The sequence below is a fragment of the Janthinobacterium sp. JC611 genome, from assembly GCF_018682595.1.
GTDB lineage: Bacteria > Pseudomonadota > Gammaproteobacteria > Burkholderiales > Burkholderiaceae_D > Janthinobacterium.
In genome coordinates, this window is record NZ_JAFLJN010000081.1 from 169143 (window position 1) to 284485 (window position 115343).

At 63.6% G+C, this 115343-nt stretch carries 98 protein-coding genes (2 of these 98 cut by a window edge); 69 read left to right on the forward strand and 29 right to left on the reverse strand.

Annotation, left to right across the window (positions count from 1 at the left end; all coding sequences use genetic code 11):
• The 6 genes from htpX to bamC form a co-directional block, all read left to right on the forward strand.
• Window positions 1-431 carry the final stretch of a protease HtpX gene (gene htpX, locus J0O65_RS26210; protein WP_215410046.1) on the forward strand. It extends 457 nt beyond the left edge of the window, so only the last 431 of its 888 coding nucleotides appear in the window; its start codon lies off the left edge, out of view; the stop codon is at window positions 429-431.
• A 35-nt stretch (window positions 432-466) separates the two neighbouring features.
• Window positions 467-1090 (forward strand): L-threonylcarbamoyladenylate synthase, encoded by a 624-nt coding sequence (locus tag J0O65_RS26215; RefSeq protein WP_215410047.1) that lies wholly within the window; start codon window positions 467-469, stop codon window positions 1088-1090.
• Window positions 1091-1161: 71 nt separating this feature from the next.
• Window positions 1162-1839, forward strand: coding sequence for a site-2 protease family protein (locus J0O65_RS26220; protein ID WP_099666948.1), 678 nt, complete (start codon window positions 1162-1164; stop codon window positions 1837-1839).
• Window positions 1840-1881: 42 nt separating this feature from the next.
• Complete coding sequence (locus J0O65_RS26225; RefSeq protein WP_215410048.1) at window positions 1882-2454, forward strand: class I SAM-dependent methyltransferase; 573 nt, start codon at window positions 1882-1884, stop codon at window positions 2452-2454.
• 84 nt (window positions 2455-2538) lie between these two features.
• Window positions 2539-3417 carry a 4-hydroxy-tetrahydrodipicolinate synthase gene (dapA, locus tag J0O65_RS26230; protein ID WP_152250195.1) on the forward strand — a complete coding sequence of 293 codons (879 nt, stop codon included), beginning with the start codon at window positions 2539-2541 and terminating at the stop codon, window positions 3415-3417.
• A gap of 80 nt (window positions 3418-3497) precedes the next feature.
• Entirely contained in the window at window positions 3498-4691 is a 1194-nt protein-coding gene (gene bamC / locus J0O65_RS26235; protein WP_215410049.1) for an NlpB/DapX family lipoprotein, read from the forward strand.
• A gap of 177 nt (window positions 4692-4868) precedes the next feature.
• Here bamC and J0O65_RS26240 read toward each other — a convergent pair whose 3' ends face one another.
• A complete protein-coding gene (locus J0O65_RS26240) occupies window positions 4869-5123 on the reverse strand; it encodes a hypothetical protein (RefSeq protein WP_034783358.1) in 255 nt (84 codons plus the stop codon).
• A gap of 353 nt (window positions 5124-5476) precedes the next feature.
• Window positions 5477-6598, reverse strand: coding sequence for a cupin domain-containing protein (locus J0O65_RS26245; protein ID WP_215410050.1), 1122 nt, complete (start codon window positions 6596-6598; stop codon window positions 5477-5479).
• Window positions 6599-6691: 93 nt separating this feature from the next.
• On the opposite strand from J0O65_RS26245, the gene J0O65_RS26250 reads away from it, so the two are divergent.
• Window positions 6692-7237, forward strand: a complete 546-nt coding sequence (locus J0O65_RS26250; RefSeq protein WP_215410051.1) for an FKBP-type peptidyl-prolyl cis-trans isomerase — start codon at window positions 6692-6694, stop codon at window positions 7235-7237.
• A 186-nt stretch (window positions 7238-7423) separates the two neighbouring features.
• Here J0O65_RS26250 and J0O65_RS26255 read toward each other — a convergent pair whose 3' ends face one another.
• From J0O65_RS26255 to J0O65_RS26280, 7 genes are all read right to left on the reverse strand, one after another.
• Window positions 7424-8467 carry a hypothetical protein gene (locus J0O65_RS26255; protein ID WP_215410052.1) on the reverse strand — a complete coding sequence of 348 codons (1044 nt, stop codon included), beginning with the start codon at window positions 8465-8467 and terminating at the stop codon, window positions 7424-7426.
• Window positions 8464-11166 carry a DNA mismatch repair protein MutS gene (gene mutS, locus J0O65_RS26260; RefSeq protein ID WP_215410053.1) on the reverse strand — a complete coding sequence of 901 codons (2703 nt, stop codon included), beginning with the start codon at window positions 11164-11166 and terminating at the stop codon, window positions 8464-8466. The genes J0O65_RS26255 and mutS overlap by 4 nt, the downstream gene beginning before the upstream one ends.
• Window positions 11167-11405: 239 nt before the next feature.
• On the reverse strand, window positions 11406-11528 hold the full coding sequence (locus tag J0O65_RS28210) for a hypothetical protein (RefSeq protein ID WP_285896825.1): 123 nt from the start codon (window positions 11526-11528) through the stop codon (window positions 11406-11408).
• Between the two features lie 366 nt (window positions 11529-11894).
• On the reverse strand, window positions 11895-14030 hold the full coding sequence (locus tag J0O65_RS26265) for a peptidase domain-containing ABC transporter (RefSeq protein ID WP_215410054.1): 2136 nt from the start codon (window positions 14028-14030) through the stop codon (window positions 11895-11897).
• Window positions 14031-14057: 27 nt separating this feature from the next.
• On the reverse strand, window positions 14058-15362 hold the full coding sequence (locus tag J0O65_RS26270) for an HlyD family secretion protein (RefSeq protein WP_251374002.1): 1305 nt from the start codon (window positions 15360-15362) through the stop codon (window positions 14058-14060).
• 1449 nt (window positions 15363-16811) lie between these two features.
• The gene (locus tag J0O65_RS26275; RefSeq protein WP_215410055.1) at window positions 16812-17378 is read right to left on the reverse strand and encodes a hypothetical protein; all 567 of its coding nucleotides are present in this window, start codon (window positions 17376-17378) and stop codon (window positions 16812-16814) included.
• Entirely contained in the window at window positions 17375-19615 is a 2241-nt protein-coding gene (locus J0O65_RS26280; protein WP_215410056.1) for a serine/threonine-protein kinase, read from the reverse strand. Before J0O65_RS26280 ends, J0O65_RS26275 begins: the two co-directional genes overlap by 4 nt.
• Before the next feature lie 295 nt (window positions 19616-19910).
• On the opposite strand from J0O65_RS26280, the gene tssF reads away from it, so the two are divergent.
• The 6 genes from tssF (at window position 19911) to J0O65_RS26310 (ending at window position 29489) form a co-directional block, all read left to right on the forward strand.
• Complete coding sequence (gene tssF, locus J0O65_RS26285) at window positions 19911-21743, forward strand: type VI secretion system baseplate subunit TssF (RefSeq protein ID WP_215410057.1); 1833 nt, start codon at window positions 19911-19913, stop codon at window positions 21741-21743.
• A complete protein-coding gene (gene tssG, locus J0O65_RS26290) occupies window positions 21704-22732 on the forward strand; it encodes a type VI secretion system baseplate subunit TssG (protein WP_353056250.1) in 1029 nt (342 codons plus the stop codon). The genes tssF and tssG overlap by 40 nt, the downstream gene beginning before the upstream one ends.
• 47 nt (window positions 22733-22779) lie before the next feature.
• Window positions 22780-25506, forward strand: coding sequence for a type VI secretion system Vgr family protein (locus tag J0O65_RS26295; RefSeq protein WP_215410060.1), 2727 nt, complete (start codon window positions 22780-22782; stop codon window positions 25504-25506).
• A 23-nt stretch (window positions 25507-25529) separates the two neighbouring features.
• Window positions 25530-27779, forward strand: coding sequence for a T6SS effector phospholipase Tle3 domain-containing protein (locus J0O65_RS26300; RefSeq protein ID WP_215410061.1), 2250 nt, complete (start codon window positions 25530-25532; stop codon window positions 27777-27779).
• Window positions 27780-28474: 695 nt separating this feature from the next.
• Window positions 28475-29197 carry a hypothetical protein gene (locus J0O65_RS26305; protein ID WP_251374003.1) on the forward strand — a complete coding sequence of 241 codons (723 nt, stop codon included), beginning with the start codon at window positions 28475-28477 and terminating at the stop codon, window positions 29195-29197.
• A 28-nt stretch (window positions 29198-29225) separates the two neighbouring features.
• The gene (locus J0O65_RS26310; protein ID WP_133989897.1) at window positions 29226-29489 is read left to right on the forward strand and encodes a PAAR domain-containing protein; all 264 of its coding nucleotides are present in this window, start codon (window positions 29226-29228) and stop codon (window positions 29487-29489) included.
• Here J0O65_RS26310 and J0O65_RS26315 read toward each other — a convergent pair.
• The 7 genes from J0O65_RS26315 to J0O65_RS26345 form a co-directional block, all read right to left on the reverse strand.
• On the reverse strand, window positions 29486-30808 hold the full coding sequence (locus tag J0O65_RS26315; protein ID WP_215410064.1) for an aspartate aminotransferase family protein: 1323 nt from the start codon (window positions 30806-30808) through the stop codon (window positions 29486-29488). The two genes, J0O65_RS26310 and J0O65_RS26315, sit on opposite strands and share 4 nt — an antisense overlap.
• A gap of 79 nt (window positions 30809-30887) precedes the next feature.
• Complete coding sequence (locus J0O65_RS26320; RefSeq protein ID WP_215410065.1) at window positions 30888-31775, reverse strand: MurR/RpiR family transcriptional regulator; 888 nt, start codon at window positions 31773-31775, stop codon at window positions 30888-30890.
• A gap of 44 nt (window positions 31776-31819) precedes the next feature.
• Window positions 31820-32104, reverse strand: coding sequence for a hypothetical protein (locus J0O65_RS26325; protein ID WP_215410067.1), 285 nt, complete (start codon window positions 32102-32104; stop codon window positions 31820-31822).
• A gap of 169 nt (window positions 32105-32273) precedes the next feature.
• Window positions 32274-34937 (reverse strand): TonB-dependent receptor, encoded by a 2664-nt coding sequence (locus tag J0O65_RS26330; RefSeq protein ID WP_251374004.1) that lies wholly within the window; start codon window positions 34935-34937, stop codon window positions 32274-32276.
• A gap of 181 nt (window positions 34938-35118) precedes the next feature.
• The gene (locus J0O65_RS26335; RefSeq protein WP_215410068.1) at window positions 35119-38274 is read right to left on the reverse strand and encodes an EAL domain-containing protein; all 3156 of its coding nucleotides are present in this window, start codon (window positions 38272-38274) and stop codon (window positions 35119-35121) included.
• 170 nt (window positions 38275-38444) lie between these two features.
• Window positions 38445-41015, reverse strand: coding sequence for a cyanophycin synthetase (gene cphA / locus J0O65_RS26340; RefSeq protein WP_215410069.1), 2571 nt, complete (start codon window positions 41013-41015; stop codon window positions 38445-38447).
• A gap of 70 nt (window positions 41016-41085) precedes the next feature.
• Window positions 41086-43263: a cyanophycin synthetase gene (locus J0O65_RS26345; RefSeq protein WP_215410070.1), complete on the reverse strand. Its 2178-nt coding sequence runs from the start codon at window positions 43261-43263 to the stop codon at window positions 41086-41088.
• Between the two features lie 467 nt (window positions 43264-43730).
• Here J0O65_RS26345 and J0O65_RS26350 point away from each other — a divergent pair, with 467 nt between their 5' ends.
• The 4 genes from J0O65_RS26350 (at window position 43731) to J0O65_RS26365 (ending at window position 47565) form a co-directional block, all read left to right on the forward strand.
• Window positions 43731-46013, forward strand: a complete 2283-nt coding sequence (locus J0O65_RS26350; RefSeq protein WP_251374005.1) for a cyanophycin metabolism-associated ABC transporter — start codon at window positions 43731-43733, stop codon at window positions 46011-46013.
• A 2-nt stretch (window positions 46014-46015) separates the two neighbouring features.
• Complete coding sequence (locus tag J0O65_RS26355; RefSeq protein ID WP_215410071.1) at window positions 46016-46486, forward strand: cyanophycin metabolism-associated DUF1854 family protein; 471 nt, start codon at window positions 46016-46018, stop codon at window positions 46484-46486.
• Window positions 46487-46621: 135 nt separating this feature from the next.
• Window positions 46622-47098 (forward strand): Xre family toxin-antitoxin system antitoxin, encoded by a 477-nt coding sequence (locus J0O65_RS26360; protein ID WP_251374006.1) that lies wholly within the window; start codon window positions 46622-46624, stop codon window positions 47096-47098.
• Complete coding sequence (locus J0O65_RS26365; RefSeq protein ID WP_215410073.1) at window positions 47095-47565, forward strand: RES family NAD+ phosphorylase; 471 nt, start codon at window positions 47095-47097, stop codon at window positions 47563-47565. Before J0O65_RS26360 ends, J0O65_RS26365 begins: the two co-directional genes overlap by 4 nt.
• A gap of 10 nt (window positions 47566-47575) precedes the next feature.
• On the opposite strand, the gene J0O65_RS26370 is transcribed toward J0O65_RS26365, so the two are convergent.
• Window positions 47576-49090 carry an AMP nucleosidase gene (locus J0O65_RS26370; RefSeq protein WP_215410074.1) on the reverse strand — a complete coding sequence of 505 codons (1515 nt, stop codon included), beginning with the start codon at window positions 49088-49090 and terminating at the stop codon, window positions 47576-47578.
• A 112-nt stretch (window positions 49091-49202) separates the two neighbouring features.
• Here J0O65_RS26370 and J0O65_RS26375 point away from each other — a divergent pair, with 112 nt between their 5' ends.
• Genes J0O65_RS26375 through J0O65_RS26390 form a run of 4 tightly spaced genes read left to right on the forward strand, consistent with a single transcriptional unit; the run spans window position 49203 to window position 51860 of the window.
• Window positions 49203-49802, forward strand: coding sequence for a TetR/AcrR family transcriptional regulator (locus J0O65_RS26375; protein ID WP_215410075.1), 600 nt, complete (start codon window positions 49203-49205; stop codon window positions 49800-49802).
• A 17-nt stretch (window positions 49803-49819) separates the two neighbouring features.
• Window positions 49820-50623 carry a type I methionyl aminopeptidase gene (gene map, locus J0O65_RS26380; protein WP_215410077.1) on the forward strand — a complete coding sequence of 268 codons (804 nt, stop codon included), beginning with the start codon at window positions 49820-49822 and terminating at the stop codon, window positions 50621-50623.
• Window positions 50624-50625: 2 nt separating this feature from the next.
• Window positions 50626-51153 carry a hypothetical protein gene (locus tag J0O65_RS26385; protein WP_215410079.1) on the forward strand — a complete coding sequence of 176 codons (528 nt, stop codon included), beginning with the start codon at window positions 50626-50628 and terminating at the stop codon, window positions 51151-51153.
• A gap of 56 nt (window positions 51154-51209) precedes the next feature.
• Complete coding sequence (locus J0O65_RS26390) at window positions 51210-51860, forward strand: FABP family protein (RefSeq protein WP_215410081.1); 651 nt, start codon at window positions 51210-51212, stop codon at window positions 51858-51860.
• Here J0O65_RS26390 and J0O65_RS26395 read toward each other — a convergent pair.
• Together J0O65_RS26395 and J0O65_RS26400 are read right to left on the reverse strand one after the other, a co-directional pair.
• Window positions 51857-54319 carry a tetratricopeptide repeat protein gene (locus tag J0O65_RS26395; protein ID WP_215410083.1) on the reverse strand — a complete coding sequence of 821 codons (2463 nt, stop codon included), beginning with the start codon at window positions 54317-54319 and terminating at the stop codon, window positions 51857-51859. The two genes, J0O65_RS26390 and J0O65_RS26395, sit on opposite strands and share 4 nt — an antisense overlap.
• A gap of 81 nt (window positions 54320-54400) precedes the next feature.
• Window positions 54401-55219 carry an AraC family transcriptional regulator gene (locus tag J0O65_RS26400; protein WP_251374007.1) on the reverse strand — a complete coding sequence of 273 codons (819 nt, stop codon included), beginning with the start codon at window positions 55217-55219 and terminating at the stop codon, window positions 54401-54403.
• A gap of 62 nt (window positions 55220-55281) precedes the next feature.
• On the opposite strand from J0O65_RS26400, the gene J0O65_RS26405 reads away from it, so the two are divergent.
• Both J0O65_RS26405 and J0O65_RS26410 read left to right on the forward strand, forming a co-directional pair.
• A complete protein-coding gene (locus J0O65_RS26405) occupies window positions 55282-56172 on the forward strand; it encodes a DMT family transporter (protein WP_215410085.1) in 891 nt (296 codons plus the stop codon).
• Window positions 56173-56208: 36 nt separating this feature from the next.
• Window positions 56209-56796, forward strand: coding sequence for an O-methyltransferase (locus J0O65_RS26410; RefSeq protein WP_215410087.1), 588 nt, complete (start codon window positions 56209-56211; stop codon window positions 56794-56796).
• On the opposite strand, the gene J0O65_RS26415 is transcribed toward J0O65_RS26410, so the two are convergent.
• Window positions 56780-57682: a LysR family transcriptional regulator gene (locus J0O65_RS26415; RefSeq protein WP_215410088.1), complete on the reverse strand. Its 903-nt coding sequence runs from the start codon at window positions 57680-57682 to the stop codon at window positions 56780-56782. The genes J0O65_RS26410 and J0O65_RS26415 overlap by 17 nt on opposite strands.
• 89 nt (window positions 57683-57771) lie before the next feature.
• On the opposite strand from J0O65_RS26415, the gene J0O65_RS26420 reads away from it, so the two are divergent.
• The 12 genes from J0O65_RS26420 (at window position 57772) to J0O65_RS26475 (ending at window position 72392) form a co-directional block, all read left to right on the forward strand.
• Entirely contained in the window at window positions 57772-58758 is a 987-nt protein-coding gene (locus tag J0O65_RS26420) for an aldo/keto reductase (protein WP_215410089.1), read from the forward strand.
• A 140-nt stretch (window positions 58759-58898) separates the two neighbouring features.
• Window positions 58899-59723, forward strand: coding sequence for a CheR family methyltransferase (locus J0O65_RS26425; RefSeq protein ID WP_215410090.1), 825 nt, complete (start codon window positions 58899-58901; stop codon window positions 59721-59723).
• Window positions 59716-60333 carry a chemotaxis protein CheB gene (locus tag J0O65_RS26430; protein WP_353056251.1) on the forward strand — a complete coding sequence of 206 codons (618 nt, stop codon included), beginning with the start codon at window positions 59716-59718 and terminating at the stop codon, window positions 60331-60333. Before J0O65_RS26425 ends, J0O65_RS26430 begins: the two co-directional genes overlap by 8 nt.
• A gap of 106 nt (window positions 60334-60439) precedes the next feature.
• Window positions 60440-61564, forward strand: coding sequence for a hybrid sensor histidine kinase/response regulator (locus J0O65_RS26435; RefSeq protein ID WP_215410091.1), 1125 nt, complete (start codon window positions 60440-60442; stop codon window positions 61562-61564).
• Window positions 61561-64977 carry a hybrid sensor histidine kinase/response regulator gene (locus J0O65_RS26440; RefSeq protein WP_353056252.1) on the forward strand — a complete coding sequence of 1139 codons (3417 nt, stop codon included), beginning with the start codon at window positions 61561-61563 and terminating at the stop codon, window positions 64975-64977. The genes J0O65_RS26435 and J0O65_RS26440 overlap by 4 nt, the downstream gene beginning before the upstream one ends.
• 66 nt (window positions 64978-65043) lie before the next feature.
• Window positions 65044-65424: an MAPEG family protein gene (locus tag J0O65_RS26445; RefSeq protein ID WP_251374009.1), complete on the forward strand. Its 381-nt coding sequence runs from the start codon at window positions 65044-65046 to the stop codon at window positions 65422-65424.
• A 160-nt stretch (window positions 65425-65584) separates the two neighbouring features.
• Window positions 65585-66625 (forward strand): ligase-associated DNA damage response exonuclease, encoded by a 1041-nt coding sequence (locus tag J0O65_RS26450; protein ID WP_215410093.1) that lies wholly within the window; start codon window positions 65585-65587, stop codon window positions 66623-66625.
• Window positions 66618-68249, forward strand: coding sequence for an ATP-dependent DNA ligase (locus J0O65_RS26455; RefSeq protein WP_215410094.1), 1632 nt, complete (start codon window positions 66618-66620; stop codon window positions 68247-68249). Before J0O65_RS26450 ends, J0O65_RS26455 begins: the two co-directional genes overlap by 8 nt.
• 7 nt (window positions 68250-68256) lie before the next feature.
• Window positions 68257-70716 (forward strand): ligase-associated DNA damage response DEXH box helicase, encoded by a 2460-nt coding sequence (locus J0O65_RS26460; protein ID WP_215410095.1) that lies wholly within the window; start codon window positions 68257-68259, stop codon window positions 70714-70716.
• On the forward strand, window positions 70713-71387 hold the full coding sequence (pdeM, locus tag J0O65_RS26465; RefSeq protein WP_215410096.1) for a ligase-associated DNA damage response endonuclease PdeM: 675 nt from the start codon (window positions 70713-70715) through the stop codon (window positions 71385-71387). Before J0O65_RS26460 ends, pdeM begins: the two co-directional genes overlap by 4 nt.
• A gap of 194 nt (window positions 71388-71581) precedes the next feature.
• Window positions 71582-71953 (forward strand): KGG domain-containing protein, encoded by a 372-nt coding sequence (locus J0O65_RS26470; RefSeq protein WP_215410097.1) that lies wholly within the window; start codon window positions 71582-71584, stop codon window positions 71951-71953.
• A 175-nt stretch (window positions 71954-72128) separates the two neighbouring features.
• A complete protein-coding gene (locus J0O65_RS26475) occupies window positions 72129-72392 on the forward strand; it encodes a hypothetical protein (RefSeq protein ID WP_215410098.1) in 264 nt (87 codons plus the stop codon).
• Window positions 72393-72407: 15 nt separating this feature from the next.
• Here the strand turns inward: J0O65_RS26475 and J0O65_RS26480 are convergent, their stop codons facing one another.
• Entirely contained in the window at window positions 72408-73013 is a 606-nt protein-coding gene (locus J0O65_RS26480) for a DUF2239 family protein (protein WP_215410099.1), read from the reverse strand.
• Here J0O65_RS26480 and J0O65_RS26485 point away from each other — a divergent pair.
• The 6 genes from J0O65_RS26485 to J0O65_RS26510 all read left to right on the forward strand — a co-directional run bounded on the left by J0O65_RS26485 (window position 73012) and on the right by J0O65_RS26510 (window position 77993).
• Entirely contained in the window at window positions 73012-73338 is a 327-nt protein-coding gene (locus J0O65_RS26485) for a hypothetical protein (RefSeq protein ID WP_215410100.1), read from the forward strand. The two genes, J0O65_RS26480 and J0O65_RS26485, sit on opposite strands and share 2 nt — an antisense overlap.
• A 177-nt stretch (window positions 73339-73515) precedes the next feature.
• Window positions 73516-74169 carry a PepSY-associated TM helix domain-containing protein gene (locus J0O65_RS26490; RefSeq protein WP_215410101.1) on the forward strand — a complete coding sequence of 218 codons (654 nt, stop codon included), beginning with the start codon at window positions 73516-73518 and terminating at the stop codon, window positions 74167-74169.
• 33 nt (window positions 74170-74202) lie between these two features.
• On the forward strand, window positions 74203-74718 hold the full coding sequence (locus J0O65_RS26495; RefSeq protein WP_215410102.1) for a DUF2271 domain-containing protein: 516 nt from the start codon (window positions 74203-74205) through the stop codon (window positions 74716-74718).
• Window positions 74719-74729: 11 nt separating this feature from the next.
• Complete coding sequence (locus J0O65_RS26500) at window positions 74730-75554, forward strand: DUF4198 domain-containing protein (protein ID WP_215410103.1); 825 nt, start codon at window positions 74730-74732, stop codon at window positions 75552-75554.
• 30 nt (window positions 75555-75584) lie between these two features.
• On the forward strand, window positions 75585-76616 hold the full coding sequence (locus tag J0O65_RS26505) for an FAD:protein FMN transferase (RefSeq protein ID WP_215410104.1): 1032 nt from the start codon (window positions 75585-75587) through the stop codon (window positions 76614-76616).
• 12 nt (window positions 76617-76628) lie between these two features.
• Window positions 76629-77993 (forward strand): sulfite reductase subunit alpha, encoded by a 1365-nt coding sequence (locus J0O65_RS26510; protein ID WP_215410105.1) that lies wholly within the window; start codon window positions 76629-76631, stop codon window positions 77991-77993.
• A 15-nt stretch (window positions 77994-78008) separates the two neighbouring features.
• Here the strand turns inward: J0O65_RS26510 and J0O65_RS26515 are convergent, their stop codons facing one another.
• The 6 genes from J0O65_RS26515 to J0O65_RS26540 form a co-directional block, all read right to left on the reverse strand.
• A complete protein-coding gene (locus J0O65_RS26515; protein WP_215410106.1) occupies window positions 78009-79238 on the reverse strand; it encodes a DUF2325 domain-containing protein in 1230 nt (409 codons plus the stop codon).
• Between the two features lie 38 nt (window positions 79239-79276).
• Window positions 79277-79603: a hypothetical protein gene (locus J0O65_RS26520; RefSeq protein WP_215410107.1), complete on the reverse strand. Its 327-nt coding sequence runs from the start codon at window positions 79601-79603 to the stop codon at window positions 79277-79279.
• 85 nt (window positions 79604-79688) lie between these two features.
• Window positions 79689-79886, reverse strand: coding sequence for a hemin uptake protein HemP (gene hemP, locus J0O65_RS26525; protein ID WP_133989939.1), 198 nt, complete (start codon window positions 79884-79886; stop codon window positions 79689-79691).
• A gap of 247 nt (window positions 79887-80133) precedes the next feature.
• Entirely contained in the window at window positions 80134-80940 is an 807-nt protein-coding gene (locus J0O65_RS26530) for a Crp/Fnr family transcriptional regulator (protein ID WP_077409233.1), read from the reverse strand.
• A 337-nt stretch (window positions 80941-81277) separates the two neighbouring features.
• Window positions 81278-81922, reverse strand: coding sequence for a response regulator (locus J0O65_RS26535; protein WP_034783426.1), 645 nt, complete (start codon window positions 81920-81922; stop codon window positions 81278-81280).
• 137 nt (window positions 81923-82059) lie between these two features.
• Entirely contained in the window at window positions 82060-82527 is a 468-nt protein-coding gene (locus J0O65_RS26540; RefSeq protein ID WP_070260284.1) for a universal stress protein, read from the reverse strand.
• Between the two features lie 467 nt (window positions 82528-82994).
• On the opposite strand from J0O65_RS26540, the gene J0O65_RS26545 reads away from it, so the two are divergent.
• The 18 genes from J0O65_RS26545 to J0O65_RS26630 all read left to right on the forward strand — a co-directional run bounded on the left by J0O65_RS26545 (window position 82995) and on the right by J0O65_RS26630 (window position 103835).
• The gene (locus J0O65_RS26545) at window positions 82995-83855 is read left to right on the forward strand and encodes a protein phosphatase CheZ (RefSeq protein ID WP_215410108.1); all 861 of its coding nucleotides are present in this window, start codon (window positions 82995-82997) and stop codon (window positions 83853-83855) included.
• Window positions 83855-85747, forward strand: coding sequence for a chemotaxis protein CheA (locus tag J0O65_RS26550; protein WP_215410109.1), 1893 nt, complete (start codon window positions 83855-83857; stop codon window positions 85745-85747). Before J0O65_RS26545 ends, J0O65_RS26550 begins: the two co-directional genes overlap by 1 nt.
• Window positions 85748-86025: 278 nt before the next feature.
• Window positions 86026-87429 (forward strand): 3-isopropylmalate dehydratase large subunit, encoded by a 1404-nt coding sequence (gene leuC, locus J0O65_RS26555; protein ID WP_215410110.1) that lies wholly within the window; start codon window positions 86026-86028, stop codon window positions 87427-87429.
• A 68-nt stretch (window positions 87430-87497) separates the two neighbouring features.
• Window positions 87498-87620, forward strand: a complete 123-nt coding sequence (locus tag J0O65_RS26560; protein ID WP_010400408.1) for an entericidin A/B family lipoprotein — start codon at window positions 87498-87500, stop codon at window positions 87618-87620.
• A 51-nt stretch (window positions 87621-87671) separates the two neighbouring features.
• A complete protein-coding gene (leuD, locus tag J0O65_RS26565; protein ID WP_215410111.1) occupies window positions 87672-88319 on the forward strand; it encodes a 3-isopropylmalate dehydratase small subunit in 648 nt (215 codons plus the stop codon).
• Window positions 88320-88330: 11 nt separating this feature from the next.
• Window positions 88331-89401, forward strand: coding sequence for a 3-isopropylmalate dehydrogenase (leuB, locus tag J0O65_RS26570; protein WP_215410112.1), 1071 nt, complete (start codon window positions 88331-88333; stop codon window positions 89399-89401).
• Between the two features lie 45 nt (window positions 89402-89446).
• Window positions 89447-90574 (forward strand): aspartate-semialdehyde dehydrogenase, encoded by a 1128-nt coding sequence (gene asd, locus J0O65_RS26575; protein WP_215410113.1) that lies wholly within the window; start codon window positions 89447-89449, stop codon window positions 90572-90574.
• A gap of 244 nt (window positions 90575-90818) precedes the next feature.
• Complete coding sequence (locus J0O65_RS26580) at window positions 90819-93290, forward strand: motility hub landmark protein FimV (protein ID WP_353056253.1); 2472 nt, start codon at window positions 90819-90821, stop codon at window positions 93288-93290.
• Window positions 93291-93364: 74 nt separating this feature from the next.
• A complete protein-coding gene (truA, locus tag J0O65_RS26585) occupies window positions 93365-94168 on the forward strand; it encodes a tRNA pseudouridine(38-40) synthase TruA (protein WP_070260513.1) in 804 nt (267 codons plus the stop codon).
• A 22-nt stretch (window positions 94169-94190) separates the two neighbouring features.
• Entirely contained in the window at window positions 94191-94874 is a 684-nt protein-coding gene (locus J0O65_RS26590; protein WP_215410115.1) for a phosphoribosylanthranilate isomerase, read from the forward strand.
• A complete protein-coding gene (trpB, locus tag J0O65_RS26595; protein ID WP_215410116.1) occupies window positions 94867-96117 on the forward strand; it encodes a tryptophan synthase subunit beta in 1251 nt (416 codons plus the stop codon). Before J0O65_RS26590 ends, trpB begins: the two co-directional genes overlap by 8 nt.
• Window positions 96118-96208: 91 nt before the next feature.
• Window positions 96209-97006: a tryptophan synthase subunit alpha gene (trpA, locus tag J0O65_RS26600; RefSeq protein WP_215410117.1), complete on the forward strand. Its 798-nt coding sequence runs from the start codon at window positions 96209-96211 to the stop codon at window positions 97004-97006.
• Window positions 97007-97204: 198 nt separating this feature from the next.
• Window positions 97205-98077 (forward strand): acetyl-CoA carboxylase, carboxyltransferase subunit beta, encoded by an 873-nt coding sequence (gene accD, locus J0O65_RS26605; RefSeq protein WP_010400390.1) that lies wholly within the window; start codon window positions 97205-97207, stop codon window positions 98075-98077.
• A gap of 95 nt (window positions 98078-98172) precedes the next feature.
• A complete protein-coding gene (folC, locus tag J0O65_RS26610; RefSeq protein WP_215410118.1) occupies window positions 98173-99471 on the forward strand; it encodes a bifunctional tetrahydrofolate synthase/dihydrofolate synthase in 1299 nt (432 codons plus the stop codon).
• 24 nt (window positions 99472-99495) lie between these two features.
• The gene (locus J0O65_RS26615) at window positions 99496-100479 is read left to right on the forward strand and encodes an SPOR domain-containing protein (RefSeq protein WP_215410119.1); all 984 of its coding nucleotides are present in this window, start codon (window positions 99496-99498) and stop codon (window positions 100477-100479) included.
• A gap of 20 nt (window positions 100480-100499) precedes the next feature.
• Window positions 100500-100988 (forward strand): CvpA family protein, encoded by a 489-nt coding sequence (locus tag J0O65_RS26620; RefSeq protein ID WP_215410120.1) that lies wholly within the window; start codon window positions 100500-100502, stop codon window positions 100986-100988.
• Between the two features lie 38 nt (window positions 100989-101026).
• A complete protein-coding gene (gene purF, locus J0O65_RS26625; protein WP_152250138.1) occupies window positions 101027-102550 on the forward strand; it encodes an amidophosphoribosyltransferase in 1524 nt (507 codons plus the stop codon).
• Window positions 102551-102593: 43 nt separating this feature from the next.
• Window positions 102594-103835: a cystathionine gamma-synthase family protein gene (locus tag J0O65_RS26630; protein WP_215410121.1), complete on the forward strand. Its 1242-nt coding sequence runs from the start codon at window positions 102594-102596 to the stop codon at window positions 103833-103835.
• A 69-nt stretch (window positions 103836-103904) separates the two neighbouring features.
• Here J0O65_RS26630 and lexA read toward each other — a convergent pair whose 3' ends face one another.
• Entirely contained in the window at window positions 103905-104540 is a 636-nt protein-coding gene (lexA, locus tag J0O65_RS26635; protein WP_215410149.1) for a transcriptional repressor LexA, read from the reverse strand.
• A gap of 275 nt (window positions 104541-104815) precedes the next feature.
• Between lexA and rpsF the strand changes: the two genes are divergently transcribed.
• The 7 genes from rpsF to J0O65_RS26670 all read left to right on the forward strand — a co-directional run bounded on the left by rpsF (window position 104816) and on the right by J0O65_RS26670 (window position 109616).
• Complete coding sequence (gene rpsF, locus J0O65_RS26640; protein ID WP_010400028.1) at window positions 104816-105202, forward strand: 30S ribosomal protein S6; 387 nt, start codon at window positions 104816-104818, stop codon at window positions 105200-105202.
• A gap of 20 nt (window positions 105203-105222) precedes the next feature.
• Window positions 105223-105522, forward strand: coding sequence for a primosomal replication protein N (gene priB / locus J0O65_RS26645; RefSeq protein ID WP_215410150.1), 300 nt, complete (start codon window positions 105223-105225; stop codon window positions 105520-105522).
• A 25-nt stretch (window positions 105523-105547) separates the two neighbouring features.
• Window positions 105548-105838, forward strand: a complete 291-nt coding sequence (gene rpsR, locus J0O65_RS26650) for a 30S ribosomal protein S18 (RefSeq protein ID WP_010400024.1) — start codon at window positions 105548-105550, stop codon at window positions 105836-105838.
• A 27-nt stretch (window positions 105839-105865) separates the two neighbouring features.
• Window positions 105866-106321 (forward strand): 50S ribosomal protein L9, encoded by a 456-nt coding sequence (gene rplI / locus J0O65_RS26655; RefSeq protein ID WP_034783456.1) that lies wholly within the window; start codon window positions 105866-105868, stop codon window positions 106319-106321.
• A 135-nt stretch (window positions 106322-106456) separates the two neighbouring features.
• Entirely contained in the window at window positions 106457-107842 is a 1386-nt protein-coding gene (locus J0O65_RS26660) for a replicative DNA helicase (protein WP_071322553.1), read from the forward strand.
• Between the two features lie 94 nt (window positions 107843-107936).
• Complete coding sequence (locus J0O65_RS26665; RefSeq protein ID WP_010400015.1) at window positions 107937-108563, forward strand: DUF47 domain-containing protein; 627 nt, start codon at window positions 107937-107939, stop codon at window positions 108561-108563.
• A gap of 42 nt (window positions 108564-108605) precedes the next feature.
• Window positions 108606-109616 (forward strand): inorganic phosphate transporter, encoded by a 1011-nt coding sequence (locus tag J0O65_RS26670; RefSeq protein WP_215410122.1) that lies wholly within the window; start codon window positions 108606-108608, stop codon window positions 109614-109616.
• Between the two features lie 57 nt (window positions 109617-109673).
• On the opposite strand, the gene J0O65_RS26675 is transcribed toward J0O65_RS26670, so the two are convergent.
• Window positions 109674-110570, reverse strand: a complete 897-nt coding sequence (locus tag J0O65_RS26675) for an MBL fold metallo-hydrolase (RefSeq protein WP_215410123.1) — start codon at window positions 110568-110570, stop codon at window positions 109674-109676.
• Window positions 110571-110768: 198 nt separating this feature from the next.
• On the opposite strand from J0O65_RS26675, the gene J0O65_RS26680 reads away from it, so the two are divergent.
• The 3 genes from J0O65_RS26680 to J0O65_RS26690 all read left to right on the forward strand — a co-directional run.
• On the forward strand, window positions 110769-112391 hold the full coding sequence (locus J0O65_RS26680; protein WP_215410124.1) for a GAF and HD-GYP domain-containing protein: 1623 nt from the start codon (window positions 110769-110771) through the stop codon (window positions 112389-112391).
• A complete protein-coding gene (locus tag J0O65_RS26685; protein ID WP_251374010.1) occupies window positions 112388-114643 on the forward strand; it encodes a CHASE2 domain-containing protein in 2256 nt (751 codons plus the stop codon). Before J0O65_RS26680 ends, J0O65_RS26685 begins: the two co-directional genes overlap by 4 nt.
• A gap of 210 nt (window positions 114644-114853) precedes the next feature.
• Window positions 114854-115343, forward strand: the 5' end (the start) of a protein-coding gene (locus J0O65_RS26690) for a ShlB/FhaC/HecB family hemolysin secretion/activation protein (RefSeq protein ID WP_215410125.1). It continues 1133 nt past the right edge of the window; 490 of the gene's 1623 nt are visible here — the first part of the coding sequence; it begins with the start codon at window positions 114854-114856; the stop codon falls past the right edge of the window.

The window sequence follows — 115343 nt, forward strand, 5'->3', positions numbered from 1 at the left end:
ACATGGTGACGCTCACCCTGATCCAGGGCGTGGTGAACACCTTCGTCGTCTTCATGGCCCGCGTGGTGGGTTTCTTTGTCGACAATGTGCTGTTGAAAAACAATAACCGCGAAGGCGGCGGACGCGGCATCGGTTACTTTGTGACCGTGATGGTGTGCGAAGTGATCTTCGGCTTGCTCGCTTCCATCATCGTCGCATGGTTCTCGCGCCAGCGCGAATTCCGCGCCGATGCGGGCTCGGCCAAGCTGCTGGGCAGCCCGACGCCGATGATGCATGCGCTGGCCCGCCTGGGCGGCGTGCCGCCGGGCGAACTGCCGCAATCGATGCAGGCGCTGGGTATCAGCGGCGGCAATGGCGGCTGGGGTGCGCTGTTCGCCACCCATCCGCCGATCGAGCAACGTATTGCCGCGCTGCGCGGCGTACAATCATGATAACTTAACAAGCTGGTTCGCCAGAACGCTGACACATGAGTCAATTTTTCCAGATTCACCCCGAGAATCCGCAATTGCGCCTGATCAAGCAGGCGGCGCAGATCATCCAGTCCGGCGGCGTCGTGGCCTTGCCCACCGACTCCTGCTACGCGCTGGTATGCCAGCTCGACGACAAGGGCGCCGTCGAGCGCCTGCGCCGCATCCGTGGCGTGGATGAAAAGCACCATTTAACCCTGCTGTGCCGCGACTTGAGCGAGCTGGGCGTGTACGCCAGAGTGGACAACCGCCAGTTCCGCCTGCTCAAGGCGGCCACGCCGGGCGCCTACACCTTCATCCTGGAAGCGACCAAGGAAGTGCCGCGCCGTCTCAGCCATCCATCGCGCAAGACCATCGGCCTGCGCGTGCCGCAGCACCGCATCGTGCAATGCCTGCTGGAAGAACTGGGCCAGCCGCTGCTGGGCGCGACCTTGACCTTGCCCGGCGACGAGGACAGCCTGACGGATGCCGACACGATCCGTGAACGCCTGGAAAAACTGGTCGACCTGATCATCGACGGCGGCGTCTGCGCGCATGGCCCCAGCACCGTGATCGACCTGACGGGCGCGGAGCCGGAAGTGGTGCGCGTGGGACGTGGCGACCCGGCCGCGCTGGGCTTGTAGGCGCCGAAATTTACCTGTCTTTAATGGCAACGTAAGAAAGCGCCCAGTACGCCTCTGGTAGAATCGCGTCCATGAGCGATTTCAATACGATAGTCCAGACCGTTGCGGTGTACCTGGTGCCGGTGCTGTTTGCCATTTCCCTGCATGAGGCGGCGCACGGCTACGCCGCCCGTTATTTCGGCGATCCCACGGCCTCGAACGAGGGCAGGCTGAGCCTCAATCCCATGCGGCATATCGATCCTTTCGGCACGATCCTGCTGCCCTTGATGCTGTATTTCACGATCCAGGTGCCGTTTGGCTATGCCAAGCCGGTGCCCGTCGATTTCAGCCGCCTGCGCAACCCAAAGAAGCAGATGGCCTGGGTGGCGTTTGCCGGTCCAGGCGCCAATTTCGTCATGGGCCTGGGCTGGATGATCGCCTTTGTCGTCCTCAGCGTGCTGCCGCCGACGGAAATGGGCATGTTTTTCCGCAAGATGGCGGGCGCCGGCGTCAGCGTGAATGCGGCCATGTTCGTCTTTAACCTGATTCCCGTGCCGCCGCTCGATGGCGGGCGCATCATGACGGGCTTGCTGCCGATGCAGCTGGCGCGCCCTTACGCCAGCATCGAGCGCTACAGCCTGTATGTGTTCGGCGCCCTGGTGCTGCTGATGTACACGGGCATCTTGAACCGCGCCTTGCTGGCGGCGATCGAATTTGTCATCGGCATTTTTGTCACCCTGGTCACGCCCCTGACGGCCCTGTTGACTTGATGCCAGCAACTGGATGTACGCACATAATTGATGGAAGTACCGATGCAAGTAACTGAACCAATACTAGAAACCGAAGCGATTTCCGGCTGGGTACGCCGCTGGGCGCCCCTGATCCCGGGCGGCGAGGTGCTGGACCTGGCCTGCGGCGCAGGCCGCCACGCGCGCCACCTGGTCAGCCTGGGCCACCCCGTGATCGCGCTCGACCATGATCCGGAAATGCTGGAAAAGGCGGCCGGCACGGGCATCACCACCTCGCTGGTGGACCTGGAAGCGCCGGGCGCCGCATGGCCCTTCGCTGCTGGCCGCTTTGCCGGCATCGTCGTCACCAATTATCTGCACCGGCCGCTGCTGGAAGCCATGGTGGCCAGCCTGGCGCCCGATGGCGTGTTGCTGTACGAAACGTTCGCCGAAGGCAATGAACAGTTCGGCAAGCCGTCGAACCCGAAATTCCTGCTGAAGGAAGGCGAAATGCTGACCTGGGCGGTGCAGCAGGGCTTGCGTGTGGTAGCGTATGAGGATGGACGCGTGGAACAGCCAAAAGCTGCTCTGGTGCAACGAATTTGTGCCGTCCGGCCGGATTTTCCACGGTTGGCAGCCCTGCTGCCGACGTTTTGAGCGGCCATACTATGTCAGAATGCACCACAGGCGCGGGCTATCCGCTACAATCGTTGTTTTATTTATCGGCGCTATAAACTTACTATGATCAAGGGCAGCATTGTAGCAATCGTCACCCCGATGCACGCAGACGGCAGTCTGGATTTTCCAGGTCTGCGCAAGCTGATCGACTGGCATATCGCCGAGGGTACGGACGGCATCGTCATCGTTGGCACAACGGGCGAATCGGCAACAGTCAGCGTGGAAGAACACTGCGAACTGATCCAGTTGACCGTCGAACATGCCAAGGGACGCATTCCTATCATCGCCGGCGCCGGAGGCAACTCCACGGCCGAGGCCATCAAACTGACGCGCTACGCGAAAGAAGCGGGCGCCGATGCTGTCTTGCAAGTGGTGCCGTACTACAACCGTCCTACCCAGGAAGGCATGTACCAGCACTTCAAGGCCATCGCCGAAGCCGTCGACATCCCCGTCATCCTGTACAACGTGCCTGGCCGCACGGTTGCCGACATGAGCAACGAGACCATCGTGCGCCTGTCCGCCATCCCGAATATCGTCGGCGTGAAAGATGCGACCGGCAATATCGGCCGTGGCGTCGACCTGCTGCGTTTGGTTCCAGCGGACTTCGCCGTGTACTCGGGCGACGATCCGACGGCCATGGCGCTGATGTTCTGCGGCGGCCACGGCAACATTTCCGTGACGGCCAACGTCGCGCCGCGCGCCATGCACGACATGTGCGTGGCGGCCATGGCGGGCGAGCGCGCCACGGCGATCGCCATCAATAACAAAGTGTTCCCTCTGCACCAGAAATTGTTTGTCGAGCCCAACCCGGTGCCCGTCAAATGGGCGATGGCCGAAATGGGCCTGATGCCGGCCGGCATACGCTTGCCACTGGTGCCGCTGGCTGAAAATTGCCATGCCACCGTGCGCGATGCCTTGCGCGACGCCGGCATCCTGTCTTAAGCCGAACTTCAAGCCCGGGCTCGACCAGCCCGGACCTTCCCTGATTCCAGCTGCTACTTAGCTTCTTATCCAGTTACGACATGACTAATTGCAAGAAAACCCAACCGGCGCCTGCCACCATCGCCGTCCGCGGCATCGTCATCGGCGCCGTCGCAGCCAGCCTCGCGGGCTGCGGCATGATCAGTTCGGTAGTCGGCGGCGACAAGGTCGACTACAAATCGGTCAAGAAAGCCAGCACCCTGGACGTGCCGCCTGACCTGACGCAATTGCAGCAGGACAACCGTTATTCCTTGCCGGATGCGAAAAACGGCGTGGCCACGGCTTCCGGCTACAACGCGCAGCGCAACGCCACGGCCGGCACGCCCGTCATCGTGGGCGCCGACGGCGTGGTGGGTGTCGTGCCCGTCACGGCAGGTGGCGTGAAGGTCGAGCGCGCGGGCAACCAGCGCTGGCTGGTCGTCAAGCAGTCGCCTGAAGTGCTGTGGCCGCAACTGAAGCAATTCTGGGAAGATTCGGGCTTTACCATCGCCATCGACCAGCCGACGGCTGGCATCATGGAAACCGAGTGGAACGAGAACCGCGCCAAGGTGCCGCAGGACTTTATCCGCAGCACCATCGGCAAGGCCTTCGATTCGCTGTACTCGACTGGTGAAAAAGACAAGTTCCGCACCCGCGTGGAGCGCCTGGCCGATGGCTCGACCGAGATCTACATCAGCCACCGTGGCGTGGAAGAGGTTGTCACGGGCCGCGACAAGGAAACCACCACCTGGACGGCGCGCCCCAACGATCCGGGCCTGGAAGCGCAATTCCTGGCCAAGCTGATGACGCGCCTGGGCGCGGCCAGCGACGATGCGCAGGCGAAGACGGCCGTCGATGCCGCCATCGTGCAGCCGCAGCACGCCAAGCTGGTGGGCGATGCCGCCACGCCGGCGCGCGCCATCGAAGTCGATGAAGGTTTCGACCGCGCCTGGCGCCGTGTCGGCCTGGCGCTGGACCGCGTGGGCTTCACCGTGGAAGACCGCGACCGCACGCAAGGCACGTATTTCGTGCGTTACGTCGATCCGGACGCGGTCAAGAAAGATGGTTTCTTCTCGAAACTGTTCAGCTGGGGTTCATCGTCCGACAAGGACAAGGAAGCGCAGCGCTACCGCGTCCTGGTCAAGGCCGGCAATGGCTCGACCAGCCTGGTCAGCATCCTCAGCAACGAAGGCCAGCCAGATGTCTCGCCAGTGGCCGAGAAGATCCTGGGTCTGCTGAACGATCAGTTGAAATAAGCGTTAGTTATATACGCGGCAGGCATCAGAACCTGCTGCGCATTAGAAAAGGCTGGCCCGGGAAACCGGGTCAGCCTTTTTTAATGCGCTTGCGTCCGGCGCTTTATCCTGCGGGTAAAGCGCCGGACGCAAAAAAGCCGGCCCGAAGGCCGGCTTTCTTTAGTGCAGGGTGCTAAATTACTTAGCAGCCGATGCAGCAGCCGAAGCAGCCGAAGCAGCGTCGGTAGCGGCCGAAGCGGCAGCCGAAGCAGCAGCAGCAGCGTCGGTAGCGGCCGAAGCAGCAGCGTCAGCAGCAGCAGCTGGAGCAGCTTCAACTGCTGGTGCTGGTGCTGGGGTTTCAACTACTGGTGCTGGTGCAGGAGCTTCTTCTTTTTTGCTGCAAGCAGCCAGAGCAACAACCATCAGGGAGGCGATCAGCAGGGATTTTTTCATTTGTTTTCCTTAATTATTTCAAAAAATAAATCAATATTGTTGCGATGAATAATTACCGGTAATTATCGCTCGTTAGGTCGTCTTCGAAGGCTTTTCGTACCAGGTGGTGCCTGCCAGACAACGGAAACTTCCTAACCGAATATTATAGCGATTTTTGGTGCGTCGCAATAGGAGCAAGAGGCAAATTCGCAACTATTTTGTGATATCGCAATATTTGCCGAAGCAAATTGCAAGCAAGTGTAAGCGATTTGCGAAAGCGCGACAAAACGATATAAAAATAATATGTTTCATTGCGCCGGCACAGAAGCTGTTCTTTTACCTACTGTAATACCACTTTGCTACGTTTCGATCATTCAAGCCAGTTCGATCCAGCCATCCTGATACCAGGTATACAAGGCATCCATCACGTCATCGGAAGCCTGGGCCACGGCCGCGCCATCGAGGGCGCGCTCGTTGGCCAGGGTTTCCAGAGCCGTTTTATCGGCCTTGCCAATGGCAAACGATTCGCCATTGATGAAGACATTCTTGCCACGATACAGCATCAGGGTCTTGCGCGACAACACGACCCCCTTTTTCTGTGCGGCGTCCGCGAAGCGGCCCACCGTCAGCGGCTTGGACAGCGGCGTGAAAAACACATTGTGCTTCGGTTCCGACAGGTGTTCACCCAGGAAAATGGTCACGTCTTCTTCCGTGAAGCGCACCTTGTTCATTTCTTCCGTGATGGTGCTGAGCATTTCACGGGGGATTTCCGCCGGTTTGCCCGACGCTTTCAGGTCGGGATCGCTGTAAATACCCGGCAAGTCGATCGAGTCGGCCATGAATTGCAGGAAGGCTTCACCCAGTTCCTGGAACGATGGCGAACGGAAACCGATCGAATACGTCTGGCAATCGCCGATGGCCACGCCGTCGTGCGCGTAATGAGGCGGCAAGTACAGCATGTCGCCCGGTTCCAGCGTGAATTCCTCGTCGGGCGTGAAGTTGCTGAGGATTTTCAGCGGCAAGCCGTCGATCAGGCTCAGGTCCTTCTGCGCGCCGATGCGCCAGTGGCGCTTGCCCTGGCCTTGCAGCAGGAACACGTCGTAGGAATCGAAATGCGGGCCCACGCCGCCGCCATCGGTGGCGAAGCTGACCATCAGGTCGTCCAGGCGCGCATCCGGCAGGAAGCGGAACTGGCGCAGCAGGGCGTCGGCCTTGGCGCTGTGCAGGTTGGCGCCCTGCACCAGCAGGGTCCATTCCTTCTGTTTCAGCGAGGGCAGGCTGGTCAAAGGACCTTGCTGCATGTTCCAGTGGCCATCCGCGTGGCTGACCAGGCGCGATTCGACGTGGTCCAGGGTGGCCAGCTCGGCCAGGGCCTTGAAATCGAACAGCGCCTTGAAGCCCGGTATGGCTTGACGGATCAGCAAGGGTTTTTTATGCCAGTAGTCGCGCAGGAATTGCGCCGGCGTGATATCGCCGAGGAGAGTTAATTTTTTCATGCGCCCATTATAACAACCGGAAATGCAGGAATGCGCCTGCCGTTGGCGGCGTGAAGGTATAATTTGCCAGCTTATACAATGAAAGGAAGCATAATGAAGATTGCCAAAAATACGGTCGTGACTGTCAACTACAAACTGTCAGACGCGCAAGACAATCTGATCGAAGACGGCCGTCAGCCGATGGTCTACCTGCACGGTGATTATGAAAACACCCTGCCGAAGATCGAAGAAGAGCTCGACGGCAAGGAAGTTGGCTATTCCAACACGATCCAGATCGAACCGGATGATGCATTCGGTGAATACGATCCCGCCCTGGTGAAGGTCGAGCCGCGCAATCGCCTGCCTGAGCCGCTGGAAGTGGGCATGCAGTTCGAAGGCATGCCGGAAAGCGATTCATCGGACGAAGAAGCGATGATCTTCACCGTCACCGATATCGCCGACGACAAGGTCGTGCTGGACGGCAATCATCCACTGGCCGGCATCGCGCTGCGCTTCTCGCTGACCGTCGCTGACGTGCGCGCAGCCACCGACGAAGAAATCGCCCATGGCCACGTGCATGGCGCACACGGCCATGACCATGGCGATGAAGATGATGAAGGCGAAGAGGGCGATCACTTCCGCACCCACCCTATTCACTAACACCTGAGCAAACCTGCTGCGCGCGGCGGGGCGCGGCCGGCGATGCTCACCGTACTTTACGTACGGTTGCGCTTCTCGGCCACGCCGCTCCGCTGCTCGCGACGGTTTTCTCAGGCGTCGTGACGTTTGTTGGTCGTGACGCCTGTTGTTGGATAGATGAAGGCTGGCTGCGTGCCGGCCTTTATTTTATCGGCGCAGCGTCGACGCCTTGGCCCGCGCCTGCGTCGATGGCCGCGTGGCACGTTGACGCACCTCAAAGAATGGCGTCTTGCCGGGCCGTACGGCGATGGCGGACCAGTCGTTGTCGATGCTGACGTGGCCCAGGTTGCCTTTCCAGCGGATTTTCGGCCCGCCAGCCTTGGCCGCGGCCTTTTTACTTTTCCCTTCCTTGCCGTCCGCGTCGCCATCGCGTTGCGTATCGACCAACAAGACCTTGCCGCTGAACTTTTTCGCCAGGGTGCGGATCTGCTTGCGCGGTCCGGCAAAGCCATCCTGTTTCGAACTGAAGCTGGGCAGCAGCGAATTGTCGTCTTCATCGAGCACGCCCACGTCGCCATCGGAAAACAGCACGATGCCGTCGAGCTGCTTGCGCTGCGCCATGGCGAACAGACGCTGCAGCCAGGAACGGTTGGCCACCAGGCGGTCTTCGAATTCGCTGTTGCGTCCCGCTTCCGGCAGGAAATGGTTGTTATTCGCGGGCAGGTTGACGGTGGCAAACAGCACGCCGCCGTATTCCCAGTGGGCATTCTCCGCATAGCTGCGGAATTTCGCCGTCGATGACAATCGCGACAGGGTCAGCTTGCGCTGGCCCAGGCTCTGGTCGTCGGCGAAATACACGTCGCGCAGCCGGTTCAGGCGTTCGATGGCGTTGACCCTGCCGCGCGAATTGCGGCAGTTGGCCCAGTCGCTGGCCGACAGCGAGACGATCAGCGGCGGCCCGCTGGCGTCCAGCACCTCCTTGCGCTGGCTGTACAGTTTGTCGCTGCACGATTCGCTGGCGGCCTTGATGCCGGTCGCCACGACGAACGACGCATTGAAGGCGCTCGTCTCGGCGATGGCCTTTTTTAACGGACCATCGTCCGGCCCCGCGTTGAAGGAATGGCCCAGCACGGCAAACTCGAAGCCGGCCTGGTCGGCGGGGGCCGCCAGCGCCGCTTGCCATGGCAGGCTGGCGACCAGCAGACCGGCAGCCAGCAGGCGCAGGCTGGCGATGCTGCGCCGTATCGTCATGCGGCGGCCAGCCGTTTCAACTGGTACAGCTGTTCCAGCGCGTCGCGCGGCGTGAGCGCGTCGGGATCGAGGTCGGCGATGGCATCGAGCAAGGCTTGCTGCGCTTCGTTCAGCGCGGCCAGCGGCGCCGCCGCTGCCTCTTCTTCCTCTTGCGCATACGGATCGGCGGAAGGCAGCGCGAACAGGTCGCGCTGCGGCGTGGCGTCGAGCGCCTGCGCTTCCAGGCGCGCCAGGTGCTTGCGCGCGGCCTTGATCACGGGCTGCGGCACGCCGGCCAGCTGCGCCACCTGCAAGCCGTAGCTTTGCGAGGCGGGACCGGCTTGCACGGCGTGCAGGAAGACGATGCTGTCCTTGTGCTCGACGGCGGACAGATGCACGTTGGCGGCGCTCGGGTGGCTGTCCGGCAGTTGCGTCAGCTCAAAGTAATGCGTGGCGAACAGGGTGAAGCTGCGGCTGCTGTCGATCAGATGGCGCGCGATGGCCCACGCCAGCGCCAGGCCGTCGAAGGTTGAGGTGCCGCGGCCAACTTCATCCATCAACACCAGCGAGTGCTCGGTGGCGCCGTTCAGGATGGCGGCCGATTCCGTCATTTCGACCATGAAGGTCGAGCGTCCGCCCGCCAGGTCGTCGGTGGCGCCGATGCGCGTGAAGATGCGGTCGATGGGGCCGATGGTGGCGGACGCGGCCGGCACGTAGCTGCCCACATAGGCCAGCAGGGTAATCAATGCCACCTGGCGCATGAAGGTCGATTTACCGCCCATGTTCGGACCGGTAATCAGCAGCAAACGGCGTTCGTTGACGAGGCGGCAATCGTTGGCGATGAAGCGTTCGATCTGCTTTTCCACCACCGGGTGGCGGCCTTCGACGATGTTGATGCACGGCTCGTCAACCAGCTGCGGCGCGGCCCAGTTGTGCTGCTGCGCATGTTCCGTCAGCGCGTTCAAAGTGTCGAGCTGGGCCAGGCCTTGCGAAATGGTCTGCAAAGTCCCGATGTGCGGCGCCAGCTCGGCCAGCAGCAGGTCGTACAGCAGCTTTTCGCGCACCAGGGCCTTGTCTTGCGCCGACAGGGCCTTGTCTTCGAATACCTTGAGTTCAGGCGTGATGTAGCGCTCGGCGTTTTTCAGGGTCTGGCGGCGGCGGTAGTCGTCCGGCACCTTGTCCGTCTGGCCATGCGTGACTTCAATGTAAAAGCCATGCACCTTGTTGTATTCGACGCGCAGGTTGGCGATGCCCGTGCGCGCCCGTTCGCGCGTTTCCAGGTCGAGCAGGAACTGGCCCGCGTTTTCCGACAGCGCGCGCAGTTCATCGAGTTCCGCGTCGAAGCCGGTGGCAAACACGCCGCCGTCGCGCACCATGGCGGCCGGCTCCTGCGCCACTGCGCGCACCAGCAAGTCCAGGCAGGCCGTTGGCGTGGCCAGGGCAGTATGGATGGCGGCCAGCAAACCGCTTTCGCCGCCCTGGCCGCATTGTTCACCCCTATAGCAGCGCACCACGTCGGCGCGCAGGGCCGGCAGTTGCAATAAACCGTCGCGCAGGGCGGCCAGGTCGCGCGGACGGGCCGACAGCAGCGCGATGCGCGTGGTGATGCGTTCGATGTCGGGCACTTGCGCCAGGGTGGTGGCGAGCGGACCGGCCGCTTCGCTTTGCGCCAGCGCGGCGATCGCTTCATGGCGCGCGCGGGCCACGTTCTGGTCGCGCCGCGCATGGTGCAGCCAGTGGCGCAGCATGCGCGAACCCATGGCCGTGCGGCAATGATCCAGCAAGGAGAACAAGGTCGGCGATTCCTGGCCGCGGATGGTTTCCGTCAATTCCAGGTTGCGCCGCGTGGCCGCGTCCAGGCCGATAAATTCGCTTTCCGTTTCCGTCGTCAGGGAGCGTACGTGCTGCAGACCACGTCCCTGCGTCGATTGCGCGTAGCGCAGCAAGGCGCCGGCCGCGCCGAACGCGGCGCCCAGGCCATCGGCGCCAAAGCCCGTCAAGGTCGCCACGCCCAATTGGTCGAGCAAGGCCTTGTGGCCGCCGACGACGTCGAAATGCCAGTCCGGCACGCGGTTGATGTGCGTGCCCGCGTAGTCGTCGAACAGGTTGCCATTGTCGCCGCTGAGAATTTCGGCCGGCACGATGCGTTCCAGTTCCTGCTGCAATCGCGCGGCCACGGTGGCGCTGTCGCCGGAAAACTCCATCAGTTTCAAGGCGCCGCTGGCCAGCGACAGCCAGGCCAGGCCCGTGGTGACCGTCTTGCGCTGCGTGATGCTGCACATGGCCAGCAGCGGGCGCTCGGCCTTCTCGGGCAGCAAGTCCGCATCCGTCAGAGTGCCCGGCGTGACGACGCGCATGACCTTGCGCTCGACAGGACCCTTGCTGGTGGCCGGGTCGCCGATCTGTTCGCAAATGGCCACCGACTCGCCCAGCTTGACCAGCTTGGCCAGATAGCCATCGAGTGAATGAAACGGCACGCCGCACATTTTGATCGGATTGCCACTGGCCACGCCGCGCGCCGTCAGGGTGATGCCCAGCAGGCGCGAGGCTTTTTCCGCGTCCTCGAAAAACAGTTCGTAGAAATCGCCCATGCGATAGAAGACCAACATCGTCGGGTGGTTTTCCTTGATGCCCATATATTGTTGCATCATGGGCGTAAGCTTTTCAGCCGAATTCTTCTTTGCCGCGGCGGCGTTGATTTCTTTTGGGACGGTGGTCATGTGTTCTTTGTCGTTGGTCCGGCGGCAGGGAAAGGCGTGCCTGCCGGGCTGTGGGTGGTGCTGTGTGCGTTCAAGGCCGCGCCAGTGGGCGCAGCTTGGGTTCAAGGCCGTCATTTTACCGCTTTCGGCGGACGGGGCGGCGTATTGCGTGCGGATGTGAAAAAGCCGCGCCGACAGAGGTCGGTGCGGCCTGGAATCTTATGCGACTGCAAGCAGGTGCCTGTCAGTGAGTGTACGGATTACGTATCGGCGTTGCCGCCCACCGATGCTTCCGGCAGCAGTCCGCCCGATACTTCCTCGATTTCGTTGACGTTTAATTCTTGCATGACATTTACCTCAGTTTTCAAGATTAAGATGAACAAGTCGCACCTATAGGATGCATGGCCGGGTCTTTCTGTGCCCGTATGGACTACCGCTCGACTCTGCCGCCCACCGACGCTTCTGGCAGCAAGCCGCCCGATACTTCCTCGATTTCGTTGACGTTTAATTCTTGCATGGTATCTATCTCAGTTTTCAGGATTAAAACTAACAAGCCGCACCGATGGCTATCGGCGTGTCATCTCTTACAAGCTGCCGTTGCCGCCGACCGAGCTTTCCGGCATCAGCCCGCCAGAGACTTCCTCGATTTCACTGCCGTTTAATTCTTGCATCGCTGTCACCTCATAATTAGGACTTGCGAAATTGCAAATCTAATCCATCGTAAGACAATTCTTGCCGCATGCCAAGCCTTAAGCGGCTGCCTGCGTTTCCTGCATCACGTCCTGCACTATTGTGCCTTGCTGCAGTACCACCACCCGTTGCGCCATGGCGATGGTTTCCGGGCGGTGCGCGACGATCACGCGCGTAAGCTGGATTTTCTGGATCGCCGCATTGACGGCTTGCTCGTTGCGCGTATCCAGGTGGCTGGTCGCTTCGTCGAGCACCAGCAGTTTCGGGTTTTTATATAGGGCGCGCGCCAGCAGGATGCGCTGTTTCTGGCCGCCGGACAGGCCGCTGCCGATGTCGCCCACCAGGGTGTTGAAGGCCATCGGCATGGCGGCGATTTCCGCATGTACGGCGGCCAGATGCGCGCAAGCCTGCACTTGCTGATAATTGGGCGAGGGGGCAAAGAAGCTGATATTGTCGGCGATGGAGCCGGCAAACAAGGTGTCTTCCTGCATGACCGTACCCAGCAATTGCCGGTAGTTCGTCAGGCCCAGGCTGCCCAGCTGGATGCCACCGATGAGGATTTCGCCTTCCGTCGGTTCCAGCAAACCCAGCAACAACTTCATGAGCGTCGTCTTGCCGCAGCCGGACGGGCCGGTGACGGCGATGCACTGGCCGGCGGGAATGCTCAGATTGAGGCCGCTCAAGACATTCGGTTCGCTGGCGGCATAGCGGAAGGTGAGGTTGCGGATCTCGATCGATGGCGAGATATCGTCCATGTCCACCTCGACGTCGCTGCCATCGGTTTCCGCATCGGTCAGGACGATGTCGGCCACGCGCTCGCCATGCAGGCGCAGCATGCGCAGCTCGAACAGTTTATCGACCAGGCTGGCCATGCGCTGGCTGAACTGGTCCTTGTAGCTGATGAACGCGAACAGCATGCCCACCGAAAAACGGTTGTCCAGCACGGCCAGCGCCGCCATCCAGATGACGATCACCCGTTCCGTGCTGAACAGCAAAGTATTGGCCGTCTGGTAGGACACGGATAACTTGGCGATGCGCAGGTCGGCATTGAACTGGTCGGCCAGCGCATTCATCCAGCTGGCGCGGCGCTCGGCGGCTCGACCGAACAAACGGATGCTCTGGATGCCGCGCACGGATTCCAGGAAGTGCGTCTGCTGCCGGGCCGCATGGATGATCTGTTCGGCCGTCGCCTCGCGCATGGCCTTGAACAGGGCCCAGCGCAGCAAGACATACAGCAGCACGGCGATGCAGGCCACGCCCGCCAGCAGCGGGCTGTAGACCAGCATCATGCCCAAGGTCGCCAGCACCAGCACACCGTCGATGGCGCCTTCGACAAATTGCGTCGTCAGGCTGCGCTGCATGGTCTGGATGGAATTGAAACGCGAGACGATGTCGCCTGTGTGGCGTTTCTCGAAATACGGCAGCGGCAGCTTTAAAAGGTGAGCGAAGGCATTGCCCAGCCATTGCAAATTCAAATTGGTGGCCAGCACCGTGGTGATCCAGGAACGCACTGCGCCGATGGCCGTCTGCACCAGCACCAGCAGCAAGAAGCCGCAGCCAAGCACGGTGATCAGGTCGCGGTCGGCGGCCAGCAGCGCCTCATCGACCAGCCACTGCATGTAGAACGGCGCCACCAGCGCGCACACCTGCAAGGCCAGGCCCAGCACCAGCAATTGCAGCAGGCCGCGTTTCAGGCCTACCACGCGCCCCATCAGCGACAGCAGGGAAAACTGCTGTTTTTCCTCGGCCTTCTTGAACTCGGCGGTGGGCGTCAGCTCCAGCGCCACGCCCGTAAAGTGTTTTGCCACTTCCGCCAAGGGCAGGCGGCGCTCGCCCACGGCCGGGTCGTGAATCACGGCATGGCTGCCGGAGACGGACTTGAGCACGACAAAATGGTTCAAGTCCCAATGCAGAATGGCGGGCAGCTTCAGCTCGGGCAAATGCTGCATGTCGAGTTTCAAGGGCCGCGTATGCAGGGCCAGGCCCTGTGCCATCGCCATCAGCCCTTTTAAAGTCACGCCTTTCAATGACACGGAAAAGCGCCGCCGCATGCTGGAAATATCGGTCTGATGGCCCCAGTAGCTGGCCACCATCGACAGACAGGCCAGGCCGCATTCGGCCGCTTCCGTTTGCAGCAGGACGGGCAGGCGCTTGTTGCGCCAGAAGGACATGTGGGTGAGATCAGGGAGGTGCATGAGTATTGTGGAAGATCAATATGGGGCTTACAGGCGCCCGGAAATGCTGAACAGGGGTTCGAGCACCCATTCATACAGGCGCCGCTGTTCCAGCAGCACGCTGGCGTCGACCAGCATGCCCGACTTCAGGGGCAGGGTTTCACCATACGCCTGCACGCTCTGGCGCTGCAAGGTCAAACGGATACGGTACAGGGGTTCGCCATTCGTGCCGCTGACGGCGCCCGGCACCGCCAGCTCTTCCGGCCGCAGTGAGGTGCTGGCCACTTCGCGCACCAGCGCCGGATACTGGCCGAATTTCTGGTACGGATACGCCTGGTAGCGCAGCAACACCGTCATGCCCGGCTTGATGAAGCCGACCGAGCGCGACGGCGCGTAGATTTCCGCCTCCAGCTGGGCGCCTTGCGGCAGCACGGAGGCGAGCACGCTGTTGGCCGCCACGGTTTGCCCCAGTTCGGTGGTAATGGCCGTGACCATGCCGTCCTGCGCCGCGCGCACGAGGATTTCGCGGCGCGCTTCGTTTTCGGTGAGTTCCTGCTCGATCTCCGCTGCATTGCGCTGCAAGTCTTGCGTATCGCGCTGTGCCTGCACCTGCAAGTCGCGCACGTCGGCTTGCGTGGTGGCCAGATCGCGCTGGCTGGCCGATTTGATGCGCTGCAGTTCCGCCAGGCGTTGGTGCTGGTCCAGCAGTTCGGCTTGCTTATCCTGCAGCTGTGCCGATGAGATGTAGTGGGTGGAGTGTAGCTCGCTGTAGCGCTTGTACGATTGTTCCGCCAGGGTAATGCGGCGCTGCTGCAGCGCGATCTGGCCATCCATGCGGGCAACCTCCGCCGCCAGGTCGCTGGCGCGGCGCTGGCCCGCCGCCATGCGCTGGCGCGATTGCAGGCGCGACTGCTGCAATTCCGCGTCATAGCTGTCGCGCCGCCTTTTCAGCAGGGTTGAGACGACTTGCTGGGGCGCGCCCGCATTGGCGCTGCTGCGCTCGCCCGACAACACGAATAGTACCTCGCCCGCGCGCACCGCCTGCCCTTCCTTGACGCGCACCCCAGCGATGACGCCCGCCTGGCCCGGCATGACACGGATCACGCCGCTGGTCGGCAGCAGCACGCCCTGTGTCTGTGCCTTGCGGGTGGTGCTGAAGAAGATGAAGAAGGCGACGATGGCCAGCGCGATGGCGAGGAACAGCCAGGTCAGGAAGAGATGGCTGATGGGCCGCGCCAGCAATACCGTACCGTATTGTTTATTGCCCAGATGCTCGATGGCTTGCTGGCGAAACAGGGGCTGGACGGGCGGGGCGGGGCTGGTGGTGGCGGGAACGCTGGGTTGGTCACGCAAGATGATGGACTTTTCAGGGAATGAAGGGAGACGCTAAGGAAGGGGGCGTATTCGCAGGCTGGCTGTTTGTCCGTGAACTGATCAGTGGAGCCGCGTCAACGCATCCTGTGGCGGCTCCGGATTGTCGGCGCGAAACACTGTTGATGTTTTGTGTCTTACCAGTCAGTATTGCCGCCAACAGAGCTTTCAGGCAACAGTCCACCCGCAACTTCGTCAATTTCGTTCACGTTTAATTCTTGCATGGTCTATTCCTTAATAAGATAACAAAATTTACGTTTTTTAAAACAAAAACATCGTAAAGCAATTGTTAAAAAAAGCATAGATTTATTGTGGCAGGTACCGGTGCAAGAGAGGCCTTCCAGTCGCCGGTGCAGTAGGTCGCTATGGTTTCCAGGCGATAAAAACAAGAGCCACGCCGGTGAATGCCGGAGTGGCTCTGGATGGGGGCATAGCTTGAAACAGCAAGGTGCTGTCTTGCTGGTATTAATTTACCAGTTGATGTCTCCGCCGACCGAGCTTTCAGGCATGTTTCCACCGGATACTACTTCAATTTCTTCAAAATTTAATTCTTGCATGTCTGTACTCCATTTTTATAGGTGGATTTGCAAAAATTAAATTTATCACAAGATGGTTTTCTTGCGATACCAAGATGAGGCAGAAAGATTTCCGTCTTTCTTTGCCCCTACTTTTAAGATGTAATCTGGCTCGCTCGTTTAGTTCATGTCGGAGTCGCCGCCCACCGAGCTTTCCGGCATGTTCCCACCGGATACTTCATCGATTTCGTGTGTATTTAATTCTTGCATGTTGTTTAACTCAATGTTGAAAATTGGCCAGGAAAGTCGAATCTCGACAGCTGTCGCCGGAAGTCTTGCTTGTAAATTCTGATGACTCACCGATCCAGTATCGCGACCTGTGGGCTTAGCTCAGAAGAGAAGGATTACATCAGGACATTGCCGCCGACCGAGCTTTCAGGCATATTTCCACCGGATACTACTTCGATTTCATGGATTTCTAATTCTTGCATATTCTTTCCTCGCTGATTACGTTGCTTTTTATGTAGAGGGATGCGTATGCAAAATTACTCGCATACTGGATAATATCAACCAAAACCCAATGAATCGCCAAATGAGGATTCCTGCATAAGTCCGCCTGGCACCACTTCAATTTCTTCAAAGATCAATTTTTGCATTCTATTTTTCTCTACATTAAGCTTTGTCCAGAAAATCGAACATTGGAATATTTTTCCGATCGCTCACTTTATGCATGCCGCTTAATTTTGTCTCATGTCACCGCCAGTTGATACTTCTGACAGCAATCAAGCCGCCACTTCGTCGACTTCATTCGCGTTCCATTCTTGTATTGTATGCGATTTTATAATGAGATAAGACTCACATTTTTAAAAAATTGTCTTTCAGAAAGCGGAGCAGAATTTATATCAGGTGATTGGAACTACATCATAACATCACCACCAACAGAGCTTTCTGGATCAAAGGAAAAGACGCGCAGTTCAGGTTGTACTCCTTCGCCGCGCATAATACGGACAGTGATGACAAACGATAACTCCCAGCGACCCGTTGCATAACCAACGTCGAGGTTGTGTTTCCATTCCTGGCGAATACGGCGCAGTGGTGGCAACGCAGTGTTTTCTGGTTCACCTAACAATACCTTGGCTTCGAAGTCCAGCGGAAAGCTATAGGCCGCGCCGATGGCTTGCAGAAATGGCGATGGAGGTGCGTAGACAGTAGGAATATTCGGTCCTATTTGCGTAAGTTGTGGCACGGTAATGATGCAGCAATCGACGATCTGGAACGACGTGAAACCACTCTCCTTGGAACCGCAGCAAGTGACGTCGAGGTACACATGCTGGCCTTGCTGGAAGTGCACGCCGCCCATGTAGGGACCATGACGCGGATCTGCAGTGCCATCGCATGAAGTGAAGCTATAGTCGAGCTGGTTGGTGATCTGGTCTACGTCAAAATGTACGGATAACTTCATCCAAGGGCTTACAGGCGTCATGTTTTAGGATCTCTTTTTAAGTTGATAATAAACTGCTGGTAGCGAGCATCTCGCCTGAGGTTCAATAGATCGGGAGCTGTTTCGATCAGGTTGATAGGGTAGCCTAGCTCGCCGGCACGGAGTAGCGCATTAAGCGCTTCGCTGCGATTGTTAATTAATTCATGGGTCAGTGCCGCGCGAAACTGGACTTCGGCCGCTTGCGGAGCCAGGTTAATTGCGTGTTTTACTGTGTCGAAGGCCTCCTTTTTTTTACCAACGTAGGCTTGGTAGAGCGCCATCCGTGAGTTCATCGTAATATCGTTCGGCATTCGCGCGAGCATAGGCCCTAAAAGCTCAATGGCGCGGGAATATGATTTTTCTGATAAATGTATCTGTGCTGGTACCCAGCGTTGAGCGTCAGCCAGGTTAGCCCATAGCAGATAGGTTCCCGGACTTCCCTTTTTCTCAGACACAGCATTTTCAAATGCTTTTACTGCGCCTAGATAGTCGCCTTTGGCAAATAAAGAAGTGCCAAGGTTTGTGTATAACTCCCAATGTGGATGGATCTGTAAGCCTTGCTGTAGCACTTGTAATGCTTCGTCCCCTCGGTTCTGCCGAAGCAATGTGGCATTTAAGGATGCATAGGCACTGGGTGATTGTGGATCCATCTGTATACTTTTGCGAAATACTTTCTCTGCGGTAGCATAGTCGCCCTGCTTGTAGTACAGATAGCCCAGCATGGAATTGAATAAGCGCTCTTTAGGGTATGCTGTAATTGCTTTTTCTAGTATTGCATGGGCTAAGTCAAATTTGTGTCCTACAATATAAAGACGAGATTTTCCGTATAAACCCAATAGATTATTCGGCTCTAAATTTAGCGATGCGGTTGCCTCGCGTAACGCTTCTTCATTTTTACCTTGGATTTCGAATACCCAAGCTTGTGCAACATGAGATAAGGCGAGTTGATTATCTGCCGCCAGAGCCTGCTTTGCGCTGACATCTGCCCTTTGTAGCCAAGTTTCATCGCGACCATTGCCGGTATAGCGTAAACTCGAAGCGAGCGATAAGCCGGCCGCAGCTGCCGCATTTGCTGGATTATGTTCTAGTACTTTGCTAAATTCATCAATGGCAGTTTTTTGGCTCGTATCGCGGTCAAACACCCGCAACGCCTCCATCCCCGCCGCCATGCTGGCCATTTCCGAATATGGCGCGGGTGCCTTTTCGCCTGTGACCAACGATTTGACGGCAGGAAGGATATTGGGCAGCTGCCATCCCGCCAATACCGCCAGCAGCGCCACGCCCGCGCCCCATTTCAGGGTGCGCTTGCGGGGCAGGGGCAGGCGGATGGAGACGCTGGCGGGCGCTTCTTCCTTCGCGGGCGTCGCGTCAGCAAGGGGCGTGGCCAAGGTGAGCGGTTCCCCGCGCTGCGCCCCGATCGCCTCGCGTACGTCGCGCATGGTGCGCGGCCGTTCGGCCGGGTCGTGCGCCGTCATCGCGCGCACGAGGGCGTTGATGGCGGGCGGCACCGTTTCCGGCAGGTCGGGCCACGGTTCCGTTGCCTGCATGTGGGCGGCGGCCAGGGCCAGGCCGTTCAGGTGGGCGAAGTGGCGCTGGCCGGCCAGCATTTCGTACAGCATGGCACCCAAGGCATACACGTCGCCGCGCGTGTCGGGCAGGCGGCCCATCAGGCGCTCGGGCGCCATGTAGGCGATGGTGCCCTGCAAGTCGCACAGGGTGGTCGTTTGCGTCGCTTGCGGGTCGATGTGGCGCGCCAGCCCGAAGTCGAGGATGCGCACCTTGCCATCCGCCTCCAGCATCAGGTTCGACGGTTTCAGGTCGCCGTGGACGAGGTCCATGGCGTGCGCCTCGTCCATGGCGTCGGCGATCTGGTAGGCGATGTCGAGCGCCCCCTGCAAGTCGGCCTTGCCGCTGTGCATGAACTGCCCCAAGGTCTGGCCTTCGACCAGTTCCATGACGATGGACTGGCCCGTTCCCTGGCCTTCGATGGCGAAGATGCGCACGAAGGCGGCATGCTTGAGCGAGGCGGCCAAGCGCGCTTCATTGATGAGTTTTGCGGGATGCAGCACGTCGGCTTGCGGTTTCAGGCGCTTGAGCGCCACGCTGCGGCACAGCTTGGTATCCCAGGCTTCGAATACATGGCCGAAACCGCCTTCGCCCAGCAAGCGGCGCACTTCATAGTGCCCGCTGATCGTGTCGTCTTGCAGTGGGGGCTGACGCAGGGAGTCGAGCAGTTCCATATACCTTGGCTTCAGAGTGCATCAGCGTGGGCATCCAGCATCGAAACGGGTCAGTGCGATGTTGGAATGCCCAAGATGATTGATTTTGAGTAACTTCCTGATTTAAAACGATTGTTTCGAATAAGTCAATTAATATTGACAAGGAGTGAACAAAAGTCGCCATGGCGGCGTCCTCCCGCATTGCTTGCCGGCTCATGCTTGTAATCTTGTTCAAACTCAATTTTTCTTTTTCCGCTTCCCCAATAATGCCGATGGAGCTGTACCGGCACGTGCCGGTCAGGCGAAGGAGGCTGGCATGGATGAGCTGCTGCAGTATTACGAGCGCGAACTGGGCACCTTGCACGCCCACAATCAGGCGTTTGCCCGCCGCTATCCGGCCATCGCCGGTGCGCTGGGTCTCCCGGGTGGCGAGATGGGCGATCCGCACCTGGCGCGCATGCTGCAGGCGTTTGCCATGTTCAATGCGCGCACGGCGAAGCGGCTGGCCGATGGCTTCGGCAGCTTCAGTGAAACTTTGCTGGAAGTCAATTTCCCCCATTATTTGCGCCCGTTTCCTGCCTGCGCCATTGCCCGCATCGATAACGACGCGGCGACGCTGACCGAGTTGGCCACCATTGCGCGCGGCACGGTCATGCATGCGGCCGAGCATCAGGGCGTTGCCTGCAAATTCACCACCGCCTATGATGTCGCCGTGGCGCCGCTGCGTCTGTCCGACGTGCGCTTCCAGTCCATCGTGGCGGCCCCGCCCGCAGTGCGCCTGCCACCGGATCTGGGGGCGGCGATCAGCATCACGCTCGAAGCGACGGGCGCCACGTCCACGCTGGACGGGCTGCCGCTGCCGGCGCTACGCCTGTTCCTTGACGGCGAGCCAGGTTTTTGCGCCACCTTGCGCGACAGCCTGTTCCTGCGTGCGCGCTGTGCCTATGTGGAAGTCGATAGCGTATGGCATGCGCTGGACGCAGTGCCCTTGCATCCGGTCGGCTTTGCCGCCGAGGATGCCTTGATGCCGGCCATGGCCGCCTCGCATCGCGCTTACCGCCTGCTGGGCGAATGGTTTGCCTTTCCGGATAAATTCAATTTCGTCGACCTGGACCTGGCCGCGCTGTGCCCGCAGTTGCCTCCGGCCTGCCGGCGCTGCACCGTGCACCTGCTGCTGGCCGACGTGCAGGCCGATGCGGATATCGCGCGCATCTTGCGGCCCCTGTCCGCCAGGCATCTGCTGACGGGATGCACGCCCGTCGTCAACCTGTTCCGCCAGGCGGCCAACCCGATCCGCCTGACGCACGCGAGCGCCGAGCATGTGCTGCTGCCATCGGTGCGGCAGGCGCATTGCTACGATATTTACAGCGTCGATAGCGTGCAGGTGCTCAGTGAAACGCAGAGCGGTGGGGCACTCGACGCGTTTCACCCGTTCTATTCGATGCGGCACGGCGAAGCGGGCGGACGCCAGGGGCGCTACTGGGTGACGCGGCGCGACGAGGACATGGCGTTGAGCAAGCCCGGCTACGACATGCGCATCGCCTTTGTCGACGGCGCCATGCAGCCCTTGCACGACGCGACGCAAACGGTGTCCATCATGCTGACTTGCAGCAACCGCGACTTGCCGGGCCGCCTGGTGTTCGGCCATGCCGCCGGCGACCTGCATCATGACGGCGTCGCCAGCGCCTTGCCGGTGCGCCTGCTGCGCAAACCCGGTGCGCCGTGTCGCTTCCCTGCGGGTGCGGCGTCGCACTGGCGGCTGATCGCGCAATTGTCCCTGAACCATCAGTCGCTGAATGAACCGGGTTTGCCGCTCTTCAAGCAGATACTCGAGTTGTACAACTTGCCCGGTTCGGCCAGCGCCGCGCGCCAGATCGCGGGCATAAGCGGACTGCGCCAGCGCGCCGCCAGCACCTGGCTGCACGACGAGGCGGGCGGCAGCCTGGTCTTCGGCATCGACGTGCTGCTGTCCGTTGACGAGGACGCCTTTGTCGGCAGCGGCCTGCATGCGTTTGCCCAGGTTATCGAACGTTTTCTCGGGCTGTATGTGCATCTGGGCTCGTTCACCCGCCTGATCGTCTTGTCGCAAAAGACTGGAAAGGAGTTGCTGTGCTGCCTGCCGCGCAATGGAAGCCAGACGCTGGTGTAGTCGCGCGCCTGATTGCCGATCCGTCCGGCACCGGCTTCTTTCAGGCGGTGCGCTTGTTGTCTGCCTGGCTGAGCCAGCAAGGCATGTCGCAGGAACACGTTTTTCGCGATTGCCTGCGCCTGCATGGCAGCGCGTCGCTGTCGTTTGCCCCGGGAGAAATCGAAGCGCTGTGGCTGGAGCCGCAGGCGGACGGCGGGATGCACGTGCATGTGCGGGCGGCCATGCTGGGTTTTTTGGGCGTGCATGGCAGCCTGCCGCTGCATTACACGGAAACGCTGGCCCGCCATGCGCGGCAGACGGGAGACGGTGGCCCCGGTGACTGGCTCGACACGCTCTCGCAACGCGCGCTGGCCTTGTTCTACCAGGCCTGGGCCCGCTACCGCATCGAATGCCAGCAGGATGCCGACGGCGGCGAGTTCCTGCCCTTGCAACTGGCGCTGGCGGGCGCCTGGCCTGCCGAGATGGCCAGGCAGGAAGATGGCTTGCCCGCCCATGTGCTGGCCCATTACGCGGCCATGCTGCGCCACCGGCCCGTGTCGGCCGACGTGATGCAAGCGGTGCTGGCCGAGTATTTCGGCGTGCCCGTGCACATGCAGCGTTTTGTTGGCGCCTGGTTCCGGCGCGCGCTGCGGGAGCGCACCTTGCTGGCCACGGCGCATGCGCGGCTGGGGCAGGGCGCCATGCTGGGCGAGCGCTGCCGGCGCGCCGACTTGCGCGTGCGTCTGGTGCTGGGGCCGCTGGCCCGTCGCGCCTACGAGGATTTTTTGCCCGGCCGGCCAGGCGCGCTGGCCCTGCGCCAGATGCTGGCGCTGTTTGGCTTGCCCGGCGTGAGCTTCGAAATACGCCTGGTGCTGCGCCGGGAAGACGTGCGTGGCTGCATCCTGGGCATGGGCGCCTGCCTGGCGGAGGATGCTTTCCTGGCAGACAAGTTACAGGCCCGTGAGCGTGACGACATGCATTACGACCTGCGTTTCGAGGGTTCCGCCTGAGATCGTCTATATGCCGTGCTCCGATGAATGCTGGAAGGAAGGAAACCATGGAAGACTTCGCGCAATGGATGGAAGTGGACAAGGACTTGACTGCAGGAAACCGCGCCTTGCGGCTGCGCCTCGCTTACCCGGAAGGCAGCAATGAGGATGTCTTGCTGCCGCAGCGCATCAGCGGCAGCGAGGCCATCTGCGGCGGCCTGGAATACCGCATCCTGTGCGTGGCCACCGAGGCGCAGTTGCCGCTGAAACAGTTCATCGCCGTGCCGGCCGAATTGCAGATCGTTACCGACCAGGGGCAACTGCGCAGGGTGTGCGGCATCGTCGCCGAAGCGTGCGCGGGGCAGGGCGACGGCGGCCTGGCCACTTATCAGCTGGTGCTGCGCGATGGATTGGCGTTGCTGGAAAAGCGTATCAACACGCGCGTGTTTCGCAACAAGCATGAATTGCAGATCGTGCAGCTGCTGTTCGACGAGTGGCGGCAGTGCAATAGCGTGCTTGCGGCCAGCCTGGAGCTCGCCATCGATGCGGCGCTGGCGGCGCGCAGCCTACCCATGCGCGAATTCACGATGCAGCACAATGAATCCGATGCCGCCTTTATCCGCCGCCTGCTGCGGCGCCGCGGCATCGCCTGGTGCTTCCAGGCGGGAGCGCCGGCCGGCCCGAACGCCGCCGCCACGCCCGTGCATACCCTGCTGCTGTTCGACGACGCCAGCCGCCTGGCGCACAACGCGGCGGGCACGGCGCGTTATCACCGCGAGGACGCCACCGAGGAAAGGGATACCGTGACGGCCTGGAGCGCCGTGCGCCGATTGCAGCCTGGAAAGTCCGAACGCTACAGCTGGGACGATGGCCACCCGCACAGCCCGCAGTTCATGGCCACGCGGTCGCACGGCGGCGTGGATCAGGGCGGCAATGGCAATCGCCTGGCGGCCAGTCTCGACGACTACATCGTGGAGCCGCCGCTGGCCGCCGCCAGCAACGACGATTTTCGGCAATTGGGCCAGCTGGCGATGGCGCGCCACGATATGGACAGCAAATGTTTTCAGGGCGAAGGCTGCGTGCGCGACTTTTGCGCGGGCCAATGGTTCAGCCTGGAAGGGCATGCCGACATCGACAGCCACCCGGTGGCCGAGCGCAGTTTCGTCATCACGGCCTTGAGCGTGGCGGCCAGCAATAACTTGCCGACAGGGCTAGACGCGCGGGTCGAGCGCCTGTTTGCGCAGAGCGGCTGGCAGCGCGATGCCGGTCCCGATGGCCAGGCGGGCTTGCGCTACCGCAACCGTTTTACCTGCGTGCGGCGCGGCATCGCCATCGTGCCCGCTTTTGATCCGCGCGGCGATTTTCCCGTCGTGCGCCTGCAAAGCGCGCTGGTCGTGGGGCCTGCCGGCGAAGAGGTGCATTGCGATGCGCTGGGACGGGTCAAGGTGCGCTTTGGCGCCACGCGCACGCCGGACCACGCGCATGCCAACGGCAGCGGCGCCTCCGATACGGAGCGCGATTCGGCCTGGGTGCGCGTGGCATCGAGCTGGACCGGCAATGGCCCGGGCAGCGGCAGCCAATGCGGCACGGTGAGCTTGCCGCGCATCGGCGCGGAAGTGCTGATCGATTTTCTCGGCGGCGACCCGGACCGGCCCATCATCGTCGGCCAGTTGTACAACGCCGTGGGCGCGCCGCCGGGCTTGAGCGCGCGCGGCGCCTTGCCCGGCAACCGCTATCTTTCCGGCATGCGCAGCCGCGAAGTGCGGGGCGGACGCGGCAACCAGCTGTGCTTTGACGATACGCCATCGCAAATCAGCGCGCAGCTGGCCAGCGACCAGGCAGCCACGCAATTGAATCTTGGCTACCTGACCGAGCCGCGCAGCGACGGGGCAGGGCGGCAGCGCGGCGACGGCTTTGAATTGCGCAGCGACGCCAGCGGCAGCGTGCGCACGGCCCGCTCGCTGCTGATTTCGGCCTGGAAACAGCTGGGCGCCAGCGGCAAGCAGCTCGACGGCAGCGAGCATGCCGCCGTGATGCAGGAGTGCCTGGAATTGTTGAGCTCCTTGGGCGAGTTTGCCGCCCGGCACCAGGCGTTGGCGCTGGATGCGAGCGGCAGCAAGGCGCTGGGGGCCGCCATCGCCGCCGACCAGCCCGCTATCAGCATCACGGCGCCCGAAGGCGTGGCGTTGAGCACGCCCAGGAGCATCGCCGGCAACGCAGGCACGAATATTGACCTGGTGGCCCAGCAGCATCTGCAACTGAGCGCGGCCCAGCGCTGCAACGTCAACGCGGGCAAGGGCATTTCCCTGTTCGCGCACCAGGACGGCATCGTGCAGGTGGCCCACTTCGGCAAGTTTGTGCTGCAAAGCCAGCATGACTTGCTGCAGGCGGATGCCGCCAAGGAAATCCGCCTGACGGCCGGCACGCGCCTGGTCGGCGTGGCGCAGGACGAGATCACCTTCATGACGGCGGGCGGCGCCTACCTGAAACTGTCCGGCGGCGCGGTGGAGCTGGGCGGACCCGGCGCGCTGACGGTGAAGACCGACGGTCATCACTGGAACGGTCCGGCCAGCATGAAAGGCGAGCTGCCCACCTTCGGCGAGGGCGAGCTGGGCCGCGTGCCGCGCTTGCTGCGTCCCACCGACGGCTTGTCCGTCGAGGGCGTGGAAGTGCACATCGAGCGTGAAGGTGACAGCCCGTTGACGGGCGTCAGCGGTGCCGACGGGCGCGGGCCGAAGGTGGCGACCGATCATCTGCAGCGGCTGAAGGGCTTCTTCTTCCGCCGCCGTTCCTGAACCCCGACACTGGAGACCACGCCATGCAGTTCGATCCCCGCCCGCCGCTGTGCGACGACCCCCAAATCGATATCCTCGGCCAGTTTTCCTGCAACGCCAATTTCCAGAGCAGCGATTGGGACACGCTGCAGCAGTTGCCGCTGCCCGGCATCATCATCTTCGTGCACGGCGTCAATTCCGATGGCGAGTGGTACGCGGCGGCCGAAGAAGGCCTGTGCAAGGGCCTCAACGAGCGCCTCAAGCGTTCCTGCCATCACCTGCGGCACCGTGGCGTGGAGGGTGGCGAACTGAAGGCGGTCAATTATGGCGCCGAGATCACGGCCGAAGGCTTTCTCCATCCCGAGATGTCGGCCGACACCCTGATCCGCGATGCCGGCACGTTTTCTCCCGTGATCCGCTTTCGCTGGGGCTACAAGGCTTCCGGCGAAGAACTGCAGCAATACGGCAAGGGCATCTACCTGAACGAACAGGATTACTGGGGCGGCGGCCCGTTTGCCAATGGCTGCAGCGCGCTGGCAGACCTGTGGAAGGAGGGGCTGAGCGAGGATTTGTTTTTGTGGAACACCATCCAGCACATGAATCCCTTTTCGGAGCGGCAAGTGTACAGTTGCCCGCCGCGCCCGTATTTCGTGCTGGCCGCCTATCGCCTGGCCAGGCTGGTCGAAGCCATCCGCCAGCAGCAGGCCGATGTGCCCGTCACCATCGTGTGCCACAGCCAGGGCACGATGGTGGCGATGGCGGCCGCCTTTCTCGGCGCCCGCCTGCCCAAGGCCGATGGCGTTCCCTGCGTGGCCGATAACTATGTCATCTGCAATTCGCCATACAGCCTGGCGAAACGCAATAGCGCCGAGAACTGGGTAGCCGGCAATCTGCGCGCGGCGGACGGCAGCACGGGCCGGGTGACGGTGCAGGCGCGCCTGGATACCTTGAGCAACTTCTTTGCCATCATCCGCCAGCGCGCCACCCTGGGCGAGCTGCAGACAGACGAGGAAATCGACCGCTGCATGGCCAACCTGCAGCACGGTTTTTCCGCCGCCCAAGATCGTGAACGATACGGGATTGCCGGCGCCGCGCGCGGCGGCAAGAAGTCATCGTATGGCAGGGTGACCATCTATTGCAATCCGCACGACGTGGTGGTGTCGTCCGTGGCCATCGAGGGCATCGGCTGGCGCGGCCTGTCGGGCTCGCTGGCCAAGGACAGCAAGGACGGCGGCGAGCTGGCCGCCACCGACGCGGCAGGCGTGTGCGTGCAGCGCGTGTTTGCCCAGGGTTTCGAGGTGGGCAAGCAAGGCAGCTATCACTACTGGACCGATCACTGGCGCAAGCCTGCGCCGGGCGGCAACGATTTCTGGTTTCCGGCACAGAAATATGCGTCGTATTCCATTAAACAGGGTGTCGAGGCCAGCCAGGAGAGCCGCTTGTCCACCATCCTGACGGTGGGATTGGCGCCCCTGTTCATCGTGATGACGGGCCTGGCCCGCAGCCCCTGCAATGCCTCGCCCCACAAGGATTGGAAAATCGAGCTGAACGCGCCCGACTTGGCTCTGCCCTTCAAGCCGCAGTCCTTGCGCTTTGGCCAGACCAGCGAGGAATTTGACGAAGGCTACGAGCCGCCCGGCGAATCGCGTCAGGCCGGAAAACAGCGTACCGCCGGTGACGATTACCTTGCCGATCATGCCATCCCGCCCGGCGGCCTGCAGGGGCAGGCGGGAAAAGACGAGGCCAAACGCATGGACAGCGCGAAGGGCACGGCTGGCGACGAGGCGCGTTTGCGGTTCGAGCAGCGCGCGGTGATCCGCGCCCAGGCGGTGCGGGAAGGGAAGAGTCCCGCAGGTCAAAAAGTGCAGCAGGAAATGCCCAACGCCACGCCCGACGCCGCCTACCAGCAATGGCGCAGCACGCGCATCGGCGAAATGATGTCCAGCCAGGCGGGCGCCTACGCCACCGACCATTCCTCCATCCTGACCAACCCCATGCATGCGGAGCGGGCGCTCGCGTACGACGTGGCGGTGGGCGTGTGCCGCATCAAGCCGGACCAGCTGCGCAAGTTGCGGGTGGCGGCGGATTGGAGGTTGTTGAGAGCGCTAAATAATACTGAATCCGCTAAATTGTTCGAAGAATATTTTAATGATGGGAAATTGCATGGTTTGACCATCACTCAATGGTCTCAGCAGACGGGTGGGGAGTGGAGTCTTCCTGTATCCATAGTTGACGTGAGAGAAAACCCTGCTCCTGATTCGCATCCCAATTCCGGTGAGCGAGCATTTAACTAAAGCCCATTTCGTAGCTGGATATTAAATTTTTAGTGTATTGCAGAATGTTTCAATTTTTTGGAGGCTATACCGTGGTTAGATCTATACTTTTTTATGCGCTCGGTACGTTTCTGATTGTCTTGATTCTGTCAGCCTGTGTACGCTTGCGTACACCTACAAGCACAAAGGTGGTATCTGTAACCTCAAATACTCCTATGCCAGTAGCGCGGCCATTCATGGCCCAAGTCGTTGGTTTGCAATGGCTAAATCCTTTGCAGCGTAGAGACTATCCAACTGAGTGGCAGCTACTTTGGACCCTCGGCCTGACAAGACCGAATCCGAACGATGACATGGTAAAAGAAAAACCTGAAAAATACTCTAAGTTGCAAAGTATTGCCTCCATTGCCATAGGCAATGAAGGCACCGAAACTTTCGATGGATACCATGAAAAATACATTAATGAATTAATGAACTTATACCATGATGTGTATTACTCTGATCCAGAATATTTTTACAATGTTCATTCAGCCGAGGACAAGTCACGCTGGCGAGAGTTGGCTGGTATCCATATCGAATATGCCCTGCCAGAAGGTAAGCTCGATCCGGTAGAAACGATAGCATTTGTGCGCAAAAGAGTTGCAAGGACTTTTAGCATCGGCAACATCCACTCTCCCACCCTCTGGACCCGCTCCACCCCGCCCGACGTCCGCGTCACCATGGGCGGCCCCAACGCCGGCTTTACTTCACTTTCCGCCGCGCTCGACTACCTGCAAAGCCACCCGAAGGAAACCGTCTGGGTCATGAACTGGGATGCGCCCAGCCGGCCTCTGGACCGGCAGATCAACGAGAACCTGGTACTGCTGGTGCTGGCCGGCCCTGACTACAAGACGGAGCGGGCGCCGCTGGCGTGGCTAGGCTATCCGAGCACGAAACAGGCGGTGGATTTTGAAGTCAAAAAGGGCGAACCGCCGCGCCTGGTGCAGGCGTGGACGGCGGCCATCGAAGAGGCTGCCGCGAAGGCCAACCGGCAAGATACCGAGATCGGCTATCTGATCCACGACGCGGGCAATACGCACCAGGATTCGTCCGCACGCCTGGGCGCACTGGCGCAGACGCTCACTCTGCAGTTGCCGGAATTCGACTTTCTCAAGCAAAGCTTCAATCTGACCGCCGTGCTGGGCGAGACGGGCGCAGGCACCGCCCTGACGAACGTGGCGCTGGGCATCGCCTATGCGCACCATTTCGGCAAGCCCGTGCTGGTGGCCGGCACCAGCGACCTGTCGGCCCCCGTGGCGCTGGTGGTGGCGCCGCCCGCTGTGGTTCGACCGATCCGGGCCGACAAGCCGTGGTTCCGCGCGCGCGGCGGCAACCATGCGTACTTGCCGTGGTGGGGCTTGCGCCACGATGCGCCCGAGTATTACCAGGGGTTTTCGCAATGAAGCACCGCACTTATTCTGGGAGAAAAGCATGCGTGGCGTGATCCGCTTGAACGACCCCACCAGCCACGGCGGCAAGGTGGTGGGAGCGGCGCCGAACAGCACGGTGCTGGGCGTGGCCGTGGCGCGCAAGGGCGACCCTTGCGTGTGTCCGATCAAGGGCCATGTGCGCTGCGTGATCGCCGAGGGTGATCCGCAGGTGCTGATCGATGGCGTGCCCGTGGCGTTTGACGGCCACAAGACCAGCTGCGGCGCCAGCCTGATGTCTACCGTGGGCAACAGCGGGCGTGCTTAGGCCAGGCTCGTGTCGATGGCCGCGCCCAGCTTGTCGACGAGCTCATCGACGTGGCTGGCGGCTATGATGTAGGGCGGGGCCAGCAGGATGTGGTCGCCGTACAGGCCGTCGATGGTGCCGCCCATGGGATAGCACATCAGCCCGTTTTGCATGGCGTGCGCCTTGATGCGCGCGTGCAGGCGGCGGGCCGGGTCGAACGGTTGCTTGCTGGCGCGGTCCTGTACCAGTTCCAGGCCCAGGAACAGGCCGCGGCCGCGGATGTCGCCCACGTGCGGGTGCGCGCCGAAGCGCTGCTGCAGGCGCTCTTTCAGCAAGCCGCCCATGGCGCGCACGTTGGCCAGCAAACCGCGCTCCTCGATCTGCCGCTGCACGGCCAGCGCGGCGGCGCAGGCCGTGGCGTGGCCGACATACGTGTGGCCGTGCTGGAAGAAACCCGTGCCGGCGCGGATGGTGTCGCGGATGTCCTGCGACACCATCACGGCGCCGATCGGTTGGTAGCCGGCGCCCAGGCCCTTGGCGATGCAGATCAGGTCGGCCGTGACGCCTTCCTGCTCGCAGGCGAACAGGCTGCCCGTGCGCCCCATGCCGCACATGACTTCGTCGAGGATCAGCAGAATGCCGTGGCGCTGGCAAATGTCGCGCATGCGCTGGAAGTAGCCGGCGACGGCGGGCAGGGCGCCGGCCGTGGCGCCGACGACGGGTTCGGCGATGAAAGCCATGACGTTCTCCGCGCCCAGTGCGGCGATGTTGTCTTCCAGTTCCTGGCCCAGGCGCGCCACGTAGTCGCCGTCCGTTTCATGGGCCGGCTGGTCACGGTAAGCATAGCAGGGAGACACATGGGTGACGTCGATCAGCAGCGGCTCGAACTGCTGGCGCCGCCACGCGTTGCCGCCCGTGGCCAGCGCGCCCAGGGTATTGCCGTGGTAGCTCTGGCGGCGCGCGATGACGTGGCGGCGTTGCGGCTGGCCCCGTTCGACGAAATACTGGCGCGCCATTTTCAGCGCGCTTTCCACCGCTTCCGAACCGCCCGAGACGAAGTACACGCTGTCGATGCCGACTGGCGCGCGGGCGACGAGGAAATCGGCCAGCTGCTCCATCGGCTCGCTGGTGAAGAAAGAGCTGTGCGCATACGCCATGCTGGCCACCTGCTGCTGCACGGCGGCGATGACGGCCGCATCTGAATGGCCGAGGCAAGAGACGGCCGCGCCGCCGCAGGCGTCCAGGTAGCGTTTACCGACGGCATCGATCAGGTAAGGACCGTCGCCGCCGGTGGCGACGGGATAGCTGGCGGTCAGGCTGCGGTGGAAGACATGGCTCATGGCATCGCTCTCATATCGGCAAGGAGACGCCGATTATAGGATGCGTTACGCCGCATTGCAACGTTTGATGCCTATATTTTTATTTTACATCATTTGATGTTTTTGCGTAGGCGCCCAGCGCCCGCAATTGCTGTTCCGCCGCGCCGATGGCCTGCACGGCATCTGGCCCCGCGCGCGCCACCAGCAATTCCACCAGGCTTTCCACGGCCGCGACGCCGGCCACGATGGAGGGGAAGAACGAGGGAGTGTCGACGGCGATGACGATGCTGGCGTCGGCCTGCAGGGCCAGCGGCGAGACGGCGCTGTCGCTGATGGCGACCACCTGGCAGCCGGCCTGGCGCGCCGCCTGCGCCACCAGCAGCGCTTCGCTCGAATACGGCGCGAAGCTGACGACGACGACGGCTTCGTCCGCCTGCAGGGCGCGCAAGTCCATTTCCAGGGTGCCGCCCTGGCCGCTCAGCAGTTGCACGCTGGGGCGCAGCAGCCGGTACAGGTAGTGCAGGGTGTAGGCGATGGGGTGGGCGGCGCGAAAGCCGGCCACGTGCACGCGGGGCGCCGCCTGCAGCAGGCTGGCGGCCGCGTCCAGGGCGCCATGGTTGGCGCTTTCCGTGGCGGCCAGGTTGCGTTGCTGCACCGTGAATACTTCGGTGACAAGATTTCCTTCCTTGCCGGCCAGCGCGCCCGCCTTTGCCGCATAGCCGCTTGGCCCCGCGCGCAGGCGTTCCACGAAGATGGCTTTCAGCTCGGGCCAGCCGGCAAAGCCCAGCTGTTGCGCCAGGCGCACGAGGGCGGCCGACTGCACCTGCGCGCGCGCGGCGATGCTGCGCATCGAGGAGACGGCCACCTCGTCCGGGTGGTCGACCAGGTAGCGCGCGCCAGCCTGAAATTGCGGACTCAGCTGCGCATGGCGCGCCTTGATCAGGTCCATCAGTGCCGCATAGGAGTCGTGGGGTGTCGCTGCCTGCATCGCCGTGCCTCAGTTGATAGGTTGCGGCGATGGTACAGGATTCGTCAGCGCGCCGGTAGCGGCGACGCTTGCGCCCGGGCGGCCGTGCGTGGACGCAGGCGGGCAAACAGATGCGGCCCGGCCGGTTTGCGGCGCGGCCCGGTCGTCAGCACGCGCAAGGCGGTGGGCAGCGGCACGTCGTGGCAGTGCAAAAACAGGGCGGCGGCGCCCGTGCCGGCCATTTCCTGTAACGCCAGCGCATGCTCGACCAGCGCCGCCGTGCGCATGTCGAGCCGCACCGGGATGTCGGGCTGGAATAACTGTGTGTCGATGGGCCGTGCATTGCGCATGCTGTCCCCGCCGGGTTCGCTAGTCAAGCTGCCAGCATAAAAGCGCCCGGGCGGCGCCATTTTGCGTTGAATCAATTCCTGTGCCTAATAGATTCCACAAAGCAAAAAAACGCCAACCGTTGCCGGCTGGCGCTGAAAACCCTCGAAGGAAGAAAGGGTGGGGGACGGGCTAGTAGCTCCAGCGCAAAGACAGGCTGACGACCTTGTCATAGCGCCGCACGTCGCGCACATAGTCCGGCGTGTCGTGGTAGTCGCGGTAGGTCGAGTCGAGCAGGTTGTTGGCGTCCAGCGTCACCGTGGTATGCGCATTGAGCTTGTACGACAACGACGCATCCAGCGTTTTGGTGGGCGCCACGGTCAGGTGGATGCCCTTGCCGCGGTAGTTGTAGTCGTCCACATATTTGTCGCGCCAGCTGTAGGCCAGGCGCGCCGACCACGGTCCCTGTTCGTACAGGCCGACGATGTTGGCCGACCACTTCGACATGCCCGTGAATGGATGCACGCCGCCATTCAATTCTTCCAGCTCGCCCGTCATGTAGGTGGCGTTGGCCTGCAGGCCCAGGCCGCTCATCCAGCCGGGCAGCTTGTCGTAGAACTGCTGGTAGGCCATTTCCACGCCTTGCAGGTGGCCTTTCGACGTGTTGCGCGGGCGCGTGATGTCGTACTCGATGCCGCCATACGTTTCCTTGGCCGAACCGGACAGGATGTAATTCTTGAAGTTGTGGCGGAACACGGTGGCCGTGACGGAACCCGTCTGCGCGAAATACCATTCCAGCGCCGCATCGAGGTTCTTGCCTTCCACGGGTTTGAGGTCGGGGTTGCCGCCGCTGCCCGTCGGACGCACCATTTCCAGGCTCTGGCCCAGGGTCACGCCGGGATTGAAGTCGGCGAAGTTCGGGCGCTGCACCGCCTTGCCGGCCGTCAGGCGGGCGATCAGGTCCTGGCGCAGCATGGCTTTCAGGGTCAGGCTGGGCAGCACGTCCGTATCGGACGTTTTCACGCGCACCAGCGTGACGACGCCGTTTTGCGAGGAATTGCCTTGCAAGTCCTGCCTGGTCTGCACCACGCGCACGCCCACGGTGCCATCGACCGGCACTTGCGCCAGGTCAAAGCCGATGCGCGCCTTGCCGTAGATGGCATTGGTTTTTTCCACATCCTTGAAGTGGGTCATCGGATCGTCCGGGCTGCGCTCGGTGCTGCCCGTAAACAGCTGGCGCAAGGTGTCCGTGTTGTTGAGCATGAAGTCGCGGCACGGCGTGAGCCAGCTTTGCAGGCCGAAGTTGCCCGTGTTCTGGTGCGAGGTGCAGGCCAGGCCGGGCAGGGCATCGGCAGTCATGATCGACGACAGCCCCCCTTGCACGTTCTTTTCGCGGATCGATTCGGCCTTGCGCTTGGCCAGGCGCACGCCGCCCGAGAATTCGCGGAAGAAGCCCGTGCCGTCCATGTCGTAGGTGGCGTCCGCGCGCCAGTCGGTGGAGCTGCCTTCGTCGTGGCTGTGATTGTCGTAGAAGCCGAGCAGGGTGTAGTTCTTCGGGTCCAGCATGTTGTAGCCGGGGTAGCTGATCTGCGCGCCGCCGTTCACGTTCGTGCTGCCGATGACGCTGGTGGGATGGGCGAGGAAATCGAGGATGGGAAATTCGCGCTCGAAATTGCTCACCGTGCGCGCCAGTTCCGTCGTGGCGCGCAGCTGCGGCGTGATGTCCCAGCGCGCGCCGATGGCGCCTTGCGAACCGATCGAGCGGTCGCGCCGCGCCTGGGTCGAGCCGAGCGTGAACGGCGACCAGGGGCCGTCGATCTTGCCCACCGTGGCCGCCTGGCTGGTGCCGGGGATCAGGGTGATGTCCGGGTTTTGCCCCCAGGGCAGCGTGCCGACGAAGAACTGGCTGTCGAACGCGTGCTTGATCAGGGTCGACATGCCTTCCGCATACACTTCCACCTGCGAGTTCGGACGCCACTGGAAGGCGGCGTTCGCCGCATAGCGCTTGCGGTCGCCCACGGTGGGGATCATGCCGACGGAGTCCGGGCCCGTGATGTTGCCCGCTTCCGGGTGCTTCACGGGTTCGGCGTTCCAGATCGTCTCGTCATAGTATTTGCTGCGCTGGTAGGACAGGCCGAGCAGGGCGCCGAATTCGCCGTATGCGGTCTTCCAGCGGTTCGAGAGCATGCCGCTGACGTTCGGGTCCGTCGAGCCGGACTTGTCGCGGTGCTCGGCGCGCACGTTGCCCGACGCCGTGAAGCCCTTGAAGTCGAACGGGCGGTTGGTGCGCACGTCGACCACGCCGGCCGTGCCGCCTTCGACCATGTCGGCGCCCTGCGATTTGTACACGTCCACGCGCTGCAGCATGGCCGTCGGAATGTCGGCCAGGTACAGGCTGCGGCCCACGGACGTGAACATCTCGCGGCCGTTGAGCAGGGTCACCACGCCGGGCAAGCCGCGGATGATGACGGAACCGGCCTCGCCGCCCTCGCGGCGGATCTGCACCCCCGTCACGCGGCCGAGGATTTCGGCCACGTTCTTGTCGGGGAATTTGCCGATTTCATCGGCGACGATGGAGTCGACCACCTGGTCGTTGTTTTTCTTGATCGTCTGCGCGCTCTGTGCCGCGCGGCGCACGCCGGTGACGGCGACGACGGCGATGCCGGCATTGTCGGCTGGCGCCGCCGGTGCTGCCGTTTCCACCGTTTCTACGGCTTCCACGGCGGGCGCCTGTTGCGCCCAGACGGAAGCGCTGCTCAGCAGGCCGGCGCCGGCCAGCGCGGCCACCGTGGCCTTCAAGGTCAGCCGTGTGTTTTGCCTGGGCGTGCGGGTGCCCGTTGCCATCGATTGCTTCATCTTGTCTCCACCTGTTTTTTAGTTATGTTGAGAACGCCGCGGCAGTCGCCGCCGGCGCTGGAACTTGCTCAGAAACATGGTAGGTGGGAATGACTTTGCCCCACAAATGACTTCTTTTGCGATGTCAATATCTATTCCGGTATCCCTGCTGCCTTCATGCGCCGTGGCGGCGCGGCGCGCGTCAGGCGGCGCAGGGCGCGGCGTTGTGCGCCAGCCAGGCCATGAAGTGCGCCTGCGGCATGGGACGGGCAAAAAAGTAGCCTTGCAATTCATCGCAGCCCGCGTGGCGCAGCACGTCGGCATCGGCCGCGCTTTCCACGCCCTCGGCGGTGACCGTCAAGCCCAGGGTATGGCCAAGGCCGATGATGGCTTTCGTCACCGCCAGGTTTTGCGGCGAACCGTGGATGTCCTGCACGAAGCTCATGTCGATCTTCAGCTTGTCGAGCGGGAAGCGGCACAGGTAGTTCAGGCTCGAATAGCCGGTGCCGAAATCGTCGATCGACAGCGCAAAACCCAGATCCTTGATGGCGTGCAGGGTGGCGATGGTGTCGTCCACGTTGTCCATCAGGATGGACTCGGTCAGTTCGAATTCGATCTGTCCCGGCGTGACGGGAAACTCGCGCAGCACTTCGCGCAAGGTCGCCACCAGGCCGCCGCTTTTCAACTGGATGGCCGACAGGTTGATCGACACGGCGATGTCGCCCGCGCCCGCCTCGCGCCAGGCCAGTTGCTGGCGGCACGCTTCGCGGATGACCCACGCGCCGATGGCGACGATCAGGCCCGATTCCTCGGCGGCGGGTATGAAACTGTCGGGCGCGATCAGGCCGTGCTGCGGGTGCTGCCAGCGGATCAGGCTTTCCACGCCATTCAGGCGCTTGCTCGTCGCATCGATGCGCGGCTGGTAGTACAGCACCAGTTCCTGCCGTTCGATGGCGTGGCGCAGATCGCTTTCCAGGTGCAGCTGCTGCTGCAGCTGCTCCTGCATCTGCGGCGTGAACATGCGCGCATGATCGCGCCCGCCGCTCTTGGCCTGGTACATGGCCGCGTCGGCGTGGCGCATCAGGGTATCCATGTCGTCGCCGTGGTCCGGGTAGATGGCCACGCCCACGCTGCACGAGACATACAGCTCGCTGCCTTCCACCTGGTGCGGCTGGCGCATGGCCGGTATCAGCCGTGTGTCGAGCAGCGCGCCGATGGCCTCCGCGTCGCCGATGCCGTTGAGGATGACGACGAATTCATCGCCGCCCAGGCGGCTGACGGTGTCGCCTTCGCGCACCAGCTGCAGCAGGCGCTTTGATACCGATTGCAGCAGCGCGTCGCCCACGTGGTGGCCCAGCGCGTCGTTGACGTGCTTGAAGCGGTCCAGGTCGACGAACAGCACGCCCACCTTTTCGCCGCTGCGGCGCGCCTGCGCGATGGCGGCCGCCAGGCGCAGTTTCGACACGTGGCGGTTCGCCAGTCCCGTCAGCGCGTCGTGGTGCGCCATGTGCTCGATCTGCCGCTCGCTGGCCTTGCGTTCGCTGATGTCGAGCGAGCTGGCGATGAAATGCGTGGTGACGCCATCGAGGCCGCGCACGGCGTTCATCACCAGCCAGGCCGGGTAGCTTTCCAGCGACTTGCGCTGTACCCGGATCTCGCCCTGCCAGTAGCCGCGCCGCGCCAGGGTCCGGCGCAGGCTGTCGAGCTGCTCGGGAGGGTTGTCGGGCGCGAGCAGGAAGGCCGGACGCTTGCCGATCAGCTCCACCATGTCGTACAGCGAATGGCGGCGGAAAGCCTGGTTGACGGTGATGATGCGCATGCCGGCGTCCATCACGATCAGGCTTTCGGCCGATGCCTCGAACACCTTGGCCCACAATTCCAGGCGCGACTCCATCAGCTTCATCTTGTTGATCGGCGTGAAGGTCGACAGCACGGCGCGCTGGCCCTGGTAGTCGATCAGGCGCGCGGAAATCAAGGCCCACGTGGGCGTGCCGCCGCCGCTCCAGCACACCTCGAATTCATCGACGGCGCCCAGGTCGCTCAAGCGCTGGAAGAAGCGCGAACGGGCTTGCGGATGCATGCCGCCCACCCACGGATCGCGTTCCAGGCCGCCCTGCCACGCGTGCGCGGCCTGGTTCGCGTGCAGCACCTGGTGACGCGGGATCGAGGTGACCATCAGCGGGATGGGAATGGCGTCGACCAGCTGGCGCTGCGCATCGGCCGCGCTGGCGCGCGCCACCAGGTCCTGCTGCGCCATGCGCTGGAAGTCGAGCTGCTGCAGCATGGTATTGAAGGCGCCGACCAGGCGTCCCGTTTCGTCCTCGCTGTCCCAGACGGCGCGCAGGCTATGGTCGCCCGTTTCGCGCACTTCCTGCGCCACGCGCGCCAGGCGGCGGATGGGCAGGGCGATCTGGCGCGCGACGAAAAACACCAGCCCCAGTATCATCGCCAGCAGCAGCACGGCCGTGCCCAGGTGCAGCCACATGCGCGTGAAGAAGCCGTCCACGCGCAGCTGGATCAACCGGTGCAACTGGCCTTCCGCCGCGCGCCAGGCACGCTGCAGGGCCGCGGCGGCGGCCGCATCGTGCCGCAGCAGGGCGGCGCCGCCGTCGGCCTGGGCCGGTGCGCCGGCCAGCGCCTGGGTACTGGCGCGTAACTGCGTCACGGCCTGCTGCAGGGCCGCGCGCGAGCCGTCCAGGTGCTGGCGCAGCAGCGGCGTGCTGGCCGCGAACGCCTCCGTGTAGTCGCTGCCGATGCCGGCCATGGTGGCGTCCATGCGCCCTTCCAGGATCAGGAACTGGGTCTGCAGGCGCTGGCGCCGCGCGCCTTCGGCCGTGGCCAGTTGCAGGGCCAGGGCGCGCGTGCTGTTGATCACTTCCAGCAGTTCCGGAAAGCGCAGGATCACCAGCGACATCGTGTAGTAGCTGTCCAGGTCCGGGTCGAGGATCAGGTTCGACTGGTTGCCCACGCGCGTGAGCAGTTCGCGCCCGGCGACGAAGGCGGGCGAGGGGGCGACGCTGTCGTCCGGCGCAGCGGGGGTGCTGCCCGCTTGGCGCAGCAGTTCGGCAAAGTGCGCATTCAGTTCGGCGCTGCGCATGCCCGCGCCGAAGCGGCGTTCGGCCTGCTCCACGGCCGCCGCTTGCGCCGTGCCGCGCGTGACGGGCAGCAGCGCATCGCGGATGGCGGCGATGTAGTCATTGCCCGCCATCTCCTTGCGCGAGAAATCGATGGCGAGGTATTTTTCGTTGATGAGGATGCCGGAAATGAAGATGACGGCGGACAGGTCGAGCAAATAAATCAGCGCCAGTTTGCGCCCCACCGTCAGTTTTCCGATCATGCGCGAGATGCTGCCCACCATGCGTGCCCCACCTTCCCGTCAGCTCATTTATGTTTTCTTATGAGCAATTTTCATGCCTGAATTTACAAGCTTGCAAGGGGAATTTTGCACCATGCCGGTGCGGAGGGCGGCGGCGCGCGCCCATGAAAAAGGGCGGCCCGCAGGCCGCCCTTGTGTGCATGTTACAGCGCTCAGGCTTCGGCGACGCGCTTGGCGATGTGCGCCAGCGCTTCTTCCACCTGGTCGATCAGGATCAGGCACAGATCGCCTTCGCCGAGGCGTGCCAGGGCCTTGTCGATGGCGACGAATTCGCCGTTGATTTCATCGATATGGCTGGTGCGCTTGGCGCCGTCCAGGCCCTGGCGCAGCAATGCCACCACTTCGCCGTCGGCGCGGCCGCGCTGGCACTGGTCCTGGTACAGCAGCACGTCGTCGAAGGCGGCGCCGAGGATTTCCGTCTGTTGGCGGATGTCTTCGTCGCGGCGGTCGCCGGCGCCGCTGATGACCACCGAACGGCGCTTGGCCGGCATGCTTTCGACGGCCTGCACCAGCGCCAGGATGGCGTCCGGATTGTGGCCGTAGTCGGCGATCAAGGTGGCGCCCTTGTAATCGAACACATTGAAGCGGCCGGGCGCATTGTCGGCTTCATTGGCGAAGGTCTTCAGGCCCAGCGCGATGGTTTTCCAGTCCAGGCCCACGGCCCAGGCGGCGGCCAGCGACGCCATGACGTTGTCGACCTGGAAGCCGATGGCGCCGTTGCGCGTGATCGGCACCTGCGACAGGGCGATTTCATGGCGTTCCTTGCCCTGCGCCGCGACCAGCTTGCCGTCTTCCACGTACACCACGCGGTTGCCCTGCGCGCGGTGCGTGGCCATCACCGGATGCGTCTTGTCGGCGGCGAAGAAGGTCACCGTGCCGTTGCAGTTCTTGGCCATGCGCGCGACGGCCGGGTCGGTGGCGTTCAGCACGGCCACGCCGCTGTCGGCCACGTTCTGCACGATCACTCTTTTCAATACCGCCAGGTCTTCCACGGTGGTGATGTAGTTCAGGCCCAGGTGGTCGCCCGCGCCGATGTTGGTCACCACGGCGACCTGGCAGCGGTCGAAGGCCAGGCCTTCGCGCAGCATGCCGCCGCGCGCCGTCTCGAACACGGCCGCGTCGACGTCAGGGTGCAGCAGCACGTTGCGCGCGCTGCGCGGGCCGCTGCAGTCGCCGCTGTCGATCTGGCGCCCTTCGATGTACACGCCGTCGGTATTGGTCATGCCCGTGCGCAGGCCGGAAGCCGTCAGCAGGTGGGCGATCAGGCGCACGGTGGTGGTCTTGCCGTTGGTGCCGGTGACGGCGACCACGGGAATGCGGCCATCGTCGCCCTCGGCGAACATGGCGGCGATGATGGCTTCGCCCACGGGGCGCGGCTTGCCGAACGACGGCGCCAGGTGCATGCGCAGGCCCGGCGCGGCGTTCACTTCGACGATGCCGGCGTTCTGCTCTTCCAGCGGTTTCAAGATGCTTTCGGAGACGACGTCCACGCCGCAAATGTCCAGGCCCACCATGTGCGCTGCCGCGACGGCGCGCGCCGCCACTTCCGGGTGCACGTCGACGGTGACGTCGGTGGCCGAGCCGCCCGTCGACAGGTTGGCGTTATTGCGCAAGATCACGCGCTGGCCCACGGGCGGCACGGATTCGGCCGCATAGCCCTGCTTGGCCAGGCTGGCCAGGGCGATGTCGTCGAAGCGGATTTTCGTCAGCGAGGTGGCGTGGCCGCTGCCGCGGCGCGGGTCCAGGTTGACCTGGTCAACCAGTTCGCGCACCGTGTGCTGGCCGTCGCCCACCACTTGCGGCGGGTCGCGGCGGGCGGCCGCCACCATCTTGTTGCCGATGACGAGCAAGCGGAAATCGTGGCCCGGCAGATAGCGCTCGACGAGGATATCGTCGCGGAATTCCTGCGCCGCGAGGAAGGCGGCCGTCAGCTGTTCGCGCGTGGTGACGTTGACGGTGACGCCCTTGCCCTGGTTGCCATCCTTCGGCTTGACGACGACGGGCAGGCCGATCTCGCAGGCGGCGGCCCAGGCGTCGTCCGCATCGATGGCGACACGGCCGTGCGGCACCGGCACGCCGGCCGAGTCCAGCAGTTTTTTCGTCAGTTCCTTGTCTTGCGCGATGGCTTCGGCGATCGCGCTGGTGCCGTCCATTTCGGCGGCCTGGATCTTGCGCTGCTTGCTGCCCCAGCCGAACGTCACCAGGCTGCCTTCGGTCAGGCGGCGGAACGGGATGTTGCGCGCCACGGCGGCGTTGACGATGGCGCCCGTCGAGGGGCCCAGGCGCACGTCTTCATCGAGTTCCTGCAGCTGGTGCAGGGCGCCGGCCAGGTCGAACGGCGCGTCGGCCAGGGCGGCCTGGCACAGCTGCTGCGCCAGTTCCAGCGCCAGGCGGCCGACGGCTTCTTCCGAGTATTCGACGACGACCTGGAATATGCCCGTTTCCAGGGTCGGCGTGGTGCGGCTGAAGGTGACGGGGCAGCCGGCTTGCGCCTGCAGACCCAGCGCCGCCAGTTCCAGCACCTGCGCCATCGGCGCGGCGTTGTAATTGCCCAGCGGTTGCAGCGGGCTCAGTTGCGGGAAGAGGGCGCGCAGGCGGGCTTCGAAGCCGGGCAGCTGGGCGATGTCGAGTTCCTGCGTGGTGCAGGAAACAATGGCTTCCACGGCGGTGTCGTGGCTCCAGAGGTTAGGGCCCCGCAAGGCCCGTACGCGAGATACTTCCATAATTAAACCGTAATCCTGTTGTGTTCTTGTGGGCCCGGCCGTGCTGGCCGGGCTTGAGTGCTGCTTTGCCTTAGTTGCCGATGCAGCCGGGAGCCGCGTCGAAGGTGCGCAGGCCCGCGCAAATCAGTTCGACGGGCAGGTTCAGGGCCCAGGCGGCGGCGGCCACGGCCAGCACGCTGTCGACATTGCCGGCGGTGGCCGGTTTCAGCAGGTCCAGGCACAGCAAGACCGTTTCGCTGCCGCCTTCGGCCAGCACGATGTGGTTGCCGCGCACGAACACGGCGCGCCGGCCGGCGGCCAGTTGCGCCGCGATGGCGGCCAGGCCGCCATCCTGCGCATACAGGGTCACGCTGCCGTCGCACAGTTCGGCCAGTTCCAGTACGTGGGCGTTGGCGGCGTTGAGCACGGCCACGCCCGTCGGCACCACCACGTCGACCTGGCTGCGCACGGCCTTGTACAGGCCCGCTTCGTCCAGCACGTCGAAATCCTTGACGCTCTCTAAACTGCCCATGTCCGTGACGACGCCGATCTGGCACTTGTCGTAGGCCAGGCCTTCGGCCAGGATCATGCGCGGATTGCTCTCGAACAGGGCCGTCTGCACGGTGCGGTTGAGCAGCAGGCGCTGGCCCGCGTCCCAGTTGACGCAATCGCTGCTGACGACGCGGCGCTGGTCCAGGTACATGCCTTCGCTGCAGACGGCGCCCGTGTGCAGGCCGGACAGGTTGAGCAGCTTGCACAGCATGCGCACGATCAGGCTGGCGCCGCGCGTGCCCGTCACGCCGATCAGCGGAATGCGGCCCGTTTCCTCGGGCGCGAACAGGTGGTCGACGATGGCCGCGCCGACAGGGCGGCTCTGGCCCACGCCCGGTTTGATGTGCGCCAGCAGGCCGGGGCTGGCATTGACTTCGATGATGGCGCCGCGCTGTTCTTCCAGCGGACGGGTAATATCTTTCGTCACCAGGTCGATGCCGGCGATATCGAGGCCCACGACTCTGGCGGCCAGCAAGGCCGCATGCGCGACGGACGGATGCACGTCGTCCGTGACGTCGATGGCCACGTTGCCGTTCGGCTGGATCAGCACTTTCTGGCCCGCCTGCGGCACGGACAGGGCCGTCATGCCCTGGCGCTGCAGTTCGAGGATGATCTCGCCCGATTCATGCGGCTTGACGGTGCCCAGCGGGAAGTCTTCGCCTTCGCCGCGGCGCGGGTCGGTATTGATCTGCGTGTTCACCAGTTCCAGCACGGTCGAGACGCCGTCACCGTCGACCCACAGCGATTCGCCCTTGGCGGCCGCGATCAGCTTGTTGCCGACCACGAGCAGGCGGTGTTCGTCGCCCGTGATGAAGCTTTCCACCAGCACGGCGGAGCTGTCGCCCTTGCGCGCGGCCAGTTCGTAGGCGGCCTTCACGTCCGCTTCCGTCATCAGGTTGAGCGACACGCCGCGGCCATGGTTGCCGTCATACGGCTTGACGACGACGGGCACGCCGATGTCCTGCGCTTCTTCCCAGGCCGCTTCGGCGCTGCGCACCAGGCTGCCTTCAGGGACGCGCACGCCGCACGATTTGAGGAGGAATTTGGTCAGGTCCTTGTCGCTGGCGATGCCTTCGGCGATCGCGCTGGTGCGGTCCGTTTCGGCCGTCCAGATGCGGCGCTGCGCGGCGCCGTGGCCCAGTTGCACCAGGTTGCCGTCGTTCAGGCGCAGCGAAGGGATGCGGCGCTCGGTGGCGGCGTCGACGATGCTGGCCGTGCTCGGGCCCAGGCAGCGCGCGTCGACCATGTCGCGCAGCGGCGCCAGCGCCGCTTCCAGGTCGTACGCTTCATCGTTGATGGCGGCCATCAGCAGTTCGCGCGCGGCGGCCAGGGCGGCGCGGCCCACGTGTTCTTCGCGCGTGCGGAAGGCCATCTTGTAGACGCCGCGCTGGCTGGTCGAGCGCGTCTGGCCGAAGCCCGTGCGCATGCCTGCCAGGTTTTGCAGTTCCAGCACCACGTGCTCGAGGATGTGGGCCGACCACGTGCCTTCGCGCAGGCGCTCGAAGAAGCCGCCCCGTTCGCCCACGCCGCAGCGGTGCTCGATCATGCCGGGCAGCCACGCCACCAGGCGCTCGTACAGGCCGGGCAGGGTATTGGATGGGTAGTCTTCCAGTTCGCCGATGTCGACCCAGGCTTCAATCACCGGGCGATACGTCCAGATGTTGGGGCCGCGCAAGTGGGTGATGCGGGCAAATTCGATGTTCTTCTTCTTGATCATGTAAGTGGTTTCTTGATAACAAGCCAGGCGTCTGGGCGCCAGATACTTTATGTTGGCTTTACAGAGTCTTTTCAGGCTCGTGCTTGGTTCTTTATCCCGGGTATGCGCAGTGTGCCACTTTTAGCGGCCTCTTGTCGCGTTTGCTTCTCGTATTCTGCTGGTGTTGTCATTCTAATTGTTACTAATTGTTGCCATACTTGTTATAAAGATACCGACTCTGGTCCAAGCTGGAGCATTTGCGCAACAGCGGGCCGTTGTATACTTCTCGCTGGTCGATGGACGCGCATTTTTTTGCGCCGTTTTGCCATGATTCCTTACCGGCAGGCATCCATTCGATACAATACAGGAAATTGCCACTGGTGCATCCACCTCGCCATCGCGCAGTACACAAACATTGATCGGGCGTCTGCCCCATCCCCCAAATCCCGCCCTGAAGGGCTTGGCCTCGAGCCGGAGTATGCTTTACGATGACAACTGAACTGAGTGTTCCTGCAACAACTATTCCCCTCACTTCGCTGCCGGCGACCGTGCCAGAAACCTGGCTGGCGGAAGTGGAGAGCAACCTTTCTCCAGAGGAGAACGTTTTAAGTAGCGTTGAGGTTGACCTCGATGCGCGATTACGTTTCACAAAAGGCATAATTGTTGTCACCGAGAAGCGTTTGCTGGCCCGTTCGCCGGGCGAGACCACCTGGAAAAGCTGGTCTTTCCGCCCTGGACTGCGCCTGACGCACCACGACCACGCCGGCGTCGGCCACCTGGAACTGTTCGACGATCACGGCCGCCTGGCGTCGTGGCGCTTCACCCTGGGGCAGAATCTGCACGCCATCCGCGTGCTGGAACAGTTCGTCGAGCGCCTCGACAGCCACCTGACGGGCCAGCCCGTGCTGGAAGCGGAGCAGGAAGTGTGTCCCAGCTGCAAGGCCCCGCTGGAGCCGGAGCAGGAAGAATGCCCGATCTGCGCCAAGGTGCTGCACACGCCGCCGTCCACCTGGACCCTGTTCCGCCTGTGGCGCTTCGCCCATCCCTACCGTGGCCAGCTGGCCCTGGGCTTCCTGCTGATGCTGCTCTCCACGGCCGCGCACATGATTCCGCCCTACCTGACGGCGCCGCTGATGGACAATGTGCTGATCCCGTATCAGAACGGCAAGCATATCGACCCGTGGCTGGTGGTGTACTACATGAGCGGCTTGCTCGGCTCGGCCCTGCTGGCCTGGCTGCTGGGCTGGGGCAAGACCTATGTGCTGGCTCTCGTATCCGAACGCATGGGCGCCGACCTGCGCTCGGCCACGTATGAACACCTGATGAAGCTGTCGCTGGAATTTTTCGGCGGCAAGCGCACGGGCGATTTGATGGCGCGCATCGGCAGCGGCAGCGACCGCATCTGCGTCTTCCTGTCGCTGCATTTGCTCGATTTCGCTTCCGACGTGCTGATGATCATCATGACGGGCGTGATCCTGTGGTCGATGAACCCGTGGCTGGCCATCATGACCCTCGCGCCGCTGCCCTTCATCGCCTGGATGATCCACCTGGTGCGCGACCGCCTGCGCACGGGCTTTGAAAAGATCGACCGCGTGTGGAGCGAAGTGACCAACGTGCTGGCCGATACGATACCCGGCATCCGCGTGGTGAAAGCGTTTGCGCAGGAAAAGCGCGAAGCGGCCCGCTTCCGCGACGCCAACGCGCACAACCTGGCCGTCAACGATAAATTGAACAAGGTCTGGTCGCTGTTCTCGCCCACCGTCTCCTTCCTGACGGAGATGGGTTTATTGGTCATCTGGTGCTTCGGCATCTGGCAGCTGTCGCGCGGCGAAATCACCGTCGGCGTGCTGACCGCCTTCATCGCCTACAGCACGCGTTTCTATGGCCGCCTCGATTCCATGAGCCGCATCGTCTCCGTGACGCAGAAATCGGCGTCCGCCGCCAAGCGCATCTTCGACATCCTCGACCACGTGTCGAGCGTGCCGGAGCCGGCGCAACCGGTCAAGCTGGAGAAGGTCGAAGGCAGGATCGATTTGCGCGAAGTCGGTTTCCGCTACGGCAACCGCGCCGTCAACCGCGGCATCACCCTGAACATCAAGGCGGGCGAGATGATCGGCCTGGTGGGCCACAGCGGTTCGGGCAAGAGCACCCTGGTCAACCTGATCTGCCGCTTCTACGACGTGTCGGAAGGCGCGATCCTGCTCGACGGCGTCGACATCCGCTCGTTCGCCGTGTCCGACTACCGCCGCAACATCGGCCTGGTGCTGCAGGAGCCGTTCCTGTTCTTCGGCACCATCGCGGAAAATATCGCCTACGGCAAGCCGCATGCGACACGCCAGGAAATCATCGCCGCCGCGCGCGCCGCGCATGCGCACGAATTCATCCTGCGCCTGCCGCAAGGCTACGATTCGATGGTGGGTGAGCGTGGCCAGGGCTTGTCCGGCGGCGAACGCCAGCGCATCTCGATCGCCCGCGCCCTGCTGATCGATCCGCGCATCCTGATCATGGATGAAGCCACGTCGTCGGTGGACTCGGAAACGGAAAAAGAGATTCAAAAGGCGCTGGACAACCTGGTGCAGGGGCGCACGACGATCGCCATCGCGCACCGGCTGTCGACCCTGCACCGGGCCGACCGCCTGGTGGTGCTGGACCGCGGCCAGGTCGTCGAAGTGGGCAGCCACGATGAATTGATGGCGAAAGAGGGCGCCTATTTCCGCCTCTACGAAGCACAGGCGCGCAACAACGAACTCGCCCTGGATGACAAGGAATAAGCATGGCCAGTACAACTTTTACATTACACCGCGACACCTTCGGCAAGCTGGTGATGACGGACGCGGACGGCCAGGTCTTTGAAGGCGTGGCGCCCGTGCGCGCCTTCCCCATCCAGTCGCCCGACGAAGGCATTTCGCTGGTGCTGGGCAATGGCAAGGAAGTGGCGTGGATCGACCATGTCAACGCCTTGCCCGAGCCGGCGCGCAGCCTGCTGCAGGAAGAGCTGGAAGGGCGCGAGTTCATGCCCGAAATCGCGCGCGTGAAAAGCGTCTCCAGCTTCGCCACGCCGTGCACCTGGTACGTCGACACGGACCGGGGCGAGACGCAGTTCGTGCTCAAGGGCGAGGAAGACATCCGCCGCATCGGCGCCGCGTCGCTCCTGATCGCCGACAGCCACGGCATTCACTTTTTGATACGCGACATGTTCAATATCGACAAGACGACGCGGAAGATTTTGGATCGCTTCTTGTAAGGAGTGCTCTGCATACGATGAGGCATTGTTCGCCGTTCATGCCGTTCAGCTTGCGCTGGACGGCTTTTTTTTGCCTCGGCGCTTACTTGTGTGTTGACTCAATTGAGCTATACTTAAGCCTCAAAGGAGATGATTATGGTGCAACACATTGACGCTCCCGTCCCGGTCCAGCAAGCGAGGGCGCTGTACGAAGGCATGGCGTTGTACGGTTTTGATACGGATGCGCGCATTGCGCTGATACGACGGGGCATTCCAGCGTCGACGATCAGTCGCCTGTCCGCGCGCATGGGCATGAGCAAGGAATTCCTGCTGTCGAGCCTGGGCTTGTCGCGAGCCACCATCAGCCGCAAGGAAAAAGACGCCAGCTTGCTGTCGAAGGACGAATCGGAGCGCGTGCTGGGTATCGAAACCCTGATCGGCATGGTGCAGGCGATGGTCGAGCAATCGGGCGATCCCGCCGGCTTTGACGCGGCGCGCTGGGTTTCCGATTGGCTCAGCAAGCCGCTGCCTGCGCTGGCGGGCGCGACGCCGGCCAGTTACATGGATACCTTCGAAGGCCAAAAACTGGTGACGGAATTGTTGTCCATGACGCAGAGCGGGGCCTATGCATGAATGTGCTCTGGCGTATCGCCGTCGAGACGCCAGCCTATCCCGCCAGTGACCTGAGCGGCACCGGCGCCAGGATCACGGGCGGCCGCTGGAACAGCAAGGGCACGCCCGTCGTGTACTGCTCGACGAGTATTGCCCTGGCCACCCTGGAAACCGTGCATTACCTGCGTGGCGGCGGCTTGCCGTTCAACCGTTATCTCGTGCGCGTTGCCATCCCGGATGTCGTGTGGGATGCGCGCCAGGTACTCGATCCATTTCCCGGCGGCTGGGACGCCATACCGGCCGGCTTGTCGGGCAAGCAGGCCGGCGATGGCTGGATTGCCGGTGCAAAATCCGCATTGTTGCTGGTGCCTTCCGTGATCGTGCCCGACGAATACAATGTCTTGCTCAACCCCCGGCACGCCGACGCCGCAGCGGTCACTGCGGGCACCGTCAGGCGGTGGAGCTACGATCCCCGCTTTTTTCCCTGAGGCGAGCGCTTTACTGGAACGCCACCTCGGCAAAGCTGCGCAATTTCCGGCTGTGCAGGCGGTCCACGCCCTGGCGGCGCAGCAGTTCCACGGCGCGGATGCCGATGCGCAGGTGCTGGTCGACGCGCTCGCGGTAGAAGTGGTTGGCCATGCCGGGCAGCTTGATTTCGCCGTGCAGCGGCTTGTCGCTCACGCACAGCAGGGTGCCGTAGGGGACGCGGAAGCGGAAGCCGTTGGCGGCGATCGTCGCGCTTTCCATGTCCAGCGCGATGGCGCGGCTCTGGCTGAAACGGCGCTCCGGCGTGCGCTGCGGCAGCAGTTCCCAGTTGCGGTTGTCCGTGCTGGCCACCGTCCCCGTGCGCATGATGTGTTTCAAGTCATGCCCCGTCAGCTGGGTGATTTCCGCCACGGCCGTCTGCAGCGCCTGCTGGATTTCCGCCAGCGGCGGGATCGGCACCCACAGCGGCAAGTCTTCGTCGAGCACGTGGTCTTCGCGCACGTAGGCATGCGCCAGCACGTAGTCGCCCAGGCTTTGCGTGGTGCGCAGGCCGGCGCAATGGCCCAGCATCAGCCAGGCGTGCGGGCGCAGCACGGCGATATGGTCGGTGATGGTCTTGGCGTTCGCCGGTCCCACGCCGATATTGACCATGGTGATGCCGCTGCCGTCCGCGCGCAGCAGGTGGTAGGCGGGCATCTGCGGCAGGCGCGGCGGCGCGGCGCCCAGCGCATCCTCGCCTTCCACCGTCTGGCCGATCCGGCGCGTGACGACGTTGCCCGGTTCGACGAAGGCGACGTAGCCGTCATCGTCCGACGGCGCTTGCGCGTCGGGCGCGCGGTCCATCATGGCGTGGCCCAGGCGGATGAATTCGTCGATGTAGAACTGGTAGTTGGTGAACAGGACGAAGTTCTGGAAATGCTGCGGCGAGGTGCCGCTGTAGTGGCGCAGGCGCTGCAGCGAATAATCAACGCGCGGCCCGGTGAACAGCGACAGCGGCTGCGCTTCGCCATGCGCCGGTTCGTGCGTGCCGTTGGCGATGCCGTCGTCCATGGCCGACAGGTCGGGCAGGTCGAACAGGTCGCGCATGGCCAGGCGGCGGCCCGCGTCCATATTGCCTTCGATATGGTCATGTTCGGCGAACGAGAAATGCACGGGAATGGGCTGGGCGCTCACGCCCACTTCCAGCAGCACCTTCTGGCCGCTGTTATGGTTTTTCAGCAGCAGGGTGAACTGGTCGAGGTAATAGTCGCCGAACAGGTCGGGGCGCGTCAGGGTGGTCTCGAACACGCCGGGGCCGGCGACGAAGCCGTAAGCGAGCGGCGAATCGGCGCGCGCCACGGTGTCCGTCTGGATGCGCACGAAGGGGTAGCAGGCGCGCACCCGTTCGTGCATGTCTTCGCCGGCGACAAAGCGCTGCAGCGCATCGCGCAAGTGTTCGATGCTGCTGCGGTAGATGGCTTGCACCTGTTCCAACGCCAGGCGTGGATCGTCGAAGCGGGAGGAGGCGATGAAGGGGGGCGTAAGCAAGCGGATTCTCCTTGTAGCGGTTCGTGCATACCATTGTAAGGCAGCGCGGCAACTCTTGTCGGCGCATCTGGGGCCGCTTGACGGATTCAAATAGAATCTGTATTCTATTTGAATGGTCAGACTCGCCAAATTCAACGAAAACAACTTCATCGACAGCGCGATCGCCGTCGCCGCCCAGTGCGGCGTGGGCGCCGTGTCGATGGCCGCCATCGCCGTCAAGGCCGGCGCGCCCATCGGCTCCGTGTATCACCGCTTCGATTCGCGCAACGCCATCCTGGCGCGCGCTTGGTTGCGCGTGAAGAGCGACTTCCGCGAGGAAGTGGCCAGCCGCTGGCTCGGCGCCGATACCTGGGCTGGCGTGCACGGTTTGCTGGACTGGTGCCGGCGCAAGCCCGTGTATGCGCGCTTCCTGCTGCAATGCGCGGACAGCCCCGATTTCAGCGGTGGCCTCAGCGAGGAGTTGCTGGCCGCCGTGGAAGAGGAGCAGGCGGCGCTCGACGCCTGCTTCGTGCGCTGCGCCGAAGCCATGCCCGCCACCACGGAGCTGGACCTCGATCACATGCTGCTCAAATTCGTGCTGATCGACGCGCCCGTCGCCGTCGTCAAGCCTTACCTGACCCAGGAGCGGCCGATACCGGCCAGCGTCGACGCCATGCTGCGCGCCTCGCACGACGCCGTGCGCGGCTGGGCCTTACATGCCACATCACACTAACAACGAAAAGAATCCCCATGCGCTATTCCACCCAGCTTGAACACGGCAAGAAAATCCCCCTGCACGACGAAGAAGGCTTCATCGGCATGCGCGCGGCCGGCCGCATCGCTGCCGACACGCTCGACTACATCACGCCTTTCGTCAAACCCGGCGTGTCGACGGCCAAGCTCGACGCCCTGTGCGAGGAATTCATGCGCGCCGCCGGCGCCATCCCCGGCACCATCGACTACCACGGCTACAAGCACGCCAGCTGCATCTCCGTCAATCACGTGGTCACGCACGGCATTCCGTCCGAGACCAAGATCCTGAAAGTGGGCGACATCCTGAACATCGACGTGACGCCGAAGTTCAAGGGCTGGTTCGGCGACACCAGCCGCACCTTCAAGGTGGGCGCCGTCTCCATCCTCGCCAACCGCCTCGTCCACACGGCGTATGAGGCCATGATGGCCGGCATCCACACCGTGCGTCCGGGCGCCACCCTGGGCGACGTGGGCGCCGCCATCGAAGCGGTGGCCAAGGCGCAGGGCTTTTCCTCCGTGCGCGACTTCTGCGGCCATGGCGTGGGCCAGGTCTTCCACGACACGCCGCAAGTGCTGCACTATGGCCGCGCCGGCACGGGCATCGTGCTGGAACCGGGCATGATCTTCACCATCGAGCCGATGCTCAACGTGGGCAGCTACCAGGTCAAGGTCTTGCCCGATAAATGGACGACGGTGACGAAAGACCGCTCGCTGTCGGCGCAGTTCGAGCACTCGCTGGCCGTGACGGAAACGGGCTTTGAAATCTTCACCCTGACCGGCTTGACCGAGCCGCTGGTGTAAGCATGGATGACGCGCGCCGCCAGCAGTTGACGGATATCGTCGCCGCGAAAGCCGGCGTGGATGCGGCCTGCGCGGCGCGCCACCTGGCGCTGCATGATTACGAGGTGGCGGCCGCCCTGCGCGGCATCGACGCCGAGCGTTATACGCTGACGCAGCGCTTGCTGAACAAATACCGGCGCGACCCGGAAGACGCGCTGCAGCACGTGGCGCTGGCCGTCTTGCAGCACGCAGATATCCGCAGCGACAGCGTGCTGCGCCTGGAGCGCATCGCGGCCCTGGCGCCGCCCGTCGCCGGCGTGGTGACCCTGGCCGAGTGGCTGGCCCATGTGGACTGGGAAGGCTTCGACAGCGCCCTGTACGCGAATATCGACGCGGTGGCGGTGTTCATCGCGGGCGAGCTGCAGTTGCCCGAGGTGGCCGCCAAGCTGCTGCAGGCGCGCGACGAAGCCGTGTTCGAGGCGCAGCGCCCCGCGCTGGCGCTGGCCTTGATTTCGCTCATCGAACGCCACATCGCGCTCTTTCCCAGATAGCGGCGCGCGTCTTACAATGGCGGCAAGCACTGTTGCCCCATTTTGAAGACTTCCGCATGAGCGATTTTCCTGAAGATATCTACACCGAGCCGTCCGCCGACGTGCACACCCTGAACAACCTCGGTCCCCTGACCGGCATGGCCGGCATCTGGACCGGCACGCGCGGCCTGGACGTCAAGCCGAAGGCGGACGGCCCGCGCAAGCAGGCCTTCGTCGAGCGCATCGAACTGCAGCCGATCGACCCCGTCACCAACGGCCCGCAACTGTTCTACGGCTTGCGCTACTACATCCACATCACCAAGCCGGACCAGGTCAAAACGTATCATGAGCAGGTGGGCTACTGGCTGTGGGAGCCGGCCACGGGCGCCGTGATCCAGACCCTGGCCATCCCGCGCGGCCAGATCGCCATGGCGTCGGGCACGACGACGGCGGACGCCACCAGTTTCGAACTGGTGGCCAAGCGCGATTCGACGGCCTACGGCATCTGCTCGAACCCCTTCCTCGAACACGCGTTCACCACCGACGAATACCGCATCAAGGTCGACATCCACGCCGACGGCACCTGGGGCTACGACGAAGACACGGTCATGCTGATCCGCGGCAAGGATGAACCGTTCCACCACACGGACCGCAACCTGCTGACGAAAATCGGCGAGCCGACGCCAAACCCGCTGGCCTTGCAGGCGCTGGCGGCCGCCGCCGCTTAAGGACTTCCTTGCGCCACCGCCTTGATCGCGCGTTCCTCGCCCATGGCGGCGGCGATCTTCCAGCGCTGCATGGCGCTGGCGCGGTCGGGGCGTTTCAAGCCCGCGCCTTCCCAGTCCATCAGTCCCAGGTTGTAGATGTCGCCCGCGCTGCCCTTGTCGGCGGCCAGGGTGAACCATTTGCGCGCTTCCTTGTGGTTGACGGGGATCTGGTCGCCGCGCACGTTATACAGCCCCAATAGGTGCATGGCTTGCGCATTGCCCTTGTTGGCGGCCTGTTTCAGCAGGTCCAGGCCGCGCGCCATGTTGCGCGGCTCCTGCCAGCCTTCGGCCAGCATCACGCCTTTCGCCGTCAGCGCATAGCTGTCGTTCTTCACCAGGCCCTTGCCGATCAGGGGCTTGGCGGCCACCTGGCGCGCCGCGCGCTGCTGCGCCGTCGGCGCCGTGACGGGGCCGGCTTGGCCTTCGCCCATCAGCAGCATCCAGCCATACAGACCATACGCGCCCGCGTCGCCCTTGCCGACCAGGCTTTCCAGCATGGCCAGCGCCTGCGCCTTGTCGCCATTTTCGTACAGCTTGACGGCCTTGGCGCTGCTCGCATCCTGCGGCACGGCGGCCGGCGCATGCGGCGCGACGGGCGCCGAGGCCATGGCCGTTTGCTGCGGCGGCGCGGCGGGGCGCACGCGCACGGGCAAGCCATAGCTGGCGGCCAGCACGGCCAGGCTGGCGGGCGCGAGGATCAGCACTTGCGCCAGCTGGTTGCGGCGGCCCTTGCCGGCGATGCCCATGGCCCGTTCTGCCTGCCGCTCGCCGCCCAGCGCTTCGCTGAGCACGGCTTTCACCTTGCGGTTGAACAGCCAGTAGCCGGCGCCCGTGACGAGCAGGCCGGCGACGGCGGCGGCGCCGCGGCCGGCGAAGAACCAGGTGGCGATGGCGGCGGCCAGGGCGGCCAGCGCGCTTTTCCACCAGAATTGCTTGGCCAGCCGCGTGTAGACCTGGCGCAAGGCACCGAGCACGCAGGTGCGCACGTTCTGCGCGTACTCGGCGGAGACGACGTCGACGTGCGCGTGGTCGGCGTCGCCGCCGAGGACGGATTCGATCACGTCCGCATTCAATTCCGAGGCGGCCACGTCGCGCAGCGGCGTGAGCAAACCCTGCACGTGGGCCGAGAACAGGCCGTCGTCGGCGCTGCCGGCCAGCGCGTCGCTGAGAGCCTTGAGGTCGCCGCGCAGCAGCTTTTCCACGATGTCGTCGAGGGTCAGCCAGCGCAAGTCCGTGCCGTACGCCACCAGGTGGTGCTTGTCCCCGTTGCAGGCGGCGTCCAGGCGCACGATGCGCAGCTTGGCCGCATACAGGGCGTCGACTTCCTGCGGCTGGTCTTCATTGTAAATGCTCACTTTCGCCAGGGCCAGATTGCCGGCAATGGCCGCCAGTGAGTGCACGCCCTCCTTGTCGCGGATGCGGCGCGCGTCGTCGGGCGCCTGCTTGGGCAGGCTGACGCTGTAGCCGGGCGCCACGTGCACGTCGACCCAGGCCGCCTTGCCCACCTTGCCGGAACCGTCGCACGGGTTGCAGCGCAAGTCGCCCACGCCGCCGCAGGTCCGGCAGGTGATGCTGCCGCTGGCGCGGCAGGTGCCGCAATTGACGTTGCCGGCACCGTGGCAAGTGCTGCAGCTGACCTTGCCGAAGCTGCAATGGTGGCAAGAGCGGTATTCGGTGCGGTACTGCGTGCGTGTTTCGCTGTGGTAGCTGGTGTGCGAACTGCCGTTGCTGTAGGTGGTAGTGGGCACTTGCACCGTCACGTAGTCGGTGACTTGCTCGGAGACCGTGCCGCTGCCGCTGCAATACGAGCACGACACCTTGCCGCTGCCGTAGCAGCCATAGGCGTCGCAGCTGACGGTGCGCCCGCCGTGGCAGCTCCAGCAGGTTTCCGTCGTCGCGCCGTGGCAGGTGTGGCAGCCGATGCGGCCGCGGCCCGTGCAGTTGCTGCAGGTGTCCAGGTGCCAATGTTTGACGGCATGCGGCAGGTAGAGGCCCGCCGCGACGCCATTGTAGGCCTGGCCCGCCTGGCGCAAGGCATTGTCGAGCTTGGCCGCCGCGCGGCGCAGGTGCTCCTTCTCCTGCGCGTGAGCGAGCGCTCCCACCTCATGCGAGCCACAGCGGCAGTCATTGCCCGCCGGCGCGAAATAGCCATTGATGACGCGCTGCTCGAAGCGCGCTTCCAACGCGTAGTTGGCTTGCAGGGAAAAATCCTGCAGCACGTCTTCCTCGGCCAGCGGCGTGATGTCGTGCGGCTCGAAACGCGTCTTGTCCTGCACCAAGGTGCGCAGCTTGCCCAGCACGGTGGGTATGTCTTCCTTGTCCAGGCGGATGGGCGCGGGCGCCGTCACGGTCGTCTCTGTCACCTGCGGCACATCCTCGCTGCCTGGGGTTTCACGGGCCGTTTCGGTGCTGGGGTTCATGCGCGTCCTTTTGCTCTCTGGAAAGATGTTTGAATTTTAGCATCCCCATATGACAAGGCGGCTACCCCCTGGTTCCCTTTTTCAGCGCAGGCCGCGGCGGAACTGGTCGGGCGTGCCGCCGCTTTGCCGGCGAAACATGGCGATGAAGGCGGAGGCCGTGCTGTAGCCCAGTTCCAGCGCGATCGCCTGCACGGTGTCGCCTCGTTCCAGCAGGGGTAGCGCGGCCAGGAAGCGCTGGCGCTGGCGCCATTCGCCGAACGGCATGCCCAGTTCGCGCTGGCAGCGCCGCGCCAGGGTGCGCTCGGTCACGTGCAGTTGCGCGGCCCACTCGGCCAGTGAGCGCTTGCTGCCCGGCTCCGCCTGCAGGGCGTCCAGCAGTGCCGCGATGACGGGTTCGTCGCTGCCCGGCAGGTAGTTGCGGCTGCACGGCGCCAGCTGCAGCTGGTCGACCAGCACCTGCGCCAGGCGCTGGTCGGCCACGGTGGCGGGCGTGGTGACGCCCCGTTCCGCGAAGTCGCCGAGTATGGCTTTGAGCAAGGGACTCAGCACCAGCGCGCACGGCCGCGCCGGCAGTTGCGCGCACAGGCTGGCGTCGATATACGCGGAGTGAAACACGACATCCTGGCGGATATAGCCGTCGTGCAAGGTCTCGGGCGGTATCCACACGGCATACTGGGGTGGCGACAGGTAGCGCTGGCCCGCCACCATGATTTCCATCACGCCCGTGGCGCAATACGTGAGCTGGCCCCACGGATGACTCTGGTAATCGAATTGCTGGTGCGCGTGATAATCGTCGAGGCGAAAATACACGGGATAGGGCAGGGCGTCGGAAACGGCGGGGAAATGCTGGTTGCTGGCCATGGTGTCTTTGTCCGGTTCTTCGCATCGTTTGTCCGGCATGCATTATATCCATGGAATCGGACCGTGCGAGAATGCTGGTATCGAATAATGGAGTACGCCGCATGCAAGTCAAGCACTATCTGTTACCCGTGATCGCCGTGTTGATCTGGGCCATCAACACCATCGTCAGCAAGCTGGCCGTGGGCGTGATCGATCCGGCCGCCATCTCGTTCTACCGCTGGCTGCTGGCCGGCGTGCTGCTGGCGCTCGTGTTCGGGCGCGGCGTGTGGAAGCAGCGGGCCGTGGTGCAGCCGTATCTGGGCAAACTGTTTGTGCTGGGCATGTTGGGCATGGTCATGTACCAGTGCCTGGCCTACATCGCCGCGCAGACGACGACGGCCACCAACATGGGCATCCTCGCGTCGCTGATGCCGCTGCTGGCCGTGGGCCTGTCCGTCTTGCTGTTGAAAGAAGCGCCCACCGTGGGCGGCGTGTTCGGCGGTCTCGTGTCCTTGCTGGGACTCGGCTACTTGCTCAGCCATGGCGACCCGGCCGCCCTGATCGCCCATGGCGCGGCCGTGGGCGACGCCCTGATGCTGCTGGCCTGCCTGTCGTATGCGGGCTATGGCGTGCTGCTCAAGCGCTGGAAGATTCCCCTGAATAACTGGCACTCGCTGCTGATCCAGGTGTGGTGCGCCGTGCCCGTGCTGTTCGTGTATTACCTGAGCCAGTCCGCGCCGCCCGTCACCGGGGCCGGCTTGCCGCTGGTGCTGTTCGCCGGCATCCCCGCGTCCATCATCGCGCCGTTTTTGTGGATGCACGGCCTGGCCAAGCTGGGGCCGAGCCGCGCGACGACCTTGATGAATCTGCTGCCCGTGTTCACGGTGATCATCGCCATGCTGTTCCTCGGTGAAACCTTGCACAGCTACGATGTGATCGGCGGCGGCGTGACCCTGCTGGGCGTGGCGATGGTGCAGTACCTGAAGCGCCCGTTGCGCCGCGCCAGCGCCTAGATTTTGCTATGCTGATGTTTTGCACAAGGAGCCATCATGCCTGACATCGATACCCTGTTGAGCGAACTCGAAGCATTTGGCAGCAGCAACGATGCGGCGCATGCGGAGCGCGCCAGCCGCATGCTCAACATCACGCGCGACACGGGCGAGTTGCTGGCCGTGCTCGTGCACGCGCGCGGTGCGCGCCGGGTGCTGGAAATCGGCACCTCGAACGGCTATTCGACCCTGTGGCTGGCACGCGCGGCGCAGGCGCTGGGCGGCAGCGTGGTGACGGTGGAAAAGGCGCAGGACAAGTTCGACATGGCGCATGACAACTTTGTGCGCGCGCAACTGCAGGGCGTGATCGGGCAGTTGCTGGCGGACGCGGGCGATGTGCTGCGCGATGCGGCCGACGGCGCCTACGATTTCATCTTCCTCGATTCCGCGCGCCAGCAATACGAGGCGTGGTGGCCGCAGCTGGACCGGGCGCTGGCGGCCGGCGGCGTGCTGGTGGTCGACAACGCCAGCTCGCACTACGCGGACATGGCGGGGTTTATTGACGCCATCCGCGCCGACAGCCGCTACACGGCGTGCCTGGCGACGGTCGGCAAGGGCGAATTCATTGCCGTCAAGGCGGGCAACTGATTCCCAGGTGTTCTTGCGCCAGCTGGCGCAGCAGGGGCAGGCTCGCATGGCCGGTTTCAGCTTGCCAGGCCAGGCCGATGCCGGCCGCCAATTCCTCCCCTTCCAGCAATGGCCGGTAGGCCACGCCAGCGAGGCGCAAGGCGCGGAACGAGTCGGCCAGCAGCGCCATGCCCTTGCCGGCCGCCACGTCGCCGAGCAGCACATGGTGGTCGGGCGCTTCGCGCAAGAACATCGGCGCGAAGCCATGCCGGCGAAACACCTGCTGGCAATGGTCGAAGAAGGCGGGCTGGCGCGCCCGTTCAAACCAATAAACCGGTTCTGCCGCGATGTCAAACAGGCTGAGCTTGCGCTTCTTCGCCAGCCGGTGTCCGGCGGGCAGGGCCAGCATCATGGGCTGGCGCGCCAGCGGCTGCACGGCCAGTTCGAAGGTGGCGCTGGGCAGGGCAATCAGGGCCGCGTCCAGCTGGCCCTTGCGCACGGCGGCCACCAGGCGCGGCGAGGGCGCCGCCGTCAGTTCCAGGCGGACATCGTGTAATTGCCCTTCCAGCGCCGCCAGCAGCGGCCGGAACAGCCCGGCCGCCACGGAACTGGTCAGGCCCAGGCGCAGGCGCGCCGGCGCGGCATCACGCCGCAGCGACGCTTGCGCCGTATCCAGCAAATCGAGGATGTGCAGCGCCTGCGGCAGCAGGGTGCGGCCCGCCTGCGTCAGGGCCACGCCCTGCGTGTCGCGCTCGAACAATCGCGCGCCCAGCCGCTCTTCCAGCGCCTTGATGGCGCGCGACAAGGGCGGCTGGGTCATGTGCAATTGCTCCGCCGCCTGACGGAAGTTCAGGCAGCGGGCGACGGCGCAAAACAGGCTCAGGGCGTGGGTGTCGAGGGTTCTCATACCAGAAAGGTATCACGAAATCGCGCATTCCCCCGCCGGCCGGCGCGGCCTAGACTGGCTGCATCGAGTCAACACGTGAGGAGAGCAGCATGCAACAACGACGCATCGGCAATAGCGGCTTGAACAGTTCGGCACTGGGCCTGGGCTGCATGGGCATGTCGGAATTTTATGGCGCCACCGACGAGGCGCAATCGCTGGCCACGCTGGAAGCGGCCCTGGCGGCGGGCGTGACCCTGTTCGACACGGCCGACGCCTACGGTTTCGGTCACAACGAACAATTGCTGGGACGCTTTTTGGCCGGCCATCGCGGCCAGGCCCTGGTCGCCACCAAGTGCGGCCTGGCGCGCGAGGCGGGCAGCTATGCGCGCCGCGTCGACAATACACCCGCCTATATCCGCCAGGCGTGCGAGGCGTCGCTGGCGCGCCTGGGCGTGGACGCCATCGACCTGTTCTACCTGCACCGCCTGAACCTGGACACGCCGCTGGAGGAATCGATGGGGGCGCTGGCGCAACTGCTGCAAGAGGGAAAGATCCGCGCCGTGGGCCTGTGCGAAGTGAGCGCGGTCACCTTGCGGCGCGCGGCGGCGCTCTGCCCCGTGGCCGCCGTGCAGAGCGAGTATTCGCTGTGGACGCGCGAACCGGAGCAGGGCGTGCTGGCCGCCTGCCGCGACGTGGGTTCCAGTTTCTTTGCCTACAGCCCGCTGGGCCGCGGTTTCCTGACGGGCGCCATCGCCGACGCGGCCAGTCTCGACGCGGGCGATTTCCGCCAGTTCAATCCCCGTTTCGCCGCCGGCAACCTGGCGCGCAACCAGGCCATCGTGGCGCTGGTCCGGAAGTTGGCGCGCGAAAAAGGCTGCACGCCGGCCCAGCTGGCGCTGGCCTGGCTGCTGGCGCAAGGCGACGACGTCATCCCCATTCCCGGCACCAAGCGCATCGCGTATTTGCACGACAACCTCGGCGCGCTGGCCGTGCGGCTGGACGGGACCGAACTGGCGGCGATGAATGCCGTCTTTCCCTTGGGCATGGCGGCGGGCGCGCGTTATACGGACGAGGGCATGAAGGGCGTGGATGCCTGAAAAAAGGCGCGCGAGCGTACGCCAGCGTACCTAACTGATACTTTCCTTGGGGGATAATCGCCGGCGATCTGCTAGCATTTGGCAGTGACTGCGCGGTGCAATGTGCAGCGTGTTCAACGGCCCGGTATCCGATGAGGTGGATGTTGTTAGATGACGATATTTTCGATATAGAACTGAAATTATTGCTTGAGGGAATACTGCTGCGGTATCAGCACGATTTCCGCGATTATTCGGTGGCGTCGCTGCGCCGGCGCATGCGCCAGGCCATGGAGCGCTTCGGCTGCGCCAGCCTGTCGCAATTGCAGGACCGCATCTTGCACGAGCCGGCCATGTTCGCGCAGATGCTGCAGTTTTTCACGGTGCAAGTGAGCGAGATGTTCCGCGATCCCGCGTATTTCCGCGCCTTGCGTGAAAAAGTCGTGCCCATCCTGCACACCTATCCTTCCATCAAGATCTGGGTGGCCGGCTGCAGCAGCGGCGAAGAGGTGTGGTCGCTGGCCATCTTGCTGGAAGAAGAGGGTTTGCTCGAGCGCAGCATGATCTATGCGACCGACATCAACGTGGAAGCGCTGGCCGCCGCCGAAGCGGGCATCTATCCGATCGAGCGCATCGCCCAGTTCAGCGAGAATTACCAGCTGGCGGGCGGCAAGCGCTCCTTGTCCGACTATTACACGGCCGCCTACAAGGGCGCCATCTTTGAGCGGCGCCTGCGGCGCCAGTTCGTCTTCGCCGACCACAGCCTGGCGACGGACAGCGTGTTTTCGGAGGTGCATATGGTTTCCTGTCGTAACGTCATGATTTACTTCAATAAAGACTTGCAGGACCGCAGCCTGGGCCTGTTCCACGAAGCGCTGGTGAACCGGGGCTTCCTGGGCCTGGGCATGAAGGAAAGCCTGCATTTCAGCCGCCATGCGGCCAGCTTCACCGAGCTGAGCCCGGCCGAACGCATCTTCCAGCGTGCCTGACGTGTTGCCGACCTGCGACGTGGCGCCGCCGCCCGCCGGCCTGCGCCTGATCGCCATCGGCGCCTCGGCCGGCGGCGTGGAGGCGCTGGGCGTCGTGCTGCGCGCCTTGCCCGCCACCTGCCGCGCCACCGTGGTGGTGGTGCTGCACCTGGCGCCGGGCCGCGCGAGCCAGTTGCCGCAACTGTATGCGGAGCGTTGCCAGTTGCCCTTGCGCGAGGCGCAGGACAAGGAACCGCTGCAGGCGGGAGTCGTGTATTTCGCGCCCCCCGATTACCACCTGCAAGTCGAAGCCAATGGCTGTTTCTCCCTGTCGCAGGAAGCGCCCGTATATTTTTCGCGCCCGTCCATCGATGTCCTGCTGGAAACGGCGGCCCTGGCTTACCGGCGCGCCATGCTGGCCATCATCCTGACGGGCGCCTCGGCCGACGGCGCGGCGGGCCTGGCGCGCGTGCGGCGGCTGGGCGGCGGTGCCTGGGTGCAAGACCCGCAGCGGGCCAGTTGTGGCATCATGCCGGCCGCCGCGCTCAAGCTGGCCGGCGCCGACCGCGTGCTCGATTTGCCGCGGATGGCTGCCAGCCTGGCCTTGCTCGGCGATGGCGAACACAAGTGAGTGGGAGTGCGGCAGTGCGTGTACTATATGTGAGAATTGAAACAATGTTGATATCTATATCGAAACACGATGGCGTCTTGCCGTTGCGATGCCTGAAGATGATTCCGTGACCGATCCTATCCATATCCTCGTCGTTGACGACATCGCGCAAAACCTGGTTGCCGCCGAAGCCGTGCTGGCACGGCCCGACATTGTCATCCTCAAGGCCAGCTCGGGCGCCGAGGCGCTGGAATTGCTGCTGACGCATGAAGTGGCACTGGCCCTGATCGACGTGCAAATGCCGCAGATGGATGGCTTCGAACTGGCCGAGCTGATACGCGGCAGCGAGCGCACGCGCGGCATTCCCCTGATTTTCCTCACGGCCGCGTCGCGCGAGCCCAGCTACAGCTTCCGCGGCTACGAGGCGGGCGCCGTCGATTTCCTGTACAAACCCATCGACGTGAAAGCCTTGCAAAGCAAGGTGGCGGTGCTGGTCCAGTTGTACCGGCAGAAACGTGAATTGTCGGCCCAGCTTGACGAGCTCAAGCATGCGCTGCACCTGAATGAACTGTTCACGGCCGTGCTGGGCCACGATTTGCGCACGCCCTTGTCGGTGGTGATGAATGGCGCCATGCTGCTGCCGATGATGAGCGACCACCCGAAGGTGATCGTCACGGCGCAGCGTATCGAAAGCAGCGCCAAGCGCATGGGGCGCATGGTCGACCAGTTGCTGGACCTGGCGCGCATCCGTTCCGGCACGATGGAGTTGCGCAGCAGCACGCACGACTACCTGGCGCTGGCGCGCGCCATCGTCGAGGAGTTCGAGACGGCCGGCCAGGCCCCGCTGGTCGAGGTCAGCAGCGTGGGCGAGCTGCACGGGCAATGCGATGCGGGCTTGCTGTCGCAAGTCATCTCGAATCTGTTAAACAATGCCATCACGCATGGCGAGGCGGGCACGCCGGTGCATCTGGCCCTTGATGGACGGGCCGCCGACTGCATTGAATTGCGGATCGCCAATCGTGGCGTCATCCCCGCCGCCTTGCTGCCGACCCTGTTCGAGCCGTTCCAGCAGGCGGGCGGGAAGCGCAGGACGGGACAGGGCCTGGGGCTGGGCCTGTACACGGTCAACATGTTCGTCAAGGCCCACGGCGGCACGCTCGCACTCAGTTCGACGGCCGCGCAGGGCACGCTGGCGACCGTGCGCATCCCGCGCCAGTGCCAGGTGCGCGTGCAAGCGGGAATGGCGACATGAACGGCGACATGAGCGCGCCAGCCTGGCCGCGCGGCGGCGGCGACATGGGCGAGCTGGTGCGCCAGCGCGACTGGTCCGCCACCAGCCTGGGCGCCCTCGATGGCTGGCCCGCCCATTTGCGCACCAGCGTCGACATCGTGCTCCATTCGCCGATGGCGATGGTGCTGATGTGGGGGCCGCAGCACGTGATGATTTACAACGACGACTACATCCAGATCGCCGGGGCGCGCCATCCGGCGGCGCTGGGCGGCACGGTGCCGCTCGTCTGGCCCGAAATCTGGGACTGGAACGCGCGCATCCTCGAGGCGGGATTGCGCGGCGAGACGCAGGTGCACCGCGAGAGCTGCCTGCCGCTGCTGCGTGACGGAAAGCCGACGGACGTCTGTTTCGACCTGTTTTACACGCCCGTGCATGGCGCCGACGGCCAGGTCGATGGCGTGCTGTGCACGGCGCTGGAATTGACGGCGCGCATGGAGGAGGGACGCCAGCTGAAGCTGGCCACGGCCGAGCTGGGCGAACTCAACACCACTTTGCGGAGGGAGAGCGAGGCCGTGCGCGCGGCCAACCGCCGCCTGGGCGAGGAGCGCGCGCTGCTGCGCGCCCTGTTCCAGCAGGCGCCCAGCTTCATGGCCCTGCTGCGCGGACCGCGACACGTGTTCGAACTGGCGAATGAACATTACCTGCGCCTGGTGGGACGTCCCGAACTTGAGCTGCTCGGCAAACCTGTCGAAGTGGCCTTGCCCGAAGTCAAGGCGCAAGGTTTCATCGAACTGCTCGACCAGGTCTACCGCACGGGCGAACCGTTCGAGGGGCGCCAGGTGAAGGTGGACTTGCAGACGGCGGACGGGCAGACGGGCCAGCGCCAGATCGACTTCGTCTACCAGCCCATCAAGGACGACGAGGGCGTGGTCACGGGCATCCTCGTCGAAGGCATCGACGTCACCGAACGCATGGAAGCCGAGGAGCGCCTGCGGCTGGCCCAGCAGGCGGGCGGCATCGGCACCTTCGAATGGTTCCCCGAGACGGGCGCGATGGTCGTGTCGCCCACCTTCCGCCGCCTGTGGGGCATTGCCGACGAGGCGGAAGTGACGGAAGGCCTGCTGGTGAGCCTGGTCGATGCGCGCGACCGCCAGAAGGTGGGGCCGAGCAAGCTCGATCTGGCGCCCAATCCCCTCGAATACGTGGAATACCGCATCCGCCGTCCTGCCGACGGCGCGCTGCGCTGGATCGCGCGCCAGGGCGAGGTGGTGGCCGGCCGCATGCCGGGCCAGCGCCGCTACGTGGGCGTATCGTTCGACGTGACGGAGCGGCGCCAGATCGAGGATGAACTCAACGCCAGCCAGGAGCGCATGGCGGCCATTTTCGGCCAGGCCTCGGTGGGCTTGTCCGAACTGGGCCTCGATGGCCGCTTCCAGAGGGTCAACGGAGCCCTGTGCTGCATGCTGGGGCGTTCCGCCGAGGAACTGCTGAGCCTAAACATGAACGACATCATGCATCCTGCTGACGTGCCCGGCAACAGCGTGCTGTTCCGGCGCCTGGTGGAAACGGGGGAGTCGTTCTCGCTGGAAAAGCGCTACATCAAGCCCGATGGCTCGCAAGTGTGGGTGTCGAGCAACGTCAGCCGGCTGGTCGATGAGCAGGGACAGACGCGTTCCCTGATCGCCGTCAAGACGGACATCACGGACCGGCGCCGCGTGGAAAAAGCGCTGCATGAATTGAACGAAACGCTGGAACACCGGGTCGAACAGGAAGTCGGTGAGCGCACCAAGGCCGAAGACGCCTTGCGCCAGGCGCAAAAGATGGAAGCCGTGGGCCAGCTGACGGGCGGTATCGCGCACGATTTCAACAATGTGCTGCAAATCATCTCCGGCAATTTGCATTTGCTGCAGCACCTGGCGGGCACGGATGGTCTCATGCGCCAGCGCCTGGACACGGCGATTGCCGCCGTCGAGCGGGGCGCCAAGCTGTCGTCGCACCTGCTGGCGTTTGCGCGACGCCAGCCCTTGCAACCCGTGGTGGCCGACCTGGCCCGCGTCGTGCGCAACATGGATGCGCTGTTGCGGCGCGCCCTGGGCGAGGCGATCGACATCGTGCTGGTGGGCGGCGGCGGGCTGTGGAACACCCTGGTCGACCGCAGCCAGATCGAGAACGTCATCCTGAACCTGGCCATCAATGCGCGCGACGCCATGGATGGCGTGGGCAAGCTGACCATCGAGCTGGGCAATGTCGTGCTCGACGAGCAGTATGTGCACAACCTGGTCGACGTGCCGGCCGGCCAGTACGTGATGCTGTCGGTGACCGATACGGGCCGCGGCATGAGCGGCCCCGTGCTGCAGCGCGCCTTCGAGCCGTTCTTCACCACCAAGCCGGAAGGCGCGGGCACGGGCCTGGGCTTGTCGATGGCGTATGGCTTCGTCACGCAAAGCCGCGGCCATATCCGCATTTACAGCGAACTTGGCGTGGGCACGGGAGTCAAAATCTATTTGCCCCGTTCCCTGATGGCGGAAGCGGACGAGGAACTGGAATTGAGCGGCGTCGTCACGGGCGGCACGGAAACGGTGCTGGTGGTGGAAGACGACGTCGGCGTGCGCACCACCGTGGTCGACATGCTCGGCGCGCTGGGCTACAAGGTGCTCAAGGCCGAGGATGGCGAAAGCGCGCTGGCCGTGCTGCACAGCGGCGCGCAGATCGATTTGCTGTTTACGGACGTGATCATGCCCGGTCCCGTCAGCAGCACCGAGATGGCGCGCCAGGCGCGCGAATTGCAGCCCGATATCGCCGTCTTGTTTACCTCGGGCTATGCGCAGGATGTCATCGTGCACGAGGGCAGGCTCGACGCGGGGGTGGAATTGCTCAGCAAGCCATACCGGCGCGAAGAGCTGGCGCGCAAGCTGCGCCATGTGCTGGCCAACCGCCAGCAGCAAATGCGCGCGCGCCAGTTGGAACGGTCCGGCGCGCCGGTGGCTGGCATCGGCGCCGGTGGCGGCCCGGCGGCCAGCGTGCTGGGCAGTGGTACGCCGGGACTCGACTTGACCGGCCATGCCGTGGTACCGCAGGGGGACATGCCGACGTCGATGAAGATACTCGTGGTGGAAGACAATCTCGATTCCCAGCTGATGGTGTGCGAACTGGTGGGCATGCTGGGCCATACCGTCAGCGGCGTGTCCGATGGCGAGGCGGCGTGGAAATTGCTCAACGAGCAAGACTTCGATATCCTGTTTACGGATGTCAGCCTGCCGGGCATGTCCGGCATTGCGCTGGCACGCATGGTGCTGCGCGAGAAGCCGGACATGCGCATCATCTTTTCCACCGGCTATGGCAAGGAATCGATGGACGAGCTGGGCTTTTCCGCCAGCGTCTTGCGCAAGCCCTATGATTTGACGGAGTTGCAAGCGGCACTCGACCAACCCTGACGGGCACGCGCCGGCACGGCCTGTCTGTCTCACCCGCAGAGGTAATGGATGACCCCGGAACTGACGATGCTCGGCTGTACCCTCGTGCTGGCGCTGCTGCAAATCCTGCTGCCCGCGCTGTTTCGCACGCGCGAGACGGGCACGGCCTACAACGTGAGCGCGCGCGACGGCGACGGGCCGCCCGTCGGCAAGATCACGGGCCGTTTGCAGCGGGCCCAGGCGAACCTGTTCGAAACCCTGCCTCTGTTCGCCACCGCCGTGCTGATCGCCCACGTGACGGCGCAGGAAAGCGCGCTGACCCTGTATGGCGCCGCCCTGTACCTGGCGGCGCGCGTGCTGTACCTGCCCCTGTACGCGTTTGGCGTGCCCGTCGTGCGCACGCTCGTGTGGTGCGTGTCGATTGCCGGCTTGCTGATGCTGTTCTGGGCCATCCTGTTTGTTTCTTGAATTCCAGGTCACCATCGCCTTTCCTGAAAACACCACGCGCACCTTGATGGCGGAATTCGTCGTCCCCGCCTGAGACCATGGTGCGCTGTCGAACAGTGATTTGGCGCAAGAGCGCTAGAATCAAGCCATTCCAATACGGTTTTTACGTGGGGAGCAGGGCATGGCAGACATGGTGGTGGTGCGCAAGGAAGGCTTGTATTGTGTGCCGGGTCAGTTCTACATCGACCCGTGGCGGCCCGTCGAGCGCGCCATCATCACGCATGCGCATGCCGACCATGCGCGCGTCGGGCACCGGCATTACCTGTGCGCCGCGCCCGGCGAGCAAGTGTTGCGCGCGCGCCTGGGCGCCATTTCCATCCAGGGCCTGGCGTATGGCGACAGCATCGCACACCATGGCGTGCAAGTGTCGCTGCATCCGGCCGGCCACGTGCTGGGCTCGGCCCAGGTGCGCATGGAATACGGCGGCGAAGTGTGGGTGGCGTCGGGCGACTACAAGCTGCAGCCGGACCCCACGTGCGCGCCGTTCGAGCCCGTGCGCTGCGACACCTTCATCACCGAATCGACCTTCGGCCTGCCCATCTACCGCTGGCAGGCGCCGCAGGAAGTGCATGACGACATCAAGCAGTGGTGGCGCAGGAATGCGGCCGAAGGGCGCAGCAGCGTGCTGTTCTGCTATGCCTTCGGCAAGGCGCAGCGCATCCTGGCGGGGCTGGACGCCGGCATCGGCCCCATCATCTGCCATGGCGCGGCGCAGGCCTTGACGCAGGTCTACCGCGAATCCGGCGTGGCCTTGCCCGCCACCGTGATGGTGGGCGACGTCATGGACAAGGCGGACCTGAAGACGGCGATGGTGATCGCGCCGCCGTCGGCCGCCGGTTCGCCGTGGATGAAGCGCTTCGGCGATTACAGCGATGCGTTCGCCAGCGGCTGGATGCTGCTGCGCGGCGCGCGCCGGCGGCGCGGCGTGGACCGCGGTTTTGTCCTGTCCGACCACGCCGACTGGCCCGGCCTGATGCAAGCCATCCGGGCCACGCAGGCCGAGCGCATCATCGTCACGCATGGTTCGATTCCCGTGATGGTGCGCTGGCTGCGGCAGAACGGCTGGCAGGCGGGCGGTTTCGAGACGGAGTATGGCGACGACGAGGCCGATGACGGTGCGCCTGGTGCGAGCACGGCGGCGGGAGACGTCGCCCATGCGTGACTTTGCCCGCCTGTACGCGGAACTCGACGAGACCACCTCCACCAGCCGCAAGCTGGCGGCGCTGCAAGCCTATTTTCGCGGCGCCTCGCCCGAGAACGCGGCCTGGGCCGTGTATTTCCTGGCCGGTGGCAAGCCGCGCCAGGCCGTGCCCACCAAGTTGCTGCGCGAATATGCCACCGAAAGGGCGGGCCTCGATGCCTGGCTGTTCGACGAGGCGTATCACGCCGTGGGCGACCTGGCCGAAACCATCGCCCTGATCCTGCCCGCGCCCGCCAGGCGCAGCGACGTCGGCCTGGCCGAGTGGGTCGAGCGGCGCATCGCGCCCTTGCGCGGCGCGGCGCCCGAGACCATCCGCGCCGCCTTGCTGGCCTACTGGGACGAGCTGGAAACGCGCGAACGTTTTTTACTCATCAAGCTGATCGGCGGCGGCTTGCGCGTGGGCGTGTCAAAACTGCTGGTGACGCGCGCGCTGGCGTCCATCGCCGCCGTCGACGGCAAGCTGATCGCCCAGCGCCTGATGGGCTGGACGGACGGCAAGGTCAGCCCCACGGGCGCGGGCTTTCTGAAACTGATCGCCGCGCCATCGGAGGGCGAACATGCGCTGCGCGGCGGCCAGCCGTATCCGTTCTTCCTCGCGCACCCGCTGCAGGCGGAACCGGCGGCACTGGGCGACCTCGGCGCCTGGCTGGTCGAATGGAAATACGACGGCATGCGCGCGCAGCTGCTGCGGCGCGACGGCGTGAACTGGCTGTGGTCGCGCGGCGAGGAATTGATCACGGAGCGCTTTCCCGAACTGGCGCAACTGGTCTTGCCCGAGGGCACCGTGCTCGATGGCGAAATCCTCGTCTGGCAGCCGGGCGACGTGCCGGCGCCATTTGCCGACTTGCAACAACGCATGGGCCGCAAGAGCGTGTCGCCCAAGCTGCTGGCCCAGCTGCCCGCCGTGCTGGTGGCCTACGATGTGCTGGAGCTCGATGGCGTGGACGTGCGCCAGCTGCCCCAGCTGGAACGGCGCGCGCTGCTGGAAACGGTGGTGGCCGGCGTGGACGCTCCCGCGCTGCGCCTGTCGCCGCGCATCGCGGCGGCAAGCTGGGAGGCGCTGGCGGCCATCCGCGACGAATCGCGGGCGCGCGGCGTGGAAGGCTTGATGCTCAAGGCCGTGTCGGCCGCGTATGGCGTAGGCCGCACGAAAGACGCGGGCACCTGGTGGAAGTGGAAGATAGCTCCGTATGCCATCGACGCCGTGCTGATCTATGCCCAGGCGGGCCACGGCCGGCGCGCGTCGCTGTACACGGACTATACATTCGCCGTGTGGGATGAGGACGGGGAGGGCGAACGCAAGCTGGTGCCGTTCGCCAAGGCGTATTCCGGCTTGACGGATGCGCAAATCGGCCAAGTCGACGCCGTCATCCGCAAGACGACGATAGAAAAATTCGGCCCCGTGCGCAGCGTGCAGCCGACGATGGTGTTCGAGATCGGCTTCGAAGGCATCGCCGCATCCGGCCGCCACAAGGCGGGCATCGCCGTGCGCTTTCCCCGCATCCTGCGCCGGCGCGAAGACAAGGCCATCGCCGACGCCGATACCCTGGCCACCCTGAAGGCCATGCTGGCCCAGACCACATGAGCAAGCGATGAGCACGCTGGCGCAGCGCATCGATGCGTGGTTCGCCGCGCGCGGCTGGACGATTTTCCCCTTCCAGCGCGCCGTCTGGCGCGCTGGCGCGCAGGGCAAGTCCGGCCTGCTGCATGCGAGTACGGGTTCGGGCAAGACCTATGCCGTCTGGTTCGGCGCCTTGCTGCGCGCCGAACGGCTGGCGCGCAAGGGGAGAAAACAGGGCTTGCGCGTGCTGTGGATCACGCCGATGCGGGCGCTGGTGGCCGACACCGTGCGCGCCCTGCAAGCTTCGGGCGCCGAGCTCGCTCCCGGCTGGCGCATCGAGGCGCGCACGGGCGATACCAGCGCCGCGCAGCGGACACGGCAGGCCAAGGCCTGGCCCGAGGTGCTCGTCACGACGCCGGAAAGCCTGTCCCTGATGCTCAGCCAGGCGGATGCCCACGACCGTTTCAGCCTGCTGGAAACCGTGATCGTCGACGAGTGGCATGAATTGATGGGCAGCAAGCGCGGCGTGCAGGTGCAGCTGGCGCTGGCCCGCTTGCGCCGCTGGAATGGCGCGTTGATGACGTGGGGCCTGTCGGCCACCCTGGGCAACTTGCGCCAGGCGCAGGACGTCTTGCTGGGCGAGCAAAACGCCGGCGTGCTGGTGGAAGGCAAAGTCAGGAAGCGCATCCTCGTCGACAGCCTGATTCCTTTGAACCCCACGCGCTTTCCCTGGGGCGGGCATCTGGGCATCCAGATGCTGCAGCCCCTGATCGCCGAGATCGAGGGCAGCGCCAGCACCCTGGTGTTTACGAATACGCGTTCGCAGGCCGAGCTGTGGTACCAGCATTTGCTCGACGCGCGGCCCGACTGGGCGGGCCTGATCGCCCTGCACCACGGTTCGCTGGACCGCGAGGTGCGCGAGTGGGTCGAGCAGCACCTGAAGGCGGGCGAGTTGAAAGCCGTCGTGTGTACGTCCAGCCTGGACCTGGGCGTCGATTTCCTGCCCGTCGAACGCGTGCTGCAGGTGGGCAGCGCGAAGGGCATCGCGCGCCTGGTGCAGCGGGCCGGGCGCAGCGGCCACGCGCCGGGACGCGTTTCGCGCGTCACCCTGGTGCCCACCAACAGCCTGGAATTGCTGGAGGCGGCCGCTGCCCGCGCCGCCCTGGCGCAGGGCCACCTGGAAGCGCGGCCCGTGCCGGACAAGCCGCTCGACGTGCTGGTGCAGCACCTGGTGACGATCGCCCTGGGCGGCGGTTTTGCATCGCCGGCGCTGTACGGGGAAGTGCGCGGCGCCTGGTCGTATCGCCACCTGACCCTGGACGAGTGGCAATGGGCGCTCGATTTCGTCGCGCGCGGCGGGCAAAGCCTGACCGTGTATCCGGAATACCGGCGCGTGCTGCCGGACGACCAGGGCGTGTACCGCGTGCCGGACGCGGCGCTGGCGCGGCGCCACCGCATGAGCATCGGCACCATCGTGTCGGAGGCGGCGATCCAGGTCAAGTTCCTCGGCGGTGGACGGATCGGCAGCATCGAGGAATCGTTCATCGCGCGCCTGAAGCAGGGTGACCATTTCCTGTTCGGCGGGCGCATCCTGGAATTCGTGCGCGTGCACGAGATGACGGCGTATGTGCGGCGCGCCACGGGCAGCCGCGGCGCCGTGCCGCGCTGGCAGGGCGGCAAGATGCCGCTGTCGTCGGAACTGGCGCACGCCGTGCTGGACCAGTTGCAGCTGGCGCAGGAGGGGAAGGCCAGCGGGCCGGAAATGCGCGCGCTGGCGCCGCTGCTGGCCATCCAGCAGGCATGGTCCAGCCTGCCCACGCGCTCGGCCCTGTTGCTCGAAACCTTGTCCAGCCGCGAAGGCCGTCACCTGTTCGTGTATCCGTTCGCCGGGCGCTCGGTGCACCTGGGCCTGGCGTCCCTGCTGGCCTACCGCATCGCGCGCGTGCAGCCGGCCACCTTGTCGATCGCCGTCAACGACTACGGCTTTGAATTGCTGGGCGCGGACGACATCGCCTTTGCGCCGTTGCTGGCGGGGGCCAGCGGCGCCGATGTGCCCCTGTTCAGCACGGACAACTTGCTGGAAGACGTGCTGGCCAGCCTGAACGCGACGGAATTGTCGCAGCGGCGCTTCCGTGAAATCGCCCGCATCGCCGGCCTCGTGTTCCAGGGCTATCCGGGCCAGCCGAAAAGCGCGCGCCAGTTGCAGGCCTCGTCTTCGCTGTTCTTTGAAGTGTTCCGCAAGCACGATGCGGCCAATTTGCTGCTCACGCAGGCGCAGCGCGAAGTGCTGGAACAGGAACTGGAATTGACGCGCTTGCGCGCCACCTTGCGCGAGCTGCATGGACGGCAGATTGCCCTGCAAGCGTTGCAGCGCGCCTCGCCGTTTGCCTTCGGCCTGATGGTCGAGCGCTTCCGCGAACAGTTGACGACGGAAAAACTGTCGGACCGGGTGGCGCGGCTGGTCAGCGCGCTGGAAAAGGCGGCCGCATGAACGGGCAGCGGCAAGCGCACTGCGTGGTGGAACTGGCCGGCGAACAAGTCTGGCTGCTGGCGTCCAGGGCCGTGTACTGGCCGGCGCGCAAGATGCTGGTCATCGCCGACATCCATTTCGGCAAGGCGGCGGCCTTTCGCGCGCTGGGCGTACCCGTGCCGCGCGGCACCACCACGCAAAACCTGCTGGCGCTGGACGCCTTGCTGGCCACCTATGCCTGTGAGGAAATCGTCTTTCTCGGCGACTTTCTGCACGCGCGCGCCGCGCATGCGGCCGCCACCGTGGCCGCCATGCTGGCCTGGCGCGCGCGCCATCTGGACGTGCGCCTGACGGTGGTGCGCGGCAACCACGATGCGCATGCGGGCGATCCGGCCGCCGCGCTGGGCATCGGCATGGTGGACGAGCCGCACCAGGTGGGCAAGCTGTCGTTCTGCCATCATCCGGATACCGTCGCGCCCGGCTATGTGCTGGCGGGCCATGTGCATCCCGTGTATCACTTGCGCGCTGACGGGCGCGGCTTGCGCCTGCCGTGTTTCCTGCTGGGCAGGCAGCGCGCCATCCTGCCCGCGTTTGGCGCCTTCACGGGCGGCCATGCGGTGCGCCCAGGCGCTGGCGAGCGCGTCTACGTGACGGCCGACGCGGCGATTTTCCCGCTCCCAGCCAACTGCTGAGTGTCTGGTACTTTTGGTGGAAAACTGAAAGTAACTATGCCACCAAGGGCGGGACTCATCCTACATGCGCTCTTGCCATCCTCCTATTTCTTGCGCCCCATGCGGGCACTAAGATGAGGGTTCCCTTGCCATGCGAGGGGGAAGAATTGCATGATTTGCACTGTTTTCCGATTCCATCGATCAAGGAGATCATCATGGCCACATCGAGCGACAATAAACAGCAAGGCAGTAAAACCAGTAGCAGCAGCGGCGGCAACAAGCAAAGCGATACCAGCAAACGGGGCTTCGCTTCCATGGATCCCGCCCAGCAGCGCGAAATCGCCAGCGAAGGCGGACGTGCCGCGCATGAAAAGGGCACGGCGCATGAATTCACGTCGGAAGAGGCACGCCGCGCAGGCAGCCAAAGCCACAAGAACGATGCCAACCGGCAAAGCGCCGCCAGCTCCGGCGGGTCGCGCGACAATGCCAGCATGGACCAGGAAGGCAGCCGCGATAGTGGCAACAAGCAGAGCGGCAGTTCGGGTTCCGGCTCAGGTTCCAGCTCGGGTTCGCGCAACAAGCAGTAGCAAGCAGTAGCACTGATCATGACCAGTGGCAGGCAGTCGCTGGTCATGGCCGCATCCGTCCTTCAGCCGCAAAATTTTGATGCAATGCAGCAGGCTTGGACTATGATGAAATAGCTGCGCCGGCGAGCTGCAATCACCTCGCAGCCAACTCGCATTGATGATCAGGGAGAAGATAATGGGCAATTCGAATACGCCGCAACCGGGCAATAGCCAGGGCGGTACGCCGTCCAAGGCAGGCAGCAAGCAAAGCACGGCCGAGTCGGCCGAGAGCTTTGTGCTGGTCGATAGCGAGCAAGGAATCGATATCGGCGACGATCTGTTTTCCATCGGCGAAGTGCGGCGCGCCGACCGCTTGCCGCATCACCAGTCCGGCTCCGCCGGCCAGAGCCGGCAGAGCGCCGACGATGCGCCCGACACCACGGGCAGCACGGGCGTTTGACCTTCTTCCGTTTGCTTAATTACCGTCGGACCATCCCCGCCGGGCCAGCTGCAAGACGTGCTCCCGCACGTCGGCTGGCCATTCCTGCACGTACGTCAGGAACGCCGGCTGATTGCCCGCGAACAGGGCGCGACTGGCTTCCTCGAAGCCAGTCGCATCGCCGGCCAGCGCATGCATGACCTTATACGCCGCGTCGCGTGCCTGGCGCTGTTCGTCCTGCGTCTTGCTGCCGCGCTGCGCCAGTTCCACCAGTTTGCGCAAGGCCACGGAAGCGCCGCCCGGCTGCGTCGCCAGCCATTCCCAGTGACGGGGCAGCAGGGTGATTTCGCGCGCCACCACGCCCAGCTTCGGGCGGCCCACCGTGCGCGCGGGCGCGGGTGCGACCTCCTCTTGCGGCGCCGCGGCGCGTGGCTGGGGCAGGCGCTGCAGCACGTCTGCCAGGCTGCCGTGCAGGTTCAGGTCGACCTGGCTGCCGCTGGCATCGTCGAAAATGAGGATTTGCGCATCGGGATCGCGCGTCACCAATTCCTTCAGTGTTTGCGCTACGACATGTAAGGTGCCGGCGGCCACTTTCCGTTGGCCGGCAAAGGCCGTGACTTGGGGGATTGCTGGGCTATGCATGGCAGCCTCCATGGAGAATGCGGATAATTTTACCAGGGCTAAATGTAAAGTCAATAATACCCGGGTAAAAATTGATGCCTTCCATGGCTGCCGGCGGTGGCTGCAGGTCGACGCGTCCGTGATGGCGGCCTTGCCCATTTCATGGTGCTGCATCATCTTGCTGGCGCTGCCATCCCGGCCTTCGGCCGACTGGATCGACGAGCATGTCGTCGCTGGTGCTCAGCATGCCGAATTTGACGTCCTTGAGCGTGGCCGCGAGGCTGACCAGTTGTTCGCTGGAATACGCTTGCATGCCGTGCTTCTGTCCTGGCCGCTGTCACGCTGAACATGTTTCAACGCTGTTACAAAACGCAGGCCCGGCGGGACGCCCCATGTATTGACTTAATAAATGATAATCATTATCATTTGTTTGCATGGATGGGCATGAACTTTGATTGAAGGATGGGAATGAAGCACACTGACTTGTCGCGCCACCTGGCGCGCTCCTTGCCGGGAGCGGGCTATGGGTAACGCGGGCGCCGCGGACAAGGCCAAGAACAATGCCAGCCGCGCCGTCTGGCTGAAGAACTTGCATCAATGGCACTGGATCAGCTCGGCGCTTTGCCTGCTGGGCATGTTTTTGTTCGCCATGACCGGGATCACCCTGAACCACGCTGGCCAGATCGAGGCCAAGCCGGTGATCACGCGCCAGCAGGCGACCCTGCCTGTCCCTTTGGTGACGGAGCTGGCCGCGTATGCCGCCAAGCACGATGGCGCCAACGCGCCCATGCCGGCCGCCGCCGAGACCTGGCTCAAGCAGCAGTGGTCGCTCAATGCGGGTGGGCGTCCCGCCGAATGGTCGATCGACGAAGTGTATCTGCCGCTGCCCAGGGCGGGCGGCGACGCCTGGGTGCGCATCGGCCTGGAAGACGGGGCCGCCGAATATGAATTGACGGACCGGGGCTGGGTGTCATGGCTCAACGACGTGCACAAGGGGCGCAACACGGGCGTGGCCTGGAGCTGGTTCATCGACATCTTTGCCGGCGCCTGCATCGTGTTTTGCCTGACGGGGCTATTGATTTTGAAGTTCCACGCGGCCAACCGGCCATTTACCTGGCCGATGGTTGGCCTCGGTATATTGATACCTTGCGCGATCGCCCTGCTGTTTATCCACTGATCGTTTTTACTTTTATCTTTTTACAGGCACACCATGAAATTACGCTACTCCCTGGCGCTTGGCCTTCCCCTGATCGGCACTTCGGCGATGGCGGCCGACCTGTCCCTCAAGCTTGAAATCCCGCAACTGAACGTGGCGGAATACCACCGTCCCTACGTGGCGGCATGGCTGGAAACGGCCGATCAAAAGGTCGTGGGCAACCTGGCCGTGCTGTATGACGTGAAAAAGAAGGACAAGGCGGGCGAGAAATGGCTGAAGGACATGCGCCAATGGTGGCGCAAGAGCGGCCGCGACCTGGCCATGCCCGTTGACGGCGTCAGCGGCGCCACGCGCGCGCCGGGCGAACATACCCTGACCTTCCCCGGCGCCAAGGCCTTGCTCGACAAGCTGCCGGCCGGCGAATACCAGCTGGTGGTGGAGGCGGCGCGCGAAGCGGGCGGACGCGAACTGGTGCGCGTGCCGTTCCAGTGGCCGCTGAAATCGGCCCAGTCCGTGCCTGCCAAGGGCAAGGAAGAACTCGGCAACGTCGTCGTCCAACTCAAACCTTAAGGCGCCCTACCATGTTGAAGCAACTCAATAAATCGTTGATCGCCCTGGCACTGGCCGGCCTGGCCGTGAACGCCCACGCCCACCGCGGCTGGATGGTGCCTTCGAGCACAATGGTGGAAAGCAAGGATGCCTGGGTGACGGTGGATGCGGCCGTCTCCGATGGCCTGTTCGACATCGACCACCAGCCGCTGCGCCTGGACGCGCTGCAAGTGATCGGTCCGGACGGCGCGAAAGTCACGCCGGCGAACACCGTCACGGGCCGCTTGCGCAGCGTCTTCGACGTGAAAATGGAAAAGCCGGGCACGTACAAGGCGGCCATCGTGTCGCAAAACGTGATGGGCAGCTACAAGCTCAATGGCGAGCAGAAGCGTTTCCGCGGCAACGAGGAAACCTTCAGGAAGGAAGTGCCGGCCGATGCGCAAGAACTGAAAATCACGCGCACGGCGGCGCGCCTGGAAACCTTTTTCAGCAATGGCGAAACCAGCACGGAAGTGTTCAAGCCGACGGGCGTGGGCCTGGAATTCGTGCCCGTGACCCATCCGAACGACTTGCGCGCGGGCGAGAAAGCCACGTGGCGCTTCCTGGTCGACGGCAAGCCGGCGGCGAACCAGGCCTTCAGCCTGGTGCCAGGCGGCGTGCGCTACCGTGGCGTGCTCGGTGAAATCCGCCAGAGCACGGATGCCAAGGGCGAGATCACGTTCACCGTGCCGGCGGCCGGCATGTATTACCTGAGCAGCACCTGGCCGGCGGCCGCACCGGCCGTGGCTGGCCAGCCGCCGGTGATGCCCGAGCGCCGCATGACGTACGCGGCCACCGTGGAAGTGCTGCCGCAGTAGGCGGCGGCAGCTTCGCGAACGAGAGCATCGATGCGCCGGGTCCTGCTGCCGCAGCATATTTCCGATCAGGTCGCGCCGCCCGGCGCCGCGATCCGGGATGTGCGCGGCCTGACGATGGGCACCAGCTGGTCGGTGCGCCTGCTGGAGTCCGCCATGCCGGGACGCGCGGGCAGCGCCGACTTGCAGCAAGGCTTGCAGCAGCAGCTGGACCTGGTCGTGGCGCAAATGAGCCATTGGGACGAGGACTCGGACCTGGGGCGCTTCAACCGGGCCGAGCCCGGCAGCTGGCACAGCCTGCCCGCCGCCTTTTGCGAGGTGCTGGGCTTCGCCATGCACGTGGCGCAAGCGTCCGGCGGCGCCTACGACCCCAGCGCGGGCGCGCTCGTCAATCTGTGGGGCTTCGGCCCCCGCTGCCGTTACGATGAGCCGGGCTTCCTGCCGCCGAAAGACGATACCGTGGCGTTGCTGCTGGCACAGCGCCAGCGCCGCCGCCTGGAACTGGACTTGCCGGCCCGCCGCGCGCGCCAGCCCGGTGGCTTGCAACTGGATTTGTCCGCCGTCGCCAAAGGCTATGGCGTGGACCGCCTGGCCCGCTACCTGGACAGCCAGGGCATTCACCATTACCTGGTGGAAGTGGGCGGCGAGCTGCGCGGCGCCGGCAGCAAGCCTGACGGCCAGCCGTGGTGGGTGATGCTGGAACAGGTCGATGGCGCCGCCGATAATGCGCAGCATCCGGCGGAAATGCTGCTGGCGCTGCACGGCTTGTCCGTGGCGACGTCGGGCGACTACCGCCGTTTCTTCGAGGACGGCGCTGTGCGTTTCTCGCATACCATCGATCCGCGCAGCGGCATGCCGATCGCCAATCAACTCGCTTCCGTCACCGTCGTGCACGAGCAATGCATGGTGGCCGACGCCTGGTCGACGGCCCTGACGGTGCTGGGTCCGGAAGCGGGCATGGCGCTGGCCGAAGAGCAGGGCCTGGCCGCGCGCTTCCTGCGGCGCGATGGCGACGGCTACCATGAAACGCTGAGCAGCCAGCTGCTGGCCATGCTCGACGAATGAACGATTGATTCCATGATTTTTACGCACGATACGACGCGGCTGGCCTTGCTGGCCGCCCTGTCCCTCAGTTATGCGGGCGTGTGCCTGGCGCCCTGGCTGCGCGCGCGCGCCAGGCGCCGCGCGTGCGCCGCCGCCAAGGCGGCCCTGGCCGACAGCCGTCCCTGGCTGGTGGCGTATGCGAGCCAGACGGGCAATGCCGAGGAACTGGCCACGCAAACGGCGCGGAGCCTGCAGCTGGCCGGCATCCCCGTGCGCCTGTGCGCGCTGGCCGACCTCACGGCCAAGGATCTGCGGCAAGCGGAACGGGCCTTGTTCCTGGTCAGCACCTATGGCGAGGGCGACGCGCCCGACAATGCGGCCGCCTTCATGGGGCGCTTGATGACGGGCGAGCTGGCGTTGCCGCACTTGCACTACGCCGTGCTGGCCCTGGGCGACCGCGGCTATGGCCAGTTTTGCGGCTTTGGCCGCGCGCTGGACGCCTGGCTGGCGGAGCAGGGCGCCTCGCGCCTGTTCGAACGCATCGAGGTCGACCGCAGCGCCAGCGCCGCCATCGAGCAATGGTTCCAGCACCTGAGCCATTTGGCCGGCACCAGCGACGCGCCGGACTGGAGCGCCCCCGCCTTTGGCGACTGGCGATTGACGCGGCGGCAGCTGCTCAATCCCGGCAGCGCCGGCGGCGCCATCTATCACGTGGAACTGGCGCCCGTGGCCGGCAGCCTGCCGGAATGGCAATCGGGCGACCTGGTGCAGGTGGCCGCGCCGCTTGATCCTGCACAACCGCGCGAATACTCGATCGCCTCGATCCCGCATGATGGCGGCGTGCACCTGCTGGTGCGCCAGCATGCGCATCCGGACGGCAGCCTGGGCCTCGCTTCGGGCTGGCTGACGGCGCAGGCGTCCGTGGGCGACGTGGTGCAGCTGCGCTTGCGCCAGCATCGGCGTTTCCGCCTGGAAGACAATGCCCAACGGCCTTTGATTTTGATCGGCAACGGCAGCGGCATCGCCGGCTTGCGCGGCCATTTGAAAAGCCGGGTGCTGGCGGGGCAGCGGCGCAATTGGCTGATCTTTGGCGAGCGCAACCTTGACCACGATTTCCATTATCGGGAAGAAATTGAACGGTGGCACGCCAGCGGCGACTTGCCGCGCCTGGATCTGGCGTTTTCGCGCGACCAGGCCGAGCGGCTGTACGTGCAGGACCGCCTGCGCGGCAATGCCGACGAGGTGAAACTGTGGTTGCAACAGGGCGCGGCCATCTACGTCTGCGGCAGTCTGGCAGGCATGGCGGGCGGCGTCGACCAGGCGCTGCAAGAGATGCTGGGCCGGCCCGCGCTCGATGCGCTGGCGGCCGAAGGGCGCTACCGGCGCGACGTGTATTAATACAGAAGGGGCTGATTACGGCTGGATCGCGGCCAGCGGCGTCGCTTCCATCGCGCCGCTCACTTCCTGCAAGCCCCGTGCCAGGCTGGAGATGCTGGGGTTGTCGATGAAGACGCAGCGCTTGCCCGTGCGCTTGCAGTAATCCTTCACGCGCCAGTAGGCGCTGTGGCTGATGCAGCCCGTCTGGCAAATCACCAGGTCGGCCGCCGCCAGGCTGGCATCGAGCAGGTTGGCATTGTCTTCCAGGCCGCCGTCGTGGTGGGCGAATTGCGCGCCGACCCGTTCGATCAGGGCGCGGTAGGTGGCGACATTGCCGCTGCGTCCGCCCACGCACAGCACGCTTTGATCGACGAGGCGGATCGGCATTGTCAGTTTGCCGCCCGTCGGCACTTCCAGCTTCGGCGCCGGTGGCGGCGCGACGGCGCCTGGACGTGGCTGGGCTTGCTTCAATTCCGCGATTTGCTGGCGCAATTCCTTTTCGCGCGCATCCATTTGCGCCAGGCGCTCGACCAGGCGCGTGCGCGATTCCAGCGCCGGGATGGCTGCCTGCAGCTGCGCCAGCTCCGCGCGCAAGCCGTCGATCACGCTATCCTTGCCGATCGCCTCGGCACGCGTGCGCAGCAGCACCGCTTCCTGGCGTTCCAGCTCGCCCGTCTTTTCCATCAGTGCGGCCTGGCTGCGCTGTTGCAGCTTGGCCAGTTCCTGCGCCAGGCGCGCATTTTCTTCCTGCACGGCCGTAAATTTACCCATGTCGGCGCGCACGCAAGCGCCCGCCTGGTGCTGGATCATGTGCAAGTCTCTGCACATCTGCTCTTCCAGTTCGGCGTCGCAGCGCGGGTGCGTCAGGCCAGCCCAGAAAGCGCCCGACACGTCGCCGTTGGCGACGGCCGTGCGCCACAGTTGCGCTACCTGCTGCGTGGTCTTGGCGCCGCGAAAGCGCAGGATCACGGGGGCGTAGCGGCGTTCGAGTTCCTTTTGCAGCGCTTCGGACAGGCGGTTGCGCGCGCCGCATTCCGTCACGGCGCCCACATGCACTTCATAGTCATCGGCCAGCACGCGCCCGCCCGTCATCTTGCCCACCAGCTTGCGCAGGTAGCCTAATGGCAAGCCCACGCCGACCAGCGGACAATGGCAGGTATGCGACAGTTCCCACAGCCGGCGGCGGCGCGAAGCGAGCGCGGCCGTTTCGGCCCCGTCCCTGGAACAATGGCTGATGACGGGCAGGGACTGGTCTTTGTCACACATGGCGATATCCTGTTGGGCGGTGGGGTGTTGAAGGGCAGTTATTGCGGCAGGGGCGAGGCGGGGCGCTTGGCGCTCAGCAGCCGCGCCAGGCGTTCAAGCCAGGTGGTCCTGGGCGGTGCGGGCCGGTGCAGCGCCACCAGCGCGGCCCACTGCTGCGACAGTTGCTGGCAGGTCGTTTGCAGCACGGGGCCCAGGCCGGGCGAACTCGACAGCACTTGCAGATGGCGTTCGATGACACCTGCCAGCTTCTCGCAGGGACTGCCCGCATGGTAGTGCGACATCAGGTGCAGCACGGCCGACAGCAGCAATTCAGGCTGTTGGCCTTGCGGGGATGGAAACATCGGGGAAGGTTGGTCGTTCGCCATCAAACACTCCTGTGCGGTGGTTTGGCTGGCTGCGCGCACGGGGCGCGACTGGCTGGCGAGTGCGGTGACTGGCTGCCGTGCTGCTTCAGGCAGTCAGGATCAGCTTGTTCAATTGGGTGACGCGCAGGCGATAGATCTTGCCGCTGTGCTCGATCTCCACTTCGCGGCCCTGCTGCAGCAGCGCTTCGCTGGTGATGCGGCGCGCCGGCTGGGTCATGCTGACGGGAGGACGGACGTGGGCGCTGGCGGCATCCTGGATCAAGGCTGGTTTTGAGCTTTGCATGTTGGGCTTTCTTTATCTCAGTTGAGAATGATTCGTATTTGCATTATTGTTGAATGTGGCCCGAAAAGCAAGGCTTATTTGTACGCCATCCGCGCTTTTTTTACGCTGGCGCGGCAGCATGGTGGAGGGGCGGGGCAAAGGCGGCCGCCGGCATGGCGCGGAAGGGGAGCGGTAGCAAAAAAGACCCGGCAAGGCAGTGCGCCTTGGCCGGGTCAAGCCTGTGCCAAGCTTGAGGAAATCGGGATGGCTAGATGGTGGCCAGCAATTGCGCCGAGGCGTTGGCGGCCGCGGTGGTATCGGCCTTGAGTTTGGCGGCGGCCAGTTGCTTGGCGCGTGAGCGCGACGGCGGCAGGCGGCGCAGGGTTTTCAGGGCGTCCGGGTCCTTGATGCCGATGGTGCGCTGGTCGACCGTGATCAGGCCGATTTCATTGAAGGCGGACAAGGTGCGGCTGACCGTTTCCAGGGTCAGGCCCAGATAGCTGCCGATTTCGTGGCGCGTCATGCGCAGGTTGAACAGCTTGCTCGAGTAGCCCATCTGCGCGAAGCGGTCCGCCAGCGAGACGAGGAAGCGTGCCACGCGGGCCTCGGCGCTCAAGGCGCCCAGCATGCCGATCATCGCTTGCTCGCGCACCAGTTCGCGGCTCATCACGCCATACATGACATTTTCCAGTTCCAGGTGAACACGTCCCAGCGCCGTGAGCTTCTTGAACGGCAACAGGATCAGGTCGCAGTCGGACAGGGCCACCGCTTCCGAGGAGTAATGGCGCGAGTGGATGCCGTCGACGCCCAGCATGTCGCCCTTCATGGGAAAGCTGAGTACCTGCTCATTGCCGAATTCATCGATGAGCACGGTTTTCAGGAAGCCCGAATTGACGATGTACAGGGTGTCGAACGGTTGGCCGATGGTGTGCACGCGCTGGCCCGTCTTGAATTGCACGTGCTGGAACAGCAGTTCGTCGGCCGCGATGGTGCAGGCACTGGAGATATGCAGCAGGTCGCACACCTCTTTCAGGTTCGACCATAGCCGGCCCTGGCGCTGGCGCCCCGCTTCCATCGGAGAGGAGGGGGCCAGCGATGGAGAGGCGGCGCGGGTTTCAGGCGTTTGCGTGGACAGCATGTTCATCTCCTGGTGACAGGTAGTGCAGAGTTGAATGACGGGGTGCGCAGGGCGGCGGGCGGGTAAGGGGCGGCGCGCGTCCAGGCAGGTAAAGCTCAATTCGCTGACGACTTGCTGTGTGATGAAATAACTTCCCAGCAACTTGATTACTGGTTTCAGTATGCCAACAACCGTATGCAATTAATATCAGCAGTGGCTGAATATGGCAGTAGGAGCTGTGGTGGATGAAGTAGGATTGTTCCTACAGTCGACGCGCGGGCGCGCGCCGCCGTATTTAGGTCTTGAAGGGGGAGAGCAGGCGGTGCGCCACGGCATACTGGACCATTTCCGACAAGGAGCTCATGCCCATCTTTTGCATGATGCGCGTCTTGTGCGTACTCACCGTTTTGACGCTCAGGTGCAGATTGTTGGCAATTTCCGTGATCGACTTGCCTGCCACCAGCAGGGAAAAGACTTCGAATTCACGGTCTGACAACTGTTTATGCAGCAAGCTTTCGTTCGGCATCATGATGTTGAGCACGAGTTGCTCGGCCACCTCGGCGCTGATGTAGGGACGTCCCGACGCCACCTTGTGGATGGCGCCCACGAGCTGGGTGCCCGCGCTTTCCTTGGTCAGATAGCCTTGCGCGCCGGCGCGGATGGCGCGCACCGCATATTGCTCTTCCTCGTGCATGGTGAGGATCAGGATGGACAGCTTGGGCGCCTCGCTGCGGATTTGCCGGATCAGGTCAACGCCGCTGCGGCCCGGCATGGACAGGTCGAGCAGCAGCAGGTCGAAGCCGCCCTGACGCACATGGTTGAGTACTTCAAAACCGTCGATGGCTTCACCCACGATGTCGATATCCGGCGCGCCGTCAAGGATGCGCTTCAATCCTTCGCGCATGATGGTGTGGTCGTCGGCAATCACAATACGTATCATAGGCAGGCAATCTGGGCAGTCCGTGACCGGACAATCAAATGTTAAGAAACGAGAAACGTTGTCATTTTAACCGAAGCGGCCGCACTATGCCTTTTTTTGATGCGCCAGCAATGGCGGCCCCGTGGCCATGTGACCTCCTATTTTGCTGGAGGTTCCTTGATCAGCCTATGCACGAGCACGGGCAATTTGGAGTGCGACAGCACCTTGTTGGTCACGCTGCCCAGCAGCAACTGACCCCAGCCGCTGCGGCCGTGCGAACCCATGAAAATCAGGTCGCATTGCTGCAATTGCGCCACTTCCACGATTTTCAGGGCGGGGCTGTCGGAAAAGGCCGTCAAGCCCGTCGCTTGCAGGCCCCGCTTGGCGGCCGCGTCGAGGATGGGCTGCCAGTGGTCGGCGCCCGCCTTGCGCATGGCGATGCGGTATTCCTCTTCGCTGGGATAGCTTGGCGGAATGATTTCGATGTAGACCGGGTACTGGTACTCGGGCGCCACGTACACGGCAAGGATGTCGGCGTGCATCTGTTCGGCAAAGGCAACGCCGGCACAGGCTGTCAAGTTGGAGACGGTGGAGCCGTCCGTGGCGATCAGAATTTTCTTATACATGGCAGGTCCTTTGGCAGTGACTCAGCGCGCGCAACGCCTCTTATTGTAGTCGTGGCGGCAGCATTGTATTCATGTAAAGACTTGATAATTATCAATACTATTGCACCTTCAGTATAGACAACATTGGCAGAAAGATCGTGTTTTAGCTGCAATGACGTCCTTGCGGTGCTGTTGCGCAGGCGCCCGGGTGCGGGATTTCTCGTGCGCCGCGTGGTCTTGCACGCACGCCAATGGTAGTATTTCAAAATACAACAGCAGGAACACTTATTTCCTGGTGGAAAAGCTCTGGTGGGCCTGCTTTGCACCAGGAAGCGCGTTTTGAGATTTACCAACAGGGCGGCGCCCTGCTACACTCGCACCATCGCAGCGGTATTGCCTCAAATCATCTTAATCGAGAAATTGTGGGTATCAGTCTGTAAAACGCACAGTTCAGGCGGAATTTTGACAAATTATGGAGAAGCAGGGATATGACCAACGCCGCTGATGATTTCGATGCATTATTCGATGAAGTATCCGCGCAAAGCGCGGCCGTAGCCACGCCGGCGCCGGCCGCCGCGCCCGCTCCCGCCGTGATCGCGGATGACGATTTTGACGCGCTGTTCGACTCCGTGTCGGCCAGCGCCGCCGTGCCGGCCGCCGTGGCGCCGCCGGTGGCTGTCGAGCCCGCCGCGCCGCAGGCGCCGCCTGCCGCCGACGCGCCTGGCGAAGCAGCCGACCCTGTCGACCAGTCCGACAAGCCGATGTTCGAACGCCTGGGCGGCATCGTGCGCCTGCTGCACGATTCGCTGCGCGAACTGGGCTACGACAAGGCCTTGACGGAAGCGTCGTCGCAGATCGTCGACGCCCAGGATCGCCTGGAATATGTCGCCACCCTGACGGAACAGGCCGCCAACAAGGTTCTCAATACGCTCGACGAAGGCATGCCGGCGCAAGACGTGCTGTCGAAGAAGGCCAAGGACATGGACGTCCGCTGGACGGACCTGTTCGACGGCAAGCTGAGCCTGGAAGAATTCAAGGCCCTGGCCGGCGATTCGCGCCAGTTCGCGCAAGCCGTTGCCGAAGCGACGGAGGCGGAGAAAGCGCGCTTGCTGGAAATCATGATGGCGCAGGACTTCCAGGACATCACGGGCCAGCTGATCAAAAAAGTGGTCAACATCACCAAGACGGTGGAAAACGAGCTGGCCCAACTGCTGCGCGACAACGCGCCGGCCGAAGTGCGCGAAAAACTGGCGCAAAAGCCGGTGCCGCTGATGCAGGGCCCGTCCGTGCCGTCGGTGGCGCTGGACCAGGATAATGTAGACGACCTTCTTGCGGATTTGGGATTCTAATGGACGATATGCTCAAGGATTTCGTCGTTGAGGCGATGGATCTTGCGGTTAATGTTGAAGAGCACTTATTACGCCTCGAGCGTGATCCTGACAACAAGGAAACACTAAATGCCGTGTTTCGTTCTTTCCACACCATCAAGGGTGGCGCCGGCTTCATGGGCCTGCCCGCGCTGGTGGCGGCCTGCCATCTGACGGAAAACCTGTTCGACGCCCTGCGCACGGGCGCCGCGCCCGTGACGCCGATCGCCATCGAGGCGGCGCTGCAGGCGTCCGGTTTCGTGGCCGACCAGCTGACGGAACTGGCCAATGGCGCCGCGCCGGAAAGCTTGCCGGCCATGCCGGAAGAGCTGGAACACATCCTGACGAACGCCATCGAGGGCAAGGGCATGGATGCGCCCGCGCCGGCCGCCGCCGTGGTGGCGGAAGCGGCCGTGGCCGTTGCCGAGGTGGCCGAAGTTGCCGTGGCGGCGCCTGCCGCCGCCGTTGCCACCGCCGGCGCCGATGGCCTGGACTGGGAAGGCATGTATAACGCCGTCGTGCCCGAGGCCAGCCGCGTCGCAGCCGCGCCCTTGTCCGCCGCCGCCGCCGCGCCTGCCGTCGTGGCCGCCGCGCCTGCCGCGCCTGCCGCTGCCGCCAAGCCGGCCGCCAAGGCCTGGGATGGCGCGGAACGCCGCGAAGAGCGGCCGGAAGTGCGCCATGCCGCACCCGTCAAGGAAGACAGCATCCGCGTCGACGCCGTCAAGCTTGACGCGCTGCTGGAAGTGGCCGGCGAATCCGTGCAGGCCGCCAACCAGGCTGCCGTGCTGCTCGAGCGCTTGCTGCAATTCAAATTCGAAGGCCAGGCCGCCACCTTGATGGCAACCCTGGCGGAAACCCTGGAACGCGCTTCGCGTTACTCGACGGAACTGCAGCGGGCCACCCTGGCCACGCGCATGCAGCCTGTCGGCCGCCTGTTCCAGAAATTCCCGCGCCTCGTGCGCGAACTGGCGAAAGACCTGGGCAAGGATGTCGAGCTGACCATCGAAGGCGCGGAGACGGAAGTCGACCGCGTCGTGGTGGACAGCCTGTACGATCCGCTCGTGCACATGCTGCGCAACTCGCTCGACCATGGCGTCGAATCGCCGGAAGCGCGCCTGGCCGCAGGCAAGCCCGCCAAATCGTATATTTCGCTGAAAGCCTGGCAGGAAGCCAATAGCGTGATGATCGTGCTGCAGGATGATGGCAAGGGCATGGATCCGGTCTTCCTGCGCAGCAAGGCCCAGCAAAAAGGCTTGATCAGCGAAAACGCGCAGTTGAGCAACGACGAATGCTTCCAGCTGGTGTTCCTGCCGGGTTTCTCGACCAAGGAAGTCGCTTCCAGCGTCTCCGGGCGCGGCGTGGGCATGGACGTGGTGAAAACGGCCGTGGAGAAAAACCGCGGCGCCATCCACATCGAATCCATGCTGGGCAAGGGTACCAAGTTCGCCATCCGCCTGCCGATCGAATTGTCGATCGTGCCGACCATGCTCGTGTCGACCTCGGGCGCCGCGCTGGCGCTGCCGATGGCGGTGGTGCAGCGCGTCGTCGAATTGCCGGAAACCTTCATGGAAGTGGGCGGCGCGCCTGTGTTGAAAGACCAGGGCCGTCCATTGCCCGTGCGTTCGCTGGCTGGCGCCCTGGGCTATGAATCATGCAGCGAGCGCGTCGGCATTGTTGTCGCTGCGCCACAGCCGTACATTCTCGCCGTGGAAGCCGTCGATGGCACGGCCGACCTGGTGATCAAGCCGATGACGGCCATCACCGTGGAAGGCATTACCGGCACCGCCCGCTCGGCCGAAGGCGAACTGGTTCTAGTCGTGGGCCTATCTTTCCTGATGGACGGTTGCAGGGGAAGTGTGCGCATGGCTGCTTGATAACACAGGCCAGTTCACACCCAGCCCGCTGCAGACTTCTGCAGCGGGCTTTTTTTTCGGCTTTTTTCGATTTTTATTCGCCCCGCCGGCATTTTGGCGGATTTTCGTATCAGCAATTTTTTCGCCATATCCGCAAAGCAGGCCAAATTTTGTATCGCCCATCCCCCGCTGGGGCGGCTTTTGCTTCTGCATTGCACAATATATGGCATAATCATTGCCGATCCCTCCGATCAGTTCGACAGATCACTTAAACAGGCTGTGGCAACGCTGCATAAATCATGATGAAGACGCTTTACGACAAACTCTGGGAATCCCACGTTGTTCGGGCCGACGATGATGGCACGACAATTCTGTACATCGACCGGCACTTGCTGCACGAAGTCACCAGCCCGCAAGCCTTCGATGGCCTCGGCGTGGCGGGCCGCCAGCCGTGGCGCATTTCCGCCAACCTGGCCGTGGCCGACCATAACGTGCCGACCACCAGCCGGGTCGACGGCATTGCCGATCCGGTCTCGCGCCTGCAGGTGGAAACCCTGGACAAGAACGCCAGGCACTATGGCTTGACCTATTTCAACATGAACGACAAGCGCCAGGGCATCGTGCACGTGATCGGCCCCGAACAGGGCGCGACCCTGCCCGGCATGACGGTCGTCTGCGGCGACTCGCACACGTCGACGCATGGCGCCTTCGGCGCGCTGGCGCACGGCATCGGCACGTCCGAGGTCGAGCACGTGCTGGCCACGCAAACTTTGCTGCAAAAGAAATCCAAATCCATGCTGGTGCAAGTCGACGGCGCCTTGCCGGCCGGCGTGACGGCGAAAGATATCGTGCTGGCCATCATCGGCAAGATCGGCACGGCCGGCGGCACGGGCTACTGCATCGAGTTCGGCGGCTCGGCCATCCGCGCCCTGTCGATGGAAGGCCGCATGACGGTGTGCAACATGGCCATCGAGGCGGGCGCGCGCGCCGGCATCATCGGCGTCGACGACACCACCATCAATTACGTCAAGGGCCGCCCGTTTTCGCCGGCCGGTCCGCACTGGGAGCGCGCCGTCGCCTATTGGCGCACCCTGCATTCGGACCCGGGCGCCCGCTTCGACCTCGTCGTCACGCTCAACGCGCAAGACATCGTGCCGCAAGTGACCTGGGGCACCTCGCCCGAGATGGTGATCGGCGTCGATGGCCGCGTGCCCGATCCTGACCAGGAGAAGGACAGCGTCAAGCGCGATGCGATGGAAAAGGCGCTCGTCTACATGAACCTCAAGCCCAACACCGCCATCGAAGACATCCGCATCGACAAGGTCTTCATCGGTTCCTGCACCAACTCGCGCATCGAGGATTTGCGCGCGGCGGCCGCCGTGGTGCGCGGCAAGTACCGCGCCTCGAACGTCACCCTGGCGCTGGTGGTGCCCGGTTCCGGCCTGGTCAAGGATCAGGCCGAGCGCGAGGGACTCGACCGCATCTTCAAGGATGCGGGCTTCGAGTGGCGCGAGCCGGGCTGCTCCATGTGCCTGGCCATGAATGCGGACCGCCTGGAGCCGGGCGAACGCTGCGCCTCGACCTCGAACCGCAACTTCGAAGGCCGGCAAGGGCAGGGCGGGCGTACCCACCTGGTGTCGCCCGCGATGGCGGCGGCGGCGGGCATCGCCGGCCACTTTGTCGACGTGCGGGGATTGCGATGACGGCAGGGACCGGCGCGACTGGTTTACACTAGCGTTCCCGGTCCCTTATTTACTATCAAGAACTCATCATGAAAAAACTCTTCGCCCTCCTCATCGCCACCGTCATCCTGTCTGGCTGCAACACCGTGTCCGGCATTGGCCGCGATGTGCAGAAAGTCGGCCAGGTCGTCACTGGCGCCGGCGGAAAATAAACCGTGACGTGCCGGCGCCCTGCGCCGCGCGTCTTACCGAGTAGAAACAGCATGGATAAATTTACGATTTACGAAGGCCTGGTCGCCCCGCTGGACCGCGCCAACGTCGACACCGACGCGATTATCCCGAAGCAATTCCTGAAATCGATCCACCGCAGCGGTTTCGGCCCCAACCTGTTCGACGAATGGCGCTACCTCGACCATGGCGAACCGGGCCAGGACAACAGCCGCCGCCCGCTGAACCCCGATTTCGTGCTCAACGAGCCGCGCTACCAGGGCGCCTCGATTTTGCTCACGCGCAAGAACTTCGGCTGCGGCTCCTCGCGCGAACACGCGCCGTGGGCACTCGATCAATACGGCTTCCGCGCCATCATCGCGCCGTCGTTTGCCGACATCTTCTTCAACAACTGCTACAAGAACGGCTTGCTGCCCATCGTGCTGTCGGAAAGCCAGGTCGACCACCTGTTCAATGAAGTCAAGGCCTTCCCCGGCTTCAAGCTGGTGGTGGACCTGGAACAGCAGTGCGTGCGCACCAGCAATGGCGCCGTGTCGTATCCATTCGAGATCGACGCCTTCCGTAAATATTGCCTGATGAATGGGCTTGACGATATCGGCCTGACCCTGCGCCATGCGGACGATATCCGCGCCTTCGAAGAGCGTCATTTGAACAACCAGCCTTGGTTGGCAAACGTTATCTAAAGATTAAATCCATGAAAATTGCAATCTTACCCGGCGACGGTATCGGTCCTGAAATCGTCGCCCAGGCCGTCAAGGTCCTGAATGTTCTCGGCGAGTCGTTCGAACTGGAAACGGCGCCCGTGGGCGGCGCCGGTTACGCGGCGCACGGCCATCCCTTGCCGGAAGGCACGCTGGCGCTGGCAAAAGCGGCCGATGCCGTGCTGTTCGGCGCCGTGGGCGACTACCAATACGACACGCTGGAGCGCCAGTTCCGCCCGGAACAGGCGATCCTGGGCTTGCGCAAGAACCTGGGCCTGTTCGCCAACCTGCGTCCGGCCATTTTGTACCCGGAACTGGCGGGCGCTTCGACCCTGAAGCCGGAAGTGGTGTCCGGCCTGGATATCCTGATCATCCGTGAATTGACGGGCGACATTTATTTCGGCCAGCCCCGCGGCGTGCGCGAGTGCCCGGACGGTCCGTTCAAGGGCCAGCGCGAAGGCTTCGATACCATGCGCTATGCGGAAGGCGAAATCCGCCGCATCGCCCACGTGGCGTTCCAGGCCGCGCAAAAGCGCGACAAGCGCCTGACCAGCGTGGACAAGGCGAACGTGCTGGAAACCTTCCAGTTCTGGAAGGACATCGTCACCGACGTGCACAAGGAATACCCGGACGTGGCGCTCGATCATATGTATGTCGACAACGCGGCCATGCAGTTGGTGCGGGCGCCGAAGAAATTCGACGTCATGGTGACCGGTAACATGTTCGGCGACATCTTGTCGGACGCGGCCGCCATGCTGACGGGCTCGATCGGCATGTTGCCGTCGGCCTCGCTGGACGCCAACAACAAGGGCTTGTACGAGCCGTCGCACGGCTCGGCGCCCGATATCGCGGGCAAGGGCGTCGCCAATCCGCTGGCGACGATCTTGTCGGCGGCCATGATGTTGCGCTATTCGCTCAACCGCGAAGAGCAGGCAAGCCGCATCGAAGGCGCCGTGAAACGGGTGCTGGCGCAGGGCTTGCGCACGGCCGACATCCATGAAACGGGCACGACTTTGGTCGGTACCGAGGCGATGGGTGATGCAGTTGTAAAAGCACTGGGATAAAATAGTCTAATGATGGCAGTCGCCGTCTCATCTTGAGGAATGGTAATGAAATTAGTTGGCTTGGTAGGTTGGCGCGGTATGGTCGGTTCGGTCCTGATGCAGCGCATGCAGGAAGAGGGCGATTTCTCCCACATTGAACCGGTGTTTTTCACGACGTCGAACACGGGTGGCGCGGCGCCGGCCATGGCGAAGAATGAAACCATCCTGAAGGATGCCAACAACATCGCCGAACTGTCCAAGTGCGACATCATCATTTCCTGCCAGGGCGGCGACTACACGAGCTTTGTTTTCCCGCAGCTGCGCGCGGCGGGCTGGAATGGCTACTGGATCGATGCGGCCTCGACCTTGCGCATGGAAAAAGACGCCGTCATCGTGCTCGACCCCGTCAACCTGCACGTCATCAAGGATGCGCTGGGCAAGGGCGTCAAGAATTACATCGGCGGCAATTGCACCGTCTCGTGCATGATGATGGGCCTGGGCGGCCTGTTCCAGCACGACCTGATCGACTGGATGACGTCGATGACCTATCAGGCGGCATCGGGCGGCGGCGCGCAGCACATGCGCGAACTGCTGACGCAATTTGGCACCATCAACAGCTCCGTCAAGGCGCTGCTGGAGAGCCCCGCTTCCGCCATCCTGGAGATCGACCGCCAGGTGCTGGCCACCCAGCACGGTTATTCCCCGGATGAGATCAAGCAATTCGGCGCGCCGCTGGCCGGCAACCTGATTCCGTGGATCGACAAGGACCTGGGCAATGGCCAGTCGAAGGAAGAGTGGAAGGCGGGCGCGGAAACGAACAAGATCCTCGGTCGCGGCATCGATTTCGGCACCAGGGAAATTCCGGTCGACGGCCTGTGCGTGCGCATCGGCGCCATGCGCTGCCATTCGCAAGCCTTGACCATCAAGCTGAAGAAAGACGTGCCGCTCGATGAAATCAACGACATCATCGCCAGCAACAATCAATGGGTGAAATTCGTGCCGAACACGCGCGAAGCGTCCGTGCGCGACCTGTCGCCGGCGGCCGTCACGGGCAGCCTGACGATCCCTGTCGGCCGCGTGCGCAAGATGAGCATGGGCGGCGAATACCTGTCCGCGTTCACCGTGGGCGACCAGTTGTTGTGGGGCGCGGCCGAGCCGCTGCGCCGCATGCTGCGCATTTTGCTGGACGCGTAATGGCAAGCAATTGCTGATCAAGATCAAGCCGGGGCTGTTTTCCCGGCTTTTTTTTCGCCCTGAGCCCGTCAAGGCGCAACCATGCGGAGCTTGCATAGCTCTGGGCATGATGATATGTTGATACCTCTGGAAAAGTAACAGTTTTCCCATGTCAACTAAGATGCCGCCAACTATGCCTGTACACACTCGTCCCCGGGTCGCCTCCCTTGCCATTCAAACACTCAGCAGCGCTGTCGCCTGTGCGGTGTTATTGTCACCGGCGGCATCCGCAGCCGAGCTGGGCAAGATCACGGTACTGTCCGCCGCCGGCCAGCCGCTGCGCGCGGAGGTCGAATTATCAGCCGTCAAGTCAGGCGAGGCGGCCAGCTTGCTGGCCAAGCTGGCGCCGCCGGACGCGTATCGCCAGGCCAACGTGGAATTCAACCCTGCCTTGAACGCGCTGACGTTTGCCGTGGAAACCCGCAACGGCAAGTCCTTCATCCGCATCAGTTCGGCGCAGGCGGTGGCCGAACCCATGGTCGACCTGCTGCTGGAGCTGAGCAGCAAGAGCGGTCGCCAGGTGCGCGAATATGCGTTCGTGCTCGACACGCCCGAAGCGCGCCAGACGCGCGGCGCGCAAGTGACGGCGCCGGTGGAACCGGGCAAGGGCAAGCCCGGTGCCGATGCCGCGGCGCCGGCACAGAAGAAACCGGCTGGCGAATACAAGGTCAGGGCGGGCGACACCCTGAGCCGCATCGCCAGCGAACTCAAACCGTCGGGCGTGTCGCTCGACATGATGCTCGTGGCCCTGTACCGCGCCAATCCCGACGCCTTCAAGGGCGAGAACATGAACCGCATGCAGGCCGGGCGCATCCTGGCCGTGCCGGGCGCGGACGCCGTGCGCGCCACCGGTGCGGCTGAGGCGAAGGGCATCGTGACGGCGCACGCCATCGATTTCGACGCCTACCGCAACAAGCTGGCGGGCCAGGTGTCGCAAAGCAAGCCGGCCAAGGCCGCGCAAGCGACGCAAAGCACGGCCGGCAAGATCGGTGCGACGAAGGTGCAGGAAAAGCCGACGGCCGTGAGCGAGTCGCAAGACAAGCTGAAACTGTCGAAGGCGGAGCCGGCGGCCAAGTCGGCCGGCAAGAGCGCCGTCGCCAGCGAGGAAGACAAGATCGCCAAGGCGAAACAGGTCGATGAAGCGGCCGCGCGCGTCAAGGAGCTGGAAAAGAACGTCAGCGACCTGGAAAAGCTGATGGCGGTCAAGAACAAGGCCATGGCCGACAAGAGCGCCCCGGCGCCCGCCAAGCCAGCCGAGGCCGCCGCCAGCGCATCGGCCAGTGCCGCGGCCAGCGCCATCGCCAGCACGCCGGCCGAAGCACAGCCGCCCGTGCTCAAGGCGAAACCGGTGCCGCTGGTGAAAAAACCGTCGCCGCTGGAACCGACCATCACGGATAAAATCAACGACCACCTGGGCGCCATCGGCATCGGCATCGCCGCGCTGCTGGCCGCCGTCGCGGCGCTGGTGATCGCGCGCCGCCGCAAGGACGCGCCGCCCGCCAGGGACGATGTCGCCCCCGTATTCGAACCGGAGCCGCCCGCCGCGCCACCGTCCGGCCTGGCGCCGGAAGACCAGCAGTCCGAGGCGAGCAACCACCTGTTCGGCACGGGCGCCGCCGCTGCCGGCGTGGCCGCCGCGGCGGGCGCCAGCATGCTCGCCGCGAATGAAACGGACCCGGTCGCCGAAGCGGACGTGTATATCGCCTACGGCCGCGATGGCCAGGCGGAAGATATTCTCAAGGAAGCCTTGCGCATCCACCCGGAACGCCATGCGGCCCGCTTGAAATTGCTGGAAATCTATTCGGCCCGCAACGACGTGCGCGCGTTTGAGGACCAGGCCAGCGAGCTGTACAGCCTGACGCGGGGCCAGGGCGAAGAGTGGCCGCAGGCGGCCGCGCTGGGCCTGGCGCTCGATCCCGCCAACCCTTTGTATGGCGATACGGAAGACGATGCCGTCGTCAGCCTGAGCAAGGGTGCCGGCGACGAGCTGCATGGCCAGAGCATGGATTTGCCCGACGAGCCGGCTGCGCCGCTGGCCGACCTGGCGCCGGCCGTGCCGGTCCAGGATGCGCGCGAGCCTCTCGATTTCGACCTCGACAGCCTCGATTTCGAGCCGGTTTCCACCAGCGACCCGATCGTCATGCCGGGGCCGGAAAGTAAGCCGGTCTCCGCCGCGCAGGATGCGCACGATGCGCAGTATGACGCCAGCATGGATTTCGGCCTCGATCTGGAGCCCCCGGCCGGTCCCGTGAATGGCGTGGGCGCCGGCTTGACGCCGCTGCCCGATCCATTGAAGGACGTGGACCTGGCCCATTTCGACCTCGACGAACCGGTGGCGCCCGCTGCCGCGCCGGTGGCGGCGGCCGAACCTTCCAGCGACAGCCTGTTCGACGACGCCCAGGCGCCAGTGATCTTGCCGGAAGCCATGCCGCCAGCGCAGGAGTTCGATCTGTCCGGCATCGACCTCGACCTCAACGACGGCAAGACGGCCAGCGTGGGCGTCGACGACCCGCTGTCGGCCATCCACATGGAAATGGATACCAAGCTGGACCTGGCGATCGCCTACCAGGAAATCGGCGACAAGGAAGGCGCGCGCGAGCTGATCGATGAGGTCATCAAGGGTGGCAGCGAAGAGCAGGTCGCGAAGGCGAACACAATGAAGGCACTGCTTAGCTAGCAATACCCGGCGGCGCAGCAGGCCCACGGCGCCGGTATAATGCTTCGATGCAAAATATTACGACAGCAACGCCATTGAAGCGTATCGTCCTCGGCCTGCAGTATGACGGCACGGCCTGGCATGGATACCAGAAACAGGAAGACGGGCAAACGGTGCAGGACCAGCTGGAAAATGCGCTGGAGCAGTTTGCCCGCGTGCGCCTGGCCACCACCTGCGCCGGCCGCACGGACACGGGCGTGCATGCGCTCGAGCAAGTCGTGCACTTCGATACGGAACTGAACCGCGACGTGCACTCGTGGGTGCGCGGCGTCAACGCCTTCCTGCCGAAATCCATCGCCGTGCGCTGGGCCAAGGAACTCGAAGGCGATCCGACGGTCAATGACTTCTTCCACGCCCGTTTCAGCGCGCGCGCGCGCACCTATCATTATGTGCTGTATAACAACGCCACCCGTTCACCGCTGGTGGAAGGGCGCGCCGGCTTCTTTTTCCGTCCGCTGGACGTGGAGCTGATGCGCCAGGCTGTGCAACCGCTGCTGGGCTGGCACGATTTCACGGCCTTCCGCGCCGCGCAATGCCAGGCCAAGTCGCCCGTCAAGCTCATGCATGACATCCGCATCGAGCGGCGCGGCGATTGCGTCATTTTTACGATTACGGCGAATGCCTTCCTGCACCACATGGTGCGCAACCTGGTCGGTTCGCTCGTCTACATCGGCACGGGGCGCGAAAAGCCGGACTGGCTCGGGCACTTGCTTGAAAGTAAAGATCGCCATGCGGCCGCGCCCACCTTCATGCCGGACGGGCTGTACCTGGCGCAGATCGATTACGATCCGAAATGGGCCTTGCCGCAAGACAGCAGCAGCGCCTTGCCCTGGTTTTGATCTGCATCAATAAAGGATAGCCATGCCTCGCACACGCATCAAGATCTGCGGCCTGACCCGCATCGAAGACATTGCCGCCGTCGTGGCGGCGGGCGCCGACGCCATCGGCTTCGTGTTTTATCCGAAAAGCCCCCGCCATGTGACGCCGCAGCAGGCGGCCAGCCTGATCGCCGCCATGCCGCCCTATGTGACGGCGGTGGGCCTGTTCGTCAATGCCACGCTGGAAGAAGTGCGCGCGACGAAGGCCGTGGCACCCTTGTCCCTGCTGCAATTTCATGGCGACGAGACGCCCGAACACAGCGCGGCGCTGGCCGGCGCCGTGCAGATGCCGTTTACGCAAGTGTTTCGCGTCAAACCCGACACCTCCTTTGAAGATTTGCTAGAATACGAACAGCGCTATCGCGCCGCCAGTCCCTTGTTCTCCAGCCTCTTGCTGGACACCTATGTGGATGCTTACGGTGGAGCAGGAAAGGTATTTGATTGGTCCCTCATTCCAAAAGAACTCGCGCCTCGGGTCGTTTTAAGTGGTGGCTTGAGCGTACAAAACGCGACTGACGCAGTGGTGCGCGTGCGCCCTTACGCCGTCGACATCAGCAGTGGTGTCGAAGCGTCCAAGGGCATCAAGGACGCGTCCCGTGTCCGCGCGTTCATCGCCGCGGTGCAGGATGCCGATGCCATCATTGCCAGAGGAAATCACCATGAATGACCACACCACAGCGCCCGGCGCAGCCGCCGCATTGTTCCACGCCACCGATTACCCGTTTCCCGATGTGCGGGGCCACTTCGGCCCGTATGGCGGTTCTTTCGTTGCCGAAACGCTCACGCACGCGCTGGCCGAGCTGAAAGACGCTTATGCCCGCTACAGCGTCGACCCGGAATTCCTCGAAGAATTCCGCTACGAGCTCAAGCATTTCGTGGGACGTCCGTCGCCCATCTACCACGCCAAGCGCTGGTCCGAGCTGGCCGGCGGCGCGCAAATCTATTTCAAGCGCGAAGACTTGAACCACACGGGCGCGCACAAGATCAATAACGTCATCGGCCAGGCCTTGCTGGCCAAGCGCATGGGCAAGCCGCGCATCATCGCCGAGACGGGCGCCGGCCAGCACGGTGTGGCCACGGCCACCATCTGCGCCCGCTTCGGCCTCGAATGCGTGGTCTACATGGGCAGCGAAGACGTCAAGCGCCAGGCGCAGAACGTGTACCGCATGAAATTGCTGGGCGCGACCGTCGTGCCCGTCGAATCCGGTTCCAAGACCCTCAAGGATGCGCTGAACGAAGCCATGCGCGACTGGGTGACGAACATCGAAAACACCTTTTATATCATCGGCACCGTGGCCGGCCCCCATCCTTACCCGATGATGGTGCGCGACTTCCAGTCCGTGATCGGCGAGGAATGCCTGGTGCAGATGCCGGAAATGACGGGCCGCCAGCCCGACTATGTGCTGGCCTGCATCGGCGGCGGCTCGAACGCCATGGGTATCTTTTACCCGTATATCGACCAGAAGGACGTGAAACTGATCGGCGTGGAAGCGGCTGGCGAAGGCCTGGACACGGGCAAGCACTCGGCCTCGCTGACGGCCGGTTTCCCGGGCGTACTGCATGGCAACCGCACCTATCTGCTGCAGGATGCAAACGGCCAGATCATCGAAACGCATTCCGTCTCGGCCGGCCTGGACTATCCTGGCGTGGGGCCGGAACATGCATGGTTGAAAGACTCGGGCCGCGCGCAATACGTGTCCATCACGGATGACGAGGCGCTGCAGGCTTTCCACGACTGCTGCCACATCGAAGGCATCATCCCGGCCCTGGAATCGTCGCACGCATTGGCCTACGCGGCCAAGCTGGCGGCCACCTTGCCGAAAGACAAAATTGTACTGACCAACCTGTCGGGCCGTGGCGACAAGGACATGCATACCGTGGCGGAGCGCATGGGACTCAACTTTAGCTGATCGTTAGCTGTTGACTACCGGGGTCAGACCCGCCGGGACTCGGCGTCCCCGTCTGACCCAGCCTTCAATTTCCCTCAGAAAAGAGATATCCATGTCCCGTATCGCCACCACCTTTGCCAATCTCAAATCGAACAACAAGACCGCCCTGGTCACCTTCATCACCGCCGGCGACCCCGGCCCCGACGCCACCGTGCCCCTGATGCACGCGCTCGTCGAGGGCGGCGCCGACGTGCTGGAACTGGGCGTGCCGTTTTCCGACCCCATGGCCGAAGGCCCCGTCATCCAGCGCGCGTGCGAGCGGGCCCTGAAGTTCAATGTCGGCATCCACGACGTGTTCGGCTATGTGCGCCAGTTCCGTGAAACGAACCAGACGACGCCCGTGGTGCTGATGGGTTATGCCAACCCCATCGAGCGCATCGGCAGCGCCGCATTTATTGCTGCGGCGCAAGCGTCCGGCGCCGACGGCGCCATCGTCGTCGACTATCCGCCGGAAGAGTGCGAACAATTCGCGGCCGCCATGCGCGAAGCCGGTCTCGACCTGATCTTCCTGCTGGCGCCCACCTCGACCGAAGAGCGCATCGCGCAAGTGGCCAAGGTCGGCGGCGGTTTCAGCTACTACGTGTCGCTGAAAGGCGTCACGGGCGCCGGTAACATTGATACGGAGCAGGTGGCGGGGCGCCTCGCGGCCATCCGCCAGCATGTAAAATTACCCATCGGCGTGGGCTTCGGCATCCGCGATGGCGCCACGGCCAAGGCCGTTGCCAAGGTGGCCGATGCCGTCGTGATTGGCAGCCGCATCATCCAGGAAATCGAAAATGCCCCGGCAGGGGGCGCCGTGGACGCCGTGCGCAGCTTTACGGCCGGCATTCGCGCCGCACTGGACGCCTGAGCAAGCTTGCCGTTTACGCAAGATGCGTTGACGGCAAAGTTCGACAGCCCGGCGATAAACGGCTACACTTCGGCCACTGATTTGCCTGTTATTGTGCAATAGATAAAATTTTTGGTGGCGCCCTAAGGGGGTGTCGCCGTTGACCGTCTGCCGGGGGCGTCCACCGACGCTACCCCTACAAGGGCCCAAGGAGAAAATATGAGTTGGTTGGAAAAACTGCTGCCACCGCGCATACAGCGTTCTGATGCTGCCGCGCGCAAGACCATGCCGGAAGGCCTGTGGGTCAAGTGCCCGTCGTGCGAAGCCGTGCTGTACCGTACGGACCTGGAATCGAACCTGCACGTATGCCCGAAATGCGACCATCACATGCGCATCCGCGCCCGTGAACGCCTCGACAGCCTGCTCGACGCGGGCGGCCGCTATGAAATCGGCCAGGAAATCCTGCCCGTCGACACCTTGAAGTTCAAGGACAGCAAGAAATACCCGGACCGCCTGAAATCCGCCATGGAAGCGACGGGCGAGACGGATGCGATGGTCGTCATGGGCGGCGCCATCATGAGCCTGCCAGTGGTCGTGGCGTGCTTCGAATTCGAATTCATGGGCGGCTCCATGGGTTCCGTCGTGGGCGAGCGCTTCGTGCGTGGCGCGCAGATCGCGCTGGAACAGAAAGTGCCGTTCATTTGCATCACCGCCACCGGTGGCGCGCGCATGCAGGAAGGCTTGCTGTCCCTGATGCAGATGGCGAAAACCACGGCCATGCTGACCAAGTTGTCGGAAAAGAAATTGCCATTCATCAGCGTGCTGACCGACCCGACCATGGGCGGCGTGTCCGCCTCGTTCGCCTTCATGGGCGACGTGGTTATTGCCGAACCGAAAGCGCTGATCGGCTTTGCCGGCCCGCGCGTGATTGAAAACACCGTGCGCGAAAAATTGCCGGAAGGCTTCCAGCGCGCCGAGTTCCTCGTCACCAAGGGCGCCGTCGACATGATCGTCGACCGCCGCAAGATGCGCGAAGAAATTGCCCGTCTGCTGGCCTTGTTGCAAAACCAGGCCGTCGAAGTCTTGGCTTAAAGTAATTTGCCGGGCGCTGTCCGCTGGACGCGCCCGGTTACCACGTCACACCGTCTCCGCGCCTCGCGCACTGTCTCCTCATCAAGAAGTCTCCCATGCACAAGCTACCTACCACCTTGCCGGACTGGCTCGCCATGCTGGAAACCCGCCATTCGGAAACCCAGATCAACATGGGCCTGGACCGCGTGCAAGCCGTCAAGGCGCGCATGCAACTGGCTTTTACTTGCCCCGTGATCATGGTGGCGGGCACGAATGGCAAGGGGTCCACCTGCGCCATGCTGGAATCCGTGCTGTTGCGTGCCGGCTACAAAGTGGGGCTGTACATCAAGCCGCACTTTCTCGATTTTAACGAGCGCGCCCGCGTGCTGGGCGAGATGGCCAGCGACGAACAGCTCGTCGCCAGCTTCAATGCCGTCGAGGCCGTGCGTGGCGACACGCCGCTCACGTATTTCGAATTCACCACCCTGGCCATCCTGCACCTGCTGTCGCAAGCGAAGCTGGACGTGGCCATCCTGGAAGTGGGCCTGGGCGGGCGCCTGGACGCCGTCAACGTGATCGACGCCGACGTGGCCATCGTCACCAGCGTCGATATCGACCACACGGATTACCTGGGCGACACGCGCGAAGCGATCGGCTTTGAGAAGGCGGGCATCTTCCGTCCGGGCAAGGCGGCCATCTGCAGCGACCCCGTGCCGCCGCAATCCTTGATCGACCATGCCGAGGCCATCGGCGCCGACCTGTGGCTGATGGGCCGCGATTTCAACTATTCGGGCGACAAGCAGCAGTGGAACTACGGCGGGCGCGAGCAGCGCCGCAATTCGTTGGCTTACCCGAGCTTGCGCGGCGCCAACCAGATCCTCAACGCCTCGGCCGTGCTGGCCGCGCTGGAAGTGCTGAAGCTGACACTGCCCGTGGGCGCGCAGGAAGTGCGCACGGGCCTCGTGACGGTGGAGTTGCCGGGCCGCTTCCAGGTCTTGCCTGGCCGCCCCAGCGTGATCCTCGACGTGGCGCACAATCCGCACGCGGCCTCGGCGCTGAACCAGAACCTGGGCAATATGGGCTATCACCCGTACACCTATGCCGTCTTCGGTTCCATGCAGGACAAGGATATCGATGGCGTACTGGCCGCGATGGGCGAACACGTCGACCACTGGTGCCTGGCGGGCCTGCCTTCGCCGCGCGCGGCCACGGCTTCCGAGCTGGCCGCCAAGGTGCAGATCATGCTCGAAGATAAGCCCGACGGCGGCGAACATACTGTGTCTATTTTCGATGATCCGGCACAAGCTTTTGCAAATGCAATGAGCCGGGCCGGTGAGAATGATAGAATTGTGGTCTTTGGTTCTTTCTTCACCGTTGCCGGCGTGATGAAGGCCCGGAAATCCTCACTTCACTGAAACGCACTCGACTGAAAATCACGCATGGGCTTGTTCTCGAAACTGTTTAAAAACAAGCAAGAATCCTCTGGCGAAGACAGCGGCTTTTATGTCCCTGGCGAAGCACAGTCGCCGACCCGCAAGCGCGCAGCCAACACCGCCGGTGGCGGTGGATCGCGCCGTGGCGGCAAGGAAGCGCCGGATCCGGTCTTGCCTGAAAAAAAGCGCGCACGCCGCCGCCTGGTCGGGGCCATCGCCCTGGCCCTGGGCGTGGCCGTCGGCTTGCCGATGCTGCTCGATTCCGAGCCGAAGGCGCCGTTCAACGATATCGCCATCGACATTCCGTCGAAGGAAAAGGCCATCGCGCCTGCACCGGCGCCCGTGCCGGCCGTCCCGGCTCAGGCTGCGGCGAATGGCCTGGACCAGTCCGAGGAAATCGTCGACACGCCGCTGCCGCCTGCGGCCAAGCCCGCGCCCACGCCGGCACCCGTGCTGGCCGCCGTCCAGCCTGCGCCGGCCAAGCCGGCCTATGCGGAACCGAAACCCGAGCCCAAGCCTGAGCCGAAACCTGTCAAGGTCGAGCCCAAGCCTGAGCCGAAACACGAAGCCAAGCCGGAACCCAAGCCCGAGCCGAAACACGAACCCAAGCACGAAGTAAAAGCGGAAGCCAAGCCTGAACCGAAGCCTGCCAAGCCGGCGCAATCGGCCGACGATGCCGCGCGCGCGCTGGCGATTCTGGAAGGCAAGCCACAGGACAAGCCGCAAGAGAAGGTACAGGACAAGGCGCACGATGCCGGCAGCGGCAAGTTCGTGGTGCAGGTGGCGGCGCTGGCGACGCAGGACAAGGTCGATGAATTGCAGGACAAGCTGCGCGAAGCGGGCATCAAGTCGTACACGCAGAAAGTCTCCAGCCCGGCGGGCGAGCGCATCCGCGTGCGCGTGGGTCCGTTCGGCAGCCGCGAAGACGCCGAAAAGACCCGCGCCAAGCTGCAAAAGCTGGGCCTGGGCGGTTCGCTGGTGCCGGCGTGACGTTGCAAGGCTGAACGCGCGTGACGATCTTCGATTACCTGGTGCTGTTCGTGCTGGTGACGTCCGTGCTGATCAGCATGATGCGCGGCCTGGTCAAGGAAATACTGTCCCTGGTCAGCTGGATCGTGGCGTTCGTCATTGCCAACGCCTATGGCGCCACCCTGGCGAAATTCCTGCCGGAAGCCGTGCCGGGCGAAGCCATCCGTTTATTGCTGGCCTTCGTGCTGCTGTTCATCGGCGTGCGCATCTTGATGGGATTGCTCTCCATGACGGTCGACGCGCTGGTCAAGGTGACGGGGCTGAGCCTGGCCGACCGCACCCTGGGCAGCCTGTTCGGCGTGGCGCGGGGCCTTGTGATCGTGCTGACCGCCGTCATCTTGTGTGGCATGACGTCCATACCGCAGCAGCCATTCTGGAAAAACGCGCTGCTCAGCCCGTTCGCGGAACAGGGCGCGCGCGCCATCAAGCCTTATCTGCCTGCCGCTTACGCGCAGCATGTGAAATTTTGAATTTTTTTAAAATCAGTAGCACAGTTTAGGAGCACACCATGTGTGGCATCGTCGGCGTCGTTTCCCATCAACCTGTCAATCAATTGCTCTATGATGCATTGTTGCTCCTGCAACATCGCGGTCAGGACGCGGCAGGGATTGCGACCAATCACAGCAGTATGTTTTCCATGCACAAGGCCAATGGCCTCGTGCGTGACGTCTTCCGTACGCGCAACATGCGTTCGCTGCAAGGCACGACGGGCATCGGCCATTGCCGCTACCCGACGGCCGGTTCGTCGAGCGAAGAGGAAGCACAGCCGTTTTATGTGAATGCGCCGTTTGGCATCACCCTGGCGCACAATGGCAACCTGACCAACTGGGAACAGTTGAAACAGGAAATGTTCAAGAACGACCGCCGCCACATCAATACCGATTCCGATTCGGAAGTGCTGCTCAACGTGCTGGCGCATGAAATCCAGGAAGCGACGACGGGGCTGAACCTGGACCCGGAAGCGATCTTCAAGGCCGTCACCGTGCTGAACCGCCGCGTCAAGGGTGGCTACGCCGCCGTCGCGCAGATCGCCGGCGTGGGCTTGCTGGCCTTCCGCGACCCGCACGGCATCCGTCCGCTGTGCCTGGGCATCAATGAAACGGAGCAGGGTCCCGAGTACCTGATCGCCTCCGAATCCGTGGCCCTGGAAGGCATGGGCTTCCGCTTCGTGCGCGACATCGGTCCCGGCGAAGCCGTCTTCATCGATGCAGACAAGCAATTGCACAGCGCCCAGTGCGCCGACAATGCCAGCCTGAACCCGTGCGTGTTCGAATTCGTCTACCTGGCCCGTCCCGACTCCGTCATCGACGGCGCCTCCGTGTACGCCACGCGCCTGAAAATGGGCGAATACCTGGCCGAGAAGATCCGCGCCGAGTTGCCTGGCGTGCATATCGACGTGGTCATGCCGATTCCCGATTCCTCGCGTCCGGCCGCCATCCAGCTGGCCATGGCACTGAACATCGAATACCGCGAAGGCTTCATCAAGAACCGCTACATCGGCCGCACCTTCATCATGCCGGGCCAGGCGGCGCGCAAGAAATCCGTGCGCCAGAAGCTCAACGCCATCCCGTCCGAATTCAAGGATAAAGTGGTGCTGCTGGTCGACGATTCCATCGTGCGCGGCACCACCAGCCGCGAAATCGTGCAGATGGCGCGTGAAGCGGGCGCGACGAAAGTCATCTTCGCCTCGGCCGCGCCGCCGGTGATTTACCCGAACGTGTACGGCATCGACATGCCGACGCGCGACGAGCTGATCGCCTACGGCCGCACGACGGAAGAGGTGTGCCGCGAAATCACAGCCGACTACCTCGTGTACCAGGATATCGGCGCACTGAAGCAGGCGATCGCCGACGTCAACCCGGCCCTGACCAACTTCGAGGCCTCGTGCTTCGACGGCGTGTACGTGACGGGCGACGTGTCGCAGGAATACCTGGACCGCCTGGAATATGCGCGCCACCATCCGAAGGCGGCAGCGCCCGAGGATACGCCGCGTTCCCAGCTGAACCTGAACCTGGCAACGACAGAAGCATAAGTAAGCTGCCCGGCCGATGCCGGGCTTTTTTTTCTCCGCGATCATGAACGATAAAAAAACCTACGGCTTTACCACCACCATCCTGCATAACGACCGCCGCAAGGGCATCGAGCATGGTTCTCTGCACAAGCCCGTGCATACTTCCGTTGCCTTCGGCTACGCCGATGCGCGCCAGCTCGCGTCCGTGTTCCAGGGCAAGGAGCCGGGTTTCCGCTATGGCCGCCAGGGCAACCCGACCGTGTCCGCGCTGGAGGACAAGGTCAACAAGATGGAAGACGGCGTGGCCACGCTGTGCTTCGCCACCGGCATGGGCGCCATCGGCGCCGTGGTGCAATCCCTGCTGCGCGCGGGCGATCACGTCGTGTCGTCGGCTTTCTTGTTTGGTAATACCAACAGCCTGTGGCAAACGGTGACGGGGCAGGGCATCGCCGTGTCCTTCGTCGACGCCACCGACGTGGCCAACGTGGCGACCGCCATCACGCCGGCCACGCGCATCGTGTTTGTCGAAACCATCGCCAATCCGCGCACGCAGATCGCCGACCTGAAAAAAATCGGTGACTTGTGCCGCGAGAAGGGCATCCTGTACATCGTCGACAATACGATGACGACGCCCTATTTGTTCCGCCCGAAAGCCGTGGGCGCGGGCCTGGTGGTGAATGCCTTGACGAAATCCATCGGCGGCCACGGCAATGCGCTGGGCGGCAGCTTGACGGACACGGGCGTATTCGACTGGACGCGGTATCCGAACATCTTTGAAAACTACAAGAAGGCGGCACCTTCGCAGTGGGGCATCGCGCAAATCCGCGCCAAGGGCTTGCGCGACTTCGGCGCCTCGCTGGGGCCGGAAGCGGCGCACCATATCGCCGTCGGCGCGGAAACCATGGCCTTGCGCATGGACCGCACCTGCTCGAACGCCCTGGCGCTGGCCACCATGCTGGCCGCCGACCCGAGAGTGGCCGCCGTGCACTACCCGGGCCTGGCGTCGCATCCGCAGCACGCGCTGGCGACGGAGTTGTTCCGCAGCTATGGTTCGCTGTTCAGCTTTGAGTTGAAGGATGGCATCGACTGCTTCGATTTCCTCAACCGCCTCAATTTAGCGATTCCCGCCAGCAACCTGGGCGACACGCGCACCCTGGTCATCCCCGTCGCTCACACGATTTTCTACGAGATGGGGGCCGAGCGCCGCGCCAGCATGGGCATCGCCGAATCGCTGATCCGCGTCTCCGTCGGCATCGAGGATGAAGCCGATTTGCTCGAGGATTTCAAAAACGCGCTGGATGCCTAAACAGCCGCGCGCCATGTGAAAAGGGCCGCGACAGTCATGCTGTCGCGGCCCTTTTTTATGGACGGTAATTTAATGCCAGCTGCGCATCAGGCCGACAGCCAGTCCTTCCAGGGCGAACTCGTCTTCCGGCGATACGGTGATCACCTTGAAGTCGGGGTTTTCCGGCAGCAGTTCGATGACGGAACCCGTTTTCTTGTAGCGCTTGACGGTGACTTCGTCGCCGATGCGGGCCACGACGATCTGGCCATTCTTGGCGCTGTCGACCTTCTTGACGGCCAATAAGTCGCCATCCATGATGCCGGCGTCGCGCATGGACCAGCCGCGCACCTTCAGCAGGAAGTCGGGCTTGGCCGAGAACAGGGCCGGGTCCACGTTGTAGCTCGCTTCCAGGTTTTCCTGCGCCAGGATGGGGGAGCCGGCCGCGACTCTGCCGATCAGGGGCAGCGACATCAGCAGGGCTGCCGGCACTGTCGATGGCGCCGCCTCGGCGGCCGCGCCGATCAGGCGGATGCCGCGCGAGGTGCCAGGCGAAATCTCGATCGCGCCCTTGCGGGCCAGGGCCTGCAAATGCTCTTCGGCCGCATTGGCCGATTTGAAACCCAGTTCATTGGCGATTTCGGCACGGGTGGGGGGGAAGCCCGTGTTTTCAATCGCGTCCTTGATCAGGTTCAGGATTTGTTCTTGTCGTGCTGTCAGCTTGATCATGAGCGGTGGGTGCATACTGAAATGCTGTCTATATGAACAGTCTGTATTTTTGTACAGTATCGCCCACTATGCAAGGGGATTTCCGTGTTTTCGGCGAATTTCGCAAGAAATACTTGTCCGCGGGAGGAAAGCAGGGCGGCGCACGGGCTTTTCGGACCATGGTGGAAGGAATGATTGAAACGTTTGCAAAAGGCGGTTATAATCTTCGGCTGACCTTCCCACACCCGTCTTGACGCCGGGGTGGGCGATTATCAATCCGACCTGAAGGAGTTTGCATGCGTCATTATGAAATAGTCTTTATCGTCCATCCGGACCAAAGCGAGCAAGTGCCCGCGATGATCGAACGCTACAAAGCCAGCGTAACCACCCGCGGCGGTTCGGTTCACCGCGTGGAAGATTGGGGCCGCCGTCAAATGGCTTACTCGATCCAAAAGCTGCCTAAAGCACACTACATCTGCCTGAACATCGAATGCGACAACGAGACCCTGGTCGAGTTGGAAACAGCATTCAAATTCAATGATGCCGTGTTGCGTCACCTGACCGTTAAAATGAAGAAAGCTGAAACAGCTCCTTCGCCGATGATGAAATCGGTACAACGCGAAGACGCGGCCAAAAGCCACCGCACCGAAGCACCAGCAGCCGCTCCAGCCGCAGCCGCTTAATTCTTGACCAGGATCGTGCGCTGAACCAGCTACAAGTGACCGCTATTATTGCCGAGCGCGAAATATTGCGCTATACCCCGGCAGGGCTGCCGATTGTGAATGCAGTATTGCAGCACAGTTCGCAGCAGATGGAAGCAGGGATTGCCCGTTTGACCGAGTTTGAAGTTGCCGCGCTAGCCGCTGGCGAAATCTCAGGCCGGTTCAGCCAGGCAAGCTTGGGCGGGGTCTATCAGTTCACGGGTTTCCTGGCCAGAAAAAGCCGCAACAGCAAGAGTTTGGTGTTTCACATCATTGATTTTAGTGCAGTCATTCCCGACTAGCGCATTTTAGATACAGGAGCCTGACATGGCATTCGGTAAAAAGTTCGACAAAAATAAGCTCAAGCTTAAAGAAAAACGCAAACAGCAAAACCCATTGTTCAAACGTAAGAAGTTCTGCCGCTTCACCGCAGCGCACGTTGAGCAAGTCGACTACAAAGACGTCGACACGCTGAAAGACTTCGTCCAGGAAAACGGCAAGATCATGCCAGCACGCCTGACCGGTACCAAAGCGCACTACCAGCGCCAAGTCGACACCGCAATCAAGCGCGCTCGCTTCCTCGCGCTGCTGCCATACACCGATCTGCACCACGCTTAATCGGTCAGATATTCCTGGAGAAGAACTATGCAAATCATTCTGTTAGAAAAAGTTGTAAACGTCGGCAACCTCGGCGAAGTCGTCAAAGTCAAGGACGGTTACGCACGTAACTTCCTGATCCCGCAACGCCTGGCACGTCGTGCCACGGCAACCGCTGTGGCTGAATTCGAAGTCAAGCGCGCCGAACTGGAAAAAGCTGCTGCCGCCAAACTGGCCGCATCGCAAGCCCAGGGCGAAAAACTGAGCGGCCTGACCGTTCAAGTCGCTCAAAAAGCTGGCGTCGATGGCCGTCTGTTCGGTTCCGTCACCAACTTCGACATCGCTGAAGCGCTGACCAAGCAAGGTTTTGCTGTTGAAAAAGCACAAATCCGCATGCCTACCGGCCCGCTGAAGATCGTTGGCGAGCACAACGTTTCGGTTGCTCTGCACACCGACGTGGTCGTGGAAGTGGTGATCGCTGTCGTTCCAGACGCGAACGCGTAATCGTCTGCGGGCCTGGCCCGCAAGCGCTGCCGCACGATGAAAAGCCGGGTTCGCCCGGCTTTTTTGTGGCCTTTTTTTCGCTCAATTTCAGCCCTTTATTTTTGCCGGCACGCCGAAGCGGGTATAATTCGCGCCATGAACGCCCCCTCTGATCCGCAACTGGATTCCCTCCGTATTCCGCCGCATTCGATCGAAGCAGAACAATCCGTCATCGGTGGTCTGCTGCGCGACAATGCCGCATATGACCGCATCGCCGACTTCATGCATGCGGAGGATTTCTATCGCTATGACCATCGCATCATCTTCGAGCAAATCGTCAAGATGGTTAACGCTTCCAAGCCAGCCGATGTCATTACTGTTTTTGAAACCCTGACCCAGCTCGGCAAGGCCGAGGATGTGGGCGGACTCGCTTACCTGAACGCCATGGCGCAAAACACGCCATCGGCCGCGAACATCCGGCGCTATGCCGAGATCGTGCGCGACCGCGGCGTGCTGCGTAAACTCATCACCGTCGCCGACGATATCTCCGGCACGGCCTTCAGCCCGCAAGGCAAGGAAGTCAAGCAGATGCTTGACGAGGCCGAATCGAAGATCTTCGCCATCGCCGAAGAAGGCGCGCGCGGCGCCCAGGGCTGGACCGCCATCCAGCCCCTGCTGACGCAGGTGGTCGAGCGCATCGACGAACTGTACAGCCGCGACAACCAGAGTGAAATCACGGGCGTGCCCACCGGTTTCATCGACCTCGACCGCATGACCTCCGGTCTGCAGCCGGGCGACCTGGTGATCGTGGCGGGGCGTCCCTCGATGGGCAAGACGGCGTTTTCCGTCAACATCGGCGAGAACGTGGCCATCGACAGCGGCTTGCCCGTGGCCGTGTTCTCGATGGAGATGGGCGGCGCCCAGCTGGCCATGCGTATGCTGGGCTCGGTCGGACAGCTCGACCAGCACCGCCTGCGCACGGGCCGCCTGAACGACGAAGACTGGCCGCGCCTGACGAATGCGATCCAGAAGATGAACGACGCGCAGTTGTACATCGATGAAACGCCGGCGCTCAATTCCATCGAATTGCGCGCCCGCTCGCGCCGTTTGTCGCGTCAATGCGGCAAGCTGGGCCTGATCATCGTCGACTACTTGCAGCTGATGTCGGCCAATACCCCGGGCGACAACCGCGCCACGGAGATTTCCGAGATTTCGCGGGGCTTGAAAGGCCTGGCGAAAGAACTCGGTTGCCCCGTGATCGCGCTGTCCCAGCTGAACCGCTCGCTGGAACAACGCCCGAACAAGCGTCCTGTCATGTCCGACTTGCGCGAATCGGGCGCTATCGAGCAGGATGCCGACGTGATCCTGTTCATTTACCGCGACGAGGTGTATAACCCCGACTCGCCGGACAAGGGAACGGCCGAAATCATCATCGGCAAACAACGTAACGGTCCAATCGGCAGCATCCGCCTCACCTTCATGGGGCAGTACACCAAATTTGGCAATTACAGTGGTGGCCTGGCGCTTTACCAAGGCGACTAAGACTCAGCAGCACTGGCAATTCCATCGGCCGCCCCCGACAACGGGGCGGCTTTCTGTAGTAAATAACACGACTCAATGCTTAACGGAGAATGACATGTTTGGACGCTTGATGCCCACTGAGGGCAAGTTTTTTGAATTGTTTAACCAGCACGCGGAATTGTGCGTCAAGGGCGCCAAAGAGATGCTCGGCCTGATGACCAATTTCGACGACCTGGAAAACCGCGTACATGCGATCGAAAGCATCGAGAAACAGGCGGACAAAGTCACCTACGCCACCGTGGAAATGCTGCACAAGACCTTCATCACGCCGATCGACCGCGACGACATCCATCAGCTGATCACGCGCCAGGACGACATCCTCGACCTGCTGGAAGATGCGGCGCAAACCGTCTCGCTGTACGACCTGAAAGCCGTCACGCCGGAAGCCAAGCGCCTGGCCGAACTGGTGCTGGCCTGTACCGAAAAAGTGCGCGACGCCGTCGCCATGCTGCACAACATGGACAACTCGCGCAAGATCGTCGCCATCTGCGAAGAGATCGACCGCCTGGAATCGGACGCCGACCACGTGATGCGCGCCGCCATGTCCAAGCTGTTCCGCGACGAACCGGACGTGCGCAACCTGATCAAGCTGAAAGCGATCTACGAAATTCTGGAAACCGTGACCGACCGTTGCGAAGACGTGTCCAATATTATCGAAGGCATCATCGTCGAAAACGCGTAAGCGTTGGGCCTGTCCTGAACCAGAATCAGAAAAGAAACTACAATGACCATACAAATCAGCATCTACGTGCTAGGCCTGTTGATCGTCCTCGCGCTGCTGTTTGACTTCATGAACGGCTTCCACGATGCCGCCAACGCGATCGCCACGGTGGTCTCGACGGGCGTATTGAAACCGCAGACCGCGGTTGCCATGGCCGCCACGTTCAACTTCGTCGCCATCTTCGTGTTCCACCAGCTGACCGTGGCCGCCACGGTGGGCAAGGGCACCATCGACCCGGCGGTGATCGACCAGTACGTGATCTTCGGCGCGCTGATGGGCGCCATCTTCTGGAATTTGTTTACCTGGTACTACGGCATTCCCTCGTCGTCCTCGCACGCGCTGATCGGCGGCCTGGTGGGCGCGGCCGTGGCCAAGTCCGGCACGGGCGCCCTGGTCGCGGCCGGTCTGTGGAAAACCGTGGCCTTCATCGTCATCGCCCCCGTGCTGGGCTTTGTGTTCGGGTCCATCATGATGCTCATCGTGTCGTGGATCTTCGTGCGTTCGACGCCGCGCAAGGTCGACAAGTGGTTCCGCCGCCTGCAACTGGCCTCGGCGGCCGCCTACAGCCTGGGCCACGGCGGCAACGATGCGCAAAAAACCATCGGCATCATCTGGATGCTGCTGATCGCCGCCGGCTACTCGAGCACGAACGACCAGATGCCGCCGATGTGGGTCATCATCTCGTGCTACACGGCCATCAGCTTCGGCACCCTGTTCGGCGGCTGGCGTATCGTCAAGACCATGGGCCAGAAGATCACCAAGCTCAAACCGGTCGGCGGCTTCTGCGCCGAAACGGGCGGCGCGATCACCCTGTTCGTCTCGACGGCGCTGGGCATTCCCGTGTCGACCACGCACACCATCACGGGCGCCATCGTCGGCGTCGGCTCGTCGCAAAAGATGTCGGCCGTGCGCTGGGGCGTGGCGGGCAATATCGTCTGGGCCTGGATCTTCACGATTCCTGCCTCTGCGTTCGTTGCGGCAGTCGCCTGGTGGATTGGCCACCACATCATGTAAGGCGGCCTTGGGCCAATTGGGCACATTCAAAAAAAGGAACCGCAAGGTTCCTTTTTTTTATGCGCCGGCCAGTTCCACCGTCAGTCCCTCGTACGCGAGGAACACCTGCAGGCCGTTCAGACGGCTCGCGTAGCGGCCCATCACGTCGGCAAAGACGGCTTCGAGCTGTTCGTCGCTGCGGGTCGGTTCGTGGTGGGTGCAGTACAGGCGCCGCGCGCCGCAGCGCAGGGCCAGGTCGAAGGCGGCGTCGAAGGTGCCGTGGCCCCAGCCCTGCTTGCCCGGGTATTCCTCGCGCGTGTAGGAGCAATCCATGATCAGCGCGTCGACGCCGGCGACCAGCGCGTCGATGCCGGCCTGGCGCTGCGCGTTGTGCGACGCGCAGGCCGCGTGTTCGGCATGGCCGGGTGCATGCAGATTGTAGAACGGTTCATGGTCGCCGCTGAAAAACAGCGCGGCGCCGCCGCAGTCGATGCGGTAGCCGAGGTTGACGACCGGGTGGTTCATCTCCGCGCCGCGCACGCGCGCGCCACCCACCTCGACGGTGTCGCCGGGCGCCAGGGTGCGGTACTCGATGCTGGCCGCCATGGCCGCTTCGCTGACGGGAAAATAGCTGTTTTGCAGCTGCACCGCCATCACGTGCTCGATCCCGCGACCGGCGGCCGCGTCGTGCGCGCCGTGCAGGCGCATGCGGTTGCCGGCCACGAACAGGGGCGAGAACATGGGCAGGCCGTGGATATGGTCCCAGTGGCTGTGCGTGATGAAGACGTGCGCGTCGACGGGCTCGCCCGGCGGCAGTTGCTGCGCCAGCGCAAAGATGCCGCTGCCCGCATCGAGAATGATCAGGCTATCGTTGTCGGTGCGCACTTCGATGCAGGTGGTGTTGCCGCCATAGCGCGCCGTGCGCGGGCCGGGAGAGGGGATGGAGCCGCGCACGCCCCTGAACGTGAATTTCATTCAGTACCTTGTTACTGTGTAATTATTGTTGATTCTATTCTAATTAATGAGATTGGCGGCAACATTTATGCGTGTTGTGATACGGCAAGTTATTTCATTTTGTTGTAACTAAGTAATGTACAGTGCGCAGGGGCGCCGTTACACTGGCGCTTGCCGACTTCCCCTTTTTTGCTTGCCCATTACCTGATTGCCGCCAACATGCCTCAGTTGCACCCTGAGAAAATCGCCCACAGACTGGAGCAATTGACCGAACTCAGTGTCGCGCTTGGCCACGGCCAGGGCGGTGAGGGGCACGATATCGGCGCCTTGTTGCAGCGCATCGTGCTGCTCGCAAAAAGCATGAGCGGCGCCGATGGCGCGACCCTGTACCGGCCCGCGCTTGAGGGCCGCCAGCTGGCGTTCGACATCAGCGTCAACGACAGCCTGGGCATCGCGCAGGGCGCCGACGTGGGCTTGCCGGGCGTGCCCCTGTTCGATGGCGCGGGTCAGCCCAACCTGACCTCGGTGGCCGCGTATGCGGCGAACCTGCGCCGCAGCGTGAATATCGCCGACGTGTACCGCGACGAGGGCTTCAATTTTTCCGGCATGCGCGAGTTCGACCGCCACCACGGCTACCACACGCAATCGATCCTGACGGTGCCCATGAGCGACCACGAGGGTGAGCTGATCGGCGTGCTGCAGCTGGTCAATGCCAAGGATGGCGAGACGGGCCAGGTGCGCGCCTTTTCCTCCACCGACCAGCGCTTCATCGAGGCGCTGGCCGCGCAGGCCGGCGTGGCGCTGACGAATCAATTGCTCATTGCGCAGCTGGAAGAGCTGCTCGAATCGCTCGTTACCCTGATCAATATCGGCATCGATGAAAAGTCGCCCTACACGGGGCGCCACTGCCAGTTCGTGCCCGAGCTGACGATGCTGCTGGCCGACGCCGCGCACGCCACGCAAACGGGGCCGCTGGCCGATTTCCGCCTCAGCGACAATGAACGCAAGCAACTGTGGCTGGCCGGGCTGCTGCACGACTGCGGCAAGATCACCACGCCCGTGCACGTGGTCGACAAGGCCACCAAGCTGGAAACCATTTTCGACCGCATCGCCCTGATCGACACGCGCTACGAAGTGCTGCTGCGCGACGCCGAGATCGCGGCCCTGCGCCAGCAGGCGGCGCAGCCGCGGCAGAAGGATGCCATCGGCCGCGCGCTGGCGCTGGAGCAGGCGGCGCTGCGCGACGAGCGCGACTTCATCCGGCGCGTCAACATCGGCGGCGAAAGCATGGCGCAGGCCGACCAGGAACGCGTGCGGCAGATCGCCCGGCGCCGCTGGCGCGCGGCCGACGGCGAACTGCGCGATTTCCTCGACGCCGACGAGACGGAAAACCTGACCATCCGCGCCGGTACTCTGACGGCGGCCGAGCGGGCCATCGTCAACAACCATATCAGCGTGTCTATCCGCATGCTCGAAGCGCTGCCGTGGCCCAAGCACCTGCAAAAAGTACCGGAATACGCGGGCGGCCACCACGAGCGCATGGATGGCAAGGGCTATCCGCGCGGGCTGACGAAAGAGCAGATGTCGGTGCCGGCGCGGCTGATGGCCATCGCCGACATTTTCGAGGCACTGACGGCGCGCGACCGTCCCTACAAAAAGGGCAAGCCGCTGTCCGAATCCCTGCGCATCCTCGGCAATTTCAGCCTGAACGGGCACATCGACCCGGAGCTGTTCGACGTGTTCATTCGCAGCAAAGTCTATCTGACCTTCGCTGAAAAGCATTTGCATCCGAGCCAGATCGATGCCGTCGACGAGGCGGCCATTCCGGGCTATACCCCTTGACGCTGCCGCTGGCCCTGCGCAAGCATGGGGCGCGGTCGCTGCTGGGCATACTGCTGACCTTGGCGGCCGCCCTCCTGTGCGTGGCTGGCAACGACACCATCGCGCGCCTGGATTCCATGCTGGGCGACTGGCGCATGCGTCTTGATGCGCCGCAGCTCGACCGCCGCATCGTCATCGTCGACATCGACGAGCACAGCCTGGCGAAGGTGGGCCGCTTTCCCTGGAGCCGCGACATCCAGGCGCGCCTGGTGCGCCAGCTGACGGGCCATTACGGCGTGGCCGCGCTGGGCTTCGATATCTCGTTTCCCGAAGCGGACACCAGCTCCGGCTACGCCGTGCTGCAAGGACTGGCGCGCGGCGAACTGGCGGGCGTGGCCGGCCTGCCGGCGCAGCTGGAAAAACTGCGCCCGGCCATGGACTACGACGGCCTGTTCGCCGAGGCCATGCGCGGCCAGCCCGTGGTGCTCGGTTACAGCGTGTCGGAGCAGCAAAGGAAGGGCGTGCTGCCCAGGCCCGCCTTCACCGTCGCCGATTTGAACGGACGCAGCGTCACGGCCTACGTGGCGCGCGGCTACGAAGCCAACATCGCGCCCCTGCAGGCGGCCGCGCAGGGCGCCGGCATCTTCACGGCGCTGACCGATGCCGACGGCGTCGTGCGTTCCTCGACCCTGCTTACGCGCATCGGCGACGGCTATTATCCGTCGCTGTCGCTGGCCACCGTCGTCGTCTACCTGCAGGCGCGCGCCATCGCTCCCCGCTTCACGGGCACGGCCGACACCCTGTCGGCGCGCGAACTGGCCAACGGCGGCCTCGATCACCTGATGCTGTTCACGCCGCGCGGCGCGCTGGCGATACCCGTCGGTGAAGCCTTGACCACCACGGTGCAGTATCGCGGCGCGGGCGGCCCCGATGGCGGCGCCTTCCGCTATGTGTCGGCGTCCGACGTGCTGGCCGGCACGGTGCCGCCCGCGCTGCTGAAGGGGGCCCTCGTGCTGGTGGGCACCACGGCGCCCGGCTTGAACGATATCCGCGCCACGCCCGTGAATGCGGAATACCCTGGGGTGGAGGTGCACGCCAATCTGATCAAGTCCATGCTCGATGGCCGCTTCAAGGTGCGGCCCGACTACGCGCTGGCGCTCGAACTGGCGCAGATCGTGCTGTTTGGCCTGCTGCTGGCCGGCGCCCTGGCCGTGCTGCCGCCGGCCGGCGTGATGCTGGCCACCGTGGGTGCGCTGGCGGCCGCCATCGCCATCAATCTGTATCTGTACGCCGCGCACGACCTGGTGCTGGGCGCCGCCGTGCTGCTGTTGCTGATCGTCGCGCTGTTCGTCGTCAACCTGGCGTGGGGCTATTTTTTCGAGGTGCGCAAGGGGCGCGCGCTGGTGGCGCGCTTCGGCGAGTATGTGGCGCCCGAGCTGGTGGCCGAGATGGCCGACGATCCGCGCCGCTACACCATGGAGGGCGAGAACCGCGAACTGACGGTGCTGTTTGCCGACGTGCGCGGTTTCACGGCCATCTCCGAGCAGCTGGCGCCGGCCGCGCTGCGCGAATACATCAATGCATACCTGACGGCCATGTCGGAAGATATCCGCGACAGCCATGGCGGCACCCTGGACAAATACATCGGCGACGCCGTGATGGCGTTCTGGGGCGCGCCCGTCGCCTTTGCCGACCATGCCAGCCGCGCCGTGGCCAGCGCCCTGCTGATGCAGGCCAGCGCGCAGCGGCTGAACCAGCGCTTCTGTGCGCGCGGCTGGCCGCCGCTGCGCATCGGCATCGGCATCAATACGGGGCCCATGCATGTGGGCGACATGGGCTCGCGCATCCGCCGCGCCTATACCGTCATGGGCGACAGCGTCAACCTGGCCGCGCGCCTGGAAGGGGCCAGCAAGCGCTATGGCGTGGGCATCGTGGTGGGTGAGGCCACGCGCCTGGCGGCCGCCGAATTCCTGTACCGCGAGCTGGACCGGGTCAGGGTGCAGGGCAAGCGGGAGGCGGTGGCCATCTTCGAGCCGCGTTGCCTGCTGGCCGGCGCCGCCGCCGCCGAGCTGGCGCAGCTGGAACGCTGGCATGCGGCGCTGGCCCGGCTGCGCGCGCGCGACTGGCCCGCCGCCGCCGCCCTGATCGGGCAATTGCAGGCGGATTTTCCCGACGACGGCCTGTACCGGCTGTATGCGGCGCGCGTGGACGATTACCGCCGCGCGCCGCCCGCGCCCGACTGGGATGGCGTGACCATACTGGATGGCAAATAAATAGTGGGTGAGCAGAATAATGTTATTAAATAAATCATCCTTGATCGATGTAGGCACGATGTATGCTGCGTTGCGATAAAAATCAGGGGAAAACGTTAGAAATTTCTGACTGGAAACTAAAAGCCGTCTAAAATTTGTCTTCAATCCATTGCCGGACACGCTGGCGCCCGCGGGCGGCGCGCTTGTCCGGTTACACAAGAAATCCTTCACATGACATATCGTTTGGTGCACCTGCTTGCGGGTTCCGCGCTGCTGTTCGCCGTCGGCGCCGCCGGCGCCGCTGTTTCCATGGATGATGCCGCTCCTGCCACGCAGGAGGACGGCGTGCCGCGCTTCGAGATCCGCCGCTTCGACGTCGAGGGCAATACCCTGCTCACGTCCGCGCAGGTGCAAGCCTTGCTGGCGCCTTTTACGGGTGCACAGCGCGACTTTTCCGACATTGCCCGCGCCGTCGAGGCGCTGGAAGGGGCTTACCGCGCGCGCGGCTACGGCGCCGTGCAGGTGCAACTGCCCGAGCAGGAACTGGAACGGGGCGTGGTGCGCCTGCGCGTGCTGCAAACGCCGCTGGGTAAGCTTGTCATCAGCGGCAACCTCCACGTTGACGAGGCCAACGTGCGGCGCGCCCTGCCGTCGCTGCGCGAAGGCGAGACGCCAAACCTGCCGGCCCTGTCGCAAAGCCTGAAGCTGGCCAATGAAAACC

Excerpts from the sequence above, each read along its gene's own strand:
- J0O65_RS26505 (WP_215410104.1), top strand. The coding sequence starts at position 75,585 with ATGCGCCGGGTCCTGCTGCCGCAGCATATTTCCGATCAGGTCGCGCCG.
- J0O65_RS26395 (WP_215410083.1), bottom strand. The coding sequence starts at position 54,319 with ATGAACCCCAGCACCGAAACGGCCCGTGAAACCCCAGGCAGCGAGGAT.
- J0O65_RS26535 (WP_034783426.1), bottom strand. The coding sequence starts at position 81,922 with ATGATACGTATTGTGATTGCCGACGACCACACCATCATGCGCGAAGGA.
- J0O65_RS26310 (WP_133989897.1), top strand. The coding sequence starts at position 29,226 with ATGCGTGGCGTGATCCGCTTGAACGACCCCACCAGCCACGGCGGCAAG.
- J0O65_RS26255 (WP_215410052.1), bottom strand. The coding sequence starts at position 8,467 with ATGACGATACGGCGCAGCATCGCCAGCCTGCGCCTGCTGGCTGCCGGT.
- J0O65_RS26445 (WP_251374009.1), top strand. The coding sequence starts at position 65,044 with ATGCTCGGCTGTACCCTCGTGCTGGCGCTGCTGCAAATCCTGCTGCCC.
- J0O65_RS26420 (WP_215410089.1), top strand. The coding sequence starts at position 57,772 with ATGCAACAACGACGCATCGGCAATAGCGGCTTGAACAGTTCGGCACTG.
- purF (WP_152250138.1), top strand. The coding sequence starts at position 101,027 with ATGTGTGGCATCGTCGGCGTCGTTTCCCATCAACCTGTCAATCAATTG.
- J0O65_RS26250 (WP_215410051.1), top strand. The coding sequence starts at position 6,692 with ATGAAGATTGCCAAAAATACGGTCGTGACTGTCAACTACAAACTGTCA.
- rpsF (WP_010400028.1), top strand. The coding sequence starts at position 104,816 with ATGCGTCATTATGAAATAGTCTTTATCGTCCATCCGGACCAAAGCGAG.
- leuB (WP_215410112.1), top strand. The coding sequence starts at position 88,331 with ATGAAAATTGCAATCTTACCCGGCGACGGTATCGGTCCTGAAATCGTC.
- J0O65_RS26330 (WP_251374004.1), bottom strand. The coding sequence starts at position 34,937 with ATGAAGCAATCGATGGCAACGGGCACCCGCACGCCCAGGCAAAACACA.
- folC (WP_215410118.1), top strand. The coding sequence starts at position 98,173 with ATGCACAAGCTACCTACCACCTTGCCGGACTGGCTCGCCATGCTGGAA.
- J0O65_RS26300 (WP_215410061.1), top strand. The coding sequence starts at position 25,530 with ATGCAGTTCGATCCCCGCCCGCCGCTGTGCGACGACCCCCAAATCGAT.
- map (WP_215410077.1), top strand. The coding sequence starts at position 49,820 with ATGCGCTATTCCACCCAGCTTGAACACGGCAAGAAAATCCCCCTGCAC.
- J0O65_RS26630 (WP_215410121.1), top strand. The coding sequence starts at position 102,594 with ATGAACGATAAAAAAACCTACGGCTTTACCACCACCATCCTGCATAAC.
- J0O65_RS26410 (WP_215410087.1), top strand. The coding sequence starts at position 56,209 with ATGCCTGACATCGATACCCTGTTGAGCGAACTCGAAGCATTTGGCAGC.
- J0O65_RS26675 (WP_215410123.1), bottom strand. The coding sequence starts at position 110,570 with ATGAAATTCACGTTCAGGGGCGTGCGCGGCTCCATCCCCTCTCCCGGC.
- J0O65_RS26265 (WP_215410054.1), bottom strand. The coding sequence starts at position 14,030 with ATGCACCTCCCTGATCTCACCCACATGTCCTTCTGGCGCAACAAGCGC.
- leuD (WP_215410111.1), top strand. The coding sequence starts at position 87,672 with ATGGATAAATTTACGATTTACGAAGGCCTGGTCGCCCCGCTGGACCGC.
- rpsR (WP_010400024.1), top strand. The coding sequence starts at position 105,548 with ATGGCATTCGGTAAAAAGTTCGACAAAAATAAGCTCAAGCTTAAAGAA.
- J0O65_RS26480 (WP_215410099.1), bottom strand. The coding sequence starts at position 73,013 with ATGCATAGCCCAGCAATCCCCCAAGTCACGGCCTTTGCCGGCCAACGG.
- J0O65_RS26455 (WP_215410094.1), top strand. The coding sequence starts at position 66,618 with ATGCGTGACTTTGCCCGCCTGTACGCGGAACTCGACGAGACCACCTCC.
- J0O65_RS26315 (WP_215410064.1), bottom strand. The coding sequence starts at position 30,808 with ATGAGCCATGTCTTCCACCGCAGCCTGACCGCCAGCTATCCCGTCGCC.
- J0O65_RS26240 (WP_034783358.1), bottom strand. The coding sequence starts at position 5,123 with ATGAAAAAATCCCTGCTGATCGCCTCCCTGATGGTTGTTGCTCTGGCT.
- J0O65_RS26490 (WP_215410101.1), top strand. The coding sequence starts at position 73,516 with ATGGGTAACGCGGGCGCCGCGGACAAGGCCAAGAACAATGCCAGCCGC.
- J0O65_RS26530 (WP_077409233.1), bottom strand. The coding sequence starts at position 80,940 with ATGGAAGCGGGGCGCCAGCGCCAGGGCCGGCTATGGTCGAACCTGAAA.
- J0O65_RS26475 (WP_215410098.1), top strand. The coding sequence starts at position 72,129 with ATGGGCAATTCGAATACGCCGCAACCGGGCAATAGCCAGGGCGGTACG.
- J0O65_RS26425 (WP_215410090.1), top strand. The coding sequence starts at position 58,899 with ATGTTGTTAGATGACGATATTTTCGATATAGAACTGAAATTATTGCTT.
- lexA (WP_215410149.1), bottom strand. The coding sequence starts at position 104,540 with ATGATCAAGCTGACAGCACGACAAGAACAAATCCTGAACCTGATCAAG.
- J0O65_RS26470 (WP_215410097.1), top strand. The coding sequence starts at position 71,582 with ATGGCCACATCGAGCGACAATAAACAGCAAGGCAGTAAAACCAGTAGC.
- J0O65_RS26350 (WP_251374005.1), top strand. The coding sequence starts at position 43,731 with ATGACAACTGAACTGAGTGTTCCTGCAACAACTATTCCCCTCACTTCG.
- leuC (WP_215410110.1), top strand. The coding sequence starts at position 86,026 with ATGATGAAGACGCTTTACGACAAACTCTGGGAATCCCACGTTGTTCGG.
- J0O65_RS26365 (WP_215410073.1), top strand. The coding sequence starts at position 47,095 with ATGAATGTGCTCTGGCGTATCGCCGTCGAGACGCCAGCCTATCCCGCC.
- J0O65_RS26450 (WP_215410093.1), top strand. The coding sequence starts at position 65,585 with ATGGCAGACATGGTGGTGGTGCGCAAGGAAGGCTTGTATTGTGTGCCG.
- J0O65_RS26440 (WP_353056252.1), top strand. The coding sequence starts at position 61,561 with ATGAACGGCGACATGAGCGCGCCAGCCTGGCCGCGCGGCGGCGGCGAC.
- cphA (WP_215410069.1), bottom strand. The coding sequence starts at position 41,015 with ATGGAAGTATCTCGCGTACGGGCCTTGCGGGGCCCTAACCTCTGGAGC.
- J0O65_RS26280 (WP_215410056.1), bottom strand. The coding sequence starts at position 19,615 with ATGGAACTGCTCGACTCCCTGCGTCAGCCCCCACTGCAAGACGACACG.
- J0O65_RS26520 (WP_215410107.1), bottom strand. The coding sequence starts at position 79,603 with ATGGCGAACGACCAACCTTCCCCGATGTTTCCATCCCCGCAAGGCCAA.
- J0O65_RS26510 (WP_215410105.1), top strand. The coding sequence starts at position 76,629 with ATGATTTTTACGCACGATACGACGCGGCTGGCCTTGCTGGCCGCCCTG.
- J0O65_RS26590 (WP_215410115.1), top strand. The coding sequence starts at position 94,191 with ATGCCTCGCACACGCATCAAGATCTGCGGCCTGACCCGCATCGAAGAC.
- trpA (WP_215410117.1), top strand. The coding sequence starts at position 96,209 with ATGTCCCGTATCGCCACCACCTTTGCCAATCTCAAATCGAACAACAAG.
- J0O65_RS26325 (WP_215410067.1), bottom strand. The coding sequence starts at position 32,104 with ATGCGCAATGCACGGCCCATCGACACACAGTTATTCCAGCCCGACATC.
- J0O65_RS26665 (WP_010400015.1), top strand. The coding sequence starts at position 107,937 with ATGTTTGGACGCTTGATGCCCACTGAGGGCAAGTTTTTTGAATTGTTT.
- rplI (WP_034783456.1), top strand. The coding sequence starts at position 105,866 with ATGCAAATCATTCTGTTAGAAAAAGTTGTAAACGTCGGCAACCTCGGC.
- J0O65_RS26545 (WP_215410108.1), top strand. The coding sequence starts at position 82,995 with ATGACCAACGCCGCTGATGATTTCGATGCATTATTCGATGAAGTATCC.
- J0O65_RS26275 (WP_215410055.1), bottom strand. The coding sequence starts at position 17,378 with ATGACGCCTGTAAGCCCTTGGATGAAGTTATCCGTACATTTTGACGTA.
- asd (WP_215410113.1), top strand. The coding sequence starts at position 89,447 with ATGAAATTAGTTGGCTTGGTAGGTTGGCGCGGTATGGTCGGTTCGGTC.
- J0O65_RS26355 (WP_215410071.1), top strand. The coding sequence starts at position 46,016 with ATGGCCAGTACAACTTTTACATTACACCGCGACACCTTCGGCAAGCTG.
- J0O65_RS26345 (WP_215410070.1), bottom strand. The coding sequence starts at position 43,263 with ATGATCAAGAAGAAGAACATCGAATTTGCCCGCATCACCCACTTGCGC.
- J0O65_RS26405 (WP_215410085.1), top strand. The coding sequence starts at position 55,282 with ATGCAAGTCAAGCACTATCTGTTACCCGTGATCGCCGTGTTGATCTGG.
- dapA (WP_152250195.1), top strand. The coding sequence starts at position 2,539 with ATGATCAAGGGCAGCATTGTAGCAATCGTCACCCCGATGCACGCAGAC.
- J0O65_RS26400 (WP_251374007.1), bottom strand. The coding sequence starts at position 55,219 with ATGCCGGACAAACGATGCGAAGAACCGGACAAAGACACCATGGCCAGC.
- J0O65_RS26360 (WP_251374006.1), top strand. The coding sequence starts at position 46,622 with ATGGTGCAACACATTGACGCTCCCGTCCCGGTCCAGCAAGCGAGGGCG.
- J0O65_RS26660 (WP_071322553.1), top strand. The coding sequence starts at position 106,457 with ATGAACGCCCCCTCTGATCCGCAACTGGATTCCCTCCGTATTCCGCCG.
- accD (WP_010400390.1), top strand. The coding sequence starts at position 97,205 with ATGAGTTGGTTGGAAAAACTGCTGCCACCGCGCATACAGCGTTCTGAT.
- J0O65_RS26375 (WP_215410075.1), top strand. The coding sequence starts at position 49,203 with ATGGTCAGACTCGCCAAATTCAACGAAAACAACTTCATCGACAGCGCG.
- J0O65_RS26515 (WP_215410106.1), bottom strand. The coding sequence starts at position 79,238 with ATGTGTGACAAAGACCAGTCCCTGCCCGTCATCAGCCATTGTTCCAGG.
- J0O65_RS26335 (WP_215410068.1), bottom strand. The coding sequence starts at position 38,274 with ATGGTGGGCAGCATCTCGCGCATGATCGGAAAACTGACGGTGGGGCGC.
- J0O65_RS26220 (WP_099666948.1), top strand. The coding sequence starts at position 1,162 with ATGAGCGATTTCAATACGATAGTCCAGACCGTTGCGGTGTACCTGGTG.
- J0O65_RS26485 (WP_215410100.1), top strand. The coding sequence starts at position 73,012 with ATGGCAGCCTCCATGGAGAATGCGGATAATTTTACCAGGGCTAAATGT.
- pdeM (WP_215410096.1), top strand. The coding sequence starts at position 70,713 with ATGAACGGGCAGCGGCAAGCGCACTGCGTGGTGGAACTGGCCGGCGAA.
- J0O65_RS26615 (WP_215410119.1), top strand. The coding sequence starts at position 99,496 with ATGGGCTTGTTCTCGAAACTGTTTAAAAACAAGCAAGAATCCTCTGGC.
- J0O65_RS26670 (WP_215410122.1), top strand. The coding sequence starts at position 108,606 with ATGACCATACAAATCAGCATCTACGTGCTAGGCCTGTTGATCGTCCTC.
- J0O65_RS26500 (WP_215410103.1), top strand. The coding sequence starts at position 74,730 with ATGTTGAAGCAACTCAATAAATCGTTGATCGCCCTGGCACTGGCCGGC.
- trpB (WP_215410116.1), top strand. The coding sequence starts at position 94,867 with ATGAATGACCACACCACAGCGCCCGGCGCAGCCGCCGCATTGTTCCAC.
- J0O65_RS26415 (WP_215410088.1), bottom strand. The coding sequence starts at position 57,682 with ATGAGAACCCTCGACACCCACGCCCTGAGCCTGTTTTGCGCCGTCGCC.
- J0O65_RS26295 (WP_215410060.1), top strand. The coding sequence starts at position 22,780 with ATGGAAGACTTCGCGCAATGGATGGAAGTGGACAAGGACTTGACTGCA.
- J0O65_RS26225 (WP_215410048.1), top strand. The coding sequence starts at position 1,882 with ATGCAAGTAACTGAACCAATACTAGAAACCGAAGCGATTTCCGGCTGG.
- J0O65_RS26550 (WP_215410109.1), top strand. The coding sequence starts at position 83,855 with ATGGACGATATGCTCAAGGATTTCGTCGTTGAGGCGATGGATCTTGCG.
- J0O65_RS26495 (WP_215410102.1), top strand. The coding sequence starts at position 74,203 with ATGAAATTACGCTACTCCCTGGCGCTTGGCCTTCCCCTGATCGGCACT.
- J0O65_RS26560 (WP_010400408.1), top strand. The coding sequence starts at position 87,498 with ATGAAAAAACTCTTCGCCCTCCTCATCGCCACCGTCATCCTGTCTGGC.
- tssF (WP_215410057.1), top strand. The coding sequence starts at position 19,911 with ATGGATGAGCTGCTGCAGTATTACGAGCGCGAACTGGGCACCTTGCAC.
- mutS (WP_215410053.1), bottom strand. The coding sequence starts at position 11,166 with ATGACCACCGTCCCAAAAGAAATCAACGCCGCCGCGGCAAAGAAGAAT.
- J0O65_RS26680 (WP_215410124.1), top strand. The coding sequence starts at position 110,769 with ATGCCTCAGTTGCACCCTGAGAAAATCGCCCACAGACTGGAGCAATTG.
- J0O65_RS26305 (WP_251374003.1), top strand. The coding sequence starts at position 28,475 with ATGGGCGGCCCCAACGCCGGCTTTACTTCACTTTCCGCCGCGCTCGAC.
- J0O65_RS26460 (WP_215410095.1), top strand. The coding sequence starts at position 68,257 with ATGAGCACGCTGGCGCAGCGCATCGATGCGTGGTTCGCCGCGCGCGGC.
- bamC (WP_215410049.1), top strand. The coding sequence starts at position 3,498 with ATGACTAATTGCAAGAAAACCCAACCGGCGCCTGCCACCATCGCCGTC.
- J0O65_RS26320 (WP_215410065.1), bottom strand. The coding sequence starts at position 31,775 with ATGCAGGCAGCGACACCCCACGACTCCTATGCGGCACTGATGGACCTG.
- hemP (WP_133989939.1), bottom strand. The coding sequence starts at position 79,886 with ATGCAAAGCTCAAAACCAGCCTTGATCCAGGATGCCGCCAGCGCCCAC.
- J0O65_RS26385 (WP_215410079.1), top strand. The coding sequence starts at position 50,626 with ATGGATGACGCGCGCCGCCAGCAGTTGACGGATATCGTCGCCGCGAAA.
- J0O65_RS26540 (WP_070260284.1), bottom strand. The coding sequence starts at position 82,527 with ATGTATAAGAAAATTCTGATCGCCACGGACGGCTCCACCGTCTCCAAC.
- J0O65_RS26390 (WP_215410081.1), top strand. The coding sequence starts at position 51,210 with ATGAGCGATTTTCCTGAAGATATCTACACCGAGCCGTCCGCCGACGTG.
- J0O65_RS26215 (WP_215410047.1), top strand. The coding sequence starts at position 467 with ATGAGTCAATTTTTCCAGATTCACCCCGAGAATCCGCAATTGCGCCTG.
- J0O65_RS26245 (WP_215410050.1), bottom strand. The coding sequence starts at position 6,598 with ATGAAAAAATTAACTCTCCTCGGCGATATCACGCCGGCGCAATTCCTG.